This is a genomic window from Nocardioides ultimimeridianus, assembly GCF_054777895.1.
In genome coordinates this window covers 285021-366898 of record NZ_BAAHAB010000007.1, presented here as the reverse complement: position 1 = coordinate 366898, position 81878 = coordinate 285021, and the positions used below count along the sequence as shown (strand labels likewise).

At 72.2% G+C, this 81878-nt stretch carries 80 protein-coding genes and 2 tRNA genes (1 of these 82 only partly in view); 31 read left to right on the top strand and 51 right to left on the bottom strand.

Features of this window, described 5'->3' with window-relative positions; translation table 11 throughout:
• The coding region (locus tag ACYU8V_RS08480) for a hypothetical protein (protein ID WP_460846609.1) at positions 1-191 on the top strand (191 nt) is incomplete at its 5' end.
• Between the two features lie 93 nt (positions 192-284).
• On the opposite strand, the gene ACYU8V_RS08475 is transcribed toward ACYU8V_RS08480, so the two are convergent.
• Together ACYU8V_RS08475 and tyrS are read right to left on the bottom strand one after the other, a co-directional pair.
• Positions 285-1322, bottom strand: coding sequence for an alpha-hydroxy-acid oxidizing protein (locus ACYU8V_RS08475; RefSeq protein ID WP_460846608.1), 1038 nt, complete (start codon positions 1320-1322; stop codon positions 285-287).
• Positions 1322-2593, bottom strand: coding sequence for a tyrosine--tRNA ligase (gene tyrS, locus ACYU8V_RS08470; RefSeq protein WP_460846607.1), 1272 nt, complete (start codon positions 2591-2593; stop codon positions 1322-1324). Before tyrS ends, ACYU8V_RS08475 begins: the two co-directional genes overlap by 1 nt.
• Positions 2594-2699: 106 nt before the next feature.
• Between tyrS and ACYU8V_RS08465 the strand changes: the two genes are divergently transcribed.
• Complete coding sequence (locus ACYU8V_RS08465; RefSeq protein ID WP_460846605.1) at positions 2700-3662, top strand: protein kinase family protein; 963 nt, start codon at positions 2700-2702, stop codon at positions 3660-3662.
• A gap of 18 nt (positions 3663-3680) precedes the next feature.
• Positions 3681-4562 carry a DUF72 domain-containing protein gene (locus ACYU8V_RS08460; RefSeq protein WP_460846617.1) on the top strand — a complete coding sequence of 294 codons (882 nt, stop codon included), beginning with the start codon at positions 3681-3683 and terminating at the stop codon, positions 4560-4562.
• Here ACYU8V_RS08460 and ACYU8V_RS08455 read toward each other — a convergent pair.
• The 9 genes from ACYU8V_RS08455 to ACYU8V_RS08415 all read right to left on the bottom strand — a co-directional run bounded on the left by ACYU8V_RS08455 (position 4522) and on the right by ACYU8V_RS08415 (position 14020).
• A tRNA-Ile gene (locus ACYU8V_RS08455) sits at positions 4522-4595 on the bottom strand. The two genes, ACYU8V_RS08460 and ACYU8V_RS08455, sit on opposite strands and share 41 nt — an antisense overlap.
• Before the next feature lie 21 nt (positions 4596-4616).
• Positions 4617-6188 carry an LCP family protein gene (locus tag ACYU8V_RS08450; protein WP_460846604.1) on the bottom strand — a complete coding sequence of 524 codons (1572 nt, stop codon included), beginning with the start codon at positions 6186-6188 and terminating at the stop codon, positions 4617-4619.
• Between the two features lie 115 nt (positions 6189-6303).
• Positions 6304-7923 (bottom strand): HlyD family efflux transporter periplasmic adaptor subunit, encoded by a 1620-nt coding sequence (locus ACYU8V_RS08445; RefSeq protein ID WP_460846603.1) that lies wholly within the window; start codon positions 7921-7923, stop codon positions 6304-6306.
• Positions 7920-8738, bottom strand: a complete 819-nt coding sequence (locus ACYU8V_RS08440; RefSeq protein WP_460846602.1) for a DUF5666 domain-containing protein — start codon at positions 8736-8738, stop codon at positions 7920-7922. The genes ACYU8V_RS08445 and ACYU8V_RS08440 overlap by 4 nt, the downstream gene beginning before the upstream one ends.
• Before the next feature lie 44 nt (positions 8739-8782).
• A complete protein-coding gene (locus ACYU8V_RS08435) occupies positions 8783-10009 on the bottom strand; it encodes an ABC transporter permease (RefSeq protein ID WP_460846601.1) in 1227 nt (408 codons plus the stop codon).
• Positions 10006-10701 (bottom strand): ABC transporter ATP-binding protein, encoded by a 696-nt coding sequence (locus tag ACYU8V_RS08430; protein ID WP_460846599.1) that lies wholly within the window; start codon positions 10699-10701, stop codon positions 10006-10008. The genes ACYU8V_RS08435 and ACYU8V_RS08430 overlap by 4 nt, the downstream gene beginning before the upstream one ends.
• The gene (locus tag ACYU8V_RS08425) at positions 10698-11867 is read right to left on the bottom strand and encodes an efflux RND transporter periplasmic adaptor subunit (RefSeq protein WP_460846598.1); all 1170 of its coding nucleotides are present in this window, start codon (positions 11865-11867) and stop codon (positions 10698-10700) included. Before ACYU8V_RS08425 ends, ACYU8V_RS08430 begins: the two co-directional genes overlap by 4 nt.
• 48 nt (positions 11868-11915) lie before the next feature.
• Complete coding sequence (locus ACYU8V_RS08420) at positions 11916-13310, bottom strand: sensor histidine kinase (protein ID WP_460846597.1); 1395 nt, start codon at positions 13308-13310, stop codon at positions 11916-11918.
• Positions 13310-14020, bottom strand: a complete 711-nt coding sequence (locus ACYU8V_RS08415; protein ID WP_460846596.1) for a response regulator transcription factor — start codon at positions 14018-14020, stop codon at positions 13310-13312. Before ACYU8V_RS08415 ends, ACYU8V_RS08420 begins: the two co-directional genes overlap by 1 nt.
• Positions 14021-14137: 117 nt before the next feature.
• Between ACYU8V_RS08415 and ACYU8V_RS08410 the strand changes: the two genes are divergently transcribed.
• Positions 14138-14596 carry a hypothetical protein gene (locus tag ACYU8V_RS08410; RefSeq protein ID WP_460846595.1) on the top strand — a complete coding sequence of 153 codons (459 nt, stop codon included), beginning with the start codon at positions 14138-14140 and terminating at the stop codon, positions 14594-14596.
• A 44-nt stretch (positions 14597-14640) separates the two neighbouring features.
• The gene (locus ACYU8V_RS08405) at positions 14641-15504 is read left to right on the top strand and encodes an SCO6745 family protein (RefSeq protein ID WP_460846594.1); all 864 of its coding nucleotides are present in this window, start codon (positions 14641-14643) and stop codon (positions 15502-15504) included.
• A 55-nt stretch (positions 15505-15559) separates the two neighbouring features.
• Here ACYU8V_RS08405 and ACYU8V_RS08400 read toward each other — a convergent pair.
• Positions 15560-15632 (bottom strand) — tRNA-Asn (locus ACYU8V_RS08400).
• An 82-nt stretch (positions 15633-15714) separates the two neighbouring features.
• Positions 15715-17586 carry a DNA primase gene (dnaG, locus tag ACYU8V_RS08395; RefSeq protein ID WP_460846593.1) on the bottom strand — a complete coding sequence of 624 codons (1872 nt, stop codon included), beginning with the start codon at positions 17584-17586 and terminating at the stop codon, positions 15715-15717.
• Between the two features lie 159 nt (positions 17587-17745).
• Here dnaG and ACYU8V_RS08390 point away from each other — a divergent pair, with 159 nt between their 5' ends.
• Both ACYU8V_RS08390 and ACYU8V_RS08385 read left to right on the top strand, forming a co-directional pair.
• Complete coding sequence (locus tag ACYU8V_RS08390; RefSeq protein WP_460846591.1) at positions 17746-18549, top strand: L,D-transpeptidase; 804 nt, start codon at positions 17746-17748, stop codon at positions 18547-18549.
• 61 nt (positions 18550-18610) lie between these two features.
• Positions 18611-19534, top strand: coding sequence for a hypothetical protein (locus tag ACYU8V_RS08385; protein ID WP_460846590.1), 924 nt, complete (start codon positions 18611-18613; stop codon positions 19532-19534).
• Positions 19535-19604: 70 nt separating this feature from the next.
• Here ACYU8V_RS08385 and ACYU8V_RS08380 read toward each other — a convergent pair whose 3' ends face one another.
• Complete coding sequence (locus ACYU8V_RS08380) at positions 19605-20828, bottom strand: deoxyguanosinetriphosphate triphosphohydrolase (protein WP_460846589.1); 1224 nt, start codon at positions 20826-20828, stop codon at positions 19605-19607.
• Positions 20829-20932: 104 nt separating this feature from the next.
• Between ACYU8V_RS08380 and ACYU8V_RS08375 the strand changes: the two genes are divergently transcribed.
• A complete protein-coding gene (locus tag ACYU8V_RS08375) occupies positions 20933-21115 on the top strand; it encodes a hypothetical protein (protein WP_460846587.1) in 183 nt (60 codons plus the stop codon).
• A gap of 264 nt (positions 21116-21379) precedes the next feature.
• Here the strand turns inward: ACYU8V_RS08375 and ACYU8V_RS08370 are convergent, their stop codons facing one another.
• The 5 genes from ACYU8V_RS08370 to ACYU8V_RS08350 all read right to left on the bottom strand — a co-directional run bounded on the left by ACYU8V_RS08370 (position 21380) and on the right by ACYU8V_RS08350 (position 25905).
• Positions 21380-22207, bottom strand: a complete 828-nt coding sequence (locus ACYU8V_RS08370; RefSeq protein ID WP_460846586.1) for a mucin-2 protein — start codon at positions 22205-22207, stop codon at positions 21380-21382.
• 102 nt (positions 22208-22309) lie between these two features.
• Positions 22310-23437: a tRNA dihydrouridine synthase DusB gene (gene dusB, locus ACYU8V_RS08365; RefSeq protein ID WP_460846584.1), complete on the bottom strand. Its 1128-nt coding sequence runs from the start codon at positions 23435-23437 to the stop codon at positions 22310-22312.
• The gene (locus ACYU8V_RS08360) at positions 23434-24117 is read right to left on the bottom strand and encodes a hypothetical protein (RefSeq protein ID WP_460846583.1); all 684 of its coding nucleotides are present in this window, start codon (positions 24115-24117) and stop codon (positions 23434-23436) included. Before ACYU8V_RS08360 ends, dusB begins: the two co-directional genes overlap by 4 nt.
• Before the next feature lie 25 nt (positions 24118-24142).
• The gene (locus tag ACYU8V_RS08355; RefSeq protein ID WP_460846581.1) at positions 24143-25540 is read right to left on the bottom strand and encodes a glycine--tRNA ligase; all 1398 of its coding nucleotides are present in this window, start codon (positions 25538-25540) and stop codon (positions 24143-24145) included.
• Positions 25541-25599: 59 nt separating this feature from the next.
• A complete protein-coding gene (locus ACYU8V_RS08350; protein WP_460846580.1) occupies positions 25600-25905 on the bottom strand; it encodes an antibiotic biosynthesis monooxygenase family protein in 306 nt (101 codons plus the stop codon).
• A 59-nt stretch (positions 25906-25964) separates the two neighbouring features.
• Between ACYU8V_RS08350 and ACYU8V_RS08345 the strand changes: the two genes are divergently transcribed.
• The 3 genes from ACYU8V_RS08345 to ACYU8V_RS08335 are packed head-to-tail and all read left to right on the top strand — an operon-like array spanning position 25965 to position 28566.
• Complete coding sequence (locus ACYU8V_RS08345; protein WP_460846579.1) at positions 25965-26921, top strand: metal ABC transporter substrate-binding protein; 957 nt, start codon at positions 25965-25967, stop codon at positions 26919-26921.
• A complete protein-coding gene (locus ACYU8V_RS08340; RefSeq protein ID WP_460846576.1) occupies positions 26918-27724 on the top strand; it encodes a metal ABC transporter ATP-binding protein in 807 nt (268 codons plus the stop codon). The genes ACYU8V_RS08345 and ACYU8V_RS08340 overlap by 4 nt, the downstream gene beginning before the upstream one ends.
• Positions 27721-28566, top strand: a complete 846-nt coding sequence (locus ACYU8V_RS08335) for a metal ABC transporter permease (protein ID WP_460846575.1) — start codon at positions 27721-27723, stop codon at positions 28564-28566. The genes ACYU8V_RS08340 and ACYU8V_RS08335 overlap by 4 nt, the downstream gene beginning before the upstream one ends.
• On the opposite strand, the gene ACYU8V_RS08330 is transcribed toward ACYU8V_RS08335, so the two are convergent.
• Together ACYU8V_RS08330 and recO are read right to left on the bottom strand one after the other, a co-directional pair.
• Positions 28563-29351: an isoprenyl transferase gene (locus ACYU8V_RS08330; protein WP_460846574.1), complete on the bottom strand. Its 789-nt coding sequence runs from the start codon at positions 29349-29351 to the stop codon at positions 28563-28565. The two genes, ACYU8V_RS08335 and ACYU8V_RS08330, sit on opposite strands and share 4 nt — an antisense overlap.
• A 24-nt stretch (positions 29352-29375) precedes the next feature.
• Positions 29376-30128 carry a DNA repair protein RecO gene (gene recO, locus ACYU8V_RS08325; protein ID WP_460846572.1) on the bottom strand — a complete coding sequence of 251 codons (753 nt, stop codon included), beginning with the start codon at positions 30126-30128 and terminating at the stop codon, positions 29376-29378.
• An 18-nt stretch (positions 30129-30146) separates the two neighbouring features.
• Here recO and ACYU8V_RS08320 point away from each other — a divergent pair, with 18 nt between their 5' ends.
• Entirely contained in the window at positions 30147-30902 is a 756-nt protein-coding gene (locus tag ACYU8V_RS08320; protein WP_460846569.1) for an ion transporter, read from the top strand.
• Positions 30903-30976: 74 nt separating this feature from the next.
• Here ACYU8V_RS08320 and ACYU8V_RS08315 read toward each other — a convergent pair whose 3' ends face one another.
• Positions 30977-32527, bottom strand: coding sequence for a glycerol-3-phosphate dehydrogenase/oxidase (locus tag ACYU8V_RS08315; RefSeq protein WP_460846567.1), 1551 nt, complete (start codon positions 32525-32527; stop codon positions 30977-30979).
• On the bottom strand, positions 32524-33117 hold the full coding sequence (locus ACYU8V_RS08310) for a TetR/AcrR family transcriptional regulator (RefSeq protein ID WP_460846565.1): 594 nt from the start codon (positions 33115-33117) through the stop codon (positions 32524-32526). Before ACYU8V_RS08310 ends, ACYU8V_RS08315 begins: the two co-directional genes overlap by 4 nt.
• 17 nt (positions 33118-33134) lie before the next feature.
• On the opposite strand from ACYU8V_RS08310, the gene ACYU8V_RS08305 reads away from it, so the two are divergent.
• Genes ACYU8V_RS08305 through ACYU8V_RS08295 form a run of 3 tightly spaced genes read left to right on the top strand, consistent with a single transcriptional unit; the run spans position 33135 to position 36762 of the window.
• Complete coding sequence (locus ACYU8V_RS08305) at positions 33135-34748, top strand: FAD-binding oxidoreductase (RefSeq protein ID WP_460846563.1); 1614 nt, start codon at positions 33135-33137, stop codon at positions 34746-34748.
• Positions 34745-35656, top strand: a complete 912-nt coding sequence (locus ACYU8V_RS08300; protein ID WP_460846562.1) for a diacylglycerol/lipid kinase family protein — start codon at positions 34745-34747, stop codon at positions 35654-35656. Before ACYU8V_RS08305 ends, ACYU8V_RS08300 begins: the two co-directional genes overlap by 4 nt.
• Before the next feature lie 29 nt (positions 35657-35685).
• Positions 35686-36762: an esterase/lipase family protein gene (locus ACYU8V_RS08295; protein ID WP_460846560.1), complete on the top strand. Its 1077-nt coding sequence runs from the start codon at positions 35686-35688 to the stop codon at positions 36760-36762.
• Between the two features lie 61 nt (positions 36763-36823).
• Here the strand turns inward: ACYU8V_RS08295 and leuA are convergent, their stop codons facing one another.
• Positions 36824-38569 carry a 2-isopropylmalate synthase gene (gene leuA, locus ACYU8V_RS08290; RefSeq protein ID WP_460846559.1) on the bottom strand — a complete coding sequence of 582 codons (1746 nt, stop codon included), beginning with the start codon at positions 38567-38569 and terminating at the stop codon, positions 36824-36826.
• Positions 38570-38716: 147 nt separating this feature from the next.
• Between leuA and ACYU8V_RS08285 the strand changes: the two genes are divergently transcribed.
• Genes ACYU8V_RS08285 through ACYU8V_RS08275 form a run of 3 tightly spaced genes read left to right on the top strand, consistent with a single transcriptional unit; the run spans position 38717 to position 40852 of the window.
• Positions 38717-39211: a flavodoxin family protein gene (locus ACYU8V_RS08285; RefSeq protein ID WP_460846558.1), complete on the top strand. Its 495-nt coding sequence runs from the start codon at positions 38717-38719 to the stop codon at positions 39209-39211.
• 10 nt (positions 39212-39221) lie between these two features.
• A complete protein-coding gene (locus ACYU8V_RS08280; protein WP_460846557.1) occupies positions 39222-40028 on the top strand; it encodes a septum formation family protein in 807 nt (268 codons plus the stop codon).
• A complete protein-coding gene (locus ACYU8V_RS08275) occupies positions 40028-40852 on the top strand; it encodes a septum formation family protein (protein WP_460846556.1) in 825 nt (274 codons plus the stop codon). Before ACYU8V_RS08280 ends, ACYU8V_RS08275 begins: the two co-directional genes overlap by 1 nt.
• 4 nt (positions 40853-40856) lie before the next feature.
• On the opposite strand, the gene ACYU8V_RS08270 is transcribed toward ACYU8V_RS08275, so the two are convergent.
• From ACYU8V_RS08270 to ACYU8V_RS08230, 9 genes are all read right to left on the bottom strand, one after another.
• Positions 40857-41621 (bottom strand): endo alpha-1,4 polygalactosaminidase, encoded by a 765-nt coding sequence (locus ACYU8V_RS08270; protein WP_460846555.1) that lies wholly within the window; start codon positions 41619-41621, stop codon positions 40857-40859.
• Positions 41621-42586, bottom strand: coding sequence for a GTPase Era (era, locus tag ACYU8V_RS08265; RefSeq protein WP_460846616.1), 966 nt, complete (start codon positions 42584-42586; stop codon positions 41621-41623). Before era ends, ACYU8V_RS08270 begins: the two co-directional genes overlap by 1 nt.
• Before the next feature lie 83 nt (positions 42587-42669).
• Positions 42670-43467 carry a siderophore-interacting protein gene (locus tag ACYU8V_RS08260; protein ID WP_460846553.1) on the bottom strand — a complete coding sequence of 266 codons (798 nt, stop codon included), beginning with the start codon at positions 43465-43467 and terminating at the stop codon, positions 42670-42672.
• Between the two features lie 28 nt (positions 43468-43495).
• Positions 43496-44803, bottom strand: coding sequence for a class I SAM-dependent methyltransferase (locus ACYU8V_RS08255; protein ID WP_460846552.1), 1308 nt, complete (start codon positions 44801-44803; stop codon positions 43496-43498).
• The gene (locus ACYU8V_RS08250) at positions 44800-46173 is read right to left on the bottom strand and encodes an FAD-binding oxidoreductase (RefSeq protein ID WP_460846550.1); all 1374 of its coding nucleotides are present in this window, start codon (positions 46171-46173) and stop codon (positions 44800-44802) included. The genes ACYU8V_RS08255 and ACYU8V_RS08250 overlap by 4 nt, the downstream gene beginning before the upstream one ends.
• A gap of 53 nt (positions 46174-46226) precedes the next feature.
• Positions 46227-46841 (bottom strand): response regulator, encoded by a 615-nt coding sequence (locus tag ACYU8V_RS08245; RefSeq protein WP_460846549.1) that lies wholly within the window; start codon positions 46839-46841, stop codon positions 46227-46229.
• Positions 46838-47971 (bottom strand): sensor histidine kinase, encoded by a 1134-nt coding sequence (locus ACYU8V_RS08240; protein WP_460846546.1) that lies wholly within the window; start codon positions 47969-47971, stop codon positions 46838-46840. Before ACYU8V_RS08240 ends, ACYU8V_RS08245 begins: the two co-directional genes overlap by 4 nt.
• A 20-nt stretch (positions 47972-47991) precedes the next feature.
• Entirely contained in the window at positions 47992-48792 is an 801-nt protein-coding gene (locus tag ACYU8V_RS08235) for an ABC transporter permease (RefSeq protein ID WP_460846544.1), read from the bottom strand.
• Positions 48789-49721, bottom strand: coding sequence for an ABC transporter ATP-binding protein (locus ACYU8V_RS08230; protein ID WP_460846543.1), 933 nt, complete (start codon positions 49719-49721; stop codon positions 48789-48791). Before ACYU8V_RS08230 ends, ACYU8V_RS08235 begins: the two co-directional genes overlap by 4 nt.
• A 204-nt stretch (positions 49722-49925) precedes the next feature.
• Between ACYU8V_RS08230 and ACYU8V_RS08225 the strand changes: the two genes are divergently transcribed.
• Complete coding sequence (locus ACYU8V_RS08225; RefSeq protein ID WP_460846541.1) at positions 49926-51047, top strand: glycoside hydrolase family 6 protein; 1122 nt, start codon at positions 49926-49928, stop codon at positions 51045-51047.
• On the opposite strand, the gene ACYU8V_RS08220 is transcribed toward ACYU8V_RS08225, so the two are convergent.
• From ACYU8V_RS08220 to ACYU8V_RS08205, 4 genes are read right to left on the bottom strand one after another with little or no spacing between them, the layout of a single operon-like run.
• Complete coding sequence (locus ACYU8V_RS08220) at positions 51044-51388, bottom strand: cytidine deaminase (RefSeq protein WP_460846539.1); 345 nt, start codon at positions 51386-51388, stop codon at positions 51044-51046. The genes ACYU8V_RS08225 and ACYU8V_RS08220 overlap by 4 nt on opposite strands.
• 7 nt (positions 51389-51395) lie before the next feature.
• On the bottom strand, positions 51396-52688 hold the full coding sequence (locus ACYU8V_RS08215; protein ID WP_460846537.1) for a hemolysin family protein: 1293 nt from the start codon (positions 52686-52688) through the stop codon (positions 51396-51398).
• A 10-nt stretch (positions 52689-52698) separates the two neighbouring features.
• The gene (ybeY, locus tag ACYU8V_RS08210) at positions 52699-53148 is read right to left on the bottom strand and encodes an rRNA maturation RNase YbeY (protein ID WP_460846536.1); all 450 of its coding nucleotides are present in this window, start codon (positions 53146-53148) and stop codon (positions 52699-52701) included.
• Positions 53149-53155: 7 nt separating this feature from the next.
• Positions 53156-54196, bottom strand: a complete 1041-nt coding sequence (locus ACYU8V_RS08205; RefSeq protein ID WP_460846534.1) for a PhoH family protein — start codon at positions 54194-54196, stop codon at positions 53156-53158.
• 118 nt (positions 54197-54314) lie between these two features.
• Here ACYU8V_RS08205 and ACYU8V_RS08200 point away from each other — a divergent pair, with 118 nt between their 5' ends.
• Positions 54315-54818, top strand: a complete 504-nt coding sequence (locus ACYU8V_RS08200) for a SigE family RNA polymerase sigma factor (RefSeq protein WP_460846533.1) — start codon at positions 54315-54317, stop codon at positions 54816-54818.
• The gene (locus ACYU8V_RS08195) at positions 54815-55822 is read left to right on the top strand and encodes a carboxypeptidase-like regulatory domain-containing protein (RefSeq protein ID WP_460846531.1); all 1008 of its coding nucleotides are present in this window, start codon (positions 54815-54817) and stop codon (positions 55820-55822) included. Before ACYU8V_RS08200 ends, ACYU8V_RS08195 begins: the two co-directional genes overlap by 4 nt.
• A gap of 22 nt (positions 55823-55844) precedes the next feature.
• Here ACYU8V_RS08195 and ACYU8V_RS08190 read toward each other — a convergent pair whose 3' ends face one another.
• From ACYU8V_RS08190 to ACYU8V_RS08170, 5 genes are all read right to left on the bottom strand, one after another.
• Positions 55845-56171, bottom strand: coding sequence for a hypothetical protein (locus tag ACYU8V_RS08190; protein WP_460846528.1), 327 nt, complete (start codon positions 56169-56171; stop codon positions 55845-55847).
• Between the two features lie 24 nt (positions 56172-56195).
• Positions 56196-57401, bottom strand: a complete 1206-nt coding sequence (locus ACYU8V_RS08185) for an HNH endonuclease signature motif containing protein (RefSeq protein WP_460846526.1) — start codon at positions 57399-57401, stop codon at positions 56196-56198.
• Between the two features lie 318 nt (positions 57402-57719).
• Positions 57720-58538 carry a formate dehydrogenase accessory sulfurtransferase FdhD gene (fdhD, locus tag ACYU8V_RS08180; RefSeq protein ID WP_460846525.1) on the bottom strand — a complete coding sequence of 273 codons (819 nt, stop codon included), beginning with the start codon at positions 58536-58538 and terminating at the stop codon, positions 57720-57722.
• A gap of 10 nt (positions 58539-58548) precedes the next feature.
• Positions 58549-59151: an MBL fold metallo-hydrolase gene (locus ACYU8V_RS08175; protein ID WP_460846615.1), complete on the bottom strand. Its 603-nt coding sequence runs from the start codon at positions 59149-59151 to the stop codon at positions 58549-58551.
• Between the two features lie 52 nt (positions 59152-59203).
• Positions 59204-59548, bottom strand: coding sequence for a histidine triad nucleotide-binding protein (locus ACYU8V_RS08170; RefSeq protein WP_460846524.1), 345 nt, complete (start codon positions 59546-59548; stop codon positions 59204-59206).
• A gap of 170 nt (positions 59549-59718) precedes the next feature.
• On the opposite strand from ACYU8V_RS08170, the gene ACYU8V_RS08165 reads away from it, so the two are divergent.
• The 6 genes from ACYU8V_RS08165 to ACYU8V_RS08140 all read left to right on the top strand — a co-directional run bounded on the left by ACYU8V_RS08165 (position 59719) and on the right by ACYU8V_RS08140 (position 67618).
• On the top strand, positions 59719-60648 hold the full coding sequence (locus tag ACYU8V_RS08165) for a Gmad2 immunoglobulin-like domain-containing protein (protein WP_460846523.1): 930 nt from the start codon (positions 59719-59721) through the stop codon (positions 60646-60648).
• Between the two features lie 143 nt (positions 60649-60791).
• Complete coding sequence (locus tag ACYU8V_RS08160) at positions 60792-61625, top strand: helix-turn-helix transcriptional regulator (protein ID WP_460846521.1); 834 nt, start codon at positions 60792-60794, stop codon at positions 61623-61625.
• A 212-nt stretch (positions 61626-61837) separates the two neighbouring features.
• Entirely contained in the window at positions 61838-65632 is a 3795-nt protein-coding gene (locus tag ACYU8V_RS08155) for an nSTAND1 domain-containing NTPase (RefSeq protein ID WP_460846520.1), read from the top strand.
• Between the two features lie 54 nt (positions 65633-65686).
• Positions 65687-66142 carry a MerR family transcriptional regulator gene (locus tag ACYU8V_RS08150; RefSeq protein ID WP_460846519.1) on the top strand — a complete coding sequence of 152 codons (456 nt, stop codon included), beginning with the start codon at positions 65687-65689 and terminating at the stop codon, positions 66140-66142.
• 7 nt (positions 66143-66149) lie between these two features.
• Complete coding sequence (locus tag ACYU8V_RS08145) at positions 66150-66578, top strand: (R)-mandelonitrile lyase (RefSeq protein ID WP_460846518.1); 429 nt, start codon at positions 66150-66152, stop codon at positions 66576-66578.
• Positions 66578-67618, top strand: coding sequence for an NAD(P)-dependent alcohol dehydrogenase (locus ACYU8V_RS08140; protein WP_460846517.1), 1041 nt, complete (start codon positions 66578-66580; stop codon positions 67616-67618). The genes ACYU8V_RS08145 and ACYU8V_RS08140 overlap by 1 nt, the downstream gene beginning before the upstream one ends.
• A gap of 9 nt (positions 67619-67627) precedes the next feature.
• On the opposite strand, the gene ACYU8V_RS08135 is transcribed toward ACYU8V_RS08140, so the two are convergent.
• Positions 67628-71737, bottom strand: a complete 4110-nt coding sequence (locus ACYU8V_RS08135; RefSeq protein WP_460846516.1) for a beta strand repeat-containing protein — start codon at positions 71735-71737, stop codon at positions 67628-67630.
• A gap of 151 nt (positions 71738-71888) precedes the next feature.
• Positions 71889-72635, bottom strand: a complete 747-nt coding sequence (locus ACYU8V_RS08130; protein ID WP_460846515.1) for a matrixin family metalloprotease — start codon at positions 72633-72635, stop codon at positions 71889-71891.
• Positions 72636-72957: 322 nt separating this feature from the next.
• On the opposite strand from ACYU8V_RS08130, the gene ACYU8V_RS08125 reads away from it, so the two are divergent.
• Complete coding sequence (locus ACYU8V_RS08125; RefSeq protein ID WP_460846514.1) at positions 72958-73161, top strand: cold-shock protein; 204 nt, start codon at positions 72958-72960, stop codon at positions 73159-73161.
• A gap of 105 nt (positions 73162-73266) precedes the next feature.
• On the opposite strand, the gene ACYU8V_RS08120 is transcribed toward ACYU8V_RS08125, so the two are convergent.
• Genes ACYU8V_RS08120 through hrcA form a run of 3 tightly spaced genes read right to left on the bottom strand, consistent with a single transcriptional unit; the run spans position 73267 to position 76244 of the window.
• Positions 73267-74007 (bottom strand): 16S rRNA (uracil(1498)-N(3))-methyltransferase, encoded by a 741-nt coding sequence (locus ACYU8V_RS08120; RefSeq protein WP_460846513.1) that lies wholly within the window; start codon positions 74005-74007, stop codon positions 73267-73269.
• Positions 74008-74029: 22 nt separating this feature from the next.
• Positions 74030-75196: a molecular chaperone DnaJ gene (gene dnaJ / locus ACYU8V_RS08115; protein ID WP_460846512.1), complete on the bottom strand. Its 1167-nt coding sequence runs from the start codon at positions 75194-75196 to the stop codon at positions 74030-74032.
• 25 nt (positions 75197-75221) lie between these two features.
• Positions 75222-76244, bottom strand: a complete 1023-nt coding sequence (gene hrcA, locus ACYU8V_RS08110; RefSeq protein WP_460846510.1) for a heat-inducible transcriptional repressor HrcA — start codon at positions 76242-76244, stop codon at positions 75222-75224.
• Positions 76245-76324: 80 nt separating this feature from the next.
• Here hrcA and ACYU8V_RS08105 point away from each other — a divergent pair, with 80 nt between their 5' ends.
• The 3 genes from ACYU8V_RS08105 (at position 76325) to ACYU8V_RS08095 (ending at position 78301) form a co-directional block, all read left to right on the top strand.
• Complete coding sequence (locus tag ACYU8V_RS08105) at positions 76325-77134, top strand: MBL fold metallo-hydrolase (protein WP_460846509.1); 810 nt, start codon at positions 76325-76327, stop codon at positions 77132-77134.
• A 28-nt stretch (positions 77135-77162) separates the two neighbouring features.
• Entirely contained in the window at positions 77163-77399 is a 237-nt protein-coding gene (locus ACYU8V_RS08100) for a hypothetical protein (protein ID WP_460846507.1), read from the top strand.
• Positions 77400-77461: 62 nt separating this feature from the next.
• Entirely contained in the window at positions 77462-78301 is an 840-nt protein-coding gene (locus ACYU8V_RS08095) for a DUF3097 domain-containing protein (protein ID WP_460846505.1), read from the top strand.
• 66 nt (positions 78302-78367) lie between these two features.
• Here the strand turns inward: ACYU8V_RS08095 and hemW are convergent, their stop codons facing one another.
• The 4 genes from hemW to ACYU8V_RS08075 form a co-directional block, all read right to left on the bottom strand.
• Complete coding sequence (hemW, locus tag ACYU8V_RS08090; protein WP_460846504.1) at positions 78368-79504, bottom strand: radical SAM family heme chaperone HemW; 1137 nt, start codon at positions 79502-79504, stop codon at positions 78368-78370.
• Positions 79501-79896 (bottom strand): EF-Tu/IF-2/RF-3 family GTPase, encoded by a 396-nt coding sequence (locus tag ACYU8V_RS08085; RefSeq protein ID WP_460846502.1) that lies wholly within the window; start codon positions 79894-79896, stop codon positions 79501-79503. The genes hemW and ACYU8V_RS08085 overlap by 4 nt, the downstream gene beginning before the upstream one ends.
• A gap of 21 nt (positions 79897-79917) precedes the next feature.
• Complete coding sequence (locus ACYU8V_RS08080) at positions 79918-81741, bottom strand: AMP-dependent synthetase/ligase (protein ID WP_460846500.1); 1824 nt, start codon at positions 81739-81741, stop codon at positions 79918-79920.
• 86 nt (positions 81742-81827) lie between these two features.
• A protein-coding gene (locus tag ACYU8V_RS08075) for an MOSC domain-containing protein (RefSeq protein ID WP_460846499.1) crosses the window boundary here: on the bottom strand, positions 81828-81878 show its 3' portion. It continues 579 nt past the right edge of the window; 51 of the gene's 630 nt are visible here — the last part of the coding sequence; the start codon falls outside the window, past its right edge — the gene reads right to left on this strand; it ends in the stop codon at positions 81828-81830.

Here is an 81878-nt window from a genome sequence, read left to right as displayed (position 1 = left end):
CCGCCGCACAAACATTTCACAACAATCAAATGCATGACACACTGTTGAGTTCTCAAACATCACACGCGTTGGAAGTTCACCCTTGCGAGCTCTTCTTCCCACTGGTGGCCGTCCGATTTGGCCGCGGCGCGAAAGCGCTGGTCTTGATCGATCGACTTCCGCCCGGGGCCGGAAACCCTTCGCTGGCCTGACGGCCGGCGCCTTGTTTCCCGCCGCTCCCTGGCGACAGAGAGAACATTACAGACACCTCCCGGGGAGCACAAATCGGGGTGGGGTGTCGGCGGTCACAGGGGCTGGTGGAGGGCCTCGGCAGCGCGTCCCGGGGTGCTGACACCGGCCAGGAGGAGGCCCTCGTCGAGCTCGCCCGCGAGCGTGTTCATGCAGGTCAGGACGCCTTCTCCCCCTCCGGCGGCGAGGGCCCACAGGGGCATCCGGCCGGCGAAGACAGCGTCCGCGCCGAGCGCGTGGGCGGCCAGGACGTCCAGCCCGTGCCGGATGCCGCCGTCGGCGAACAGGGTGAGGTCCGGCCCTGCCGCGGCACGGATCCGGCGCAACGCGGTCGCGGTGTCGACCGCGCGGTCCAGCTGGCGACCGCCGTGGTTCGAGACCCAGACCGCCGCCGCACCCGCCTGCCGCGCTGCGATGGCGTCGTCGGGGTGCAGCACGCCCTTGACCACGACGGGCAGCCCCGTCCGCTCCTGCAGCCATGCGATGTCCGCGCCGGCGAGGTCGCTCGCCCAGGAGCCGCGCTGGCCGCTGGCGACCTGCTCGGGGTAGTTGACCCGGTGCCACGAGAGGTCGATGCCCTCGAAGTCCGCGTCGGCCGCGCCGTGCTTGGTCCCGGGGACGGGGGTGTCGACGGTCAGCACGACCGCCTCCGTGCCTGCGGCGCACGCGGACTCCAGCATCGGGAGGGTGGACTCGCGATCGGCCCGCACGTAGGCCTGGATCCACCACGGCGCTCCCACCGCGGCGATCTCGGCGAAGGGATGGCCGGCCGTGCTCGACACGACGTGCGGCACGCCCGCCTCACCGGCCGCCTCCGCCATGGCGATCTCGCCGCGGGGATGGGCGGCGCGCTGCAGGGCCGTCGGCGCGATGCCGAAGGAGCGCGCGTACGTCGTACCGAACAGGGTCGTGCGGGTGTCGACAGTGACCGGTCCGCGCAGGACGCGCGAGCTGAACCGCACCGCTCTCCACGCGCTGGTCGACTCCTCGAGGGTGACCTCGTCACCGGTGCCCGCGGCGAAGTAGCGGGCGACGACGGCGGGCAGCCGCTCCTCCGCCGTACGACGGAGATCGGCTGCCCACCCGCCGGACATCAGGAGACCCGGACCCCGGCGAACTTCTTCTTGCCGCGGCGCAGCACCAGCCAGGCGCCGTCGACCAGGTCGTCGCGCGAGGGCACCTGCTCGGGGTCCTCGACGCGCACGTTGTTGACGTACGCACCGCCCTCGCCGACGGTGCGGCGGGCCTCGCCGCGCGAGGACGCCAGGCCGGTCAGGACGAAGAGGTCGACCACGCTGGGGATGCCGTCGGCTGCGGGCACCTCGGTCGCGCCGGCCTCACCGAGCGCCGCGGCGAGCGTGCTCGCCGAGAGCGCCGTGATGTCGCCGGTGCCGAACAGCGCCTGCGCGGCGGCCTTGGCCTGCTCGGTCTGCTCCGCGCCGTGGACCAGCGTGGTGACCTCGTCGGCCAGCACCTTCTGCGCCTCGCGCCGGAACGGCGCCTCGGCATGCCGCGCCTCGAGCGCCTCGAGCTCGGCCCGCGGCAGGAAGGTGAAGATGCGGAGCAGCTCGCCGACCTTCTCGTCCTCGACGTTGAGCCAGAACTGGTGGAAGGAGTACGGCGACATCATCTGCGGGTCGAGCCACAGCGCACCGCCCTCGGTCTTGCCGTACTTGGTGCCGTCGGCCTTGGTGATCAGCGGGGTCGCGAAGGCGTGCGCGTGGCCGCCGTCCGCGCGCCGGATCAGCTCGACGCCGCCGGTGAGGTTGCCCCACTGGTCCGAGCCTCCGAACTGGAGCGCGACGCCGTACCGGCGGAAGAGCTCGAGGTAGTCCATCGACTGCAGCAGCACGTAGGAGAACTCGGTGTAGCTGATCCCCGACTCGAGGCGGCGCTTGACCGTCTCGCGGGCGAGCATCCGGTTGACCGGGAAGTGCTTGCCGATGTCGCGCAGGAAGTCGATGGTGGACAGGCCGGAGGTCCAGTCGTAGTTGTTGACGACCGTCGCCGCGTTCTCGCCCTCGAAGGACACGAAGGCCGAGACCTGGGCGCGCACGCGGTCGGTCCACTCCTTGACGGTGTCGAGCGAGTTGAGCGTGCGCTCACCGGAGTCGCGCGGGTCGCCGATCATGCCGGTGGCGCCGCCCACGAGGAGGTACGGCGTGTGGCCGGCGTCCTGCAGACGCTTCGCCGTGACGATCTGGACCAGGTTGCCCATGTGCAGGCTGGGAGCCGTCGGGTCGAAGCCCACATAGAAGCGCACGCTCCCCCCGCTCAACGCGGTGCGCAGGGCGTCGCGATCGGTGGAGGTGGCGATGAGTCCGCGCCACTCCAGATCGTCGAGGAGCGTGGGGTCGACAGACACGATGGTCCTTTCGCTGGTCGGGTCGGTCCAAGCCTGCCGTATCCCCACCGCGTGGCGCCCATCGAGGCACCGATCCGGACGTTCCCGATGGCCTAGGGTCGGGAGCGTGAGCGAGTACGTCGGGAACCTCGCAGCCTCCCTGCGCGCCGGTGCGCGGCTGGAGCCGGACGAGGCCGCACGGGCCGTGCTGCCGATCGTCGCGGACCTGGCCGCCGAGCACGCGCGCGGCGGTGTGCGGGGGTCGCTGGACCCGGCGTACGTGGCGCCGGAGGTCTCGGCGGGGCGGCGGCCCAGTCCCGCCAGCGACGTGTGGTCGGTCGGAGCGCTGCTGTTCCACTCGATGGCCGGGCACGGTCCCTTCGAGCACACCACCGAGACGCCCGCGCGGCTGCGGCGGGCCGGCTGGCTCGGGCCGATGGTGGAGATGGCGCTGTCCCCCGACCCCGGAGAGCGGCCGTCGATGGCCGAGGTCGCGGCGTACCTGCGAGCCCGGATGGCACCGTCGAGCGAGCCGGAGCCCAGCATCCCGGTCGTCCTCGCCGAGTCCGCCGACGTCGCCATGGACGGGGCCGAGCCGCGGCGGCGTACGGCGATGCTGGTGCTGGTGCTCGGCGCGCTGGTCGTCACCCTCGGGATCGTCGCGGTGGTCCTCGCCCTCGGCAGGCAGACCGACCGGCCCGCTCCGGTGGCCGCGTCCGGCCCGGCGCCGGCCACCGGCCACCACTCCCCCACGCAGGACGCGGCGCGGGCGAGCGAGACGAAGCGTGCGAAGCAGCCGTCGGCGTCGGAGCTGACCGGGTTCGCGCGCAGGTACGTCGCCACGGCCAGCAGCGACCCGGGCGCTGGGTTGGCGATGCTGACGGCGGCGTACCAGCACGCAAGCCCGCGGTACCGGGAGTTCTGGACCGCGGTGAGCGCGCCGCGGATCCTGAGTGTGACGGCGCGGCCGGCGTCGATGTCGGTCACCTACACCTACCGCTACCGGCTGGCCGGCCGTGCCCACACCGAGACGGTGACGCTGGACCTGGTGCGCCGGGGCGGACGGCTGCTGATCGCCGGCGGGCACTGACTCAGCCCGGGCCGGCGAATGGGCCCGGTCGGCTGGGGTACCCCGGCCGACGTGATCCGGGTCGGGGTGTCGGGATGGAGCTACCCGCGGTGGCGCGGCGACTTCTACCCGAAGGGCCTGCGGCAGCGCGACGAGCTCGGCTACGCCGCCGAGCGGATGACGACGGTGGAGCTGAACGGGTCCTTCTACTCGCTGCAGCGGCCCTCGTCGTACCTCTCCTGGCGGGACGCGACGCCGGAGGACTTCGTGCTGGCCGTGAAGGGCAGCCGCTACGTCACCCACCTGAAGCGGCTGCGGGACATCGACCAGGCGCTCGCGAACTTCTTCGCGTCCGGCCCGCTGCTCCTCGGGCCGAAGCTGGGACCGTTCCTGTGGCAGCTGCCGGAGCGGATCGAGTACGACGCCGGGCTGATGGGCCGGTTCTATGCGGCATTGCCGCGCACGACGACCGGCGTGGCCGAGCTGGCCGCGCGGCACGACGAGCGCGTGCCGGAGGACCGTGCGCACACCACGACGGATGCCGAGCGGCCGGTGCGGCACGTACTCGAGGCGCGGCATCCGAGCTTCGCGGAGCCCGAGGCTCTCGCCCAGCTGCGCGAGCACGGCATCGGATGCGTGATCGCCGACACCGCGGGCCGCTTCCCGCGGCTCGATGCGGTCACCAGCGAGACGGTCTACGTGCGGCTGCACGGGGAGACGCGCCTCTACTACGGCGGCTACTCCCCCGACTCGCTCGACCGCTGGGCCGAGCGCTGCCGGGAGTGGGCCGAAAGCCCCGGAGTCAGCGACGTGCTGGTCTACTTCGACAACGACGCCGACGGGCGGGCGCCGTACGACGCCGTGGCACTGCTGGAGAGAGTAGGGCGGGTGGGGCTCGAACCCACGACCCAAGGATTATGAGTCCTCTGCTCTGACCGACTGAGCTACCGCCCCTCGAGGGATCAGGCTAGTGGGCTACTGGAACTGCGCGTCGTAGGCCTTGGCGTCGGCGACGGTCTTGCCGGTCGGGTGGTAGGCGCAGGCGTCGGTGGGGTTCTCCGGCGGGTTCGATGACCGGTGGTGCTGGTGGGCGGCCGGGTCGAGGGCCGCCTGGACCGTCTCGTGGATGTAGTCGAAGTCCGGGTCGGCCGAGTTGAACTGGGCCGAGGTCTTGAACACCACCGAGCGCGTCTTGGCGTCCTTCATCTTCAGGGCCAGCTCGACGAACGCCGGGCCCATCTCCTTGGGGATGTCGGTGAGGACGATCTTCTTCCCGGCCTTGATCACGTCGAGGTAGCGGGTCAGCAGCGTCGCCGGATCGGCAGCGTCGATGATCGCTCTGATCATGCAGCGCTGGCGGTCCATCCGCTGGTAGTCGTCCGCGCCCCAGCGACCGCGGGCGAACCACAGCGCGTGGTAGCCGTCGAGGTGCTGGTCGGGGCCCGGCGCGAGGTAGCCGATGGGCGGGATGTGGTCGCTGGTGTCGCCCTCGATCGCGATCGGCTCGTTGATGTTCACCGTCACGCCGCCGATCGCGTTGACGATCTCGCGGAAGCCGCTGAGGTTGACCAACAGGTAGTAGTCGACCGGCAGGCCGAGCGTCCCCGAGATCGCCTCCTTGATCGCGTCGGCGCCCTCGTTGTGGCTCTTGCCGAGCACACCGGGGTGGTACATCGGGACGTCGCGGTAGACGGCGTTGAGCATGTAGTTGCCGTCGGCCGGGTCGCCGTCGCCGAAGCCGTTCGGGTAGAGCGCACGCAGAGGACTGTCCGGCGGGAACTGGGCGTTGGCCAGGTTGCGCGGAAGGCTGAACGTGACGGTCTTGCCCGTGTGGGTGTCGATGCTCAGCAGGATCATGCTGTCGGTGCGCACACCCTCGCGGCCGATGTCACCGTCGCCGCCGAGCAGCAGCACGTTGACCCGCGCCTTGTCCGCCCACGGGTCCTTGGCGTCCAGGTGGGGCGTGGTGGCGGTGGTGTTGTTGTCGAAGACCTTGGTCACCAGCCCGGCCGTGGCGACGGCGTACTGCGCGGCCCGGAGGACGGGCGCGGCCACCACCAGGCAGATGACGACGACGGCGAGGTTGCCGAGGATCGTCTGGGCGCGGGTACGGCGGCGCGGCCGGACCATCCGGTACGACGTCCACACCACCCCGACCCAGATCAGCAGCAGCACGCCGACCACGGCCGCGGCGACCCGCAGGGCGGTGGGGTCGAAGACCAGGTCCAGTGCGCGGTGCCAGTCGGTGCCGAAGCGGACCAGCAGGCCGCCGAGGATCGCCAGCCAGCCGGCCAGCACGACGCCGCCGATCAGCCGGCGCCCGGCGTACAGGTAGCCGGAGCCGGGGATCACGGCACCCAGGAACGTGATCCCGACGGTGCCCGGCAGGCCCTGGGTGCGCCGGCGGCGGCGGTCGATCCGGCGACCGCCGCGCGGCACGTCGGCAGGACGCGCCGGCGCCGGGTCGCCCGGACGGAGCGCCCGGCGTCCGCCCGAGTGGGTCGCCTCGCGGCGCAGGGCGCGTCGCTCCCGGCGCGACAACCGCACCGACCGGGACGCGCGTCGGGCGCCTCCGGGTCGGCTTCGGTCCGCCTCGAGCGACATGCGCTTCCTCCGGCTTCTGGGCTGTCGAGTCGCCAAAGGCTACCGGCGGCGCGGATCCTCACCCCATTCCGGGAGGACCACCGATCGTGCCGCCGCCGAAGCTGCCCGACCCTCCGAATCCGCTCGAGCCGCCGAAGCGGGTCGTCGAGGAGTCCGACGTCGGCAGGTCCTCCTCGAGGTCGGCGAGCACCACCTGGTCGCCGGCGCTGACGCCACTGAGGACCTCGATGGCGCTGGCGCCGATGACGCCCGTCGTGACCCGGGTCCGCGTGGCCGTGCCGTTCCTCAGGACCTCGACCGCGCCGTCCGACACGGCCGACGCCGGCACCGTGACCACGTGCCGCGCGGTTCCGATCACGGCGGACACCGCGACCGGCATGCCCAGGGGTGGCTGCGCCGCACCCTTGCCGGTCAGGGTCACCTGCACGGCGTACGTCGTCGAGCTGGTGGCCGAGCTGGACGAGGTGGAGGCCGTGGGCACATGGGCGATCCGCGAGACCCTGCCCACGAGGGCCGTCGTCGCACCGGCAGGCGTGACGCTCGCTGTGCCGCCGACGCGCAGCTCGGCCGCCTGGGCCTGGGTCGCCTCGATCTCGACGGTCGTGAGGCCCTTGCCGACGATGACGGCGACGTCATCGCCGGCGGCCACCGCATCGCCCCGGGCCACCGGGAGCGACCGGAGCTGACCGGCCAAGGGCGCCCGGACCACGGCCGCCCGGCGGGCGGCGAGCGCGCTGACCAGGTCGGCACGGGCCTGGTCGATCGAGGCCTGGTCACGGGCCAGGGTGGCGGCTGTGACCGTCGTACCGCCGGACGAGGAGGTGCTGGGCGTCCTGGTGCTCGGTGAGGACGGGGCGGAAGGCGAGGAGGGCGAGGACGGCGAGCCGGTGGTCGTGAGGGCGGTCGTGAGATCGGTGGTCAGCGTGTCCAGTGCGGTCTTCAGATCGTCCTGGGCATCGGCGACGGCGGCCTGCGCCGACTGGACCGCGCCCAGCGCGGACTGGCAGTCGTCGCTGACCTGCGGGGTGCTCGACGTGGACGCGGTCGGGGTGTCGCTCGAGGTGTCGCTCGCGGACGGGGTGGGCGAGCTCGACGTCGTGGCGCACGCCGACTGCTCGGTCTGCAGCGCCTCGGTCGCCGTCGTCAGCGCCGTGGAGGCGGTGGTCTGCGCCTTCGTGACCGCGGCCTGGTCCTTCGTGATGGTCGCCAGGATCGGCGCCGTGCCGGCCGTCGACCGCGCCGTCGAGCGCGCGGTGGTGCGCGCCGAGGTAGCGGTGGTCGTCGTGCTCGCGGTGGTGACCGACGACGTCTGGGCGTCCTCGTCGCTCGCGAGCTGGGCCCTCGCCTTCGCCAGCGACGCCCGCGCCGCCTTCACCTGGGCGATCAGGGCCGTCTGGTCGAGGCGGACGACGACCTGGCCACGGCGTACCTGCTGGCCGACGTGGACCGGGACGGCCACGACCTTGCCGGACGCACCCGCGACCAGGTCCGCCCGGCCCGCGGCCGACACCGTGCCGCTGAGGTCGACGGTCGCAGAGACGTCGCCGACCCGAGCGGCGGCGAGGCGGTAGTGGTGACCGGTGCCCGCGGCCTCGGCGTACGCCGCCCAACCGCCGGCGGCGACGGCCAGGACCGCCAGCGGCACCAGCAGGTGGCGCCGGACGCGACGCCTGCTCACGACGCGCTCCCCCGCTGGCCGCCGAAGCCGGTCGTGCAGGATCCGTCGACCGCGTCGCTCACCGCGGCGCGGGTCGCCGTCACCGCACCGGTCGCGTCGGTGCTGCCGGTCGCCTGCAGGCAGCGGCCGACCTTCAGCGCGCCCAGCGACGCCTTCTGCTGGGCGGTGTACGTCGTCGACCCGGTCGTCGTGACCGTGACGGTGCTGCTTGAGCCGCTCGCGCCCGGCATCGACGACGCGACGGTGAAGCCGTGGGCGGAGACCGCGGTCACCTTGCCGACGACGCCGAAGCCCTGGCCGCCGCCCGTCGGCATGCCGGTGGGCATGTCGCTGGGCATGCCGCTCGGCATGTCGGTCGGCATCCCGCTCGGCCGCCCGCCGCCCGGACCGCCGGCCCCGGCGAAGCCGCCGGTGCAGGACGAGCCCGACGCCGTGGTGACCGACACCGAGGAGGCCGTGACGGCGGTCGTGCTGGTCGACGTACCGGAGGTGGAGGGGCGTACGACGACGCAGGAGCCCACCTTCACCGCGCTCCGCGAGGCCTGCACCTGATCGGTGAGGACGGTCGTCGAGGTCACCGTCACCGCGACCTGGCCGCTGGTGTCGCTCTGCACCTGGACGACCCTGCCGCTCACCGCGGCGATCGTTCCGGAGGCCCCGGGGCGGGTGCCCGCCTGGCCCGCGGTGGCGGCCGGGTAGCCGGCGTTCCCGGCATCGGTGGTGGTCGCGGCCGTCCCGCTCGACCCGCAGGCCGAGGCGAGGACGGCGACGGCCGCGAGGGCCGCGGAGGAACGGAGGATCCGGTGGGTGTGCATGGAAGTTGCCTTTCGGGAGGGGAGACGGGGACGGGAGGTCGCGCTCAGTCGCTGCGCAACGCGTCGATGGGGGTCAGGCGGGCGGCGCGGGTGGCCGGGTAGACGCCGAACCCGATGCCCAGGGCCAGCGCCGTGCCGAGGGCGGCGGCGGTGGCGAGCGCCGACAGCGCGACCGGCTGGTCGATCAGGCCCGGCAGGACCTGCGCCCCGACCAGGCCGATCCCGACGCCGACCAGGCCGCCGAGCAGCCCGAGGAGCGACGCCTCGACCAGGAACTGCCGCCGGATCACCTTCGGTGTCGCGCCGAGCGCCTTGCGCAGGCCGATCTCGCGGATCCGCTCGGTGACCGAGACCAGCATGATGTTCATGACCCCGATCCCGCCGACCAGCAGCGAGATCCCGGCGACGCCGGCGAGCAGGACGGTCATCGTCCGGTTCGTGGAGTTCGCCGTCGCGACCAGGGACTCCTGGGTCGCGATGGAGAAGTCCGCGTCGGCGGAGCCGACGTCGTGCCGGTTGAGCAGGACCGCCGTCGCCTCCTGGTAGGCCGCGGACAGGGTCGCGGCGCTCGCCGCCTCCAGGTAGATGGTCGACACGGCCTGGCTGGTCGAGCCCTCCAGCTGCTTGGCGGTCGCGATCGGCACGACCGCCTGGTCGTCCTCGGAGGTGCCCGTCGAGGACGAGCCGGAGGAGGTCAGCACGCCGACGACCGTCAGCGCCACACCGTCCGCGGTGATCGTCCGGCCGACCGGGTCCTGGACCCCGAACAGCTCGGCGGCGGTGTCCGAGCCGAGCACCACGACGGGTGCGGCGTGCGCGACCTCGGCGTCGGTGAAGAACCGGCCCGAGGACAGGGTCCGCGTGCGCACGTCCAGCCAGGCCGTCGTCGTACCGACGACGGAGGTGGTCCAGTTCGTCTCGCCGTTGACCAGTGAGAGGTTCGTGGAGGTGGTCGCCGCGACCTTCGCGACGTCCGGCGCGGCATCCGCCGACGCCAGCGCGGCGGCGTCGCCCAGGGTCAGCGTCGTGGAGGACCCGAACCCACCTCGTACGCCGGAGGAGCTGGTCGTGCTGCCCGGCGACACGATCAGCAGGTGGGAGCCGAGCGCGTCGATCTGGTCCGAGACCTGCTTCTGCGCGCCCTGGCCCAGGCCGACGGTGAGGATGACCGACGAGATCCCGATGACGATGCCGAGCATGGTGAGGATCGAGCGCAGCCGGTGCGCGCGGATCGCGGCCGCGCCGGTCCGGAGGGTCTCCAGCCAGCTCATGCCGATGCCCCGACGAGCCGGTCGGAGGTGATCTGCCCGTCCGCGATCACCAGGTTGCGCGCGGCGCGCGCGGCGACGTCCGCCTCGTGGGTGATCAGCACGATCGTGCGGCCGGAGGCGTGCAGCTCGTCGAGGAGCGCGAGCACGTCGCGGGTCGAGGTCGAGTCGAGGTTGCCGGTCGGCTCGTCGGCCAGGACGATCGACGGCTCGGTGACCAGCGCGCGGGCGACGGCGACGCGCTGCTGCTGGCCGCCGGACAGCTCACCGGGCCGGTTGTCGATGCGGTCGCCGAGACCGACCCTGGTCAGAGCGGCGACAGCACGCTCCTTGCGCTCGGCGCGGGGCACGCCGGCGTACACCAGCGGCAGCTCGACATTGCGCCAGGCCGACATCGAGCCGAGCAGGTGGAACTGCTGGAAGACGAACCCGATCCGCTCGTTGCGCACGCGGGCCAGCTCGGCCTCGGTCATCTGCGAGGTGTCCTCGCCGGCCAGCAGGTAGTGGCCGACCGAGGGCACGTCGAGGCAGCCGATCAGGTTCATCAGGGTGGACTTCCCGGAGCCCGAGGGGCCGATGACGGCGACGTACTCCCCCGGGTCGATCGTCATGTCGATGCCGCGCAGCGCCTCGAACTCGATGGGCCCCGACCGGTAGGTCTTGCGGACCCCGGCGAGCTCGACGACCGCGCTCACTGGCCACCGCCCGGGAAGGTGCCGCCGGCGGGGACGCCGCCGGCGGGCAGGCCGCCGCCGTTCTGCATCATCTGCTGCAGCTGCTGCATCCGCTGTTGCTGGTCGCTGTCGCCGCCGGCCCCCGACGGCAGCCGGAAGGACACGACCTCGACGGTGTCGCCCGCCTTCAGCCCGGAGGTGATCTCGGTCTGCATGCCGTACGTCGAGCCGACCTCGACCTTCGTCCGGACCGTAGCGCCGTCGACGATCCTGTTCACGTAGGTGCCGGCGGAGTCGCTGTGCACCGCCTGGGTGGCGACGGTGAGGACGTTCTGCCGGACCTTCACGGTGATGGTCGCGTCGGCGGACACCCCGGCGTACAGGTCTTTGCGGGTGCCGGTCACCTCGATGACGACCGGGAAGACGGCCGCGCCCGAGTCGCCGGCCTCGGCCACGAGCGAAACGCTCTTCACCGTGCCGTAGACGGTGTCGGTGACGCCGGTGACGCTCAGCGATGCCTGCATCCCCGGGCGCACCGACTTCGCGTCGGCCGCCGAGAGGTCCGCGTCGAGGACGTAGTGGCTGCCACTGACCAGCGAGATCGTCGCGGTGTCGGACGTGCCGCCGGTCGTGCTGCCGACCGTGTCGCCCACGGAGATGCCGACGTCGGTGACGGTGCCGGCGATGCTCGCGCGGAGGACCGCGTCATCGACATCGTCGTCGGCCTGGCTCAGCGCGGCCTCCGCCGAGGAGATGCTCGCCCGATCCGAGGCGATCTGCGCGTCGGAGGCGTCGGCCTTGCGGTCCGCCTTCAGCTGCGCGTACGCCGCCGTCAGCGAGCTGGCCGCGGCCGTGCGGGTGGCGACCAGCCCGTCGTCGTCGATCCGCGCGAGGCGCTGGCCCTTGCGGACCCGGTCGCCGGCGGCGACGTACACCCGCGTGACGGTGCCGGAGACCGAGAAGCTGTCGTCGTCGCTGGTGGCGGCCGCGATGGTGCCGCTCGCGGTCACGGTCTGCTTGACGCTGCCCCGGGAGACCGTGGCGGTGGTCGTCGTGGCAGCGGCAGCCGCGGGCCTGCGGAGGACCAGCCAGCCGCCGAGAGCGCCGGCCAGCAGCACCACGACGACGCCGACGACGATGCCGCGGCGGCGGAGGGGTCGAGGGATCGAGGGAAGGGAGAGTCGCACGACGGCGACTCTGGCCAAGCGCGCTGTGCCACCTCCCAGGTCGCGCTGTCAGTCACCTGTGACGCGTGGCAGCCTCACCGTGACGCGGGTGTCGCCGGGCACGCTGGCCAGCCGGACGGTGCCCCCGTGGGCGCGCACGATCGCGTCCACCAGCGCCAGGCCGAGGCCGACGCCGCCGGCACGCTGCCGCCCCGCGTCGCCCCGGCTGAAGCGCTGGAAGGCCACGCGGGCCAGGTCCGGGGGGATGCCCGGCCCGGCGTCCTGGACCTCGAAGCCGTCGGGCAGGACGCGGGCGATCACGGTCGTGCCGGCGGGGGTGTACTTGCGGGCGTTGGTGAGCAGGTTGGTCACGACCTGGTGCAGCCGCGACGCGTCGCCGACCACCACCACCGGCTCATCGGCGAGCTCGAGCCTCCAGTCGTGCTCCTCGTCGACCACCCGGGCGTCGTCGACCGCCTCGGCCAGCAGCCGGCTCAGGTCGACCGGGGCCTGCTCGAGCGGCCGCCCCGAGTCCAGGCGGGCCAGCAGCAGCAGGTCCTCGACGAGGGTGGTCATCCGGCGCGACTCCTCATCGATCTTCCCGAGGGAGACCTCGACGGCCTCCGGGTGGCGGCGCGCGAGCTGGGTGTAGCCGGCGATCGTCGTCAGCGGCGTACGCAGCTCGTGGGAGGCGTCGGCGACGAACTGGCGGACCTGCTGCTCGCTGCGGTGCCGCGCGTCCAGGGAGGACTCGACGTGCTCGAGCAGGGTGTTGAGGGCCGCCCCGACCTGACCGGTCTCGGTGCGCGGGTCGGTGAGGTGCGCGGGCACCCGCTCGGTGATGCCGATCTCCCCCGCGTCGAGCGGGAGCAGGGCCACCGCGTGGGCGGTGCGGGCCACCTCGTTGAGCGGCCGGAGCTGACGGCGTACGACGAAGGTGCCGGCCGCCGCCGCCACGGCGACGCCGAGCAGGGTGAGCGCCGCCTCCCACCAGACCAGGTTCTCGACGGTGTCGTCCACCTCGCGCGTCGGCATGCCCAGCACGACCGTGACCGTCGTGCCAGCCGCGGTGGTGCCGGCCTGCGCGAGCACCCGGTAGGTGCCCTCCCCGGGCACGTGCACGGTGTGCGGCGTCGACCCGGTCGGGACGTCCTCCACAGCGGCGAGCGCGTCGGCGGGGAGCGGGTCGGGCGCGCTGCGGTCGAAGGTGCCGACGAACCCCGACGAGGAGCCGTCGGACCGGAGGACCGCGATCAGGGTGCCCGGCGTGACGTTCAGCTCCCCGTCCGGGCCGAAGCCGGCGCCCGGCCGGTGCGACAGCGACGCCAGGTCGTCGTCGAGCCGGCCCATCAGGTTGGCGCGGATGCCGAAGGTGGTGATCGTCGCGATCAGGATGCAGACGACCGCGACCAACGCCACGGCGGTCACGACGAGCCGCGCGGCGAGGGTCGGGAGGAGACGCATCAGCTGGCCGGCTTGAGGACGTAGCCCGCGCCACGCATGGTGTGGATCATCGGCTCGCGCCCGGCGTCGATCTTCTTGCGCAGGTAGGAGATGTAGAGCTCCACGACGTTCGCCTGGCCTCCGAAGTCGTAGTTCCAGACGCGGTCGAGGATCTGCGCCTTGCTGAGCACCCGCCGAGGGTTGCGCATCAGGAAGCGGAGCAGCTCGAACTCGGTGGCGGTCAGGTTGATCGGCTCGCCGCCGCGCGAGACCTCGCGGCTGTCCTCCTCCAGGACGAGGTCACCGACCGCGAGCACGGAGCCGGCGACCTCGGCGGCGATGCCCGCCCGGCGTACCAGACCACGCAGGCGGGCCACGACCTCCTCCAGGGAGAACGGCTTGACCACGTAGTCGTCGCCGCCGGCCGTCAGCCCGGCCACCCGGTCCTCGACGGCATCGCGTGCGGTGAGGAAGAGGACGGGCAGGTTCGGCGCGATCGCACGGATGCGGCGCAGGACCTCCATGCCGTCGAAGTCGGGCAGCATCATGTCGAGCACGACGACGTCCGGCTCGTGCTTGCGCACCGCCCGCACCGCGGCCGCGCCGGTGTGGGCGAGATCGACGTCCCATCGCTCGTAGCGCAGGGCCATGGCGAGCAGCTCGGCGATGTTGACCTCGTCGTCGACGACGAGGGCGCGCAGCGGGGATCCGTCAGGTCGTGTCTCAGTCACGTGGCCGATCCTTCCGCCGGAGTCTGTGCGCCGACTGTGCGTGCACTGGGAGGATCTCACGGGTTGCGCACAGGTTCGCTCCAGCAACCCCACAGAGCGCGGTCGGACGGTGGGGTCATGTCCGAGAACCCGTCCCTGCCCGCATCCGAGGGTGACGACCTGACGCCGGTCGACCCGGCACAGGCCGCCCCGTCCACTCGGCCCACCCCACCTGACGACACCGGTACGCCGGCGGCGCCGCGACTGCGCGACCGGGCCTTCCGGCTCCGCTCCGTAGTCGCGGTCGCCGCTGCCGGGGTCATCGTCGGCGGAGTGGCGGGCGCAGGGCTCACGGCGGTCGCCGACGGGCACGGCGACCGGCGGCCGGACCTCGGCCGCAACGGGTTCGGTCCCGGGCACGCGCCCGGCATGTCCGGTGGGATGCCGGGCATGCCGGGTGGTCAGGGGTTCCCGGGCATGCCGGGCGGAGGGATGCCCGGGCAGCAGGGGCAGGTCCCGCAGGGGCAGGCGCCGCAGGGGCAGGCGCCGCAGGGGCAGGCGCCGCAGGCGCAGCCCAGCGCGGACAAGTCGAGCTGAGACCCACCCTCGACGCCGGCCCCGCGGCCCCGTAGAAACAGAACGTGACCTCTCCCCCGACCCGGCCCGACGCACGCGACCTCTGGCGGCTGCTGGAGCCCCTCCACGCCGTCACCTACTTCTCGCCCGAGCCCCTCGCCGCGCTGCGCGCCGCCGGGTTCCGGGGCTTCTGGATGGGCTACTTCGCCGGCCGCGCCGCCCCGCTGGGACCGGTCGGCCCGGCCCCGGTCCGCGCCCTCTTCTACAACTTCGCGCCGGCGCGGGTCGAGGGTGCGCTGCCGGACGCCTGGACCTTCGGTACGCCGGAGGCCGCCCTCGACGCCCGTCTCCGCGGATCGGTCGCCGCGCTGGAGCGGATCCTCGGCGACGCCGTCGAGGTCACGCCTGCCGCCGAGCTCGCCCGGCGGGCGGCCCTCGCCGCGCCGCCCGAGGGACGCCCGCTGTACGCCGCGAACGCGGCACTCCCCTGGCCGACGGACCCGCTCGCCGTCCTGTGGCACGCGGCCACGCTGCTGCGCGAGCACCGCGGCGACGGCCACATCGCCGCGCTGCAGGCGCACGGCATCGGCGGTCGCGATTCGCACGTCCTGCGCTCGGCGGTCACCGGCGTCCCGCGCGAGACCTACACGGTCGCGCGCGACTTCACCGACGCGGAGTGGCGCGCCTGCACCGAGCGGCTCGCCGAGCGCGGGCTGCTCGGCCCCGACGGCCTGACCGCGGCCGGGCGGGAGACGGCCGCGGTGATCGAGCAGAGCACGGACCGGCTGGCCGCATCGGCGTATGACGCGCTCGGTGACGACGAACTGGTCGAGCTGGCCGGTCTCCTGGAGCCCCTCACCGCCGCCGTCGTGGCGAGCGGCGAGATCCCGGCAGCTGCTCCGATGGGGCTGCGCCTCGACCGCTCCTAGCCCGGTACGACGAAGGGCCCGCCACCTGTTCGCACAGGTCGCGGGCCCTCTTCGGCTCCCCCAATTGGACTCGAACCAATAACCCTTCGATTAACAGTCGAATGCTCTGCCAGTTGAGCTATGGGGGAATGCACGCTCCGGTCCGGGGACCGACAGCGGCCAAACCTTAGCAAGCCCCGGGCGACGTGCCGAAATCGGGCGGCGCGGTGCTCAAGGGGCGCCGACGATGCGGTCGCGCAGCGTGCGGCGGCCCTGCTCCAGGGAGGCCAGCTGGGCGAACAGGCCGGCGAAGTCGGGGCTGTTGGGGTCGGTGCGCTGGAGCTTGGAGCGGACGTCGCCGATCCGGCGCAGGGCGGACAGCTCGAGCAGCCGGAAGACGTGCGAGGCGACGTAGTCGGCGTCGGCCTCGCGGGCCGTCGGCAGCGGCTCGACCGCGAGAGCGCTGATGGCCGCGGCGACGCTCGGATCGGTCGCGGCCTCCCGGATCCGGCCGGCCCAGCCCGCGTCGCCGTCGCCCGACGCGGGCCCCCCGGCGGCGGCGACGAGCTGCCAGACCCCGCGGTAGACCGGGTGGGTGAAGTCCTCCGGGGTGATCTGCGCGGTGCTGCGGCCGATCGCCACCGGGTGCTGGAGGACGACCTTGAGGGTCTCCCGCTCGATCGCGAAGCGCGGGTCGCGCGGATCCGGCATCGGCGGGGTCGCCGGGCGCTCGGGCGCCTCCTGGGCCGCAGGGGTACGGCGCTGCTCGGGTGCTCCCTTGGGACGGTTCGCCGCCCGGCGTACCTCTGCCCGGGCCTGGTCGGGATCGACCCCGACCAGCGACGCGAGCTCGCGGGCGAACGCGTCGACCTTGGCCCGGTCGCGCACGCTGGCGACCAGCCGCGCACCGGCGCGCAGGGCGTCGACCCGGCCGTCGGCACGGTCCAGGTCGTAGCGACCGATCTCGGCCTCGAGCGCGAACCGGTAGAGCGGCGTGCGACCGGCGATCAGCTCGCGGACCGCGGCGTCACCGGCGCCGATCCGCAGCTCGCACGGGTCCTGTCCGTCGGGCGCGACCGCGATGTAGGTCTGCGCGACGAACCGCTGGTCGCCCTGGAACGCCTTGAGCGCGGCCTTCTGCCCGGCCGAGTCGCCGTCGAAGGTGAAGATGACCTCGCCGCGCGACTCGTCGTGGTCGTCGATGAAGCGCCGCACGATGCGCGCGTGGTCGTCGCCGAAGGCGGTGCCGCAGGTCGCCACGGCGGTGCCGACGCCCGCCAGGTGGCAGGCCATCACGTCGGTGTAGCCCTCGACCACGACGACCTGCGAGGTGCGCGCCATCTCGCGGCGGGCCAGGTCGATGCCGTAGAGGACGTGGCTCTTCTTGTAGATCGGGGTCTCGGCGGTGTTGAGGTACTTGGCCTCGATCCGGTCGTCGTCGAAGATCCGCCGGGCGCCGAAGCCGATCGTCTCCCCCGACGCCTCGCGGATCGGCCACACCAGCCGGCCGCGGAACTTGTCGTAGCCCGAGGGCCCGACCAGCCCGCCGACGGTCATCTCCTCGACGCTGAAGCCCTTGGCCCGCAGCCGCTCGTTGAGCGAACGGCCCTCGCGCGGCGCGAACCCCACCCCGAACTTCAACGCGGCCTCGCGGTCGAAGCCGCGCTGATCGAGGAACTGGCGCGCGGCCAGCGCGTCGGGCGTGAGCAGCTGCTCGGCGTACCACTCCTGCGCGGCGGCGTGGGCCTCGATCAGGCGTCGTCGCGGCGGACCCTTCGGCCGATCGGCACCATCACCCTCCTCGCGGCGCAGCACGATGCCGGTCTTGTCGGCCAGCCGCTCGACGGCCTCGGTGAAGCTGAGCCCGTCGATCTTCATCAGGAAGGTGAAGGCGTCCCCGCCCTCCCCGCAGCCGAAGCAGTGGAAGAACCCGCGGCTGGGGTTGACGTGGAAGCTCGGCGACTTCTCGTCGTGGAAGGGGCAGAGCCCCTTCTGCGAGCCACCTCCGGCGTTGCGGAGCGTGACGTACGCCGACACCACGTCGTCGATCCGGGCCTTCTCCCGGACCGCCGCGATGTCCTCGTCACGGATCCGGCCTGCCACGCCGCGATCCTACTGTCGGGGCCCGACGTGGCCAGGGCGGTCGGGGTACGCCGGAATCCGGTACTCTCCCGACGTGACCCGACAGGCTCCATGTCGTTGGTCACATCGGTTGCGCGGTTCGGAGGGTTCCGCGCAGGCCTTCGAGGGAGGAGGAACATCATGAGCGACCTGTCGACCCGTGCGCGTTCCTCCTGGCCCATCGCGCTGGTGATCACGCTCCTGCTGTGCACGGGGCTGATCGTCGCGATCAGGTCGATGAACAAGACCGACGACCCGGCGCCGGCCGCCGCGCCCATCAAGGTCAACCTCAAGAGGCTGCCGAAGATCGACACCGCCGCCCGCGTCCCGGCCGCGCCGCGGGACCGGTCCCAGAACCTCGCCCCCGACGGCACCGTCGTGCACCCGCGCCACCTCACGGCGCTCTACACGGCCCCGGACGGAAGGCCCTTCGCGAAGATCGGTCCGCACCAGTTCGGCGACACCTGGCTGCCGGTGGTCGCCGAGGCCGGCGACTGGGTGCAGGTCCTGCTCCCGTCGCGGCCCGACGGCTCCACCGGATGGATGCAGGACCGCCGGCTGGACCACGCGAAGACGTCGTACCAGATCCAGGTGCACCTCGCGAGCCGCCAGCTCCAGCTCTTCGACGGGACGACCCTGGTCGGTTCCTGGAGCGTGGCGATCGGTGCCTCCGGTACGCCGACCCCGACCGGCCGCACCTTCCTGCTCGGACAGGTCGTCGACGACGGCCAGTCCTACACCCCGATCATCCTGCCGCTCGGCACCCACAGCCAGACCCTCGACAGCTTCGGCGGAGGTCCGGGAACGGTGGCGATCCACGGGTGGAACGACCCCTCAGTCTTCGGACAGGCCGTGTCCCACGGCTGCATCCGAGTGCCCTCCGACGCGTTGGAGCGGCTCAGCACCATCCCGCTGGGGACAGCGGTTCTCATCACGAACACCTGATTTGCCAGCGGAGAACGGGATCGGCCCGTACCGTGCCCATGTGAAGGAAAAGGGGAAGCCCATGAAGTTCAAGCGCCAACTCGCGGCAGTGGGCGGCACGCTCGCGCTCGTCGCCGCCGGTGCGTCCGTCGCGCTGGTCGGTGGCCTGTCGTCCAGCGACGCCGCTCAGGCGCCGTCCTCGGCGTACGGGCTCGTCGCCACGGGGCTGATCCCGATCCAGAAGACCCCGACGGTCACCTCGACCACGGGCTCCCTGGTGACCGACTCGCTGGTGGGCATCCCCACCAACCCGCTGCTCTCCGGTGGCGTCGTCAACGTCAAGGCCAAGAACGGCTACGCGCACTCCGACGTCGCCAACCTCGGGGTCATCGGCGGCGGCCTCAACGCCCTCGCCAGCCAGCTCTCGCAGCTCACCTCGCAGCTCCAGCCCGTCTGCGACGCGCTCAAGCAGGTGCCGGTCAGCCAGGTCACCGGCGCGGTCGACCCGGTCCTCGGCACGATCAGCACCACCGTCCTCGGCCCGCTGCTCAACCAGGTCAGCGGTGGCACGGGCATCGACCTCAGCCTGGTCACGGCGATCGACCTGTCGAAGCTGCTGCCCAAGGACCTCTCCGGTCTGTGCGCGGTCCTCGCGGGCACCGCCAGCGTCGTGGGCGCGGACGCGGTCACGACCGAGTGCCACGGCCACACCGGCACGTTCAACGTCGCGAACCTGAACCTGCTGGGCCTGCCGATCAACGTCGACACCAACCAGAAGAACGCCAAGGTCGAGATCCCCGGCGTGGTGAAGATCGAGACGAACCGCCAGACCACGAACTCCGACGGAAGCTTCACCGTCGACGGCATCGTGATCGACCTGCCGATCCTGCAGAACCAGGAGATCATCGTCACCTCGGCCACCTGCGGCAACGTCTCGAGCCGCACCGTGACCTCCAACGCGCCGACCCCGACGCCGACCCACACCCGGGCGCCCGTCACCGGCTGACGCCCGCACGGTACGCCGATCGGCCGTGACTCCTCCGGGAGTCGCGGCCGATCCGCTTTTGGCCGGTCGGTCAGCGGCAGAGGTCGGCGTGCCGGGTGACGGCGCTGGCGTCGGTCAGCGACGCGACCTGGTCGATCACGACCCGCATCCGGGCCGCGTCGTCGGCTGCCAGGTCCCAGTCCTCGGCGAAGCTCTGGTCCAGGCCGTCCCTCCCCCGCCCGGCCAGCGTCTCGACCAGCTCGGCGAGCAGCTCGCGCTGGCGCTCCTGGGCGGCGATCCGGCCGGCGTCCTGCATGACGTAGTGCGCGGCGACCGACTTGAGCAGGGTGATCTCGGCCCACGTCTCGTCCGGGACCACGAGCCCCGCGGCGTAGCGCACGAACGGCCCGTCGCTCGCGGCGAACGTCGCCTGCTGCACCGCGCCGCAGAACCTGCCGATCAGGTCGCTGGTCAGGTTCTTCAGCGCCGCCAGGCTTCCCCGGGTCCCGTCGTACGACGACGCCGGCCAGCTGCCGACCTCCCGCAGCCGGGCCAGCGCGGCCGTGAGCGCGTCGCCGTCGGCCGTGCCGAACCAGGCGGCGGCCGTGGTCAGGACGGCCGCCTCGTCCAGGTCGAGCAGGTCGATCATCCCGGCGGCGACGCCGTCCTCGACGTCGTGGACCGAGTACGCGACGTCGTCGGAGAGATCCATGATCTGGGCCTCGACGCAGCGCTCGCCCGCCGGCGCCGCCGCACGGGCCCAGGCGAAGGCGGGCAGGTCGTCGGCGTACACACCGAACTTGGCGCTGGCGGGGTCGGGCCCCTGTCCCCTGCCCCACGGGTACTTGGTGCAGGCGTCGAGGGTCGCCCGGGTCAGGTTGAGGCCGGCCGAGGGCGTCTTGGACTCCAGCCGGGTGAGCAGCCGGAGGGTCTGCGCGTTGCCCTCGAAGCCGCCGCAGTCGGCCGCGAGCTCGTCGAGGATCCGCTCGCCGTTGTGACCGAACGGCGGGTGGCCGAGGTCGTGGGCCAGCGCCGCCGTCTCGGCGATGTCGGGGTGGCTGCCCAGCGCGCGCGACAGGTCACGGGCGATCTGGGCGACCTCGAGGCTGTGGGTGAGCCGGTTGCGGACGAAGTCGTCGCTGCTCGGCCCCAGCACCTGGGTCTTGGCGGCCAGGCGGCGGAACGAGGCCGCGTGCACCACCCGGGCCCGGTCGCGCTCGAACGGCAGCCGCACCGGCGCATCCACGCGCTTGGGCGGCTCGGGGACGATGCGCTCACGCGCATGCTCGTCGTACCGCCCCTCGACCGCGTCCACGCCGGAACCCTATCGGCTGCAAGTCTTCCCTCTCCGGCCGTCGCGTGCGCCCCGCCCGCTCGTTGGAAGGGTGACATCCGCTCAGGACCACAGGGAGGCGCCCGATGTACCTCGCAGATCTCGCTCGATCGGCGGCGATGTTCGCTGTCTTCCTGGGCCTCAGCTCGTGGCGCGTCTTCGCCGTCGGCTCGGTCACGCTCCCCAAGGACGTCGACCGGATGTTGGGCTGGGCCATGACCATCTCGTCGGTGTGGCTCGTCATCGAGGTCTTCAAGCTCTGGACCTGAGCGGCGGGACCACGCCCAAGTCTTACCGCCGCGCCAACGCCCACGTCTTGCCGCCAGACCCAGCCCCGCGACCGTGCCCAGGTCTTGCCGCCAGACCAAGGCAGGACCTACGAGAGACAACCGCGGTGAACTGCGTCGGCAGCGCGGCGCCGCCGGCGCCGGTTGCCGAGCGTGGGCGACGAGGCGACGCAGGGAGCGCCAGCGACCGGAGAAGCCGAGGCGGCCACGCGAGGCAAGGCGCCGCCAGCGGCGACGCGCTCGACGTCAGTTCACGGCAAAGTGCACGTGGTCCATGTGGTTGGCCGTGGCGGAGCCCCGGTTCGGCATCAGCCGCCAGCCCTCGGAGGCGCGCACGGGGGTCCAGATGTGCTGCTCCCAGATCACGTCGTAGAGGTTGAGCTCGCTGGCGTGCGCGACGAGGAAGTCGGCGATCTGCTGGCCGAGGGCGCTGTCGGAGTAGACCATCGCGTCGACGGCGTGACCGGTGTTGTGCTCCTCGCGGGGGCCGAGGCCGCCGTACGACGTCACTGCGGGGAAGGCGTTGCAGACGGCCTCGTAGGCCCGGATCATGTCGGGCACCAGCCCGCGGGTGACGCCCATGTCGCCGCAGGCCGTGAAGACGAGGCCCTGCTGCGCGGGGTCCGCGGGCGGCTTGTTCTTCGCCAGGTAGCCCGCGGTGACCCACAGGTTGCGGCCGTCGACGACGATCTCCACGCGGCCGGACTGCACGGCGCCGGTGGCCTGCACGCGCGAGCGCGCCTTGATCTCGCCGCGCTGGGCGGCTCCGTCCTCGGGGCCGGTCCAGAGGTTGAGGTCGTCGGTGGTCCACCTCGTCACCAGCGGCTCGGGCGTGAGCGCGGCCGGGGACGTGGGGCGCTGGTAGCTGCGCGACAGGGTCGCGGGGCGGGTCGCCCCGTGCGTCACGGCCGCGAGGTCGGCCTGGGTGCTGTCGGCTGCGAGGGTCGTGGCCGGGTGGGAGCCGAGGACTCCGACGGCGACGGTGACACCGGTCGCGAGGACGGCGAGGGGGCCGGCGATGAGTGCGGCCTTGGGCCTGCGGCGTGCGGTTTCCCGCTTGTGGCTGATGGCCACGGCGCTGATTCCTTCGTTTCGCGGATGCTGTCTCGGTGCTGCTGGGGTGGGGTCGGTCATCGACGATGACACATCCCGCGCGAGCGCGCCGAATCCGCGGACCTATCCGCCGGTGGTCTCCGTCACGTCCTCGGTGAGGTGGATCTGGGAGCCGTCGGCGTCGTCGAGCCACCCCTCGGGCAGCACCACCTTGGCCCGGCGAGCGCCCTGACGCCCGCGGGGAGCGCCCAGCTCGGAGGTCGGGAACGGGGCGCCGTGGTCCAGGCCAGCGAGCAGCTCGTCGAGGGTCGCGAGCGAGTCGATGAGGCCGAGGGTGCGACGGAGGTCACCCCCAGCGGGGAAGCCCTTGAGGTACCAGGTGACGTGCTTGCGGAACTCCTTGCAGCCCCGCTCCTCCCCCATGTGCTCGCTCAGCAGCTCGGCATGGCGGCGCATCATGACCGCCACCTCGCCGAGGTTCGGGAGGGTCGTGACAGGGTCGCCGCCGAACGCCGAGGCGAGGTCGCGGAAGAGCCAGGGGCGGCCCAGGCAGCCGCGGCCGACGACGACGCCGTCGACGCCGGTCTCCTCGACCATCCGCAGGGCGTCCGAGGCCTCCCAGATGTCGCCGTTGCCCAGCACCGGGATCTCGGTGACGGTCTGCTTCAGCTCGGCGATGGCCTCCCAGTCGGCGGTGCCGGAGTAGGCCTGGGAGACGGTGCGGCCGTGCAGGGCGATCGCCGCCACACCAGCCTCCTGCGCGATCCGGCCGGCGTCGAGGTAGGTGAGGTGGTCCTCGTCGATGCCCTTGCGGGTCTTCATCGTCACCGGCACGTCGTACGGCGCCGCGGCCGCGACCGCCTGCTCCAGGATCCGGCCGAGCAGCCCGCGCTTCCAGGGCAGCGCGCCCCCGCCGCCCTTGCGGGTGACCTTGGGGACCGGGCAGCCGAAGTTGAGGTCGACGTGGCGGACGTCGTACTCCTCGCACAGGATGGTGACGGCCTTGGCGACGTACGCCGGATCGGTGCCGTAGAGCTGGACCGAGCGCACCGACTCGAGCTCGTCGAAGACCAGCATCCGCTTGGTGGTCTCGTCGCCCTCGACCAGCCCGCGGCTGGTGATCATCTCGCAGACGTAGAGGCCGGCGCCGTACTCCGCACACAGCCGGCGGAACGCCGCGTTCGTGACGCCCGCCATCGGCGCGAGGACGACCGGCGTCGCGACCTCGAGCGAGCCGAGCCGCAGGGTCACTGCTTCGTGGCCTTCTGGGTCGGCTTCCTCTTCGCCTTCGTGTGCTTCTTCTTGGTCACGGGCGGCTGGACCTTCGAGCTGATGTGACCCTTCCAGGTGATCGACTCGAGGGGCTCGTTGCTGTCGTCGTAGGGCCGGAAGGTCACCGACCGGAGGTCCTGGCCCGGCGAGATCGCGAACACGAAGCACATGTCGATCCGCGCACCGGGCGCGAACGACTCCGGCGTCACGTACGGGTGGCACGGCTCGAAGACGCGCTTCTGGAACGGCTGGGTGGCGACGAGCGTCCCGCTGTCCTCCTCGGCCCAGATCGGCACGACGATCTTGTCCAGGGGCGCGTCGGAGACGTTGGTGACCACGGCCCGCGCGAAGTACGGCGTCGTGGCGGCCAGGGTCGGGCTGACCTTCCAGCCCTGGAAGGACTTGTCGTACGTCGTGCGCTCGATCCGCGTGACCTGGACGTCGAGCACGGCGGTCTCGGAGACCTTCGGGTGCCACGCGATGACGGCGTGCTCGCCGAGCTTCAAGGTGGTGCCCGGCGTCGTCAGCGACACCCCGGACGGCACCGCGGTGAGGTACGGCGCGACCGTCGGCGAGGACGAGTCGCTCGGACCCGCCTGCGGTCTGGCCGAGCCGCCGCACGCCGACGCGGACAGTGCCAGCGCGAGCGCTGCGGTCACCCCGAGGATCCGACGGCTCACGACCTCAGCACCCCACGAACCGCTCGGCGAAGTAGGCGGTCAGCTTGTCCAGCGCCACCCGCTCCTGGCTCATCGAGTCACGCTCGCGGACCGTGACGGCCTGGTCCTCGAGGGTGTCGAAGTCCACGGTCACGCAGTACGGCGTACCGACCTCGTCCTGGCGGCGGTAGCGACGGCCGATGGCGCCGGAGTCGTCGGTGTCGACGTACCAGTTCTTGCGGAGCTCGGCGGCGAGGTCCTTGGCCTTCGGCGTCAGGTCGGCGTTGCGGCTCAGCGGCAGCACGGCGATCTTGACCGGGGCCAGGCGCGGGTCGAGGCGCAGCACGGTGCGCTTGTCGACGCCGCCCTTGGTGTTGGGCGCCTCGTCCTCGTGGTACGCGTCGACCAGGAAGGTCATCAGGCTGCGGGACAGGCCGGCCGCCGGCTCGATGACGTAGGGCGTGTAGCGCTCGTTGGCCGCCTGGTCGAAGTAGCGCAGGTCCTGGCCGGAGTGCTCCATGTGCGTGGACAGGTCGAAGTCGGTGCGGTTGGCGACGCCCTCGAGCTCGCCCCACTCCGAGCCCGCGAAGTTGAACCGGTACTCGATGTCGACGGTGCGCTTGGAGTAGTGGCTCAGCTTCTCCTTGGCGTGCTCGTAGAGCCGCAGGTTGTCGGCCTTGATGCCGAGGTCGACGTACCAGGCCAGGCGGGTGTCGATCCAGTACTGGTGCCACTCCTCGTCCTCACCCGGCTTGACGAAGAACTCCATCTCCATCTGCTCGAACTCGCGGGTGCGGAAGATGAAGTTGCCCGGCGTGATCTCGTTGCGGAAGCTCTTGCCCATCTGGGCGATGCCGAACGGGGGCTTCATCCGCTGGCTGGTGACCACGTTGGCGAAGTTGAGGAAGATGCCCTGCGCGGTCTCGGGGCGCAGGTAGTGCAGGCCGGACTCGTCCTCGAGCACGCCGAGGTGGGTCTTGAGCATGCCGGAGAACTGCTTGGGCTCGGTCCACGCGCCGCGGGCGCCGCAGTTGGCGCAGGCGATGTCGCTCAACGGCACCGTGTCCGGGTCGGCGATGCCCTTCTTCTCGGCGTACGCCTCCTGCAGGTGGTCGGCCCGGTAGCGCTTGTGGCACGACTGGCACTCGGTCAGCGGGTCGTTGAAGGTCGCGACGTGGCCGGAGGCCTCCCACGTCTGGCGCGGCAGGATGATGCTGGAGTCCAGGCCCACCACGTCGTCGCGGCTCTGCACCATCGAGCGCCACCACTGGCGCTTGATGTTCTCCTTCAGCTCCACACCCAGCGGGCCGTAGTCCCAGGCCGAGCGGGTGCCGCCGTAGATCTCGCCGCACGGGTAGACGAATCCGCGGCGCTTGGCCAGGGAGACGACGTTGTCGACGGTGGAGGGAGGCGGCTTGGCCACAGGGGTTCCTTCGGTTCGGGCCGCGCGGCCGGCTGCCGTGCGGTCTTGGAGGTCGGCCCCTAGGTTACGCGGGTGCCGGCCTCGTTCAGCACTCCGCTCGGCTCCACCAGCTCATAGGCGCCGGGCTCGTCGATCGCGCGGCTGAGCACCGGGACGCCGTACATCTTCAGCTCGTACGACGACAGGGCCCGCCGGTAGGCGCCCACCCCCTCCCAGCGGGTGCTGAGCACCCACAGGTCCGGCTCGTCGAGGTTGCGCCCGATCGCGCCGTCGAGGTAGCCCGGCCGGGCGGCGAGGAGGGCGAGGACCGACTCGAGGTCGGCGCGGAGCGCGTCATCGCCTCGGAAACGGTTGACGACCAGCACGGGCCGATCCTACGGCTCGGGCTTGACACCCGGTTCAGATGTAAATGAGAATCGTTCTCATGTTGAAGCCGATCCTCGGAGTCGCCACGCTGGCGCTCGCCCTGTCCGGATGCGCCGCATTCTCCGACGACGGCCCGAACGCGAGCGACGGACTGACGGTCGTGGCCGGCCTCTACCCGCTGCAGTGGATGGCCCAGCAGGTCGTCGGCGACCACGCCCAGGTCGAGGACCTGACCCAGCCCGGCGCCGAGCCGCACGACCTCGAGCTCACGCCCAAGGAGGTCGGTGACGTCGTCTCGGCCGACGTGATCGTCTACGAGAAGGGCCTGCAGGCCGCCGTCGACCAGGCCGTCACCCAGGCCGACCCCGACGCCGCCTTCGACGTGACGCCGGTCGCCGGCCTCGAGCCGCTGTCCCATGGCGGCCACGACGACGTGAGCCACCACGCCGGCGTCACCTCCGACCAGGAGGCCGAGGAGTCGGCCAAGGACCTCGGCGACCTCGACCCGCACTTCTGGCAGGACCCGCTCAAGCTCGCGGCGGTCGGCCGGGCCCTCGCCGACAAGATGGCGTCGGTCGACCCGGTCGACGCGGCGTCGTACCACGCCAACGCGGACGTCCTCACGACCGAGCTCACCGCGCTGGACCGCGCCTACACGGCGGGGCTCGCGCACTGCGAGCGGAACGTGATCGTCGTCAGCCACAACGCCTTCGGCTACCTGTGGCGCTACGGCCTCGACATCGAGCCCATCGCCGGCCTCTCCCCCGACGCCGAGCCGACCCCGGCCGACCTCGGCCGGTTGCAGCGACTGATCCACAGCGACGGGATCACGACGGTCTTCGGCGAGCGACTGGTGTCGCCCGCGCTGTCGCACACCATCGCGCACGACACCGGCGCGCAGACCGCCGTGCTGGACCCGATCGAGGGACTCAGCTCGGCGACCTCGCACGACGACTACCTTTCCCTCATGCGCTCCAACCTCGCAGCACTCCGCACTGCGAACGGCTGCCGGTGAACCCGCCGCCGATCGAGCTGACCGGGGGTGCTGTCGCCGCCGGCGGGCGCCTGCTGATCAGCGACGTCGACCTACGGGTCGAGGACGGTGACTTCATCGCGCTGATGGGGCCCAACGGCTCGGGGAAGTCCACGCTGGTGCGGGCCCTGACCGGCCTGCGACCGCTCGCCGCGGGCTCGCTGCGGCTGTTCGGCGACCCGGTGGAGCGCTTCAAGGACTGGCCGCGACTGGGCTACGTGCCCCAGCGCGCGAGCGCCGCGTCGGGCATCCCCACGTCGGTCGGCGAGGTCGTGGCTTCCGGCCGGCTCGGGCGCCGCGGGCTGTTCCGGCCGCTCTCGCGCGATGACCGCCGGATCGTCGCGGCGGCCCTGGAGACGGTGGGCCTCAGCGACCGCGTCCACGACCCGGTCACCGACCTCTCCGGCGGCCAGCAGCAGCGCGCCTACATCGCGCGCGCCCTGGCCGGCGAGCCCGACCTGTTCTTCCTCGACGAGCCCACCGCCGGCGTCGACGCCGCGAACCAGCAGGTGCTCGCCGACACCCTGCGGCTGCTCAAGGAGCAGGGCCGCACCATCGTGCTCGTCGCCCACGAGCTCGGCCCCCTGGCGGGCCTGGTCGACCGGACGGTTGTGATGCGCGACGGTCACAAGGCGTACGACGGCGTACCGCTGGCCGACCACGACGTGCACGGGCCGGTGTTCTTCGGCGAGGAGCACAGCCATCACCACCACGAGCTCCCGGTGCCGCACGACCACCCACCGACCCCGCAGGTCGCCTCACCGCTGGAGTGTGATCACGAATGAGCGCCTGGGACCTGTTCTCCTACGGCTTCATGCAGCGTGCGCTGATCGCGGCCACGCTCACCGGCCTGGCCGCACCCATCGTCGGCACCTACCTGGTGCAGCGCCGCCTCTCCCTGATGGGCGACGGCCTCGGCCACGTCGCCGTCACCGGTGTGGCGCTCGGCCTGCTCACCGGGACCTCACCGACCTGGACCGCGGTCATCGTGGCCGTCCTCGGCGCCATCGCCATCGAGCTGATCCGCGAGCGTGGGCACGCGGGCGGCGACGTCGCCCTGGCCCTGCTCTTCTACGGCGGCCTGGCGGGCGGCGTGCTGCTGTCCGGGCTGGCGGGCAAGTCCGCGGCGACGCTCCAGCAGTACCTGTTCGGCTCGATCACCACCATCGGCATCAGCGACGTGCTCATCACGATGGCACTCGCCGCGGTCGTGCTGGTGATCGGCCTCGGCCTGGCGCCGCAGCTGTACGCCGTCGCCAACGACCGCGACTTCGCGCAGGTCGCCGGGCTGCCCGTGCGGCTCTACAACCTGCTGGTCGCGACCCTCGCCGCCGTCAGCGTCACCGTCGCGATGCACACCGTCGGGCTGCTGCTGGTCTCCGCGCTGATGGTGATCCCCGTCGCGACCTCGCAGCAGCTGACCCGGACGTTCCGCAGCACCCTCGGCCTCGCGATGGTGCTCGGCCTGGTCGCCTCGCTCGGCGGCCTGCTGATCTCGACGTTCGCGTCCTTCCACGCCACGGTCGCCCCCGGCCCGAGCATCGTGCTCCTGGCGCTGGCCTGCTTCGTGGTGGCGTGGCCGGCCGGCGTGCTGCTGCGGCGCCGGCGCGTCGGCGTACGGGCCTAGGCGGACTCGTTCGGCACCGCTCCGCCGTAGCGGCGGTCGCGGCGGGCGTAGGTGTCGATGGCCTGCCACAGGTGGCGGCGGTCGACGTCGGGCCAGAGCACGTCGGAGAAGACGAACTCGCTGTAGGCCGCCTGGTAGAGCATGAAGTTGCTCAGCCGCTGCTCGCCGGACGTGCGCCAGATCAGGTCGGCGTCGGGCAGCTCGGGGACGTAGAGGTAGCGGCCGAGGGTGCGGTCGTCGACCTTGTCGGGGTTGAGGCGGCCGCGGGCGACGTCCTGCGCCAGGCGCTTGGCGGCGTCGCCGAGCTCGGCCCGGCCGCCGTAGTTGACGCACATCGTCAACGTGCAGACGTCGTTGTCCTTGGTCAGCTCCTCGGCGACCTGCAGCTCCTTGATCACCGACTTCCACAGCCGCGGTGCGCGCCCCGCCCACCGCACGCGCACGCCGAGCTCGTGCATCTCGTCGCGCCGCCTGCGGATCACGTCGCGGTTGAAGCCCATCAGGAACCTCACCTCGTCGGGGCTGCGGCTCCAGTTCTCGGTGGAGAAGGCGTACGCCGACACCGCCTTCACGCCGATCTCGATCGCGCCCTCGACCACGTCGAACAGGCTCGACTCCCCCTGCTCGTGGCCGCGCGTGCGCGGCAGACCCCGCTCCTTGGCCCACCGGCCGTTGCCGTCCATCACGATCGCGACGTGGTTCGGCACCAGCTCGGCCGGGATCGCCGGCGGCCGGGCGCCGCTCGGGTGCGGGGTCGGGGGTCGGACGGGGGTACGGCGGGCCACGGGGAGCAGCCTAGGGGGCGCGGCTCAGCGCTCGACGTACGCCAGGGACCGCAGGCCTCGCTCCAGCTGCCACTGGGTGAACGCGGCGACCAGCCCGTTGGCCTCGCGGACGTGGCGGGGGTCCGCGGCCTCCACGACCGGCCAGTCGCCGGCGAGCAGGGCACCCATCAGCAGGAGGGTGTCGGGGGCGGGCGTGGCCGAGCCGGGGATCCGGCAGGTCGAGCAGAGCACGCCGCCCATCGAGGGGTTGAACCAGCGGTGCGTGACCAGCTCGCCGGTGCCGAGCACCGGAGGGCGGCCGCAGTGGGCGCAGTCGACGAAGGACGGCGCGTAGCCGGCGACCGCGAGGGCGCGCAGCAGGTAGGAGTCCAGGACGTGGCCGGGGGCGCGCTCGCCCGACGACATCGCCCGCAGCGCGCCGAGCAGCAGCTGGAACTGCTGCAGCGCGGGCTCGCGCTCCTCCACGACCAAGCGGTCCGCGGTCTCGAGCATCACGGTGCCGGCGGTGTAGCGGTCGTAGTCGAAGCCGATCTCGGCGGCGTACGCCCCCCGGGTGTCGGCCTGGGTGATCGTGTCCAGGTTGCGCCCGTCGGCCAGCTGCAGGTCGACGTGGGTGAACGGCTCGAGCCGGGAGCCCCACCGCGACGTCGTACGACGCACGCCGCGGGCCACCGCGCGGACCCGACCGTGGTGGCGGGTCAGCAGGGTGATGATGCGGTCGGCCTCCCCCAGCTTGTGGGTGCGCAGCACGATCGCCTCGTCGCGATAGAGAGGCACTTCCCTATTGTGCAGTTCATGACCGACACAGCCCGGTACGGCGCACCGACGCGACCCCGCGGATCCGTGGCCGACTGGACCCTCGTCATCCTCACCTGGGCCTCGGTGGTCACCAACGGCTGGCTGCTGTTCCTCCCGCCGCGCCACCACGACCTGCACCACGGGGTCCTGGTCGCGGACCTCGTCATCTGCGTGCTGCTCGCGCTGGCGATCTGCTGGCGGTGGCTGCGGTTCCGGGCCGGCCGTCGGCTGCTGCGCAAGCAGTGGTGGGAGGTGATCGCGCTGTTCCCCTTCATCGTCCCGACCGTCGGCGAGTGGAAGGCCGTGCTGCTGGCGGTGCTGGTCGCCCGTCTGGTCCGCACCGTCGACCGCACCGACAACGTGCTCGGCGACCGCGTCACCGCCGACCTGGTGCGGCACTTCTCCGACCCGATCGTCACCGCCATCAAGCGGCCGATCACCATCGCCGTCCTCGACGAGGTCGTCGACGTGATCCGCGCCGGGACCTACGCCGCCAACGTCCGCTCGGCGCTCGACGAGAACCGCGCCGAGCTCGAGCAGCTGGTGCTCGAGCTGGTCCGCAACGACCAGGCGACCGGCAAGCTGCGCCGGCTGCCCTTCCACGACGACCTGGTCACGATGATCGCCGACACCGTGCTGCGCCTGGTCAACGGCGCCCTGGACGACCCCCGCACCACCGAGCTGATCTCCGACGTCATCGCCCACTCCGCGGACCAGCTCCGGGTCGCGGTCCGGCAGCCCCGGCCCGCCTGAGCGCGAGTTCTGGCTTGTGGTCGACCGAATCCCGGGTTTCGGTCAACCACAAGCCAGAACTCGCGGGACCAGAACTAGCAACTCGCGGAGAGGAGGGCGAGGACCTTCTCGGCCGCGGGGACGGCCAGCTCGCGGTCGGCCGGCACCAGTCCGATGCGGGTACGCCGGTCCAGCAGGTCGCCGACGGTGGCGGCTCCCTCGTGGGTGACGCCGAAGACGAGCTCGGCCCAGACGGTCGCGATGGCGGCGTTGCCGGGGACGATCGGGGCCAGCAGCTCCTCGTCCGCCCACCCGGTGGCGGTGCGGGACGCGGTGAGGACGAGGTCGGCGTCGGCGCCGTACCTCCGGATCAGGCGGGCCCTGCCCGGGTGACCGGCACGGGCGATGGCCTCGGCGAGGTCCTCGCGGGAGGCGGCGCCGGCCAGCGGCAGCCGCGCCGTGACACACGGTCCGGCGGACAGACCGCCCGCCGCGACGGCCGCGTCCATCGCGTCCTGCGCCATCCGGCGGTACGTCGTGAGCTTGCCGCCCACGACCGTGACCACGCCGTCGGGGCCGGTGAGCACCGCGTGCCTGCGGGACAGGTCGGCCGTCGAGTCGCCGCCCGCGTCGAGGAGCGGGCGGAGGCCGGCGTACGCCCCCACGACGTCGGAGCGCCGCAGCGGGGTCGCGAACGACGCCGACACCACGTCGAGCAGGAACCCGATCTCGACCTCGGTCGGCTCGGCCACGTCCGGCACCGGCCCCTCGACCGGCTCGTCGGTCAGGCCGACGTAGAACTGCCCGTCGGGCTGCGGCAGCACCAGCACGAACCGGTTGGTCTCCCCCGGGATCGGCGCGAACACCGCGACGTCGAGGCCCGGCAGCGTCTCGGCGCGCAGCACCAGGTGGGTCCCCCGCGACGGCCGGAGTCGTACGTCGTCCACGAGCTCGCTCGCCCAGACGCCGGCCGCGTTGACGACGACCCGGCTCCGCACCGTCGCGGTGGCGCCGGTCAGCTCGTCGCGCACCTCGACGGTGGTGCCGCTCGCCGACAGCACCCGGACATGCGTGTGGACCGCGGCGCCCTGGTCGGCGGCGGTGCGGGCGATCGTGGTGACCAGCCGGGCGTCGTCCTCGAGCTGACCGTCCCAGCCGAGGTAGGCGCCCCGCAGGCCACCGCTGCGCAAGGGCGGGGCGAGTCGCCGGGTCTCGGCCGCGCTCAGCCGGCGCGGCCGCGGCAGGGTGTCGCCACTGGTCCGAGCTGCCCGGCGGAGCAGGTCGCCGCCGACGAAGCCGGCACCGGCCAGCAGGCCCATCGGCCGGCTCACCGTGGCGGCCAGCGGGATGATCGAGGCGAGCGGGTGCACCAGGTGCGGCGCGGTGACCTCCATCAGGATGCCGCGCTCGACCGCGCTCTCGTGGGCCACGCCGACCTGCCCGGAGGCCAGGTAGCGCAGCCCGCCGTGCACCAGCTTCGAGGAGAAGCGCGAGGTCCCGAACGCGAGGTCGTGGGCGTCGACGGCCAGCACGGAGAGGCCTCGGCTGGCGGCGTCGAGCGCGACGCCGGCGCCGGTCACGCCGAGGCCGATGACCACGACGTCGACCTCGGTCGGCGCGCCGGTGAGTCCTGCGGTGATCGTCATGGCTGGAGGCTCCTGGTCAGCTGGGTGTGCAGCTCGGCGTCGAGCGCGGGGAGGTCGACGGTCTCGTCGAGCATGGTGGGGGCGGACAGCACGAAGCCGTGGCAGGCGAGCACCAGGCCGCGGGCGATGGCGACCGGCTCCCCGGAGCGGATCGTGCCGGCCTCCTGGCCGGCGCGCACGGCCTCGGCCAGGAGCCCGATGATCAGCTCCTGCGAGCGGCCGCGCCGGTCGAGCAGGTAGGGCAGCACCAGCTCGGGGTCGAGTTGGACGATCCGGGTGAAGAGCTCGTTCTCGCGCAGGGCGCCGATCGTCGCCACGACGGCGTCGGCGAGCCGCTCGGGGGTCGGCGTCCCGTCCGGCGCGACCTCACCGACGACCACGCCGGTCCACTCGCGCGTCATCAGGTCGGCGAGCAGCGCCGGCATGTCCGGCCACGCCCGGTAGATCGTCATCCGCGAGACGTCGGCGCGGCGGGCGACCTCGGTGAGCGTCGTACGCCGCCAGCCGACGTCGAGGATGCACGCGCGGGCCGCGTCCAGGTAGCCGTCGCGTGCGGTCGGGGTCTCGGTCTTGTGACGCTGTGACGTCATGTGTCACACTGTAACACATGACCCACCAGCTGAGCGCGCCCGAGACCGCGACCGACCTCCAGCCGGAGATGCCCGCCACCCGCTGGGGCGACCCCGCCCAGGCCGCTCCCCTGCCCGACGGCGTGCGCGAGCTGGTCTCCCTGGTCTTCCCGGTCCAGGACACCCCGGCCCGCACGGACGTGAGCGTCCCCGCCTCGTCGCTGAGCGCCGAGCAGGTCGGCTCCCTGGCTGCGATCGTCGGCGCCGACAACGTGACCATCGACGAGACCGCACGCCGCCTGCGCACCCGCGGCAAGTCCACCCCCGACCTCCTCCGCCAGCGCAGCGGCGACCTGGGCGACGCCCCCGACGTCGTGGTCCGGCCTGCCGACCACGACGAGGTGGCTGCCGTGCTGGCCTGGGCCCAGGAGCAGCGGGTGGCGGTCGTCCCCTTCGGCGGCGGTACGGCGGTCACCGGCGGCCTGGTCGCCGACCCGTCGTCGGCCGGCCTGACCGGGGTCGTCTCGCTCGACCTCGGCCGGATGCGCCGGCTCCTCGCGATCGACCCGGTCTCCTCGACCGCGACCCTGGAGCCGGGGCTGCGCGGCCCCGAGGCCGAGGCCCTCCTCGGCCGGCACGGGCTGATGCTCGGCCACCTCCCCCAGTCCTTCGAGTTCGCGACGATCGGCGGCTTCGCGGCGACCCGGTCCAGCGGCCAGTCCAGCGCCGGCTACGGCCGGTTCGACTCCATGGTCGTGGGCCTGCGCGTCGCGACCCCCACCGGCGACGTACGCCTCGGCACCTCCCCCGCCAACGCGTCGGGACCCGACCTGCGCGAGGTCTTCCTCGGCTCCGAGGGCGCCTTCGGCGTCATCACCGAGGTGACCGTGCGGGTGCGCCCGCTGCCCGAGGTCAAGGAGTACGAGGGCTGGCGCTGGCCGAGCTTCGCCGACGGCGCCGACGCGATGCGGGTCCTGGCGCAGGCCGACCTGCTGCCGACCGTGCTGCGCCTCTCCGACGAGGCCGAGACCGCGATCAACCTCGCCGACCCCGAGAGCATCGGCGGCGACAGCGCCGCCGGCTGCCTGATGATCGTCGGCTACGAGGGCACGCCGGCCGCCGTGGCCGCCAAGCGGGCCGCCGTCACCGACGTCCTCACCGGCCTGGGCGGTACGGCGCTCGGCGCGGACCCTGGCACCTCCTGGTCGCACGGGCGGTTCAACGCGCCGTACCTCCGCGACAGCCTGCTGGATGCCGGGGTCCTCGTGGAGACGCTGGAGACGGTGACCTTCTGGAGCAACCGCGAGAACCTCTACACCCGCGTGAAGGCGGCGCTCGAGGCCAGCCTGGGCGAGGGCGCGATGGTGCTCTGCCACGTCTCCCACGTCTATGCGACCGGGTGCTCGCTCTACTTCACCGTCGCCGCCCCGGGCGGCGAGGACCCGTTGGCGCGCTGGCTGCCCGCCAAGGCCGCGGCATGCGAGGCGATCGTGGCGGCGGGCGCCTCGATCACCCACCACCACGCGGTCGGCACCGACCACAAGCCGTACCTGACGGCCGAGATCGGCGAGGTCGGCGCGCGGATCCTGCACGCGATCAAGGACGCCGTCGACCCCGTCGGCGTCCTCAACCCGGGAGTATTGATCCCGTGACGCGGTCGTTCTCGTTCCTGGTCAACCCGATGTCGGGCGGCGGCGCCGGCCCGCGGGTCGTCGTCCCCCTCGCCCGCGCGCTGCGCGAGGCGGGCGCCGAGGTGGAGGTCAGCTACACCACGACCGCCGCCGAGAGCCCCGCACTGGTCGGCGAGGCCGTCGCCCGTGGCGCCGTCGTGGTGTCGGTCGGCGGCGACGGGATGCTCTCGTCCGTCGCCGGCGCGGTGATGGACGCGGACGGCGTGCTCGCCGTCGTACCGGCCGGGCGGGGGAACGACTTCGCCCGGATGCTGGACGTGCCGACCGACCCCGAGGGGCAGCTGCGGCTGCTGCTCGAGGGCGCCGAGCGCCGCATCGACCTGCTGCGCACGACCTCCGGCGACGGCACGACCGCGGTCGTCGCCGGCTCGGTGTACGCCGGCGTGGACGCCCGCGCCTCGGAGATCGTGGACCGCTCGCGGTGGATGCCGTCCAAGCTGCAGTACCCGACGGCCGCCGTCCGCGCGCTCGCGGCCTATCGGCCGGTCCAGGCCGTGCTCGAGGTCGACGGCGTGCGGACCACGCACCGGGCCGCCACCGTCGTGATCGCGAACTCGCGCTACTACGGCAAGGGCATGGCCATCGCCCCGGCCGCCTCGGTCTCCGACGGACTCCTCGATGTGGTCGTGATCGAGGCGGCGTCGCGCCTGGAGCTGATCCGCTCCCTGCCCAAGGTGTACGACGGCGGGCACGTCGACCTGCCCGAGGTCACCGTGCTGACCGGACGGCAGGTCCGGCTCTCGGGCGCGTACGTCGGCGGCGGGCCCGTGCCGGTGGGCGCGGACGGCGAGCAGCAGGCTCCGCTGCCGGCCGGCCCGGCCGCGCTGACGGTCGACCTGCTGCCGGGTGCCCTGCGCGTCCTGGCGTGACCTCCGCGGCCCTCGGTAGTTTGACCGGCATGTTGGTACGCCGCGTTACCGCTCTGTCCTCGCTCCTGCTCGCCCTCGCTGTCGCCGTGCCGGTCGCGGCCACCACGCCCCCGGCCGAGGCGGCCCAGGCGGCCACGGGGCCGGCGTACGCACCGCTGGACCGGCCCGGCCCGAAGCTCTCCGTCGACCCCGCGAAGCTGAAGGCCTCGCTCGCGTGCCACGGCGACCCGAGCACCGGCGGCGAGCCGGTGCTGCTCAACCCTGCGACCAGCGTGACCCCGGACCAGGACTACGCGTGGACCTACGAGAAGGCGTTCACCGCGCAGAAGCGCTACTGGTGCGCGGTGACCATGCCGTTCCACACCTTCGGTGACATCCAGACCGCCGGGCAGTACCTGGTGCACGCGATCCGCACGATGCACGCGCGCACCGACCGCCGGATCGGCATCCTCGGACACAGCCAGGGCGGCATGAGCATGCGCTGGGCGTTGCGGTTCTGGCCGGACACCCGGGCGATGGTGGCCGACGTGATCGGGATGGCCGGCTCGAACCACGGCACCACGGCGCTGCCGCTGTGCGGCACGGCAGGTGTCGCCACGTGCACGCCGGCGGTGTGGCAGCAACAGGCGGACGCGCAGTTCATCAAGGCGCTCAACAGTCGCGCCGAGACGTTCGCCGGGATCTCCTACACCGAGGTCTACAGCCACACCGACGAGGTCGTCATGCCCAACAGCACGGCCGCGAACTCCTCGTCCTCGCTGCACACCGGCGCCGGCCGGATCACGAACGTCGCCACCCAGGACGTCTGCCCCACCGACGTCGACGAGCACCTGCTGATGGGCACGGTCGACCCGACGACGTACGCCCTGGTCATGGACGCGCTGCGCCACGACGGACCCGCCGACCCGGCTCGCGTCGGCACGGCGTCGTGCAGCCAGCTGTACATGCCCTACGTCGACCCGGCGTCGGTCGACACCTACCTGCAGCCGCTCAGCGCGCTGCCGAGCCTGGTCAGCACCTCGCTGCCCCTGGTCACCTTCTCGGGCGCCCCGATGCTGAAGGCGGAGCCGAGGCTGCGCTGCTACGTGCTCGCCGCCGGCTGCTGAGAGCGGGTTGTGAGTGTGAGGGTGACCCAGGGGTCACCCTCACACTCACAACTCCGGAGGATCAGCCGACCGGCGGGATCGGCACCGACGGGATCGTGACCGCCTGGGCGCGGTTGGCCGCGCAGACCACCGCCCGCAGCGACGCCGTGACGATGTTGTGGTGGATGCCGATGCCCCACACGATCTCGCCGGCGATCTCGCACTCGACGTACGCCGCGGCCACGGCGTCACCGCCGGCCGAGAGCGCGTGCTCGGCGTAGTCCAGGACGCGGATGTCCGCGCCGGCCTGGCGCATGCCGTCCACGAACGCCGCGACCGGGCCGTTGCCGAGACCGGTGAACGTCCGCTCCTCGCCGCGCACGACGAGCCGGACCTCCTGCTGGTCCTCGCCGTCCTCGCTGGTGGTCGAGGAGAAGCTGACGAGCTCGTAGGGCTCCTCGCGGTCCAGGTACTCGTGCTGGAAGATCTCCCAGATCTCGTCCGGGGTGACCTCGCCGCCGGCGGTGTCGGTGCGCTGCTGGATGACCCGGCTGAACTCGATCTGCGCGCGACGCGGCAGGTCCAGGCTGTGCTCGGCCTTCAGCACGTAGGCGACGCCGCCCTTGCCGGACTGGCTGTTGACCCGGATGACCGCCTCGTAGGTGCGCCCGACGTCCTTCGGGTCGATCGGCAGGTACGGCGCCTCCCACGGGATCTCCCGCACGGAGCGACCCTGCTCGGCGGCGATCCGGTCCAGGTCCTCCAGGCCCTTCTTGATGGCGTCCTGGTGGGAGCCGGAGAAGGCGGTGTAGACCAGGTCGCCGGCGTACGGGTGGCGCGGGTGGACCGGCAGCTGCGTGCAGTACTCGACGGTGCGGCGGATCTCGTCGATGTCGGACAGGTTGACCTGCGGGTCGATGCCCTGGCTGAACAGGTTCATCGCCAAGGTGACCAGGTCGACGTTGCCCGTGCGCTCGCCGTGGCCGAACAGGCAGCCCTCGACGCGGTCGGCGCCTGCCATCAGCGCCAGCTCGGTCGCGGCGACGGCGGTGCCGCGGTCGTTGTGCGGGTGCAGGCTGATCGCGGAGTGCTCGCGGCGGGTCAGGTGCCGGCCGAAGTACTCGATCTGGTCGGCGTAGGTGTTCGGCGTCGACATCTCCACGGTCGCCGGCAGGTTGAGGATGATCTCGCGGCCCGCCTCGGGCTGCCACACGTCGGAGACCCGCTCACACACCTCGAGCGCGAAGTCGGTCGGGGTCTGGGTGAAGATCTCGGGGCTGTACTGATAGCCGAAGTCGGTGCCGGTGAGCAGCTGCTCGGCGTACTTCATGACCCACTCGGTGCCGCGCGTCGCGATCGCGATGCACTCGGCCTCGGTGACGTTGAAGACCACGCGCTGGAACAGCGGCGCGGTGGCGTTGTAGAGGTGGACGGTCGCCTTGTCGGCGCCCTGCAGCGACTCGACGGTGCGGGCGATCAGGTCCTCGCGGGCCTGGGTCAGCACCGAGACGCGTACGTCGTCGGGGATCTTGTCGCCCTCGATCAGCTGGCGCACGAAGTCGAAGTCGGTCTGGCTCGCGGCCGGGAACCCGATCTCGATCTCCTTGTAGCCCATCTGGACCAGCAGCTCGAACATCTTCATCTTGCGGGCCGGGCTCATCGGGTCGATGAGCGCCTGGTTGCCGTCGCGCAGATCGGTGGAGAGCCACCGCGGCGCGTGGGTGATCTTGCGGTCCGGCCAGGTGCGGTCGGGGACCGTCACGGGCTCGAAGGCGCGGTAGCGCTCGAAGGGCATTCCGCTGGGCTGCTGTGCAGGGATGGTGGTCATGATTTCCTCGGCTTCGTTCAAGACGGATTGCCGGGCGCGCGACTCACTCCGCAGCGAGGGGGTCCGGCTTTCAGACCTCGCTGCGGCCGCTAAGAAGCAGTGCGCGCATCATGATGTCTCCACCATAACAGCCCCTAGGCTGTTGACGTGACCCGGCTTCTCGTCGTCCACCACTCCCCCAGCCGCTCGATGCAGGCCCTGCTCGAGCAGGTGGTGGCGGGGGCCGGGGACGAGGCGATCGAGGGCGTGGAGGTCGTCGTACGACCGGCGCTGGAGGCGACCGCCGACGACGTGCTGGCGGCCGACGGCTACCTGCTCGGCACCACCGCCAACTTCGGCTACATGAGCGGCGCCCTCAAGCACTTCTTCGACTCCACCTTCCTGGCGGTCGGCGGAGCACTGGACGACAGCGGCGGCGCTGAGGCCGGCAGGGGCGAGACGTCCGGGCGGCCCTACGGGCTGTGGCTGCACGGGCGCTACGACCTCACCGGCGCCGTCCGGTCGGTGCAGTCGATCGTGGGCGCGCTCGGCTGGAAGCAGGGGTACGACGTGCTCGGTGTGATCGGCGACGTCGACGAGCGGGCGCGGGAGGGCGCCTACGAGCTGGGCGCTACGATCGCCGCACTGCTGGCGAGTCTGTGAAGGGGGCCGTGTGACGCTGCGGAGCGCTCTCGGGATCCTCGCGCTCGCGCTGGCCGCAACGTCGATGTCGGCCTGCAGCGCGCAGCACCAGGGCTCCAACACCGACCCCGCGCAGGTCGACGCGACGACCCCTCCGGCCGACGGCGCCTGCCGGGCGCTGACGCCGGCCGACGTGGCCCAGCCGGCCAACGCGACCTCGACCGTGCCGTGCACGAGCCGGCACACCGCGCAGACCTACGCCGTGGGCCCGCTGCCCGGCCAGTTCGCCGACGTCGACTACGACGCGCAGTCGCTCAGCAAGTGGGCGTACTCGGCCTGCTCCGCGGCCTTCGAGCGGTTCGTGGGTGCCGACGAGAGCCTGGTCCTGCGCACCACGATCAGCTGGGCGTGGTTCCGGCCCTCGGAGAAGGCATGGGGCAAGGGCGCCCGCTGGTACCGCTGCGACGTCGTCGGCGGCAACTCCACCAGCACCGCCTACCGACCGCTGCCCGCGGACGCCAAGGGCATGCTCGCCGGCCGGCCCGACGACCACTGGCTCGCCTGCGCCGTCGGCCCGACGCTGCCCCAGGCCACCAAGGTGGCGTGCTCGGAGAAGCACAACTGGCGCGCGGTCACCACGATCAAGCTGGGCGAGCCGGGCGACCCCTACCCCGGCGACCGGGTGGCCGACTCCCGCAGCGACGCGTTCTGCGCGACCTCGGTGAAGGCGTGGCTGAACTACCCCGCGACCTTCCAGTACGGCTACACGTTCTTCCACCAGGCCGAGTGGGAGCTGGGCAACCGGCGCTCGGTCTGCTGGGCGATGACGACCAGCTGATGACCGGGCCGATGACGCCGATGATGCGTCGCCTCGGGCTGGTCGCCGCCGGCGTACTGCTGCTGGCGGGGTGCGGCACGGACCCCGCTCCACCGGTCGCCGGACCGACCACGCCCCTGCCCGCCCCGGCTCCCCCGGCCGCTCCCGCGCCGCACGGCTGCTACCAGCTGACGATGGCCCAGGCCGTGGCGCCGACCAGCCACGCGACGGCCACCTCCTGCACGAGCGCGCACACCACCGAGACCTACTACGTCGGCCAGCTCGACACCTATGTCGACGGGCACCTCCTCGCCGTCGACTCCGACCGCGTCTCGCAGCAGGTCTCCAGCACGTGCCGGCGGCGCCTCGGCGGCTTCCTGGGCGGTACGACGGCCGCGACCCGGCTGAGCATGGTCCGCGCCGTCTGGTTCACCCCGACCGTCGCGCAGTCCGCGCAGGGCGCCAACTGGTTCCGCTGCGATGCGGTGGCGGTCGCCGACTCCGACTCGCTGTCGAGCCTGGACACCAGCCTGCGCGGAGCCCTCCGGGCGCCGAAGCGCCGCGCCGCGCTGGCGATGTGCGGCACGGCGGCTCCGGGCACCGGCGGCTTCCACCGGGTCCAGTGCTCCGCGGCCCACAGCTGGCGCGCCATCGCGGTCGTCCCGATCCGCGGCGTCCGCTACCCCGGCGTCAGGGCCGCGAAGGCCGCCGGCAAGACCCGCTGCCTCGATGCCGCCGCGGCCGCCGCCAGCGACCCGCTCAGCTTCAAGTCCAGCTACGAGTGGCCCACCCGGGAGGACTGGTCGCTGGACCAGCACTACGGGATCTGCTGGACCAAGGCCTAGGCGGTCAGCACCAGCGCCGGACGCCTGTCGGCGTCAGGTCGCGGTCGCGCAACACGACGGCCCACCGAGCGCCGAAGTGCGCACAGGTCCACGCGAAGTCGGTGGCGCGGTACTCGATCGACAGCACCCTGCTCCCGTACGACGCGGCGTAGAGACCGCACTCCCGGTAGCGGCCGCACTCCTCGGCCACGGCGAAGTCGAAGCCGATCCGGGTCCCGTCGTACCCGGCCAGGTTCTTCTGGCCGACGGCGAGGCCGGCGTCGTGCGCCCGAGCCACCAGCAGCCGGGCGAAGGCGATCGCGTCCGAGCGCGTGAGGAGGTGCCGGCTGCGGGTGAACGAGTCGAGGTTGTCGAGCTCGGTCGCGTCGAAGCCGTCGGCGGCGCAGCCACGGATCCAGCCGCCCACGATCCGGGCGAGTGCCTGCCGCTTGGCGGCCGTGCGGGTGTCGAGGAGCCACTCACCCCATGCGGTGTCGCCGACCGGCCGGCCGTCCTGCTTCAGGACGAGGTCCCCGTGGTGGGTCCGCCACCAGCGCAGCGCATCGGGCTGCGTCTGGAAGCCGTTGACGTAGCAGACGTTGTACGTGCCAGGGACCGGACGGCTGGTCCGATCGCGCTCCACGATGCCGACATGCGCCGGTACCGTCCGGCCACCGCCGAGCTGGTAGTCGACGTCGGTGTGCAGCGGCACGTTCGTCCAGGTCGCCGCCCGGGCGCTACCCGCACCCGTCAGCAGCAGGGCCGCGACGAGGACGAGCAGGCGGTGCATCAGAACCCGAGCTTCCTCAGCTGGCGGGGGTCCTTCTGCCAGTCCTTGGCGATCTTGACGTGCAGGTCGAGGTAGACCGGCGTGCCGAGCAGGGCCTCGATCTGCTGGCGCGCATTGGTGCCGACCTCCTTGAGCCGGGCGCCCTTCTTGCCGATGACGATGCCCTTCTGGGAGTCGCGCTCGACGTAGAGGTTGGCGTGGATGTCGAGCAGCGGCCGGTCCTCGGGCCGGTCCTCGCGCAGGCCCATCTCCTCGACCACGACGGCGATGGAGTGCGGCAGCTCGTCGCGTACGCCGTCCAGCGCCGCCTCCCGGATCAGCTCGGCGGCGAGGATCTCCTCCGGCGCGTCGGTGAGGTCGCCGTCGGGGTAGAGCGCGGGGCCCTCCGGCATCAGCCCGACCAGCAGGTCGGCGAGCAGCTCGATCTGGTGGCCCGACACCGAGGACACGGGCACGATCTCGGCCCACTCGGTGCCGGTCTCCTGACCGAGCCGCGCGATGTCGAGCAGGTGCTCGCCGAGCCGCTCGTGGTCGACCAGGTCGGTCTTGGTGGCCACCGCGATCTTGACGGTACGCCGGACCTTGCCCAGCTCCTCGACGAGGAACCGGTCGCCCGGGCCGACCTTCTGGTCGGCGGGGAAGCAGACCGCGACCACGTCGACCTCGGCCCAGGTGGCCTTCACCAGGTCGTTGAGCCGCTCGCCGAGCAGGTTGCGGGGCCGGTGCAGCCCGGGGGTGTCGACCAGCACCAGCTGGCCGTCCTCGCGGTGGACGATGCCGCGGACCACGGTGCGCGTGGTCTGCGGCTTGTCGGAGGTGATCACGATCTTCTGGCCGACGATCGCGTTCGTGAGCGTCGACTTGCCGACGTTGGGGCGGCCCACGAAGCAAGCGAAGCCGCTGCGGTAGCCCTCCGGGGTGTCACCGCCGAAGACGGACGCGGGGGCCGGTGCCGGAGCCGGCAGGCCGGCGAAGTCCTCGTCGAAGTCCTCGTCGAAGTCCTCGTCGCGCTCGTCGTCCAGGTCGTCGCCCTCGTGCGGGAAGTCGGTCACTGCTGCTGCGCTCCTGCCTGGGCCGCGTCGTAGTCGGCCCAGATCTCGTCATCAGATTTGCCGGCGGCCTTGCCCGCCCGCCAGATCGGGCCCGGGTCGACGGCCCGGAGCTGACGCTCCGCGACCTTGCGCCAGTAGCCCATCACGTCGTAGTGCGAGCTCGGCATCTGCCGCTCGCGCATCAGGTGCTTGCGGATCGCGCGCATCTGCGCGGACTCGCCCGCCATCCAGAAGTAGCCGGTGCCGGCCGGCAGGTCGAGCGCCTCCGCGGCCGTCGCCAGTCCGTCGCCGTGACCCTGGGCCCAGGTGATCGCGACGTCGCCGGCGAGGTAGTCGGCCAGCGTGGCCGGGTCGTCCGGCACCTCGGCGTGGATCCGGACCGGCAGCCGGTCGGCGTAGGTCTCCGCGATCCGTGCCATGGCCGGCATCGCGGTGAGGTCGCCGACCAGCTGCAGCCAGCTCGCGTCGTCGGGCAGCGCGAAGGAGCCCTTGGGCTCGGTGATCGTCACGGTCTGGCCGACCGGGTCGCCGGCCCGGCCCAGCGCCCACTCGGTCACCAGGCCGACCTCGTGCACGACCACGTCGACCACGAGCTCGCCGCCGGTCCACGACCGCACCGTGTAGTAGCGGCTCTGGAACTGCCCGGGCACGATCAGACCCACCCACTCGTCGGGGATGCCCGTCGAGGTGAAGCCGGCGAGGCCCTCACCGCCGAGGGTCAGTCGCACGAAGTGGTCGCTCAGCTCCTCGCGGCGCAGCACCTGCGCGGCGTACTCCTCGGCCCGTCTGCTCATGTCGGACCCCAGGCTAGTGCTCGGCCGACTACACCCCGAAGTCGTGACGCAGCGGGTACCCGCTCTCGCCCTCGGAGTTCTTCGTCGCCAGCACGTGGTGCAGCTGGATCTCGTTACGCTCGAACGCGATCCGCGAGCCCACCATGTACAGGCCCCAGACCCGCGCGGTGCCCTCGTCGGTCTCGGCGACGCACTCGTCCCAGTGCTCCACGAGGTTCTCGCTCCACCCCTGCAGGGTCTTGGCGTAGTGCATGCGGAAGTTCTCGTGGTGCTGCACCTCGAGGCCCGCATCCTCGACGGCGCTGACGATCGTGCCCGAGCCGATCAGCTCGCCGTCGGGGAACACGTAGCGGTCGATGAACGCCCCGGCCTCGCCGCTGCTCCGGTTGTCGTGCCGGGTGATGCAGTGGTTGAGCAGCCGGCCCTCGGGCTTGAGCCGGTCGGCCACGAAGTTGAAGTACGCCGGGTAGTTGGCCACCCCGATGTGCTCGGTCAGCCCGATGGAGCTCACCGCGTCGAAGCCGGTCTCCTCCAGGTCGCGGTAGTCGGAGAACCGCACCTCGGCCACGTCGTCGAGGCCCTCGGCCTTGATCCGCTGCTCGGCCCAGTTGGCCTGCTCGCTGGACAGCGTGACGCCCAGCGCCTTCACCCCGTAGTGCTTGGCGGCGTGCCGGACCATCCCGCCCCAGCCGCAGCCGAGGTCGAGCAGCCGCTGGCCGGGCTGCAGGTCGAGCTTGCGGCAGATCAGGTCGTACTTGTGGGCCTGCGCCTCCTCGAGGGTCGCGTCGGGCGTCGGGTAGACCGCACAGGTGTAGGTCATCGACGGGCCGAGCACGCGCTCGTAGAAGGTGTTGGACACGTCGTAGTGGTGGTGGATCGCGGCCGCGTCGCGCTCCTGGGAGTGGCGGCCCCACCCGGTGAGCGCCTCGACCACGTTGCTGCGCAGCGCCTCGACGCGCAGGCGCCACCCGGGCAGGTGCTCCTGCGGCGGGGGCACCGGCGGGAGCAGGTTGCGGATGCCGAGGGCCCGCACCAGGTCGGCGATCTGGCTCGGCCGCGGGGTGCCGAAGTCGGTGTGGCTCTTGAGCAGGCTGAACGGCTCGTAGGGGTTGCCGGGGTGCGAGCCGTGCAGCACCAGGTCGCCGGCGACGTACGCCCGGGCCAGGCCGAGGTCGCCGGGGGCGGTGAGGATGTAGGCCAGCCCGCGCGGGCGCACCAGCTCGATGCTGTGGCCGGTGTCGGTCGGGCCGGCGCTGCTGCCGTCGTACGCCGTGAGCTGCAACGGGAGCCCACCGTCGAAGAGGGAGTCGATGGCCGGTGCGATCTTCACGCTCATCGCCGCTTCACCGCCTTGTCGTAGAGGTTGGTCAGCCGGCCCTGGGGGTCGAAGCGCTCGCGGACCCGGTCCAGGTGGCCGGTGTTGTAGAGCGCCGCGAAGGTCGGCTCGTCATAGAAAGCGTCGGAGTAGAGCGATTTATGTCCGCCCAGCTCGTGCACCTTGGTCTCGATCGCCCGGTTGCGCGGGCTGTCGACGGCATCGGGGCCGACATGGACGGTGCCCCAGAAGCCGACGTTGACGTACGGCGCCCCCGCCTCAAGCGGGTAGAGCGGCCAGGGGCGGGTCGCCACCAGCGGGCACAGCCATACCGGCCGCATCCCGATCTCCTGGTCGAACCAGGACAGGAACTCGGGCAGCCGGTCCAGCGGGACCTCGATGTCCTGCACCACCCGCTCGCGCAGCGGCCGGCCCGCGCGCCGGTCGAGCCGGTCGGCGATGCCGAAGCGGCGATCGAGGTGCAGCAGCCGCATGTAGACGTCGGAGCGGCGCCAGCGGCGCGGCCACACCCGGCGGATGCGCGGGTCCTGCGCACCGAACGCGCCCGAGCACCAGAACCAGTCGGTGTCCCACCGCCACAGGTAGTCGTACGCCGAGAGCAGGTCGGTCTCGCGCTCCTGGATCGAGCGGAAGTAGATCTCCTGGCCCGCGTAGTCGGAGGTGACCCCACCCTCTTCGGTGAACCTCGCCAGCGTCAGGTAGAGCTCGTCCGGGGCGAACGCGACCCCGTCGAGCCCGTCGACCCGCTGGCCGTCGTACTCCTTGGTGGCGGTGATCTCGCCGATCGTCTTGGCGAGCAACGCGGCGTCCTCGAACCGGACGTGGCGCAGCGCCACGTTGCCGGGCACCCGCTCCAGCCGGATCCGCAGCCGGGTCGCGTAGCCCAGGGCGCCGTAGGAGTTGGGGAAGGCGTCGAACAGGTCTTCGCCGGGCCGCGTCGTGACGACCTCGCCGGCACCGGTGAACACGTCCATCTCGACGACCGACTCGTGCGGCAGGCCGTTGCGGAAGCTGGTCGACTCGATGCCCAGCCCGGTGACCGCGCCGCCGAGGGTGATCGTGCGCAGCTGGGGGACGACGTACGGCATCAGGCCGTGGGCCAGCGTCGCGTCGACGAGGCGCTCGTAGGTGCACATGCCCTGCACCTCGGCGACCGGCCCGTCGGGGCTGTCGGGCAGCACCACGATGACGTCGGCGAGGCCGCCGACGTCCAGACCGGGGGCCTCGGAGGCCGCGCGCTGGCGGAACAGGTTCGTGGTGCGCTTCGCGAGGCGCACCGGTTGCCCCGGCGCGATCCGCTCGTACGACGCGGCGAGCCGCTCCACCGCGGCGCGATGGGCGTCCCAGCCGACTTCCCGTGGTTCCGGCATGTTGAAAACGCTACTACTTCCGGCCGACATCCGCTGCACCGGGTCGTTGGACTTCACAACCAGCCGTTGCGTTCCGCGATGAGCACCGCCTCGGTGCGATTGACCGCGCCCGTCTTGCCGATCGCCGCCGAGAGGTGGTTGCGGACCGTCCCGTCCGACAGGAACAGCGTCTTCGCGATCGAGGCCACCGACGCCCCGCTGCGCGCGGCCCTCAGGACGTCGGTCTCCCGGGCGGTCAGCGGCGACTGGCCGCTGACCAGCGAGTCGGTGGCGAGCGCCGGGTCGACGACGCGCAGCCCCTGGTGGACGCGCCGCACCGCGTCGGCCAGCTGCGCGGCCGGCGTGTCCTTGACGACGAAGCCCGAGGCGCCGGCGCGCAGCGCGCGCTGCAGGTAGCCGGGGCGGCCGAAGGTGGTCACGATCAGCACCCGGGTGCCCGGCGACGCCTTGATCACCTCGGCGGTGGCGGAGATCCCGTCCAGGCCGGGCATCTCGACGTCGAGCAGCGCCACGTCGGGCCGCAGCTCGGCGGCCTTCGCGACCGCGTCGTCGCCCGAGCCGACCTCGGCCACGACCACGAGGTCCGACTCGAGCTCGAGCAGCGCCGACAGGGCACCCCGCACGAGGGCCTGGTCGTCGGCGAGCAGCAGCCGGATCGGCGTACTCATGCGACGGTCACCCGCAGCGCGAAGCCGCCGTCCGCCGGGGCCGCGCTGACCTCCGCGCCGACCGCGGAGGCACGCTCGCGCAGGCCGACCAGGCCGTTGCCCAGCGCCCCGCCACCGCCCTTGCCTCCGCGGCCGTCGTCGATCACCTCGGCACTCGCCGGCGTCAGCCGGACCGTGCAGGTCTGCGCTCCGCTGTGCCGGATCACGTTCGTCACTCCCTCTCGCACCGTCCACGCGAACAGCTCGCGCAGCTCGGTCGGTACGTCGTCGGTCGAGTTGGGCAGGTCGGCGCGGATCTCGGCCGCCTCGAGCGCCATCCGGGCGCGGGCGATCTCGCCGGGAAGCGTCAGCTCGCGGTACCCCTCCACCGCACGGCGTACGTCGGCGAGCGCGTCGCGGGCCAGCCGCTCCAGGTCCTCGATCTCGGCCTTCGCACGGTCGCGGTCGACCTCGAAGAGCCGGTTGGCGAGCTCGGCCTTGACCGTGATCACGGTCAAGGAGTGGCCGAGGATGTCGTGCAGGTCGCGGGCGAACCGGTTCCGCTCGTCCTCGACCGCCAGCTGGGCGTTCTCCTCGCGGGCCGCCATCAGCTGGGCGTTGCGGGTGATCATCTGCTGGATGCCCCAGACCGCGAGGGTCGCGGCGAGGGTGCTGAGCAGCAGGCCCGCATCGGTGGTCCACCCGGGGACGGCGAAGCCGGCGACGTACCAGGCGAGGGCGTTGATGACGGCGAGCACCGGCGCCAACGGGTTCGGCAGCGTCATGGCGAAGAGCACCGAGAGGTAGACCGCGGTGGCGCTGCCGTCCTCCCCCACCGTCGCGCACACCACGACCGCCAGCACGATCGCCACCAGGATCCGCAGCAGCGCCGCCCCGGTGTCGATCACCAGCTGCCCGCCGGCGATCTGCAGGCGGCGGCGGGCGAAGACCAGCAGGTACCAGGCCGTGAACAGCAGCGTCGCGGCCATCCCGATCCAGCCGGCCGGTGAGTCCCGTCGGTCCCAGCCGGCCTCGAGCGGCTGCACCAGGAACAGCGTCCAGATGCCGATGAAGAACAGCCCGAGCCGGCCGGGGCGCCCATCGGGGCCACCCCAGCCGGCTCGCAGCATCCTCGGATCGTTGACGCTCATGGCTGCAGTCTCGCGGGTCCTCAGACCCGGGCCGTGTCCTTGCTCATCCGCCACGCCGCGCCGGCCACGAACAGCGCCAGCCAGAACACCAGGTTCGCCACCCAGCCCAGGTGCGGCAGGCCGCCGTACAGGGGCCACCGCGCCAGCTCGGCGAGGCCGTAGATCGGGGTGAGCGCGGAGATGTGGCCGAGCACGGAGTGCGCGTCGATCGGGAACCACAGGCCGCCGAGTGCGGCCAGGCCGGCCATCGCCGGGCCGAGGATCTGCATGACGTTCTCCGACGGCAGCAGGTAGCCCATGAACAGGCCGAAGGCGGCGAACACGATCGATCCGAACCACGCGAGCAGTGCGGCGAGGATCCAGGCGTGGAGGGGCATCTCGGCCTTGCCGTTGAGGACGCCGATCACGTTGACGGCGAGCACGGACAGCAGGCCCAGGCCCATGGCGACGATCGCCTTGATCAGGATGTACGCCGTCGGCGACAGCGGCGTGAGCCGCAGCTGCCGCGACCAGCCGAGCGCCCGCTCGGTCGCGACCATGGCGCCGCCGCTGGTCGAGGCCAGCACGGCGCCGTACGTCGCCATGCTGATCATGATGTACGCCGACACGTTGCCCGACCCCTCCTTCTCCGCGCCGTAGGAGGAGTTGGTGCCGATCACCAGGTAGAGCAGCACGGGCATCACCAGAGTGAAGATCATCGTGCGGCGGTTGCGGACCATCCGGCGCAGCTCGATCCTCAGCACCGCCAGGCTGAAGCCGCCCATCGGCGGGACCCGGCGGACGCTCGGGTCGTAGCTGCTCGTGGGAGTGGTGGTGCTCATCGCTGGTCCCCTTCGGTGTCGTCGCGATCCCCGGTGAGGCTGAGGAACGCCTCCTCGATGCCCTTCGCCGCGACCTCGAGGTCGCGGGCGTCGGTCGTGGTCAGCAGGTGACGCGCGATGGCGTCGCTGTCCTTGGCGTGCACGATCACGCTGTCGCCGCGCAGCTCGACGCTGTCCACGCCGGCCATGCCGCGCAGGTCCCCCGCGATCCGATCGGCGTCGGTCGGCAGCGTGGCCCGCAGCGTGCGGCCGGACGCGAGCGCCTTGATCTCGCTGCCGCTGCCGTCGGCGACGATCCGGCCGTGGCTGACCAGCACGATCCGATCGGCGTACTGGTCGGCCTCCTCGAGGTAGTGGGTGGCGAACAGGACGGTGCGGCCCTTCTTCGCGTCCTCGCGGATGGCCGACCAGAACGCGCGCCGGCCCTCGACGTCCATGCCGGTGGTGGGCTCGTCGAGCAGCAGCAGGGCCGGGTCCGACAGAAGCGCCATCGCGAACCGCAGCCGCTGCTGCTCGCCGCCCGAGCACTTCGCGACCTTGCGGTCGGCGATGCCGGTGATGCCCGCGCCGGCGAGGACCTCGTCCACGGGACGGGTGTCGGCGAACAGGCTGGCGGTGTACTCGACGGTCTCGCGGACGCTGAGGTCCTTGAGCAGGCCGCCGGTCTGCATGACCGCCGACACCAGGCCGCGGGCGATCGCCTGGCGCGGCTTCAGGCCGAGCACCTCGGCGGTGCCGGTGGTGGGGGTCGAGAGCCCCAGGATCATGTCGATGGTGGTGGTCTTGCCGGCGCCGTTCGGGCCCAGGAAGGCCACCACCTCGCCGGCGTTGATCTCGAGGTCGATCCCGCGCACCGCGTGGACCGACCCGAAGTCCTTCGTGACGCCGTCCAGCCGGATCGCGGGGACGGACAACGGGTTCGTGGTCATGGCACCAGCCTGCCGCTCGGGCGCGCCCGCCGCCTCGGCGACGCGTCACGAACGGCCCCTGACATTTGTCAGTCGGAGTCGGCCGAACCGCCACGGCGACGTACGCCGAGGTGCGATGTTGGGCCCTCAGGCTGGTACTCCTCGCGCCGATGGGTACTCGGGACGGACTGACGCCGTGCCCGACGACCAGCTGGAGAAGTGCTCGTGAACCACCCTCGCTCCCCGCGCACCGGACGCGCCCGGACCGCGGCGCTGTGCGCCCTCGTGACCGCCCTGCTGATGGCGTACGCCGGATCGCCGGCCGTGCGGCCGGCCGACGCGGCCACGGCCCGGGCGTCGGTCGACCCGATCGCCGGTGGGCCCTGGGGCCTGGACGCGGGCGACGACCTCGCCGTCGACTGGGAGAGCCAGACGGGGACCACGAAGGCGCTGCTCGGCCGGATCGAGGGGCAGCCCCGGGTCCGCTGGTTCACGGTGGGGACCGCCACGTCGGACGTCGAGACCGTCATCGCGCGCTACATCGCCAACGTGCAGGCCACCAGCGGGCCCGACGCCCTGGTGCCGCTCGCCCTGTTCCGGATCTTCCCGCGCGGCGAGGCGCACCGCGACGAGCGGATGACCGACGCCGAGGTCGCGGCGTACCGGGCGTGGATGCAGGCGGCCGTGCGTGCGATCGGGTCCACGCGGGCCGTGGTGGTGCTCGAGCCGGACCTGGCCGAGCTCGCGCCGCCGAACCGGAAGGGCGCGCCCGTCGTACCGGACGCGGGCCGGCGGGAGGCGCTGGTCAAGCAGGCCGCCGAGGCGCTCGCCGCGCTGCCGAGCACGACGGTCTATCTCGACGCGGGCGATGCCGACTGGCTGCCGCTCGACAAGGCGACCACGCTGCTGGTCAAGTCCGGCGTGCAGTACGCGCGGGGCTTCGCGCTGGGCGCCACCCACTACTCCCCGCTCGCGAGCAACGTGGCCTACGCCAAGGCGCTCCAGGCCTCGCTGGCCAAGCAGGGGTACGCCGGCCGGCGGGCCGTCCTGGACACCGCCGACAACGGTCGCGGGTTCACCTGGGGCTACTGGCACACCCACAAGGGCAAGCTCGGATCCGACTTCGACAACGCGGCGGTCTGCACCTCGAAGACGGCCACGCAGTGCGTCACGCTCGGCCACGCCCCGACCTGGGGCGTCGGCGGCTACCGGGCGCAGTACGTCGACGGCTACCTGTGGTTCGGCCGTCCGTGGCTGACCCGGCAGGCCTCGCCGTACAACCGGGCGCGCGCGCTGCAGGCGTCGCGCACCACGCCGTACAGCATGGCGAACGTGACGGGCGGCTAGAGACTCGTCGACGCGGCGATCTGGCCGCGGGCATCACCGGTGTGGACCAGCACGCCGTCGGCCCCGGCGAACTCGCCGAGGATCGCTGTGTCGCTCGCGCCGAGCTCACCCGCCTCGCCCAGCACCACGCACGCCTCGACCCCGGTCGACCCGGACGCGACGGCCATCGCGACGACGGCCTCGACCGCACTGAGCTGCAGCGACGCCAGGGAGACCGTGGCCGCGGCGTAGGTCCGGCCGTCGGTGTCGCGCACGGCGGCACCCTCGGCCGCCTGGATCCGGGCGCGGGTGGCGCGGGCCAGGGTGACGAGCTTCTTGTCCTCGGCGGAGAGATCCGGCATGGGTCGATTATCGGTCGCCCGCGTCGAGGTCGGCGAGGCGGGTGATCAGCACGGTGCCGATCCGGTTGCGCCGCCCGGCGACCTGCTCGGCCTCGAAGCGCAGCCCGTGCGCCTCCACCGACGCCCCGGCGATCGGCACCCGGCCCAGGTGCTTGGTGAGCAGACCGCCGACCGAGTCGACGTCCTCCTCCTCGACGTCGATCCCGACCAGCTCCTGGAGGTCGTCCACCGGGAAGCGCGACGACACGCGGATCGAGCCGTCCGGCATGGGCTCCGGCTCGGGCTCGGCCTCGTCGTACTCGTCGGTGATCTCGCCGACGATCTCCTCGAGGAGGTCCTCGATGGTGATCAGGCCGGCGGTGCCGCCGTACTCGTCGATGACGACCGCGACGTGCTGGTGCCGTGCCTGCATCTCCCGGAGCAGGTCGTCGACCGGCTTCGACTCCGGCACCCAGTGCGCCGGCCGCATGATCTCCTCGACCTTCTGGGTCAGCTCCACGTCGGGCGCCTCGAAGTCCCGTCGTACGACGTCCTTGAGGTAGGCGATGCCCCGGACGTCGTCGAGGTTCTCGCCGATCACCGGCACGCGGGAGAAGCCGGAGCGCAGGAACAGCGACATCGTCTGGCGCAGGTTCTTGTGGGCCTCGATGTAGACGACGTCGCCGCGCGGCACCATGACCTCGCGCACCGTCGTGTCGCCGAACTCGAAGACCGAGTGGATCATCTTGCGCTCGTCGGCCTCGATGACGTCGGTGGCCTCGGCCATGTCGACCAGCTCACGCAGCTCGGTCTCGGTCGAGAACGGCCCCTCGCGGAAGCCCCGGCCCGGGGTGATCGCGTTGCCGACCAGGATGAGCAGCTTCGGGATCGGGCCGAGGACCGCCGTCATGGCCTCGAGCGGCCAGGCGCTGGCGAGCGCGACCCGCTCGGCATGCTGGCGGCCCACCGTGCGCGGGCCGACACCGATCACCACGAACGAGACGACCAGCATCACCGCGACCGCGATGACGACGTGCAGCACGGTGGTGCGTCCCTCGCCGAGGATCACCACCGTGACGAGCACGGTCGCGGTGATCTCGCACAGCAGCTCCAGCAACAGGGCGGTGTTGAGGTGACGCGGCGCGTCGTCGAGCACGGCGACGAGTCGGCGGGCACCGGGGCGCGCCTCCCCCACCAGCTCGTGGGCGCGCGCCTTGGAGAACGAGCCGACGGCGGCGCCGGCCGCGGTCAGCAGCCCGGCGAGGACGACGAGCAGGGCGGCCGCACCGAGCCGCCAGAGATCACCTGAGGACCCAGACATGATGGGCGGGCTATTGCGCGCGCCAGTCGGCGAGCAGCCGGTCCTGCAGCCCGAACATCTCCTTGTGCTCCTCCGGCTCGGCGTGGTCGTAGCCGAGCAGGTGCAGGATGCCGTGGGTCGTGAGCAGCTCGAGCTCGGCGAGGGTGCCGTGGCCGGCCTCGGCGCCCTGGCGCTCTGCGACCACCGGACACAGGATGAGGTCGCCGAGCACGCCCTCCTCGGGCTCCTCGTTGACCAGGCCGGGGCGCAGCTCGTCCATCGGGAAGGCGAGCACGTCGGTCGGCCCCTCCTTCTCCATCCACTGCCCGTTGAGCTGGGCGATGGTGTCCTCGTCGACGGCCTTGATGCACAGCTCGGCGAGGGGGTGGACGCGCATCCGGTCCATCACGAAGCGGGCGAGCCGCTCGAAGTGCCGCGCGTCCAGCCCGGTGCCGGACTCGTCGATGATCTCGATGCTCACGTGTCGCTCACTTGTCCCGGCGTCGGTCGGTCTTGTGCTTCTTGTCCAACTGCTTGTCCAGCCTCGCCTGGGCGAGGGCGTCGTGCTCGTCGTACGCCGCCACGATCCGGCCGACCAGCTTGTGCCGCACGACGTCGTGGGCGGTGAGCCGCACGAACGCTAGGTCCTCGATGTCCTCGAGGATCTCCTCGACGATGCGCAGTCCCGACCGGGTGCCGGAGGGCAGGTCGACCTGGGTGACGTCGCCGGTGACCACGATCTTGGAGCCGAAGCCGAGCCGGGTGAGGAACATCTTCATCTGCTCGGGCGTGGTGTTCTGCGCCTCGTCGAGGATGATGAAGGAGTCGTTGAGCGTCCGGCCCCGCATGTAGGCCAGCGGGGCGACCTCGATGGTGCCGGCGGCCATCAGCTTCGGGATCGACTCGGGGTCGAGCATGTCGTGGAGCGCGTCGTACAGCGGGCGCAGGTAGGGGTCGATCTTCTCGCTCAGGGTGCCGGGCAGGTACCCGAGCCGCTCCCCCGCCTCGACGGCCGGGCGGGTCAGGATGATCCGGTTGACCTGCTTGGCGTTGAGCGCCTGCACGGCCTTGGCCATCGCCAAGTAGGTCTTGCCGGTGCCGGCGGGGCCGATGCCGAAGGTGATCGTGTGGTTGTCGATGGTCTCGACGTAGCGCTTCTGGTTGAGCGTCTTGGGGCGGATCGAGCGGCCGCGGTTGCTCAGGATGTTGACCGAGAGGACGTCGGCGGGGCGCTCGGGCTGCTCGGCGCGCAGCATCGACGCGATCCGCTCCACGGTCTCGACGGTGAGGCCCTGCCCGGTGCGCAGCAGGGCGACGGACTCGTCCATCACCTTCTCCGCGAGCGCCACCTCGGACGCCTCGCCGACCAAGGTGACCCGGTTGCCGCGGACGTGGACCTCGACGGCGAAGGTGCGCTCGATCAGGCCGAGGTTCTCGTCACCGGGACCGAGCAGGCCGACCATGTCGATGCTGTTGGGGATCACGACCACGTGCCGGGTGGCGGACGGGGTGCGGGGTTGGTCGGTCATCGGGTCTTTCTGGTCGGGGCGGGGTCGGCTTCCATGCTACTGGCGCTGCTCGGAGCGCGCCCACTTCGTTTCTTCGGCTGCGGAACCTCCGCGGGTGCCTCGATCATCTGAGGAAGTGATGGACACCGACGCCGCCTTCAGCGAGTACGCCGCCGCACGCTGGCGCGCCCTCGTGCGCACGGGCGTGCTGCTGGGGTGCGATGCCGGCGCCGCCGAGGACCTGGCGCAGCAGACGCTGCTGCGCTGCTACCTCAAGTGGAGCGCGGTCACCCGCGCCGAGGACCGCGATGCGTACGTCGCCAAGCTGCAGCTGAACCTCCTCCGGCAGAGTCGCCGGCGCCGCTGGTGGGGCGAGCGCGCGACGGCGCAGCTGCCCGAGCGGGGCGTCGCCGATGGGACCTCTGGTGTCGATGACGCCGACGCGGTGTCGCGGGCGCTGGCCCTGTTGCCGGCCGCCCAGCGCGAGGCGGTGGTCCTGCGTCACTACCTGCACCTGAGCGAGCAGCAGATCGCCTCGGTCACCGGCGTGGCGCCCGGCACGGTCAAGAGCCGGCTGTCGCGGGCGCTCGCGGCTCTGGCTGACAGCCCGGACCTGGCGGTTCTGCGGGAAGGACACCGATGAGCGACGAGATCCTGTCCGAGCTGCTGGCCCGCTCGGTGGAGGGAGTGCCCGTCGCCGACCCCCCGGTGGACTCCCTGGTACGGCGTGGCCGGGCCGCCCGGCGGAGCCGGCGTCGTACGACGGCGGTGGGGGCGGCCCTCGCCTGTCTGCTGGTCATCGGCGGGGTCGCCGTCGTGCGCTGGGCCGCGGCGCCGGACGGCACGCCTCCGATCGCCGACACGGCTGGGCCACCGCGGCCGCCGAGCGGTATGAAGTGGGTCGGGGTCGGCAGGCAGGTCGTGGCTGTGCCGGCGGCGTGGCCGGTGATCCCCGGGATCTACTGCGGCGAGCCGACCTCCCCCTACGTCAGCATCACGCAGTGGCACGTCGCCGTCGGCTGCGAACCGGTCACGCCCCACCAGGTGCCCAGTGTCACCGTGTCTGGCACGGCCCCCGGACGGTTCACCGTGGACGGCCCGGCATCACGCCGCACGACCCTCCCGAACGGGTGGCTGGCCGTCCCCTCCGGCGAGTCGTTGATCGGGGGCGCCGGCTCACCCTCGCTCACGGCCGAGATCGAGGCTCTCGAGGCAGCCGGCTTCCGCGTCGAGCGCCGGTACGCCGGCCCGACCCTCCGGTGGCAGCCGGTCACGACCGAGCCCGAGATCGGTACGCCGGCCCGGATCGGCAGCACGGTCGTCGTCTACGACCGCGGCGCGACCCAAGCCTCGGCGACCTTGACCGGCGGCCTGTCCTGGGTGGGCGGCCCTGCTCCCGGTGCCCCCCGGCCGCACGCCGGGATCGTGCACGTGACGAACGCCGAGGATTCTGTGGACCAGACGATCCGGACCGACGCCGCGGGCCGGTGGACGATGTATCTCCCGCCCGGCACCTACTCAGTGCGCGCGACCTCTCCCGGCTACCTGAGCGCGGCCGGTGCATCCGACGCTTGCTCCGCCGACGGTCAGGTCACCGTCGCGGCCGACCAGGTCGTCACGGCCGAGGTCTACTGCCAGCTGAGGTGACCCGGCCGGCCGTCGGCCCGCGTCACAGCAGCTGGGCGACGCTGACCACCAGGTACAGGCACAGAACAGCCGTCATGGAGACCCCCAGCCAGTAGGTCGTCGCCCGCCGCGTCCGCTCGATCCGATCGGGCAGCGCGTCATCGCCGAACCGAGCGCGGTAGAACGCGCACGCCGCCAGGAACCCCAGCGCGACGACCGGGAGAAGCACCCCCGGCTGCACCAGATCCCGCTGCTTCGCCAACGTGACGGCGACAGGCACCGACGCCACGGCCAGGTAGGCGATGCCTGCGGCGACATGGTGCGACTGCTCCGGAGCGCCCGCGTCGCGAATGATCGTCGTCGGCTCCACAGCAGGAACTCTAAGGCGATCGCCTCACGTGCGGCGGTGGAACCGGTAGTCGCCAGTCGCGAGCTTGGTCATGTCGTAGCGGGTGTCGTGGGCCCGGTGATGATGGTGGGAGCAGAGGAGCACTCCGTCGCCGAGATCGGTCCTCCCGCCTTGGGACCAGGGCCTGAGGTGGTGTGCTTCGCACCAGGCTGCGGGTATGGAGCAGCCTTCGGCGCGGCAGCGCTTGTCGCGTAGGCGCATGGCTTTGCGTTGGGGTGGTTCGAAGAGGCGGCGGGCTCTGCCGAGGTCGAGGGGTTCGGACTTGCCGCCGAGGACGACGGGGATGATCTTGGCGGTACACGCGAGCCGGCGGGCTTCGGAGGCGGAGATGACGGTGTCGCCGAGCATGGCGGACCCCAGCTCGTTGAGGAGTCCCTCGAAAGGGATGGTGACCATGACGGTGGTGGCGTCGCCGCCGTGGTCGGGGAGTCGTTTGGAGTCGAGTAGTTCGAGGAGTCGGCAGAACGCCTCGCCCCTGTTCCGGGATCGGGTCTGGGTGACGCGCGGGGAGTCTTGGGCTTCGAGGTAGGTGAGGGCTCGTTCGGAGACGGAGTCGGGGAGGTCGCAGATCCAGCGGGTGATCCCGTTGCCGCGTTTCCTGATCCTGATCGCGACCTCGTCCCGTGCGGCCTGTTCTTCACGTTCCAGGGCTTTGCCCAGTTCGGCCTCGGCGATATCGGGTGCGACGACTTCGAGGATCTTGGTGCCTAGGACCTGGAGGCCTTTGGGGTCGTAGATCGCGGCGAGTTCGATCAGGTGCTGCTCTGCACTCGTACGGGTGGCGTCGTCGACGGCGTTGGAGAGCTTGTCGACCGAGCGGATGATGACCCGGGCTTGCGCCTCATTGACCGAACCGGATCGCAGAGCCGCAGCAGTCAGCGGATGCTGCTCGAGCGCCTCGGCCAGACGCAGGGCAGCTCGGCCGGCGGAGGAGGTGATGCGAGTGGTGTGGGCGAGCCAGCAGCCGGCGTCACGCGAGCCGTGTTCCTCGGCCACGTCCGAGGCAGCGGCGAGGACGCGGAGCTTCAGCTCGGCGAGCTGGCTCTCCACGCGGGCTAGGTCGATCAGTAGGTCGGCTTTGTCGCGGGTGCGGAGGTAGTCCGCCGGCATGTCCGCGACGTCAGAGAGTTCCTTCTGCAGCGCTTGGGCGCACGCAAGGATCGGGTGCAACGACACCGTTCCTGCGACCATGAGATGCTCCCCGAGACGGACTGGTCAACTACCTCTCATAGTACACCTGTTCGAACGCCGGTGGAAGAAGTTCGACGAGAGTTTTCCCAGGTCAGGGCACCTTTTGTGGGCGGCCGCGAAGCGGCGGCGCGGGCGAAGCCCGTGCCGACTCCGCGCCGTCCAGCTCGTCGTCCGGGCCCCGCAGTCAAGGATGCCGAAGGCACCGCGCAGCGGCGCCGAAGGCGTCCTTGACGGCGGGTGACGACGAGCTAAGGTGCGGCCGCCGACACCAGCCCCGAAGGCGGCATGGGTCGGCTTCGACACGCCGCTCGCGGCTACTCAACCAACGTCGGACACCCGCCCCGCATGGCTGTACAGGTTCATCGAGCCACCCCGGACGAACCCGGCCAGGGTCAGCCCGCTCTCGACCGCCAGGTCGACGGCGAGCGAGGAGGGGGCGGACACGGCAGCGAGGAGCGGGATCCCGGCCAGCACCGCCTTCTGGACCAGCTCGAACGAGGCCCTGCCCGACACCATCAAGACAGCCGACGAGAGCGGCAGGAGACCTTCGCGCAGGGCCCAGCCGATGGCCTTGTCGACGGCGTTGTGGCGGCCGACGTCCTCCCGGAGCACGAGCAGCTCGCCGGAAGTGGAGAAGAGCCCGGCGGCGTGCAGGCCCCCAGTCTTGTCGAAGACCCGCTGCTCGGCCCGTAGCCGGTCCGGCAGCGAGGCGAGCACGTCCACCGAGATCAGCGGAGCATCCCCCTCGGCCGGAGCGGCCAGCGGCCAGCGCGTCTTCTGCTCGACGTCGGCGATGGACTCCTTGCCGCACACCCCGCACGCACTGGTGATCGGCAGGTTGCGTCGCTCGACCACGCGACCGACGCCGGGCCGCAGGGTGACCTCGAGGACGTTGAGGTCGCTGTCGGTGCAGTGCTTGGCCAGCACCACGTCCTCGCGGCCAGCGATCACCCCCTCGGCGGACAGGAAGCCGTGCGCGAGGTCCACGTCCGCGCCCGGGGTCCGCATCGTGACGGAGTACGCCGAGCCGTCGACCCGGATCTCGAGCGGCTCCTCGACCGCGAGCGAGTCGGGGCGGCGTACCCGGCCCGTAGGCGTGACCCGCACGACGGGGCGCCGGGCGGTGACCCGGCCCATCAGCCGGCCATCAGCCGAGGAGGGCGCGCTCGGCGCCGATCGTGGTGTCGGCGCCGTGGCCGGTGTGGACGACGGTGTCGTCGGGGAGCGCGAACAGCCGCGCGCGGATCGACTCCTCGATCACCGGACGCGAGCTGAACGACCGGCCCGTCGCGCCCGGACCGCCTTGGAAGAGCGTGTCGCCGGTGAAGACGCAGCCCAGGTCGGCGACGTACAGGCAGACGGCGCCGGGCGCGTGGCCCGGCGTGTGCAGCACCTGGAGGTCCACCCCGCCCACGGACAGCACCTGCCCGTCGGAGAGGTCGACGTCCCAGAGGTGGTCGGTGTGGGTGAGCTCCCACAGCGGCCGGTCGTCGGGGTGGAGCAGGATCGGAGCGACGACCGCCTCCCGCAGCGCGGGGGCGACCCGGACGTGGTCGTCGTGCGCGTGCGTGCAGACGATGGCCCTCACCCGCCGTTCCCCCACGACGGCGAGGATGTCCTCGACCGAGTGCGGGGCGTCGATGACGACGCACTCGGCGTCGTCGCCCACCACCCACACGTTGTTCTCGACGTCGAACGTCTCGCCGTCGAGCGTGAACGTCCCGGTGGTGGTCCCGTGGTCCACCCTCACCTGCTGCACTGCGACCTCCTCGGTTCCCTCTCGACTCTAGGTCAGCGCCCACTCAGCCGGGAGGCCAGCCGAACGTGCGGCCGCCGAGGACGTGCAGGTGCACGTGGAAGACGGTCTGCTGGGCGTCGGCGCCGGTGTTGAGCACCATCCGGTAGCCGTTCTCGAGGCCCTCCTTCTCCGCGATCGCCCTGGCGGAGTCGAACAGGTGGGCCGACGTCGCGGGCTCCCCCTCGGCGAGCGCCGCCGCGTTCGGGTAGTGGCTGCGCGGGATCACCAGCACGTGCGTCGGGGCCTGCGGGTTGAGGTCGCGGAACGCGATCGTGGTCTCGGACTCGTGGACGATCTCGGCGGGGATCTCCCCGGCGACGATCTTGCAGAACAGGCATGCGTCGGTCACGGTCCGAGCCTTTCAGAACCCGGCACGCCGCCGTCAACCCCCGGTGATCGCGCGCCGCGCCACTAGCGTGGTGGAGATCCGGCAGCAGGGCTGCCGTCGCAACATTCCGGCACCGCCGCGCGTCCAAGGACACACGGCACTCGTGCCGTGGACCATCCAGGGAGGACCCCATGACCAACCCGCTCCGCCGTACCGCCCCCGTGACCGTCGCAGCGCTCCTCGGCCTGGGCCTGCTGGCCGGGTGCGGCAGCAACGGCGCCCAGGCCGACGCAGGTACGACGACGCCGGCCACCACCGCGTCCTCGCCCACCACCGCGGCCACCACGAACACCTCGGCCACCTCCGCGACGAGCGCTGCGGCGAGCGACGCGACGGCGCTCGTCTACTACCTGACCAAGACGTCGCTGGGCGACCGCATCACCGCCGAGCCGACCGGCGTCCGGCTGTCGGACCGGCTCGCCACCACCTGGCAGGCACTCCTCCAGGGCTCCCCGATCGACCCCGACTACTCCACCGCCATCCCGGCCGGCAGCCTGTCGGGCAACGTCAGCTTCGACGGCACCGGTGACGCCGGCACCTACCAGGTCACGCTCACCGACGCGAAGTGGGCGACGCTGCCGGCCGGCACCACCGCGGCGCAGGCCAAGCTGGCCGAGCAGCAGATCGCGTACACCCTCAACGCGGCCGGCGGCACCAAGAAGGCGGCCGTCGACTTCCTGATCGACCACAAGCCGACGACCTTCCTGGGCCAGCCCGCCAGCGTCAAGCCCGGCAAGCAGCTGCAGACCCTCGCACTGGTCAACGTCCTCTCGCCCGTGGACGGCTCGACGCTGAGCGCGACGAAGACCTCCTTCAGCGGGCTCGGCAGCTCCTTCGAGGCCACCATCGGCTGGAAGATCACCGACTCCACCGGCAAGACCGTGATGACCAACAGCACGATGTCCCAGGGCTGGGAGTTCCACCTGTGGCCCTGGAAGACCACGATCGACCTGTCCAAGCTCAGCCCCGGCACCTACACCTTCACCGCCGGCACCGACGACGCCGCCGGGGGCGAGGGTCCCGGCCCGATCACCGACACGAAGACCTTCACCATCGGCTGACGGCGCCGGCTCCCGCTCCGGGAGCGTGAATGTTTGTACGGAGTTGTACGAGAACCGACAAACATGCTGGTCAGAGCCACCGCGCGCCGCCAGAGTCTGCCTCACGGACACCTCGGGAGACAGGGCGACGACAGGAGGCTGCGATGGGCGAGTTCGCTCCGGTCCTGCGGGACCTCCGCCACTCGGCGGGGCTCACCCAGGAGGGCCTCATCGAGGCCCTGGACGGTGAGTTCGCCCGGTCCACCCTGGCGAACATCGAGGCCGGCCGCGAGGTGCCATCGGTGCGGTTCTTCCGAGCGGTCAGCGGCCGGTTCCCCGAGTGGCGCTCGAGCCTGAGCGAGCCCTTCGGCCATGCCCGCGAGCAGGTCGGGCGGCGCTCCCGCACCGGCCGCGACCCGCAGCGGACCGTCCTCGGCCCGCTCGGCGGTCGCGCCGTGGTCGAGCACCTGTGCTCGACGTACGTCTTCGATGACGGACCCGGCCCGGTCGAGGTCGTCGAGACCCGACGGATCCGCGCGGCCAGCTCCGGCGTGACCGGGTACGTCGCCCGCTTCATCACCGGTCCCGGGTTCGAGGCCGAGCACGATGTGACGGGCGGCGAGCTGCGGGCCATCGACCGGGTCGCGGACCGGGTCGGTACGACGGTGCTGTGCCACATCGCCTTCGAGTCGCCGCTGCTGCGCGGCGAGACCCACGAGCTCACCACCCGCAGCGTCGTCCGCGGCGGCCATCACGATGCCGCCACCACCGCCCTGCTCGTCCCCGACACGACGACGGGCGACGCGGAGGTCCGGCTGCGCTTCGGCGGCCGGCTCCCGGACGCCGTCGACGCCTTCGGGCCGGTCGCCGACCGCTCGCTGCTGGACGCGCCCCAGGAGCTGGTCCGGTTCCGGCCGCTGGACGTGGCCGACGTGGTGACGACCCGGTTCGCCGACCCGGCGGTCGGCCTGGTCTACGGGGTGCGGTGGACCTGGTGACGGGCTAGTCCCGTTCTCGACGCGCCCCACACGCCCGCCGGCGTGCGGGGCGGTCCGGGGTCATGTGGGGGGACTCCGGGCGAGCGTTGTTTGCCGGCCGCTGCCGTATCGGCCAGCGGTCGGCAAACAATGCGGATCGTGACGCGCAACCAGCGGAAAAGATGACCTGAGACGAGCCGCGACGGACGTCTGCACCCCCTAGCGTCCCGGCTGTGACGTCACCCTCCGCCTCGGCCACGACGCCCTCGGATCCCTCCGATCCACGCCATCTCGGGACCCGGGCGGAGTTCGCCGCCGCGCTGACCGAGGCACGGATCCGTGCCGGCCTGACGATCCGCGAGGTCAGCCGGAGCACGTCCATCCCGACCGCGACGCTGGGCGGCTACTTCAGCGGCCGCAACCTCCCACAGCTCACCCAGTGGGAGACGATGCGGGACCTCCTGGTCACCCTCGGCCTCGATCGCAGCGACGAGGGCCTCGACGGCTGGCGCGACGCCTTCCAGCGGGTCCGCTCGGGCCGGCCGGGCCGCGCGGGAGCCGTCACGGCGCCGTACCTCGGTCTGCGGGCCTTCCAGGTCGAGGACGCCCCGCTCTACTTCGGCCGCGAGCAGCTGGTCGCCGAGCTGGCCGGGCGCGTCGACGCGCTGGCCGGCCAGGACGTCGGCTTCCTCGCGGTCGTCGGCGCCTCGGGCTCGGGCAAGTCCTCGCTGGTCCGCGCCGGCCTGCTGTCCGGCCTGGTCGCCCGCGAGGTGCCGTGGACGCTGTGCGAGCCCGGCGCCGAGCCGGCGGAGGCGCTCGAGGAGGCCCTCGGCCGGCTCCCTGCGGGAGCCGATCGGGCCGTGGTCGTCATCGACCAGTTCGAGGAGGTCTTCGACAACCGGGTCGGCGACGCCGAGCGCCGGCGCCTGATCGCCCGGATGGACGAGATCGCCCGCGCGGACGACGGCCGTGTCGTGATCGCCGTGCTGCGCGCCGACTTCTTCGACCGCTGCATCGCCGACCCGGTGCTGCTCGAGCTCGCGCGCGAGCGTCAGCTGCTGGTCGGGCCGATGGGCCGCGACGCCCTCGCCCGGGCGATCACCGAGCCCGCCCGGATCGCGGGCTGTGCCGTCGCCGACGAGCTCGTCGACGTGATCCTGGACGACCTCGCCCGCCGCGACGACCGCGACAGCTACGAGCTCGCGGTCCTGCCGCTGCTCTCGCACGTGCTGCTGACCGCCTGGGAGCGGTCCGCCCGGACGACGCTCACCGTCGCCGACTACGTCGCGGTCGGCGGCGTGCGCCAGGCGGTCCAGCGGACCGCCGAGGAGGCGTACGACGGACTCAGCCCCGCCCAGCAGTCCTACCTGCGCGACCTCTTCGGGCTGCTCATCACCGTCGACGAGGACGGCCTCGCGACCCGTCGGCGGATCAGCCATCGCGACATCCCCGACACCGACGACGACAGCGGCGTCGAGGCCATCGGCGCCCTGGTCAACGCCCGCATCCTGACCACCACCGAGCACTCGCTGGAGGTCAGCCACGAGATCCTGCTGAGCGCGTGGGCGCGGCTGCGGACCTGGATCGAGGAGAACCGCAACGACCTGCGGCTGCGGCGCCGGATCAGCGACGCGGCGCGGGCCTGGGAGGAGGACGGTCGGCACGAGTCCGCGCTGCTGCGCGGCCCGCTGCTGGCGATCGCCGCCCGGCTCGCGGACGGCACCTCGCCGGTGCGGCTCTCGGAGACCGACCAGCGGTTCCTGTCGCTGAGCCGGGACCAGGAGCAGGCCGGCCTGGAGCAGGCCCGCCGCGGCCGGCGCAGGGTGCGCCGTCTCTACCTCGCCGCGGTGGTCCTCGCCGTGGTCGCGAGCGTGACGGCTGGCTACCTGGTGGCCGCCTCCCGCGCGCTGACCCGCGAGCGGGCCACCGCCCACGAGCAGCAGACCCAGCTGCTGTCCCGGCAGATCGCGCTCGAGGTGTCCAAGCTCAGCGGCTCCGACCCCGCACTGGCCGCGCAGCTGGCCCTCGCCAGCTACCGGATCTCGCCGACCATCGAGGCGCGCAACGCCCTGCTCGACCTGACCGGCCAGCCGCTCGAGACCCGGCTGGTCGGCCCGGCCGGCGCCACGCACGCCGACCCGAGCCCGGACGGACGGGCCATCGCCACGGTCGGAGCCGACGGCAAGGTCTACCTGTACGACGCCGCCTCGACCGCGCCCACCCTGGCGAGTTCGATCACCGTGTCCGCGAACGCCCTGTTCGCCTCGGCATGGTCCGCCGACGGCACGCGGCTCGCGTACGCCGGTCCGGGCGGCCTGGTCGGCGTCCTCGACGTCACCGACCTCGCCCGTCCCACGATCATCGCCAAGACGTCCTACGGCACCGACCCCAGCGTCTACGACCTGGCCTTCGCCGACCACGGCCGCACCCTCTACGTCGCGTCGTCCGATGCGCGGGTGCTGCGCTACGCGTGGGACGGACGGCACCTGCGCGCCCGGGGCAGCACCACCGGCTTCGACGGCGCGGTCCAGTCCGTCGCGGTCAGCCGGACCGGGCTCGTGGCGACCGGCAGCGCCGACGGGGCCGTGCGGACGTGGCGGCCGACCGCGGCCGGCCTGCGCCTGGTGTCGACGCTGAGGGTCGGGGTGGCCTCCGACTACGTCTTCGCGGTCGCCTTCTCCCCCGACGGCTCGCAGCTCGCCGCCGCGTCGAAGGACAAGACGGTCCGCGTCTGGACGACCGCGACGCACCCGCGCCCGGTCGCCACGCTGACCGACGGGTTCAGCTCCTGGGTCAACGCGGTCGCGTTCAGCCACGACGGCCGGCACCTGGCGGCCGGGGCGTCCGGCGCGCTGATCCAGACCTGGAACACCGCGGACTGGTCGCTCGCGGCGTCGTACGACACCCCCTCGAACGTGACCCGGGTCGGCTACACCAGCGACGACGGCGAGCTGGTGGCCGCCGGCGTCGACGGGGTCACCCGGATCTGGCCGACGAACGGCCCGCAGCCGGCGCCGTACGACGACGGCATCTGGGGCCTGACCCTCGCCGGGCACCGTCTGTACGCCGGCGTCGGGGCCGCCGCGCCGGCCATGCGCGTCCTGGACGTCAGCGACCCGGCGGTGCCACGGAGCGTCGGGCCGCGCTACACCGCCCCGGCCGGACCCGGAGTGCTGGACGGCGCCGGCGGCGTCTCCCCCGACGGCCGGTGGCTGGTCGACGGGACGGCGACGGGCAAGGTCGCTGTCTGGCAGATCGGCACGACCGACCCGACTCACCCGAGGTTCCTGAAGGCCACGACCGCGTTGGTGGAGAACGTGATGTTCAGCGGTGACGGCAAGCACGTCGCGATCACCTCCGACGACGGCAGCGCCGCGGTCTACGACCTGACCGGCGACCAGCCGCGCCTCCAGCACCGGTTCACCATCAAGGGCCTCGCGATCGGGGCCTCGTTCAGCCCCGACGACACGCTGCTGGCCGTCGGTGGCGGCGACAACCTGGTGCACCTCTACTCGCTGCAGACCGACAAGACGGTCGCCGTCATCAGCGGCTTCGACAACACCGTGTTCGCCGTCGGATTCAGCCCGGACGGCACGCGGCTCGCGACCGGTGGCGCCGATCGCACCGTGCGGCTGTGGGACGTCTCCGACCCGGCCCACCCCACCCAGGTCGGCGAGCCGCTGCGGGGTCCCACCGACACCCTGTTCGCGACCGTCTGGAGCGCGGACGGCTCGCTGCTCGCCACGCCGAGCACCGACGGACAGCTGTGGCTGTGGCGCATGACCGACGACGGCGGCGCGCCGTACGCCGCCCTCGACAACCTGGGCGCCCCGCCGACCCAGGCCGTCTTCGCCGCGGACGGGGCCACCGTGTACGCGGCCGGTCTGTCCGGTCGGGTGGGCTCGTGGAGCACCTCGGCCGACGGGGCGCGCGCCCGGATCTGCGCCCACCGCGGCACCCCGCTCACCGAGGCGGAGTGGAACCAGTACGTCCCCGGGGCGCCGTACGCCGGAGACCCCTGCGCGTGACGTGCGCGGCATCACCTTTGACTTCAAGTACTTGAAGTTCCTAGCGTCGATGCCGTGACCACCACCCAGCAGCGCAGCTACACGATCAAGGAGGCAGCGGCGCTCACCGGGCTCCCGGCGAGCACGCTGCGCTACTACGAGTCGATCGGCGTGATCGCGCCCGTCTCGCGCGGCGCGAGCAGCGGTCATCGCGTGTACGACGATGCCGACCTCGACCAGCTGATGTCGGTCGCCTGCCTCTCGGCGACCGGCATGTCGGTCGCCGACATGAAGAAGTACGTCGCCAACCGCGACCTCGGCGAGGCAGCGGCCGAGGGCCAGATCGCGCTGCTCGCCACCCAGCAGAAGCGTCTGCGCCACGAGGCGGAGCAGATCGTGCTCCGCCAGCGCTACGTCGCGCTCAAGATCGACTACTGGGGCGCCGTACGCGACGGCGACCCGCAGGGCGCCGAGCGGATCGCCGCCGAGGCCGCCACGCTCGCCGATGCCCTCAAGCAGACCCCCCGATAGGAGACCCGTGCAGATCACCCGCAGCTCGATCGACACCATCAAGGGCCCGGCCGACTGGTTCACCGGCGATGTCTACATCGACCCGGTCGCCGCGTCGCCCGAGCCGTCCCGGCTCAGCGCCGCGCTCGTGCACTTCATGCCCGGCGCCCGCACCCACTGGCACCGCCACCCTCTGAGCCAGACGGTCTTCGTGACCGAGGGGGTCGGGCTGTGCCAGCGCCGCGGCGGCCCGGTGGAGGTCATCCGGCCCGGCGACCGCGTCCTCTTCGAGGCCGACGAGGAGCACTGGCACGGCGCCGCACCGAACCGCCTGATGGTCCACCTGGCCATCAACGAGGCCGACCACGACCACGCGGTCGTGCACTGGCTCGAGCCCGTCACCGACGACGAGTACACCCTTCCCGACGAGTTCCCCCACCAGACTGGAGCAATCTGATGCGCGTCAACGCCTACGCAGCCCCCTCCGCCGGCGCACCGCTGGCCCCCACCACCATCGAGCGCCGCGAGGTCGGCGCCGACGACGTCCTGATCGCGATCGAGTACGCCGGCATCTGCCACTCCGACATCCACACCGTCCGCGGCGACTGGGGCCCACAGCCGTTCCCGGTCGTGCCCGGCCACGAGATCGTCGGCGTCGTCACCGAGGTCGGCTCGTCGGTCACCCGCCACCGGGTCGGCGACCGGGTCGGTGTCGGCTGCATGGTCGGCTCCTGCCGCGAGTGCGACAACTGCCGCAACGGCAACGAGCAGTACTGCAGCAAGGGCATGATCGGCACGTACGCCGCCACCGACCGCGACGGCACCACCACCCAGGGCGGCTACTCCACCCACGTGGTCGTCGACGCCGACTTCGTGGTGAGGGTGCCGGACGGGCTCGACCCCGCCGCGGCCGCTCCACTGCTCTGCGCCGGCATCACCACCTACTCCCCGCTGCGGCACTGGAACGCCGGCCCGGGCCGCAAGGTGGCCGTCGTCGGCCTCGGCGGCCTCGGCCACATGGCGGTCAAGATCGCGGCCGCGATGGGCGCGGAGGTGACCGTGCTGTCCCAGTCGCTGAAGAAGCAGGAGGACGGGCTCCGGCTCGGCGCCACCGACTACTTCGCGACCTCCGACCCGGACACCTTCCGCACGCTGCGCGGCCGGTTCGACCTGATCGTCAACACCGTCAGCGCTCCGCTCGACCTCAACGCCTACCTCGGCCTGCTCGGCGTCGACGGCACCATGGTCAACGTCGGCGCCCCGCCGGAGCCACTGGCCGTCAACGTGTTCTCGCTGATCGGCGGGCGGCGCTCGTTCGCCGGGTCGGCCATCGGCGGCATCGCGGAGACCCAGGAGATGCTCGACTTCTGCGCCGAGCACGGCCTCGGTGCCGACATCGAGGTGGTCTCCGCGGACGCCATCAACGAGGCCTACGAGCGGGTGCTCGCCTCCGACGTGCGCTACCGCTTCGTCATCGACGTCGCGACGCTGGCCTGAGCTCCCGCGTCAGACGCACCCGCTCCGGTGCCCCTTGGCCCACACGAGCGTGAGCACGCGTGCGGTGCGGGCGATCCGCCAGTGTCCGGTCGAGGAGCCCGCACCCGAGGTCACGACACAGGCTCCGCCCGTCAGCGAAGATCCCGAGGCCACGGGGACGCCGGCACCGAACCGCGGCACGTAGCCCACGTTGCGGGCGGCTACGCGGTGTCCGAGGACCACCGTCCCGGACACCGCGAGCCGATCCTTGGCCGTCGCCGACATCCCCACGCTGAGCACGGTCGATGAGGTGCCGGTGAGGCTGCCGGAGACCGTGAGCCGTCCGTACGCCGCAGCCCCCGGGGCCACCGTCGCACGACCGGTCGTGACCGCGCCGCTCACGGTTCCGGACCCCTCGAGCAGCCCGCCGGCGAACGTCAGCGCGGCAGCCGGGGACGAGCCCGCCAGGCGCGCCCCCGCGACGACGTCGGTGGACCCCGTGGCCTGGCTCAGCCCGGGGACGGTGAGCGTTCCCGAGCGGACCGTGAGTGCGCCCGCGTTGACGAGCGAGCCCACCGCGAGCGTCGCGGGTCCGCTCGCGGTGGTGGCCGCCGCGAGGCGGAGCGTGTCCGGCCCGTACAGGTCGTCGACGACTCCGGAGCCGATCGTCGTCGGGCCGGCCAGCACCACCGTGCTGGGCGCGTTGCCCGTCGTACGCCCGAGGTGCTTGGTCGTCGCGCCGCTCACCGAGATGCCCCCCGTCGTGGCGAGGCGCAGGGAGGCTCCGGAGAGCGTGCCGCCGAGCCAGGCGAAGCGGCCCGCTCCGCCGAGCGTCGTGGCGCCGTCGACGCCGCCGCCGTCCAGCTCGAACGTGGTCGTCGCGGCCACCGTCGGCGAGCCGGTGATCGTCGTGCTCTGGTCGTCGGCGAACGTGCCCCCGCCCGAGATCGTCGTGCCCGCCAGGGTGCTGCTCGCGCCGCTGCCGAGCTCCAGCCGTTGCGCCGGGGCGATCGCGATCGTGCCGCCGGTGTCGGCCAGCGCTACGCGGTCCAACACGGCGCCCGCCCGGCTACCGGCCGGCACTGCCACGTGGCCGGTGTCGACCAGGGTCGTGACGTTGCCGCCGCCGATGGTCGATCCGGGTGCCAGGGCGATCGTTCCGTCCGACGCGTTGGTGAGGTGCGGGGCGTCGTAGACCGAGGCATGGATGTTCGCGCCGTCGCCGACGGTGATCGTGCCGTGGTTGACCAACGTTGCCGTCACCGCGCCGTTGCTCTGGTCCTTGCCCGCCAGCACCCGGTCGCCATTGGGGATGTGATCGCCGAGCACGTCGAGGTGGAAGCCCGGGCCGATCGTCAGGTTCGCCTCGATCGTGCCACCGTCCCAGGCCAGCCGGCCCGCGCCGGTGAAGGTGCCCGTGCCGCTGACGGTGTCGCCGAGGTCGGCGTCCAGCGCGGCCAGCTGCAGGGTCATGCCCTCGCCCACCGACTGATCGCCCTGAAGAGACGTCGGCCCGTCGACGAGCTCGACCTTCCCGTCCCCTGCGTAGGTCGCTCCGGCTCCGAGCGTCGCCGCGCCCTCGTCCACCAGCGCGCCGTGGCCGCTCGTCACCACCGACGCGTCCTGGACCAGCTTGGCGCCGTTGCGCAGCCCGAGGGTGCCGCCGCTGACCGACACCGTGCCGTCGTTCACCAGGGTGCCGGTGTTGCCCGTCAGGTCGTTGTCGCCCTCGGCGTACAGCGTCGCACCCTGCTCGACGTGGACCGTCGCGGCCTGTGCCTGGTAGACGCTGAACGCCAACCGGCCGCTGGCACCGATCACCCCGCTGAGGGTGAGGTCACCCTTGATGTCCAGGTCGGCGTCGAGCTCGTTCTGCCCGCCTCCGGTGACGGTCGCGTGGGCGCCTGCGGCGACGGTGATCGGCGTGGCGATGCGGCCCCCGTTCCAGGCCATCTGGCCGGTCACCGTGATGGCGCCGCCGGTGACCGAGCTCCCGCAGGTGTTCGCGGTTCCGGCCAGCGAGAAGTCCACGAGACTCACGGTCGGCACGCCGTCGACGTACGCCGAGCAGTAGCCACCCCCCGGCTGCGAGATGTACGCCGAGTCGCCGTCGCCCGGCACGCCGTGCGGCAGCCAGTTGCGCGAGTCGCCCCACGAGTGGTTGTCGCCGTTCGAGCTCAGGGACCCGCCGATCCAGCGGTACGTCGTCCCGGTGCCGCCTACCGTCGTCGGGGTCCCGCTCACGCCGGAGCCGCCGGTGATGCTCTGGTCCATGAGGACCACCGGCTGGAAGCAGGCGCTGAGCTCGGAGGTGCCCGCGGGGCCGGTGGCCGTGGCGCTCACGCCGTGACCGGCCTCGACGGCGGCGTCGAGGATGCCGAAGCTGGCGTGACCGGCGGCATCGGTGTGGACCGTGGTGAAGCCGATCCGGTTCGTCGCCTCGCCGTTGCCGGAGGGGTCGCACACCGGGTCGTCGTAGAGGTTGACCACGTACGCCGACGACGGCTTCGCGTCGAGGGTTCCGTCGACCTCGTCGTGGCCGTTCACGTCGTTGGTGATCCGGCCCGTGATGACGGGGGCGTTGGTCGCCGAGCCGGCCGCGTTCGCCGTCACGCCATCGTCCCCCAGGTCGATCCCCAGGCCGCCGTTGTCGTGGAGCGTCGTCGCGGCGGACACGTCGACGCGACCTCCGGTGTCGGTGGCGACGCCCGCACCGCCGTTGTCGGCGACGGTCGAGCCGTAGACGGCCCCCTTGGCACCGGCGCCGACGTGCACGCCGACCCCGCCGTTGCCGAGCGCGTTGCCCGACGCGTCGAGGCCGACCCTGTCGCTGGCCGAGGTGCCGTCGCCGGTGAGCACCAGCCCGTCGTGGGTGTTGCCGCTGATGACGTTGCCGGCGGAGATGTCCGAGGGCCCGGCGAGGCGCAGCCCGGTGCCGTTGGGCACCGCGGTGCTTCCCGTCGCGTCCGTTCCGATGTAGTTGAGCAGGGCGAAGGTCTGGACGGCCCCGGTGAACGAGGCGACGCCCGCATCGGTGTTCCCCGAGATCACGTTGCGGCTCGAGGCGAGCGGCCCGCCGATCGAGGTCTGGTAGGCGGTCCCCAGGTCGATCCCGACGTCGTTGCCGATCGCGGCGGTCCCGTCGGCGGTCGTGCCGATCCGATCGCCCTGGATCGCCACGAAGGCCGACGGCAGGTTGTGGTCGAGAGCCACCCGGACGCCGTCGATGCCGATGTCGCCGACCGCACCGTTGTTGTACGTCGCCTTGCAGCCGCCGGTCGGCTTCGTGGTGCCCAGGGAGATGACGTTGCCCCCGCCGCCGCTCGCGCCGACGTGGATGTTGGTCGCCCCGTCGACGAACACCCCGGAGCACTCGCCGGGGATCAGCGCGCCCGGGGCGCGGATCGGCAGCGCCGCTGTCCCCGCGGCGTTGGTGCCGATGTAGTTGCCCTCGATCCAGGCGATGTTCGACCGGCCCTCGACGTAGACGTCGGTGGTGTTGCCGGAGATCACGTTGCGCTCAGCGGCCGTCGTGCCCCCGATGATCGCCCCGCTCTGCTGGAAGTCGTCGACGCCGATGACGTTGCCGGCGGACGCGGCGCCGGTCGCATCGGTGCCGATGAAGCTCGCGGTGATCGAGTCCGGGGCGAAGACGTCCTTGGTCGGCGCGAGCTCGATGCCTGTGTAGAAGCGCTGGACGTCGAAGCCGCTGACGACCGAGCCGTGCGGCAGCAGGACCAGGCCCGTGCAGCCGCAGGTGATGCCGTCGAGGACCACCTGCGGATGGCCGGCGGAGTAGCCGGGCTGGGTGGTGGCGAGCAGGTCGACACGGGCGTCGACGGCCGGCAGGTGGGCGACCGGCCTGATGACGTGTGGCCCGCCGCCCGGGATGGCGAAGTCCACGTCCACCACGGTCGAGTCATCGTCGGCGTACAGCGCGTTCGCCTCCTGGATCGCGGCACGCAGCGTGCAGCCGGACGACGAGGCGCAGGTGCCGTCGCCGGGATGGGTGTCGGCGCTGTCGGCCGTGGACGTGACGGTCAGCGTGACCGTGCCCGCCCGAGCCGGGAGCGCGAGGACCAGGGGAACGGCGGCACCGGCGACCGCCGTCGCGAGCGCCGATCGGAGCATCCCGCGCATGCCGCGCCTCCTCGAGAGCAACCCGGAGTCATGGACACCCGATTGCAGCACCGATGGTTGCGTCGATCAATCACCCGTTCGGGCTATCCGGCATCGCCGTTCCGCGATTCGGTCCGCGGACTCCGTCGAGAGCGATCCGGTGGCGGGCATCTCAGCAGGGGATGTCGCCGAGCGCCTGCAGACCGCGGATGTCTCCCGGGCCGTACGTCGTGCGGGTGAGCGAGGGGTACATCAGCTCGTGCTTGTCCTGGACGTGGGCGAGCCCGAGGACGTGGCCGAGCTCGTGCATCACCACGGCCTGCTCGTCGCGCTGGAGGTGGCGACGGTCCTGGTCGGCGAACCAGCTCGGCTTGAGCGCGACCATGCCGGAGTGGAAGTAGCGACGACGGTCGCCGGGAGCGACGTACGACACCGAGCCGCCGACGCCGACCACGTCGTCGCCGCCCAGGTCGGAGACCTCCGTCGGGTCGGCGAAGCCGATCAGCACCGGCCCGCGGTCGCGGTCGAAGTCGCGGTCGGTGGTCGTGCCGTCGTACTGGAAGGAGATGCCGGAGATCCGCGACGCATCGGCCACTGCCCGCTGGATGAAGTCGAGGTAGTCCGCGGGCCCGTTGTCGGGGTTGATCACGTAGTGGATCGTGTCGCAGGGGTCGTAGCCGATCGGGCTGTGTGTGGTGGGCTGCACCGCCTCGAAGGCGTAGCTGCCGTCGCCGGCCGGGGTCCACAGGTTGTACAGCTGCACCGCCATCACACCGAGCACGACCGCACAGATCAGCCCCGCGACCAGCTCGCGCCAGTACCGGAACCGGAAGGGGCCGCGTGCCTGCCGGCGGACCCGGTGCTGACGGGGGTCGGCGCCCAGTCCGAACTGGGCGTCGAGCCGGTCCAGCTCGCGCATCCGACGCTCCAACTCGCGTCGCGCACGACGTTCCTCCCGAGCTCCCACGGGCAGAAGTGTGCCTCGGCGTGAGCCGTCGCGGACAAAGTTCACCCATTTGTTGCATGCAGAGGAATGCGCTCGGTGGGCAGGCGCTGATAGCGTTGGTCCTGTTGAAAGGTGCAGCGTCGTGGTGACGCGGCATCCGGTCCCCGAGAGGGGATGCATCGCGTTGGTCTTGGTTTTCGGTTCTTGCTGGACATCAGGCGCACGAATGGATGTATCAGCTCCCCCACGATCGGAACGATCCGATCGTGAAGAATCGAAACGAAGGAAATACCAAATGACCCAGGGCACCGTGAAGTGGTTCAACTCCGAGAAGGGCTTCGGCTTCATCCAGCAGGATGGTGGCGGCGCTGACGTGTTCGTCCACTTCTCCGCGATCGAGGGCTCGGGCTACAAGAGCCTCGACGAGAACCAGCGTGTCGAGTTCGACATCACCCAGGGCCCGAAGGGCCCGCAGGCGGAGAAGGTCCACGCCATCTGAGTTCCACTCAGCTTCGAGCGGGTCGCGTCCTCCGGGACGCGGCCCGTTCTGCATTTATCGGGCGAGCGTGTCGCCGCGGATCGGCGCCACACCGCCGTATCGAAATCAGGACCAGCGGGGAGTCTGCGCGAGGAGCGCGGCGACCGCGGCCAGCCCGGCCGTCGAGGTGCGCAGCACCTCGGCACCCAACCGGGTCGACACTCCCCCGGCGCCCACGAGCTGCGCCACCTCCTCGTCGGTGAGCCCGCCCTCGGGCCCGACCACCACGACGATCTCCCCACGATCCGGTACGGCGAGGGCCGCGAGCGGCTCGCTCGCGTCCTCGTGGAGCACCACGGCGAGGTCGGCGGCGGCGACCAGCTCGACGACGTCACGCAGGGTCGCGAGGCCGGCCACCTCGGGGTGCCAGGCCCGGCGTGACTGCTTGGCGGCCTCCCGGGCGGTGGCGGCCCACTTGGCCTGCGACTTCACCGCCCGCTCGCCCTTCCAGACCGCGACGCTGCGCGCGGCCGCCCAGGGCACGATCCGGGACACGCCGATCTCGGTGAGGACCTCGACGGCCAGCTCGCCGCGCTCGCCCTTGGGCAGCGCCTGGACGACGGTGATCCGCGGGGTCGGCTCGGGATGGTCCTCGACCGCCGTGACCGCCACGTCGAAGCTCCGCTTCGTGGTGGCCGCGACGGTGCCCAGCGCCACCCGGCCGAGGCCGTCGCACAGCTGCAGCTCCTCGCCCACCCGCAGGCGTCGTACGACGACGGCGTGGTGGGCCTCGTCGCCCTCGACGACCACCGTGGACCCGGGCGTGACACCGTCCAGCGACGGGACGAGGTGCTGCGGCAGGGTCATCGGTGCTGTCTCAGTGCTGATGTCAGTGGGTGCCGAACGCGTCCCGCAGCCGGCCGAACACCGTCTTGTGCGCGGGGCGTACGTCGCCGGCGGGCTGCTCCTCGCCACGGACCGCCGCCAGCTCGCGCAGCAGCTCCTCCTGGCGCGGGTCGAGGCGGGTCGGGGTCTCGACGGCGACGGTGACGATCAGGTCGCCGCGGCCGCCGCGCAGCCCGGGCACACCGCGCCCGCGCATCGTCACCTCGTGGCCGGACTGGGTGCCGGCCGGCACGGCCAGGTCGAAGGCGGTCTCCACGCCGGAGTCGGCGCTGGTCTCCAGGTCGGCCTCCAGCGTCGGGAGGCTGATGGTCGTGCCCAGCGCCGCCGCCGTCATCGGCAGGGCGACGGTGCAGCGCAGGTCGTTGCCGTGGCGGGTGAAGGTCCGGTGCGGGGCGACCAGGATCTCGACGTACAGGTCACCGGCGGGGCCACCGCCCGGCCCGACCTCGCCCTGCTCGGCGAGCTGGACGCGGGTGCCGGTGTCGACGCCGGCGGGGATCTTGACGGTCAGGGTGCGGCGCGAGCGCACGCGGCCCTCGCCGGAGCACTCGCGGCAGGGGTCGGGGATGACCGTGCCGAAGCCGCGGCAGGTCGGGCAGGCGCGCAGGGTGCGGATCTCGCCGAGGAACGAGCGCTGCACGTGTGCGACCTCGCCCTGTCCGTGGCACGTCTCGCAGGTGGTCGGCTGGGAGCCGGCCGCCGCACCCGAGCCGCTGCACGTCGAGCACCGGACGGCGGTGTCGACCTTGAGCTCCTTGTTGACGCCGAAGGCCGCCTCCGCGAGCTCGATCTCGAGCCGGATCAGGGCGTCCTGGCCGCGGCGTACGCGCGACCGCGGGCCACGCCCACCGCCCCCGCCGCCACCCGCGGAGCCGCCGAAGAACGCGTCCATGATGTCGGTGAAGGAGAAGCCCGCACCCTGGCCGAAGCCGCCACCGAACGGGTCACCGCCGCGGTCGAACGCGGCCCGCTTCTGCGGGTCGGAGAGGACCTCGTACGCCGCCGACACCTGCTTGAAGCGCTCCTGCGCCTCGGGGTCGGGGTTGACGTCGGGGTGCAGCTGGCGGGCCAGCTTGCGGTAGGCCTTCTTGATGGTGTCGCCGTCGGCGTCGCGGGCGACGCCGAGCAGCTCGTAGGGGTCCTGGGACACGGTTCTCTTTCAGTCTCTGCGCGAGTCAGTCGAGGATGCGCGACACGTAGCTGGCCACGGCGCGCACCGCCGCCATCGTTCCGGGGTAGTCCATGCGGGTCGGGCCGACGACGCCGAGCGTCGCGAGGGCCTCGCCCTGGGTGGTGAGCGGGCCGTAGCCGCTGGCCACGACGCTGGTCGCCGACAGCTGCTCGTAGGGGCCCTCGGCGCCGATCCGGACCATCACCGCGCCGTCGGTCGTCGCCTCGCCGAGCAGGGTGAGCAGCACGACGTGCTCCTCGATCGCCTCGAGCAGCGGGCGGACCGAGGTGTCGAAGCTGTCGCCGAAGCGGGCCAGGTTGGAGGTGCCGCCCACCGCGACCCGGGCGTCGGAGCGGTGGTCGCTCATCGCCTCGACCAGCGCCGCGACCACGCCTGCGGTCGCCTGATCGGTGGGTACGGCGTCGACGACCAGCCCGCTGAGGGCGGTCACCGCGTCCGCGATCTGCTCGCCGGTGGCAGCCAGGTTGACCCGGCTGCGCAGCTGGGCGAGCTCGTCGTCGGACAGCTCGCTGGTCAGCTCGACCAGGCGCTGCTCGACCCGGCCGGTGCTGAGGATCAGCACGACCAGCAGCCGGTCGGGGTTGAGGGCGACCAGCTCGATGTGGCGCACGGTGCTGCGCGAGAGCGTGGGGTACTGCACGACCGCGACCTGGTGAGTGAGCTGCGCGAGCAGCCGCACCGAGCGGTTGACCACGTCGTCGAGGTCGACCGCGCCGTCGAGGAAGGCCGAGATCGCCCGGCGCTCCGGGGCGCTCATCGGCTTGACCCTCGAGAGCCGGTCGACGAAGAGCCGGTAGCCCTTGTCGGTCGGCACCCGCCCGGCGCTGGTGTGCGGCTGGGCGAGGTAGCCCTCCTCCTCCAGCGCCGCCATGTCGTTGCGGATCGTGGCCGGGCTGACGTTGAGGCCGTGCCTCTCGACCAGCGCCTTGGACCCCACGGGCTCCTCGGTCGCCACGTAGTCCTCGACGATGGCGCGGAGCACCGCGAGTCGTCGTTCCTCCTGCATGCTCCACCTCCTGCTCGCCGGCGCCCGTGGCGTGCCCTGGCACTCGCCCGGACTGAGTGCCAAGTCTATAGCCTTTCCGCATGCCCTTCATCGAGGTGGCCGACCGGGTCTGGGTCGCCCGCTACCGGCAGCACGACGTGAACGTCTCCCTGGTCGGCGGGAGCGCAGGCCTGCTGGTCGTCGACACGCACGGCTCCGCCACCGCCGCACGCGAGGTGGTCGAGGACGTACGCCGCCTGGGAGCCGGCGACGTGACCGGGATCGTCAACACCCACTGGCACTTCGACCACACCTTCGGCAACAGCACCTTCCTGACGGCGTACGGCGCGCTTCCGGTGGTCGCGCACGAGACGGCGGCCGAGGAGCTGGGCCGGTGGGGACCCGGGGTCCCGCGCGCGGACGGGACCGAGATCGCGCTGCCCGACCGCACCTTCTCCAGCGCGCTGGCCCTCGACCTCGGCGACCGGACGGTCGAGCTGGTGCATCCCGGACGCGGCCACACCGGCGGCGACCTCGTGGTCCGTGTGCCCGACGCCGACGTGCTGCTGGCCGGCGACCTCGTCGAGGAGTCCGGCCCGCCCGCGCTGGGCGACGACTCCTACCCGCTGGACTGGCCGGTGACGATGGAGCTCGTGCTCGGCCTCACCACCCCGGCCACGACCGTGGTGCCGGGCCACGGCGCGCCGGTCGACCGGATGTTCGTGGACCGTCAGCGCGACCAGCTGGCGGCGGTCGCGGAGACGATCCGGGGCCTGGCCGGTGGCGGCGTACCGGTCGACGAGGCGCTGGCCGCCGGCGAGTGGCCGTGGGACCCGGAGCTGCTGGCCACCGCCGTCCGGCGGGGCTACGAGCAGCTCCCGCGGGGGCAGCGCCGGCTCCCCCTGGTGTGATCCCGCGATCAGCGGGTACCGCCCGGCCATGAGCGAACACGAGGCACAGGAGCAGGAAGCGGCCCCGATGGGCATCCCGGACGAGGCGCTGCCGGAGGATCTCGTCGCCGGCGAGGACAACCCGCTCGCCGAGGGCCTGCCGGCCGGCGAGACGGCCGAGGGCCTGTTGGAGCCGGACCAGGACGCCGTGCGGAAGTCCCAGGAGGCGGAGGACTCGGACGAGCCCGGCGCGATCCAGACCGGAAGCGCACCCCAGGAGCAGTGACGCGCATCGCGTCCGGCGCGCCGAGTCCCGACGTCACCCCGGACGGCCTAGCGTTTCCCGTCGTGGATCGCTATGGCACCGACGTACTCAGCGGGGACTGGAAGGTGCCCAAGCGCGGGCGCGCGGTCGAGACGCCGGCCGAGCTCGGGCTGGTGGTCGAGGAGGTCATGACCGACTGGTGCGGCGAGATCGTCGCGGTCGACCGTGACATCGACACCGTGACCCTCGAGGACCGCCGGGGCAAGCGCCGTACCTTCGAGCTGGGCCCGGGCTTCCTGCTCGAGGGCAAGCCCGTGATCCTCACCGCGCCGATCCGGGTCGCTGCGCCCGCGAAGCCGACCCGCACCGCCTCCGGCTCGATCGCCGTGCACGACGCGCGCGCCCGGGTCGCCCGGGCGAGCCGGATCTTCGTCGAGGGCCGGCACGACGCCGAGCTGGTCGAGAAGGTCTGGGGCGACGACCTGCGGATCGAGGGCGTGGTCGTGGAGTACCTCGGCGGAGTCGACGACCTCGACGCCCACCTGCGCGACTTCCAGCCGGGTCCGGACCGCAAGGTCGGCGTGCTCGTCGACCACCTCGTCGCCGGCTCCAAGGAGTCGCGGATCGCCGACGCCATCGCGCGCGGCCCCTACGGCGACAGCGTCCTCATCGTCGGCCACCCGTTCGTCGACGTCTGGCAGGCGGTCAAGCCCGACCGTCTCGGACTGCGGGCGTGGCCGATCATCCCCCGTGACATCGAGTGGAAGAAGGGCGTCTGCCGCCACCTGGGCTGGCCGTACGCCGAGCAGGCCGACATCGCCCGCGCCTGGCAGACCATCCTGGGCCGGGTCGGCTCCTTCGACGACCTCGAGCCCGCCCTCCTCGGGCGGGTCGAGGAGCTCATCGACTTCGTGACCACCTGAGCGCGAGTTCAGAATTGTGGTCGACCGAGACCCTGGCTTCGGCTGACCACACGTCTGAACTCGGCATCAGAGGAGGTCGCGGACGACGCCGTCGGCGAGGAGGCGGCCGGCGTCGGTGAGGCGGACCCTCTGGCCGGTGCCGTCGTCGGTGGGCGCGTGGATGAGGCCGCGGGCCACGAGGTCGGGCAGCGCCGCGCGTCCCGCGTCGTCGAGTACGCCGGCGGGCAGACCCTCGCGCAGCCGGACCTCGAGCAGCACCCGCTCCACCCGGCGGGTCTCGGCGTCGAGGGTCTCCGAGTCGGCCTCGGGCGATCCGCCGGCGGCCAGCCGCTCGGCGTACGCACGCGGGTGCTTGACGTTCCACCAGCGGCGGCCGGCCAGGTGCGAGTGCGCGCCCGGCCCGATCCCCCACCAGTCGCCGCTGCGCCAGTAGCCGAGGTTGTGCCGGCAGCGGGCGTCGTCGTCGCGCGCCCAGTTGGACACCTCGTACCACTCCAGCCCGGCGGCGCGCAGCGCGTGGTCCGCCTGCGCGTACTTGTCGGCGAGGTCGTCCTCGTCCGGCATCGGCAGCTCCCCGCGCCGGACGCGACGGCCGAGCGCGGTGCCGTCCTCCACGATCAGCGAGTACGCCGAGACGTGGTCGGGCTCGCACGCCAGCGCGGCCTCCAGCGAGGTCCGCCAGTCCTCCGCGGACTCCCCCGGCGTCCCGTAGATCAGGTCCAGGCTGATCTGCTCGAAGCCGGCCTCGCGGGCCCACGCGACCACCAGCGGCACCCGCGCCGGGTCGTGGGTGCGGTCGAGCACGCGCAGCACGTGCGGCACGGCCGACTGCATGCCGAAGGAGATCCGGTTGAAGCCGCCGGCACGCAGCGCGGCCAGCGACTCTCGGTTCACGGAGTCGGGGTTGGCCTCGGTGGTCACCTCGGCGTCCGGCGCGAGCCCGACCCGCTCGTCGATCGCCCCGAGGATGGACACGAGGTCGGCGGCGGGCAGCTGGGTCGGCGTACCCCCGCCGAAGAAGACCGTGTCCACCTGACGCCCGCTCAGCCGAGCGGCGGCCAGCGCGACCTCGGCGATCGCCTGCCCGGCGTACTCGGCCTGCGAGCCGCCGCCGCCGAGCTCGGTCGCGGTGTAGGTGTTGAAGTCGCAGTAGCCGCAGCGCACCGAGCAGAACGGCACGTGGACATAGAACCCGAGGCTCACCGCTCGCTGCGCAGGAGCGCGCCGCGGAGGACGTCCTCACGCGCGACACCGTCGAGGAGCAGCCCGACGGCGTCGCCCTCACCGGCGGTGTCGACGATCCGGCGGAACATCTCGATGCCGTTGACGCGGGCACCGCGCTCCTTGCCCCGCGCGTCGAGGAAGCAGACCGTCTGCCCGACGGTCAGCGTCCCCGTCGCGATGCTGCCGGTGACGACGGTGCCCCGCCCGGTGATCGAGAAGACGTCCTCGACCTCCATCGTGAAGCCCGACCCGGTCGGAGCGCTGGGGTCCGGTCGCCAGGACGGGGCGGCCGAGCCCCCGGACCCGAGTCGGTCCAGGCTGCGCTCCGCCTCGGTCTGCTCCGTGTCGGACTTCCAGAACTTCCAGCTCATGCCAGGAGCCTACGGCGCGCCTCAGCCCCCGTAGAAGCTGTCGATGAGGTCCTTGTTGTTGGCCTCGACCACGGCGCGCTTGACCTTGAGCGACGGGGTCAGCTCGCCGGACTCGATGGTCAGGTCGTGGTCGAGCAGCTCCCAGCGCTTGATGGTCTCCCAGCGGTTCAGCGAGGCGTTGAGCTGGTCGACGTGCTCGCCGATCATCTCGCGCACCTTCTCGTTGCGCGCCAGGTCGCTGTAGGACATGCCCTCGAGACCGTGCTGCGTGGCCCATTCGGCGATCTCGTCGGGGTCGAGGGTGACCAGGGCGGAGACGAAGTTGCGCTCGGCGCCGAAGACCATGAACTGGCTGACGTAGGGGCAGATGGTCTTCATCTTGGCCTCGATGGCCGGCGGGGCGACGTACTTGCCGCCGGAGGTCTTGAAGAGCTCCTTGATCCGGCCGGTGATCTTCAGGAAGCCGTCGGCGTCGATCTCGCCCTTGTCGCCGGTGCGCAGCCAGCCGTCCTCGGTCATCGCCTCGGCCGTGGCGTCCGGTCGGTGGTGGTAGCCGACCATGATGTGCGGGCCCTTGAGCTGCACCTCGCCGCCTTCGCCGATGCGGACCTCGGTGCCCGGGATCGGCAGCCCGACGGTGCCCATCTTGTAGGCGTCCGGGTGGTTCACCGTGGCGCCCGCGGCGTTCTCGGTCATGCCGTAGCCCTCGAGGATCAGGATGCCGGCGGCGTGGAACCAGGCCGCGATGTCGGCGTTGAGGGCCGCGGAGCCGGAGATGAAGAACCGGACCCGTCCGCCGAACCGCTCGCGGACCTTGCTGAAGACCAGCTTGTCGAACAGGTCGTGCTCGAGCTTGAGCAGCGGGTTGACCTTGCCCGCGCGGGCGGCCTCGTCGTACTTCAGGCCGACGGCGAAGGCGCGGTTGAACAGCTTCTCCTTCAGGCCGCCCTCGGTCTGCTGCATCGTGATGATGCGGGCGTAGGCCTTCTCGAAGATGCGCGGCGCTGCGCCCATGAAGGTCGGCTTGACGATGCCGAGGTTGTCGACGATCCGGTCGACACGGCCGTCGATCGCACAGGCGAAGCCGCACGCGAGCTGGGCCGACATCAGCACCTTGCCGAACACGTGCGACATCGGCAGCCAGCGGAACTCGAGGTCGTCGGTGCTGAGGATGTTCTGCGCCTTGATGGCCTCGCCCTCGAAGACCCACGCGCGGTGGATCGAGCGCACGCCCTTGGGCTTGCCGGTCGTGCCGGAGGTGTAGACGAGCATGCACAGCTGGTCGGCCGAGATCGACCGGGCGAGGTCGTCGATGGCGGTCGGGTGCTCGGCGAGGTACTTCTCCCCCAGCGCCTTGAGGTCGTCCATGCCGATCACCCAGTCGCCGTCGGCGCACGAGGAGTCGAAGACGATGACCTTCTCCAGGCCGGGCACCTCGGCGCGGTGCTCCTGCACCTTGGCCAGCTGGCTCGCGTCCTCGAGGAACGCGAAGCGGCACTCGGAGTCGCTGAGGATGTACGCCGTGTCGGCGCCGTTGGTCGAGGGGTACACCGTCGTCGTGGCGGCGCCCGCGCACATGTTGGCGAGGTCGGCCAGGATCCACTCGTAGTTGGTGTTCGACGCGATGCCGACGCGCTGCTCGGACTCCAGGCCCAGCGCGAGCAGGCCGGCCGCGAGCCGGCGTACCTCATCGCCCGACTGGCGCCACGTGCGCGACTCCCACCGCTCGCCGACGGGGAAGCGGAACGCCTCCTTCTCGGGGTTCATCTCGACACGGTCGAGGAACTGCGCCGCGCAGTTCTGCGGCATCCGGTCGAGGAAGCTGGTGTCGAAGCTGACGGCCACTGAGGCTCCTGAACGTTCGGAACGAGAGGGGATATATCGCCCCAAACCTAGAGCACGTCCGCCGTCTTTGTACCGGTCGGTAGGAATCAGGCGCGTTCGAGGTGGGCGGCGAGCTTGCGCGCCGGTTCCGTCGCGAG

Bases quoted from the DNA above. Each gene is read 5' to 3' on its own strand.
- ACYU8V_RS08475 (WP_460846608.1), bottom strand. From the start codon at position 1,322: ATGTCCGGCGGGTGGGCAGCCGATCTCCGTCGTACGGCGGAGGAGCGG.
- ACYU8V_RS08460 (WP_460846617.1), top strand. From the start codon at position 3,681: ATGGGCCCGGTCGGCTGGGGTACCCCGGCCGACGTGATCCGGGTCGGG.
- ACYU8V_RS08440 (WP_460846602.1), bottom strand. From the start codon at position 8,738: ATGCACACCCACCGGATCCTCCGTTCCTCCGCGGCCCTCGCGGCCGTC.
- ACYU8V_RS08435 (WP_460846601.1), bottom strand. From the start codon at position 10,009: ATGAGCTGGCTGGAGACCCTCCGGACCGGCGCGGCCGCGATCCGCGCG.
- ACYU8V_RS08420 (WP_460846597.1), bottom strand. From the start codon at position 13,310: ATGCGTCTCCTCCCGACCCTCGCCGCGCGGCTCGTCGTGACCGCCGTG.
- ACYU8V_RS08410 (WP_460846595.1), top strand. From the start codon at position 14,138: ATGTCCGAGAACCCGTCCCTGCCCGCATCCGAGGGTGACGACCTGACG.
- ACYU8V_RS08390 (WP_460846591.1), top strand. From the start codon at position 17,746: ATGAGCGACCTGTCGACCCGTGCGCGTTCCTCCTGGCCCATCGCGCTG.
- ACYU8V_RS08385 (WP_460846590.1), top strand. From the start codon at position 18,611: ATGAAGTTCAAGCGCCAACTCGCGGCAGTGGGCGGCACGCTCGCGCTC.
- ACYU8V_RS08375 (WP_460846587.1), top strand. From the start codon at position 20,933: ATGTACCTCGCAGATCTCGCTCGATCGGCGGCGATGTTCGCTGTCTTC.
- ACYU8V_RS08345 (WP_460846579.1), top strand. From the start codon at position 25,965: ATGTTGAAGCCGATCCTCGGAGTCGCCACGCTGGCGCTCGCCCTGTCC.
- ACYU8V_RS08335 (WP_460846575.1), top strand. From the start codon at position 27,721: ATGAGCGCCTGGGACCTGTTCTCCTACGGCTTCATGCAGCGTGCGCTG.
- ACYU8V_RS08320 (WP_460846569.1), top strand. From the start codon at position 30,147: ATGACCGACACAGCCCGGTACGGCGCACCGACGCGACCCCGCGGATCC.
- ACYU8V_RS08315 (WP_460846567.1), bottom strand. From the start codon at position 32,527: ATGACGATCACCGCAGGACTCACCGGCGCGCCGACCGAGGTCGACGTC.
- ACYU8V_RS08310 (WP_460846565.1), bottom strand. From the start codon at position 33,117: ATGACGTCACAGCGTCACAAGACCGAGACCCCGACCGCACGCGACGGC.
- ACYU8V_RS08305 (WP_460846563.1), top strand. From the start codon at position 33,135: ATGACCCACCAGCTGAGCGCGCCCGAGACCGCGACCGACCTCCAGCCG.
- ACYU8V_RS08295 (WP_460846560.1), top strand. From the start codon at position 35,686: ATGTTGGTACGCCGCGTTACCGCTCTGTCCTCGCTCCTGCTCGCCCTC.
- leuA (WP_460846559.1), bottom strand. From the start codon at position 38,569: ATGACCACCATCCCTGCACAGCAGCCCAGCGGAATGCCCTTCGAGCGC.
- ACYU8V_RS08275 (WP_460846556.1), top strand. From the start codon at position 40,028: ATGACCGGGCCGATGACGCCGATGATGCGTCGCCTCGGGCTGGTCGCC.
- ACYU8V_RS08270 (WP_460846555.1), bottom strand. From the start codon at position 41,621: ATGCACCGCCTGCTCGTCCTCGTCGCGGCCCTGCTGCTGACGGGTGCG.
- ACYU8V_RS08260 (WP_460846553.1), bottom strand. From the start codon at position 43,467: ATGAGCAGACGGGCCGAGGAGTACGCCGCGCAGGTGCTGCGCCGCGAG.
- ACYU8V_RS08255 (WP_460846552.1), bottom strand. From the start codon at position 44,803: ATGAGCGTGAAGATCGCACCGGCCATCGACTCCCTCTTCGACGGTGGG.
- ACYU8V_RS08250 (WP_460846550.1), bottom strand. From the start codon at position 46,173: ATGCCGGAACCACGGGAAGTCGGCTGGGACGCCCATCGCGCCGCGGTG.
- ACYU8V_RS08245 (WP_460846549.1), bottom strand. From the start codon at position 46,841: ATGAGTACGCCGATCCGGCTGCTGCTCGCCGACGACCAGGCCCTCGTG.
- ACYU8V_RS08240 (WP_460846546.1), bottom strand. From the start codon at position 47,971: ATGAGCGTCAACGATCCGAGGATGCTGCGAGCCGGCTGGGGTGGCCCC.
- ACYU8V_RS08235 (WP_460846544.1), bottom strand. From the start codon at position 48,792: ATGAGCACCACCACTCCCACGAGCAGCTACGACCCGAGCGTCCGCCGG.
- ACYU8V_RS08230 (WP_460846543.1), bottom strand. From the start codon at position 49,721: ATGACCACGAACCCGTTGTCCGTCCCCGCGATCCGGCTGGACGGCGTC.
- ACYU8V_RS08220 (WP_460846539.1), bottom strand. From the start codon at position 51,388: ATGCCGGATCTCTCCGCCGAGGACAAGAAGCTCGTCACCCTGGCCCGC.
- ACYU8V_RS08215 (WP_460846537.1), bottom strand. From the start codon at position 52,688: ATGTCTGGGTCCTCAGGTGATCTCTGGCGGCTCGGTGCGGCCGCCCTG.
- ACYU8V_RS08205 (WP_460846534.1), bottom strand. From the start codon at position 54,196: ATGACCGACCAACCCCGCACCCCGTCCGCCACCCGGCACGTGGTCGTG.
- ACYU8V_RS08200 (WP_460846533.1), top strand. From the start codon at position 54,315: ATGGACACCGACGCCGCCTTCAGCGAGTACGCCGCCGCACGCTGGCGC.
- ACYU8V_RS08195 (WP_460846531.1), top strand. From the start codon at position 54,815: ATGAGCGACGAGATCCTGTCCGAGCTGCTGGCCCGCTCGGTGGAGGGA.
- ACYU8V_RS08185 (WP_460846526.1), bottom strand. From the start codon at position 57,401: ATGGTCGCAGGAACGGTGTCGTTGCACCCGATCCTTGCGTGCGCCCAA.
- fdhD (WP_460846525.1), bottom strand. From the start codon at position 58,538: ATGGGCCGGGTCACCGCCCGGCGCCCCGTCGTGCGGGTCACGCCTACG.
- ACYU8V_RS08165 (WP_460846523.1), top strand. From the start codon at position 59,719: ATGACCAACCCGCTCCGCCGTACCGCCCCCGTGACCGTCGCAGCGCTC.
- ACYU8V_RS08160 (WP_460846521.1), top strand. From the start codon at position 60,792: ATGGGCGAGTTCGCTCCGGTCCTGCGGGACCTCCGCCACTCGGCGGGG.
- ACYU8V_RS08140 (WP_460846517.1), top strand. From the start codon at position 66,578: ATGCGCGTCAACGCCTACGCAGCCCCCTCCGCCGGCGCACCGCTGGCC.
- ACYU8V_RS08135 (WP_460846516.1), bottom strand. From the start codon at position 71,737: ATGCGCGGGATGCTCCGATCGGCGCTCGCGACGGCGGTCGCCGGTGCC.
- ACYU8V_RS08130 (WP_460846515.1), bottom strand. From the start codon at position 72,635: ATGCGCGAGCTGGACCGGCTCGACGCCCAGTTCGGACTGGGCGCCGAC.
- ACYU8V_RS08125 (WP_460846514.1), top strand. From the start codon at position 72,958: ATGACCCAGGGCACCGTGAAGTGGTTCAACTCCGAGAAGGGCTTCGGC.
- ACYU8V_RS08120 (WP_460846513.1), bottom strand. From the start codon at position 74,007: ATGACCCTGCCGCAGCACCTCGTCCCGTCGCTGGACGGTGTCACGCCC.
- hrcA (WP_460846510.1), bottom strand. From the start codon at position 76,244: ATGCAGGAGGAACGACGACTCGCGGTGCTCCGCGCCATCGTCGAGGAC.
- ACYU8V_RS08105 (WP_460846509.1), top strand. From the start codon at position 76,325: ATGCCCTTCATCGAGGTGGCCGACCGGGTCTGGGTCGCCCGCTACCGG.
- ACYU8V_RS08100 (WP_460846507.1), top strand. From the start codon at position 77,163: ATGAGCGAACACGAGGCACAGGAGCAGGAAGCGGCCCCGATGGGCATC.
- ACYU8V_RS08085 (WP_460846502.1), bottom strand. From the start codon at position 79,896: ATGAGCTGGAAGTTCTGGAAGTCCGACACGGAGCAGACCGAGGCGGAG.